Origin of the sequence: Rothia endophytica, from assembly GCF_928381505.1 — a bacterium.
GTDB classification, from domain to species: Bacteria; Actinomycetota; Actinomycetes; order Actinomycetales; family Micrococcaceae; genus Rothia; species Rothia endophytica_A.
In genome coordinates this window covers 286,573-401,915 of the sequence record NZ_CAKMSJ010000001.1, presented here as the reverse complement: position 1 = coordinate 401,915, position 115,343 = coordinate 286,573, and the positions used below count along the sequence as shown (strand labels likewise).

Annotated in this window: 101 protein-coding genes, 5 tRNA genes and 2 riboswitches (2 of these 108 only partly in view); of the genes, 73 read left to right on the top strand and 33 right to left on the bottom strand. The window is 57.8% G+C overall.

Going from position 1 to position 115,343, the window contains the following annotated elements:
- The 3 genes from putP to gluQRS all read right to left on the bottom strand — a co-directional run.
- Positions 1 to 308 carry the beginning of a sodium/proline symporter PutP gene (putP, locus tag L6990_RS01840; protein WP_237202362.1) on the bottom strand. The gene continues 1,189 nt to the left of window position 1, outside the view, so the window shows 308 of its 1,497 coding nt (coding positions 1–308); the start codon lies at positions 306 to 308; its stop codon lies beyond the left edge, outside the window.
- Positions 309 to 510: 202 nt separating this feature from the next.
- Positions 511 to 1,452 (bottom strand): EamA family transporter, encoded by a 942-nt coding sequence (locus L6990_RS01835; protein ID WP_237202361.1) that lies wholly within the window; start codon positions 1,450 to 1,452, stop codon positions 511 to 513.
- Positions 1,453 to 1,473: 21 nt separating this feature from the next.
- Complete coding sequence (gluQRS, locus tag L6990_RS01830; protein ID WP_440480470.1) at positions 1,474 to 2,484, bottom strand: tRNA glutamyl-Q(34) synthetase GluQRS; 1,011 nt, start codon at positions 2,482 to 2,484, stop codon at positions 1,474 to 1,476.
- Between the two features lie 159 nt (positions 2,485 to 2,643).
- Here gluQRS and L6990_RS01825 point away from each other — a divergent pair, with 159 nt between their 5' ends.
- Positions 2,644 to 3,558 (top strand): MBL fold metallo-hydrolase, encoded by a 915-nt coding sequence (locus L6990_RS01825; RefSeq protein WP_237202360.1) that lies wholly within the window; start codon positions 2,644 to 2,646, stop codon positions 3,556 to 3,558.
- A gap of 83 nt (positions 3,559 to 3,641) precedes the next feature.
- Here the strand turns inward: L6990_RS01825 and L6990_RS01820 are convergent, their stop codons facing one another.
- Entirely contained in the window at positions 3,642 to 5,114 is a 1,473-nt protein-coding gene (locus tag L6990_RS01820; protein WP_237202359.1) for a phosphatase PAP2 family protein, read from the bottom strand.
- Between the two features lie 210 nt (positions 5,115 to 5,324).
- Between L6990_RS01820 and L6990_RS01815 the strand changes: the two genes are divergently transcribed.
- The 3 genes from L6990_RS01815 to menD all read left to right on the top strand — a co-directional run bounded on the left by L6990_RS01815 (position 5,325) and on the right by menD (position 8,714).
- Complete coding sequence (locus L6990_RS01815; RefSeq protein ID WP_237202358.1) at positions 5,325 to 6,353, top strand: o-succinylbenzoate synthase; 1,029 nt, start codon at positions 5,325 to 5,327, stop codon at positions 6,351 to 6,353.
- Positions 6,354 to 6,467: 114 nt separating this feature from the next.
- On the top strand, positions 6,468 to 6,989 hold the full coding sequence (locus tag L6990_RS01810) for a DUF805 domain-containing protein (protein ID WP_237202357.1): 522 nt from the start codon (positions 6,468 to 6,470) through the stop codon (positions 6,987 to 6,989).
- 42 nt (positions 6,990 to 7,031) lie between these two features.
- Positions 7,032 to 8,714 carry a 2-succinyl-5-enolpyruvyl-6-hydroxy-3-cyclohexene-1-carboxylic-acid synthase gene (menD, locus tag L6990_RS01805; protein WP_237202356.1) on the top strand — a complete coding sequence of 561 codons (1,683 nt, stop codon included), beginning with the start codon at positions 7,032 to 7,034 and terminating at the stop codon, positions 8,712 to 8,714.
- On the opposite strand, the gene L6990_RS01800 is transcribed toward menD, so the two are convergent.
- The 5 genes from L6990_RS01800 to L6990_RS01780 all read right to left on the bottom strand — a co-directional run bounded on the left by L6990_RS01800 (position 8,711) and on the right by L6990_RS01780 (position 13,117).
- A complete protein-coding gene (locus L6990_RS01800; RefSeq protein ID WP_237202355.1) occupies positions 8,711 to 9,091 on the bottom strand; it encodes a cupin domain-containing protein in 381 nt (126 codons plus the stop codon). The two genes, menD and L6990_RS01800, sit on opposite strands and share 4 nt — an antisense overlap.
- A gap of 123 nt (positions 9,092 to 9,214) precedes the next feature.
- Positions 9,215 to 9,367 (bottom strand): methionine/alanine import family NSS transporter small subunit, encoded by a 153-nt coding sequence (locus L6990_RS01795; protein WP_237202354.1) that lies wholly within the window; start codon positions 9,365 to 9,367, stop codon positions 9,215 to 9,217.
- A 3-nt stretch (positions 9,368 to 9,370) separates the two neighbouring features.
- Entirely contained in the window at positions 9,371 to 10,963 is a 1,593-nt protein-coding gene (locus L6990_RS01790; protein WP_237202353.1) for a sodium-dependent transporter, read from the bottom strand.
- A 310-nt stretch (positions 10,964 to 11,273) separates the two neighbouring features.
- Positions 11,274 to 12,296 (bottom strand): polyprenyl synthetase family protein, encoded by a 1,023-nt coding sequence (locus tag L6990_RS01785; protein WP_237202430.1) that lies wholly within the window; start codon positions 12,294 to 12,296, stop codon positions 11,274 to 11,276.
- Between the two features lie 122 nt (positions 12,297 to 12,418).
- On the bottom strand, positions 12,419 to 13,117 hold the full coding sequence (locus L6990_RS01780; protein WP_272879253.1) for a demethylmenaquinone methyltransferase: 699 nt from the start codon (positions 13,115 to 13,117) through the stop codon (positions 12,419 to 12,421).
- A gap of 228 nt (positions 13,118 to 13,345) precedes the next feature.
- Here L6990_RS01780 and L6990_RS01775 point away from each other — a divergent pair, with 228 nt between their 5' ends.
- The 3 genes from L6990_RS01775 to L6990_RS01765 all read left to right on the top strand — a co-directional run bounded on the left by L6990_RS01775 (position 13,346) and on the right by L6990_RS01765 (position 15,815).
- Entirely contained in the window at positions 13,346 to 14,110 is a 765-nt protein-coding gene (locus L6990_RS01775) for an ABC transporter substrate-binding protein (protein ID WP_237202352.1), read from the top strand.
- 116 nt (positions 14,111 to 14,226) lie between these two features.
- Positions 14,227 to 15,021 (top strand): amino acid ABC transporter permease, encoded by a 795-nt coding sequence (locus tag L6990_RS01770; RefSeq protein WP_237202351.1) that lies wholly within the window; start codon positions 14,227 to 14,229, stop codon positions 15,019 to 15,021.
- Between the two features lie 32 nt (positions 15,022 to 15,053).
- Positions 15,054 to 15,815, top strand: coding sequence for an amino acid ABC transporter ATP-binding protein (locus L6990_RS01765; RefSeq protein WP_237202350.1), 762 nt, complete (start codon positions 15,054 to 15,056; stop codon positions 15,813 to 15,815).
- 36 nt (positions 15,816 to 15,851) lie between these two features.
- Here L6990_RS01765 and rarD read toward each other — a convergent pair whose 3' ends face one another.
- Together rarD and L6990_RS01755 are read right to left on the bottom strand one after the other, a co-directional pair.
- A complete protein-coding gene (gene rarD, locus L6990_RS01760; RefSeq protein WP_237202349.1) occupies positions 15,852 to 16,769 on the bottom strand; it encodes an EamA family transporter RarD in 918 nt (305 codons plus the stop codon).
- A 78-nt stretch (positions 16,770 to 16,847) separates the two neighbouring features.
- On the bottom strand, positions 16,848 to 18,179 hold the full coding sequence (locus L6990_RS01755) for a DUF6882 domain-containing protein (protein WP_237202348.1): 1,332 nt from the start codon (positions 18,177 to 18,179) through the stop codon (positions 16,848 to 16,850).
- A gap of 206 nt (positions 18,180 to 18,385) precedes the next feature.
- Between L6990_RS01755 and L6990_RS01750 the strand changes: the two genes are divergently transcribed.
- Both L6990_RS01750 and L6990_RS01745 read left to right on the top strand, forming a co-directional pair.
- A complete protein-coding gene (locus tag L6990_RS01750) occupies positions 18,386 to 19,684 on the top strand; it encodes an SseB family protein (protein ID WP_237202347.1) in 1,299 nt (432 codons plus the stop codon).
- Positions 19,685 to 19,713: 29 nt separating this feature from the next.
- Complete coding sequence (locus L6990_RS01745; RefSeq protein ID WP_237202346.1) at positions 19,714 to 22,173, top strand: MMPL family transporter; 2,460 nt, start codon at positions 19,714 to 19,716, stop codon at positions 22,171 to 22,173.
- 51 nt (positions 22,174 to 22,224) lie between these two features.
- Here L6990_RS01745 and L6990_RS01740 read toward each other — a convergent pair whose 3' ends face one another.
- Complete coding sequence (locus tag L6990_RS01740) at positions 22,225 to 22,770, bottom strand: Fur family transcriptional regulator (RefSeq protein WP_237202345.1); 546 nt, start codon at positions 22,768 to 22,770, stop codon at positions 22,225 to 22,227.
- Positions 22,771 to 23,669: 899 nt separating this feature from the next.
- Between L6990_RS01740 and L6990_RS01735 the strand changes: the two genes are divergently transcribed.
- Together L6990_RS01735 and htpX are read left to right on the top strand one after the other, a co-directional pair.
- Positions 23,670 to 25,799 (top strand): sigma-70 family RNA polymerase sigma factor, encoded by a 2,130-nt coding sequence (locus L6990_RS01735; protein WP_237202344.1) that lies wholly within the window; start codon positions 23,670 to 23,672, stop codon positions 25,797 to 25,799.
- A gap of 132 nt (positions 25,800 to 25,931) precedes the next feature.
- Entirely contained in the window at positions 25,932 to 26,825 is an 894-nt protein-coding gene (htpX, locus tag L6990_RS01730) for a zinc metalloprotease HtpX (RefSeq protein WP_237202343.1), read from the top strand.
- An 87-nt stretch (positions 26,826 to 26,912) separates the two neighbouring features.
- Here htpX and L6990_RS01725 read toward each other — a convergent pair whose 3' ends face one another.
- Positions 26,913 to 27,404 (bottom strand): YajQ family cyclic di-GMP-binding protein, encoded by a 492-nt coding sequence (locus tag L6990_RS01725; protein ID WP_237202342.1) that lies wholly within the window; start codon positions 27,402 to 27,404, stop codon positions 26,913 to 26,915.
- A gap of 171 nt (positions 27,405 to 27,575) precedes the next feature.
- Between L6990_RS01725 and L6990_RS01720 the strand changes: the two genes are divergently transcribed.
- From L6990_RS01720 to trxA, 5 genes are all read left to right on the top strand, one after another.
- Positions 27,576 to 27,932: a hypothetical protein gene (locus L6990_RS01720; protein WP_237202341.1), complete on the top strand. Its 357-nt coding sequence runs from the start codon at positions 27,576 to 27,578 to the stop codon at positions 27,930 to 27,932.
- A 126-nt stretch (positions 27,933 to 28,058) separates the two neighbouring features.
- Positions 28,059 to 28,140, top strand: a tRNA-Tyr gene (locus L6990_RS01715).
- Between the two features lie 172 nt (positions 28,141 to 28,312).
- A complete protein-coding gene (locus L6990_RS01710) occupies positions 28,313 to 28,732 on the top strand; it encodes a Fur family transcriptional regulator (RefSeq protein WP_237202340.1) in 420 nt (139 codons plus the stop codon).
- Between the two features lie 19 nt (positions 28,733 to 28,751).
- Positions 28,752 to 30,242, top strand: coding sequence for a catalase (locus L6990_RS01705; protein ID WP_237202339.1), 1,491 nt, complete (start codon positions 28,752 to 28,754; stop codon positions 30,240 to 30,242).
- A gap of 126 nt (positions 30,243 to 30,368) precedes the next feature.
- Positions 30,369 to 30,752, top strand: a complete 384-nt coding sequence (trxA, locus tag L6990_RS01700) for a thioredoxin (RefSeq protein WP_237202338.1) — start codon at positions 30,369 to 30,371, stop codon at positions 30,750 to 30,752.
- Positions 30,753 to 30,816: 64 nt separating this feature from the next.
- Here the strand turns inward: trxA and L6990_RS01695 are convergent, their stop codons facing one another.
- Positions 30,817 to 31,815, bottom strand: a complete 999-nt coding sequence (locus tag L6990_RS01695) for a DNA-3-methyladenine glycosylase family protein (RefSeq protein ID WP_237202337.1) — start codon at positions 31,813 to 31,815, stop codon at positions 30,817 to 30,819.
- A gap of 254 nt (positions 31,816 to 32,069) precedes the next feature.
- Here L6990_RS01695 and L6990_RS01690 point away from each other — a divergent pair, with 254 nt between their 5' ends.
- The 7 genes from L6990_RS01690 (at position 32,070) to L6990_RS01660 (ending at position 37,621) form a co-directional block, all read left to right on the top strand.
- Positions 32,070 to 33,656 (top strand): DUF2079 domain-containing protein, encoded by a 1,587-nt coding sequence (locus L6990_RS01690; protein WP_237202336.1) that lies wholly within the window; start codon positions 32,070 to 32,072, stop codon positions 33,654 to 33,656.
- A gap of 453 nt (positions 33,657 to 34,109) precedes the next feature.
- The gene (locus tag L6990_RS01685; RefSeq protein ID WP_440480469.1) at positions 34,110 to 36,113 is read left to right on the top strand and encodes a DEAD/DEAH box helicase; all 2,004 of its coding nucleotides are present in this window, start codon (positions 34,110 to 34,112) and stop codon (positions 36,111 to 36,113) included.
- Positions 36,114 to 36,293: 180 nt separating this feature from the next.
- A tRNA-Thr gene (locus L6990_RS01680) sits at positions 36,294 to 36,365 on the top strand.
- A gap of 42 nt (positions 36,366 to 36,407) precedes the next feature.
- Positions 36,408 to 36,481, top strand: a tRNA-Met gene (locus L6990_RS01675).
- Position 36,482: 1 nt separating this feature from the next.
- Positions 36,483 to 36,554, top strand: a tRNA-Thr gene (locus L6990_RS01670).
- Between the two features lie 121 nt (positions 36,555 to 36,675).
- Positions 36,676 to 37,122, top strand: a complete 447-nt coding sequence (locus L6990_RS01665; protein ID WP_237202334.1) for a MaoC family dehydratase N-terminal domain-containing protein — start codon at positions 36,676 to 36,678, stop codon at positions 37,120 to 37,122.
- Position 37,123: 1 nt separating this feature from the next.
- Positions 37,124 to 37,621: a MaoC family dehydratase gene (locus L6990_RS01660; protein ID WP_237202333.1), complete on the top strand. Its 498-nt coding sequence runs from the start codon at positions 37,124 to 37,126 to the stop codon at positions 37,619 to 37,621.
- 24 nt (positions 37,622 to 37,645) lie between these two features.
- Here L6990_RS01660 and L6990_RS01655 read toward each other — a convergent pair whose 3' ends face one another.
- A complete protein-coding gene (locus L6990_RS01655) occupies positions 37,646 to 37,849 on the bottom strand; it encodes a hypothetical protein (RefSeq protein ID WP_237202332.1) in 204 nt (67 codons plus the stop codon).
- A 110-nt stretch (positions 37,850 to 37,959) separates the two neighbouring features.
- Positions 37,960 to 38,382: a hypothetical protein gene (locus L6990_RS01650; protein ID WP_237202331.1), complete on the bottom strand. Its 423-nt coding sequence runs from the start codon at positions 38,380 to 38,382 to the stop codon at positions 37,960 to 37,962.
- Positions 38,383 to 38,793: 411 nt separating this feature from the next.
- Between L6990_RS01650 and L6990_RS01645 the strand changes: the two genes are divergently transcribed.
- The 3 genes from L6990_RS01645 (at position 38,794) to L6990_RS01635 (ending at position 41,614) form a co-directional block, all read left to right on the top strand.
- Positions 38,794 to 40,017: an MFS transporter gene (locus L6990_RS01645; RefSeq protein WP_237202330.1), complete on the top strand. Its 1,224-nt coding sequence runs from the start codon at positions 38,794 to 38,796 to the stop codon at positions 40,015 to 40,017.
- A 94-nt stretch (positions 40,018 to 40,111) separates the two neighbouring features.
- Positions 40,112 to 41,203: a UDP-N-acetylmuramate dehydrogenase gene (locus tag L6990_RS01640; protein WP_237202329.1), complete on the top strand. Its 1,092-nt coding sequence runs from the start codon at positions 40,112 to 40,114 to the stop codon at positions 41,201 to 41,203.
- Positions 41,204 to 41,221: 18 nt separating this feature from the next.
- Positions 41,222 to 41,614, top strand: coding sequence for a PGPGW domain-containing protein (locus L6990_RS01635; protein ID WP_237202328.1), 393 nt, complete (start codon positions 41,222 to 41,224; stop codon positions 41,612 to 41,614).
- Between the two features lie 32 nt (positions 41,615 to 41,646).
- Here L6990_RS01635 and L6990_RS01630 read toward each other — a convergent pair whose 3' ends face one another.
- The 8 genes from L6990_RS01630 to L6990_RS01595 all read right to left on the bottom strand — a co-directional run bounded on the left by L6990_RS01630 (position 41,647) and on the right by L6990_RS01595 (position 49,973).
- Positions 41,647 to 42,078 (bottom strand): GntR family transcriptional regulator, encoded by a 432-nt coding sequence (locus tag L6990_RS01630; RefSeq protein ID WP_237202327.1) that lies wholly within the window; start codon positions 42,076 to 42,078, stop codon positions 41,647 to 41,649.
- Positions 42,079 to 42,087: 9 nt separating this feature from the next.
- On the bottom strand, positions 42,088 to 43,227 hold the full coding sequence (gene asd / locus L6990_RS01625) for an aspartate-semialdehyde dehydrogenase (RefSeq protein ID WP_237202326.1): 1,140 nt from the start codon (positions 43,225 to 43,227) through the stop codon (positions 42,088 to 42,090).
- 103 nt (positions 43,228 to 43,330) lie between these two features.
- The gene (locus tag L6990_RS01620; RefSeq protein WP_237202325.1) at positions 43,331 to 43,912 is read right to left on the bottom strand and encodes a dihydrofolate reductase; all 582 of its coding nucleotides are present in this window, start codon (positions 43,910 to 43,912) and stop codon (positions 43,331 to 43,333) included.
- Between the two features lie 8 nt (positions 43,913 to 43,920).
- On the bottom strand, positions 43,921 to 44,742 hold the full coding sequence (locus L6990_RS01615) for a thymidylate synthase (protein ID WP_237202324.1): 822 nt from the start codon (positions 44,740 to 44,742) through the stop codon (positions 43,921 to 43,923).
- A 92-nt stretch (positions 44,743 to 44,834) separates the two neighbouring features.
- Positions 44,835 to 45,839 carry an NUDIX hydrolase gene (locus L6990_RS01610; RefSeq protein ID WP_237202323.1) on the bottom strand — a complete coding sequence of 335 codons (1,005 nt, stop codon included), beginning with the start codon at positions 45,837 to 45,839 and terminating at the stop codon, positions 44,835 to 44,837.
- A 102-nt stretch (positions 45,840 to 45,941) separates the two neighbouring features.
- Positions 45,942 to 48,164 carry an RNA degradosome polyphosphate kinase gene (locus L6990_RS01605; protein WP_237202322.1) on the bottom strand — a complete coding sequence of 741 codons (2,223 nt, stop codon included), beginning with the start codon at positions 48,162 to 48,164 and terminating at the stop codon, positions 45,942 to 45,944.
- A 37-nt stretch (positions 48,165 to 48,201) separates the two neighbouring features.
- The gene (gene mshD / locus L6990_RS01600) at positions 48,202 to 49,176 is read right to left on the bottom strand and encodes a mycothiol synthase (RefSeq protein ID WP_237202321.1); all 975 of its coding nucleotides are present in this window, start codon (positions 49,174 to 49,176) and stop codon (positions 48,202 to 48,204) included.
- Between the two features lie 110 nt (positions 49,177 to 49,286).
- Positions 49,287 to 49,973: a winged helix-turn-helix transcriptional regulator gene (locus L6990_RS01595; protein ID WP_237202320.1), complete on the bottom strand. Its 687-nt coding sequence runs from the start codon at positions 49,971 to 49,973 to the stop codon at positions 49,287 to 49,289.
- A 144-nt stretch (positions 49,974 to 50,117) separates the two neighbouring features.
- Between L6990_RS01595 and L6990_RS01590 the strand changes: the two genes are divergently transcribed.
- The 3 genes from L6990_RS01590 to ygfZ all read left to right on the top strand — a co-directional run bounded on the left by L6990_RS01590 (position 50,118) and on the right by ygfZ (position 52,980).
- Positions 50,118 to 50,870: a hypothetical protein gene (locus tag L6990_RS01590; protein WP_237202319.1), complete on the top strand. Its 753-nt coding sequence runs from the start codon at positions 50,118 to 50,120 to the stop codon at positions 50,868 to 50,870.
- Between the two features lie 257 nt (positions 50,871 to 51,127).
- Positions 51,128 to 51,805: an FABP family protein gene (locus L6990_RS01585; RefSeq protein ID WP_237202318.1), complete on the top strand. Its 678-nt coding sequence runs from the start codon at positions 51,128 to 51,130 to the stop codon at positions 51,803 to 51,805.
- Positions 51,806 to 51,828: 23 nt separating this feature from the next.
- Positions 51,829 to 52,980 carry a CAF17-like 4Fe-4S cluster assembly/insertion protein YgfZ gene (gene ygfZ, locus L6990_RS01580; protein ID WP_237202317.1) on the top strand — a complete coding sequence of 384 codons (1,152 nt, stop codon included), beginning with the start codon at positions 51,829 to 51,831 and terminating at the stop codon, positions 52,978 to 52,980.
- Between the two features lie 105 nt (positions 52,981 to 53,085).
- On the opposite strand, the gene L6990_RS01575 is transcribed toward ygfZ, so the two are convergent.
- Both L6990_RS01575 and L6990_RS01570 read right to left on the bottom strand, forming a co-directional pair.
- The gene (locus L6990_RS01575; RefSeq protein ID WP_237202316.1) at positions 53,086 to 54,117 is read right to left on the bottom strand and encodes a 6-phosphofructokinase; all 1,032 of its coding nucleotides are present in this window, start codon (positions 54,115 to 54,117) and stop codon (positions 53,086 to 53,088) included.
- Between the two features lie 399 nt (positions 54,118 to 54,516).
- On the bottom strand, positions 54,517 to 55,719 hold the full coding sequence (locus tag L6990_RS01570) for a pyridoxal phosphate-dependent aminotransferase (protein WP_237202315.1): 1,203 nt from the start codon (positions 55,717 to 55,719) through the stop codon (positions 54,517 to 54,519).
- Positions 55,720 to 55,985: 266 nt separating this feature from the next.
- Between L6990_RS01570 and L6990_RS01565 the strand changes: the two genes are divergently transcribed.
- From L6990_RS01565 to L6990_RS01510, 12 genes are all read left to right on the top strand, one after another.
- Positions 55,986 to 56,058 (top strand) — tRNA-Trp (locus L6990_RS01565).
- A gap of 74 nt (positions 56,059 to 56,132) precedes the next feature.
- Positions 56,133 to 56,396, top strand: a complete 264-nt coding sequence (gene secE / locus L6990_RS01560) for a preprotein translocase subunit SecE (protein WP_237202314.1) — start codon at positions 56,133 to 56,135, stop codon at positions 56,394 to 56,396.
- Between the two features lie 100 nt (positions 56,397 to 56,496).
- Positions 56,497 to 57,243, top strand: coding sequence for a transcription termination/antitermination protein NusG (gene nusG / locus L6990_RS01555; RefSeq protein WP_237202313.1), 747 nt, complete (start codon positions 56,497 to 56,499; stop codon positions 57,241 to 57,243).
- A gap of 245 nt (positions 57,244 to 57,488) precedes the next feature.
- Positions 57,489 to 57,917 carry a 50S ribosomal protein L11 gene (gene rplK / locus L6990_RS01550; protein ID WP_237202312.1) on the top strand — a complete coding sequence of 143 codons (429 nt, stop codon included), beginning with the start codon at positions 57,489 to 57,491 and terminating at the stop codon, positions 57,915 to 57,917.
- A 137-nt stretch (positions 57,918 to 58,054) separates the two neighbouring features.
- Positions 58,055 to 58,750 carry a 50S ribosomal protein L1 gene (gene rplA, locus L6990_RS01545; protein WP_237202311.1) on the top strand — a complete coding sequence of 232 codons (696 nt, stop codon included), beginning with the start codon at positions 58,055 to 58,057 and terminating at the stop codon, positions 58,748 to 58,750.
- 148 nt (positions 58,751 to 58,898) lie between these two features.
- Positions 58,899 to 59,915, top strand: a complete 1,017-nt coding sequence (locus L6990_RS01540) for an ABC transporter ATP-binding protein (protein WP_440480468.1) — start codon at positions 58,899 to 58,901, stop codon at positions 59,913 to 59,915.
- Between the two features lie 262 nt (positions 59,916 to 60,177).
- Positions 60,178 to 60,687 carry a 50S ribosomal protein L10 gene (rplJ, locus tag L6990_RS01535; RefSeq protein WP_237202309.1) on the top strand — a complete coding sequence of 170 codons (510 nt, stop codon included), beginning with the start codon at positions 60,178 to 60,180 and terminating at the stop codon, positions 60,685 to 60,687.
- A gap of 119 nt (positions 60,688 to 60,806) precedes the next feature.
- Positions 60,807 to 61,184 (top strand): 50S ribosomal protein L7/L12, encoded by a 378-nt coding sequence (gene rplL / locus L6990_RS01530; RefSeq protein ID WP_237202308.1) that lies wholly within the window; start codon positions 60,807 to 60,809, stop codon positions 61,182 to 61,184.
- Between the two features lie 180 nt (positions 61,185 to 61,364).
- Positions 61,365 to 62,387 (top strand): endonuclease/exonuclease/phosphatase family protein, encoded by a 1,023-nt coding sequence (locus L6990_RS01525; RefSeq protein WP_237202307.1) that lies wholly within the window; start codon positions 61,365 to 61,367, stop codon positions 62,385 to 62,387.
- A 150-nt stretch (positions 62,388 to 62,537) separates the two neighbouring features.
- The gene (locus L6990_RS01520) at positions 62,538 to 64,010 is read left to right on the top strand and encodes a glycoside hydrolase family 32 protein (RefSeq protein ID WP_237202306.1); all 1,473 of its coding nucleotides are present in this window, start codon (positions 62,538 to 62,540) and stop codon (positions 64,008 to 64,010) included.
- Positions 64,011 to 64,158: 148 nt separating this feature from the next.
- Entirely contained in the window at positions 64,159 to 64,719 is a 561-nt protein-coding gene (locus tag L6990_RS01515; protein ID WP_237202305.1) for a PTS sugar transporter subunit IIA, read from the top strand.
- Positions 64,720 to 64,902: 183 nt separating this feature from the next.
- Positions 64,903 to 65,547, top strand: coding sequence for a GNAT family N-acetyltransferase (locus tag L6990_RS01510; RefSeq protein WP_237202304.1), 645 nt, complete (start codon positions 64,903 to 64,905; stop codon positions 65,545 to 65,547).
- Between the two features lie 9 nt (positions 65,548 to 65,556).
- On the opposite strand, the gene L6990_RS01505 is transcribed toward L6990_RS01510, so the two are convergent.
- The 5 genes from L6990_RS01505 to moaA all read right to left on the bottom strand — a co-directional run bounded on the left by L6990_RS01505 (position 65,557) and on the right by moaA (position 69,935).
- Entirely contained in the window at positions 65,557 to 66,561 is a 1,005-nt protein-coding gene (locus L6990_RS01505; protein ID WP_237202303.1) for a LacI family DNA-binding transcriptional regulator, read from the bottom strand.
- Between the two features lie 86 nt (positions 66,562 to 66,647).
- Positions 66,648 to 67,880, bottom strand: a complete 1,233-nt coding sequence (locus L6990_RS01500; RefSeq protein WP_237202302.1) for a molybdopterin molybdotransferase MoeA — start codon at positions 67,878 to 67,880, stop codon at positions 66,648 to 66,650.
- Between the two features lie 24 nt (positions 67,881 to 67,904).
- A complete protein-coding gene (gene mobA / locus L6990_RS01495) occupies positions 67,905 to 68,501 on the bottom strand; it encodes a molybdenum cofactor guanylyltransferase (protein ID WP_237202301.1) in 597 nt (198 codons plus the stop codon).
- 2 nt (positions 68,502 to 68,503) lie between these two features.
- Positions 68,504 to 68,770, bottom strand: a complete 267-nt coding sequence (locus L6990_RS01490) for a MoaD/ThiS family protein (protein WP_237202300.1) — start codon at positions 68,768 to 68,770, stop codon at positions 68,504 to 68,506.
- A 1-nt stretch (position 68,771) separates the two neighbouring features.
- Entirely contained in the window at positions 68,772 to 69,935 is a 1,164-nt protein-coding gene (gene moaA / locus L6990_RS01485) for a GTP 3',8-cyclase MoaA (RefSeq protein WP_237202299.1), read from the bottom strand.
- Between the two features lie 130 nt (positions 69,936 to 70,065).
- Here moaA and modA point away from each other — a divergent pair, with 130 nt between their 5' ends.
- The 17 genes from modA (at position 70,066) to L6990_RS01400 (ending at position 98,441) form a co-directional block, all read left to right on the top strand.
- Positions 70,066 to 70,884, top strand: a complete 819-nt coding sequence (gene modA, locus L6990_RS01480; protein WP_237202298.1) for a molybdate ABC transporter substrate-binding protein — start codon at positions 70,066 to 70,068, stop codon at positions 70,882 to 70,884.
- Positions 70,885 to 70,893: 9 nt separating this feature from the next.
- Positions 70,894 to 71,724: an ABC transporter permease gene (locus L6990_RS01475; RefSeq protein WP_237202297.1), complete on the top strand. Its 831-nt coding sequence runs from the start codon at positions 70,894 to 70,896 to the stop codon at positions 71,722 to 71,724.
- Positions 71,721 to 73,076: a molybdopterin molybdotransferase MoeA gene (locus L6990_RS01470; RefSeq protein WP_237202296.1), complete on the top strand. Its 1,356-nt coding sequence runs from the start codon at positions 71,721 to 71,723 to the stop codon at positions 73,074 to 73,076. The genes L6990_RS01475 and L6990_RS01470 overlap by 4 nt, the downstream gene beginning before the upstream one ends.
- An 82-nt stretch (positions 73,077 to 73,158) precedes the next feature.
- Complete coding sequence (gene moaC, locus L6990_RS01465) at positions 73,159 to 73,650, top strand: cyclic pyranopterin monophosphate synthase MoaC (protein ID WP_237202428.1); 492 nt, start codon at positions 73,159 to 73,161, stop codon at positions 73,648 to 73,650.
- Complete coding sequence (locus L6990_RS01460; protein ID WP_440480477.1) at positions 73,650 to 74,156, top strand: MogA/MoaB family molybdenum cofactor biosynthesis protein; 507 nt, start codon at positions 73,650 to 73,652, stop codon at positions 74,154 to 74,156. The genes moaC and L6990_RS01460 overlap by 1 nt, the downstream gene beginning before the upstream one ends.
- Positions 74,146 to 74,643: a molybdenum cofactor biosynthesis protein MoaE gene (locus L6990_RS01455; RefSeq protein WP_237202294.1), complete on the top strand. Its 498-nt coding sequence runs from the start codon at positions 74,146 to 74,148 to the stop codon at positions 74,641 to 74,643. The genes L6990_RS01460 and L6990_RS01455 overlap by 11 nt, the downstream gene beginning before the upstream one ends.
- Before the next feature lie 21 nt (positions 74,644 to 74,664).
- Complete coding sequence (locus tag L6990_RS01450; RefSeq protein WP_237202293.1) at positions 74,665 to 75,918, top strand: ThiF family adenylyltransferase; 1,254 nt, start codon at positions 74,665 to 74,667, stop codon at positions 75,916 to 75,918.
- Between the two features lie 110 nt (positions 75,919 to 76,028).
- The gene (locus tag L6990_RS01445; protein WP_237202292.1) at positions 76,029 to 79,748 is read left to right on the top strand and encodes a nitrate reductase subunit alpha; all 3,720 of its coding nucleotides are present in this window, start codon (positions 76,029 to 76,031) and stop codon (positions 79,746 to 79,748) included.
- Positions 79,748 to 81,382 carry a nitrate reductase subunit beta gene (gene narH, locus L6990_RS01440; protein WP_237202291.1) on the top strand — a complete coding sequence of 545 codons (1,635 nt, stop codon included), beginning with the start codon at positions 79,748 to 79,750 and terminating at the stop codon, positions 81,380 to 81,382. The genes L6990_RS01445 and narH overlap by 1 nt, the downstream gene beginning before the upstream one ends.
- A gap of 6 nt (positions 81,383 to 81,388) precedes the next feature.
- Positions 81,389 to 82,207, top strand: a complete 819-nt coding sequence (narJ, locus tag L6990_RS01435; protein ID WP_237202290.1) for a nitrate reductase molybdenum cofactor assembly chaperone — start codon at positions 81,389 to 81,391, stop codon at positions 82,205 to 82,207.
- Positions 82,204 to 82,986, top strand: a complete 783-nt coding sequence (gene narI, locus L6990_RS01430) for a respiratory nitrate reductase subunit gamma (RefSeq protein WP_237202289.1) — start codon at positions 82,204 to 82,206, stop codon at positions 82,984 to 82,986. The genes narJ and narI overlap by 4 nt, the downstream gene beginning before the upstream one ends.
- 42 nt (positions 82,987 to 83,028) lie before the next feature.
- Positions 83,029 to 84,249 carry an MFS transporter gene (locus L6990_RS01425; RefSeq protein ID WP_237202288.1) on the top strand — a complete coding sequence of 407 codons (1,221 nt, stop codon included), beginning with the start codon at positions 83,029 to 83,031 and terminating at the stop codon, positions 84,247 to 84,249.
- Positions 84,250 to 84,475: 226 nt separating this feature from the next.
- A riboswitch (glycine riboswitch) is annotated at positions 84,476 to 84,587 on the top strand.
- A 1-nt stretch (position 84,588) separates the two neighbouring features.
- Positions 84,589 to 84,705: riboswitch (glycine riboswitch) on the top strand.
- Positions 84,706 to 84,763: 58 nt separating this feature from the next.
- The gene (gene gcvP / locus L6990_RS01420) at positions 84,764 to 87,598 is read left to right on the top strand and encodes an aminomethyl-transferring glycine dehydrogenase (RefSeq protein ID WP_237202287.1); all 2,835 of its coding nucleotides are present in this window, start codon (positions 84,764 to 84,766) and stop codon (positions 87,596 to 87,598) included.
- A 209-nt stretch (positions 87,599 to 87,807) separates the two neighbouring features.
- On the top strand, positions 87,808 to 88,926 hold the full coding sequence (gene gcvT / locus L6990_RS01415) for a glycine cleavage system aminomethyltransferase GcvT (RefSeq protein WP_237202286.1): 1,119 nt from the start codon (positions 87,808 to 87,810) through the stop codon (positions 88,924 to 88,926).
- 167 nt (positions 88,927 to 89,093) lie between these two features.
- The gene (locus L6990_RS01410) at positions 89,094 to 90,539 is read left to right on the top strand and encodes an L-serine ammonia-lyase (protein WP_272879255.1); all 1,446 of its coding nucleotides are present in this window, start codon (positions 89,094 to 89,096) and stop codon (positions 90,537 to 90,539) included.
- Positions 90,540 to 90,974: 435 nt separating this feature from the next.
- Positions 90,975 to 94,475 carry a DNA-directed RNA polymerase subunit beta gene (gene rpoB, locus L6990_RS01405; RefSeq protein ID WP_237202426.1) on the top strand — a complete coding sequence of 1,167 codons (3,501 nt, stop codon included), beginning with the start codon at positions 90,975 to 90,977 and terminating at the stop codon, positions 94,473 to 94,475.
- 72 nt (positions 94,476 to 94,547) lie between these two features.
- Positions 94,548 to 98,441: a DNA-directed RNA polymerase subunit beta' gene (locus L6990_RS01400; RefSeq protein WP_237202285.1), complete on the top strand. Its 3,894-nt coding sequence runs from the start codon at positions 94,548 to 94,550 to the stop codon at positions 98,439 to 98,441.
- Positions 98,442 to 98,531: 90 nt separating this feature from the next.
- On the opposite strand, the gene L6990_RS01395 is transcribed toward L6990_RS01400, so the two are convergent.
- On the bottom strand, positions 98,532 to 99,419 hold the full coding sequence (locus L6990_RS01395) for a shikimate dehydrogenase (RefSeq protein ID WP_237202284.1): 888 nt from the start codon (positions 99,417 to 99,419) through the stop codon (positions 98,532 to 98,534).
- Positions 99,420 to 99,639: 220 nt separating this feature from the next.
- Between L6990_RS01395 and L6990_RS01390 the strand changes: the two genes are divergently transcribed.
- From L6990_RS01390 to tuf, 5 genes are all read left to right on the top strand, one after another.
- The gene (locus L6990_RS01390) at positions 99,640 to 101,715 is read left to right on the top strand and encodes a neutral/alkaline non-lysosomal ceramidase N-terminal domain-containing protein (RefSeq protein WP_237202283.1); all 2,076 of its coding nucleotides are present in this window, start codon (positions 99,640 to 99,642) and stop codon (positions 101,713 to 101,715) included.
- Positions 101,716 to 102,338: 623 nt separating this feature from the next.
- On the top strand, positions 102,339 to 102,713 hold the full coding sequence (rpsL, locus tag L6990_RS01385; protein ID WP_237202282.1) for a 30S ribosomal protein S12: 375 nt from the start codon (positions 102,339 to 102,341) through the stop codon (positions 102,711 to 102,713).
- Positions 102,713 to 103,183: a 30S ribosomal protein S7 gene (gene rpsG, locus L6990_RS01380; RefSeq protein ID WP_237202281.1), complete on the top strand. Its 471-nt coding sequence runs from the start codon at positions 102,713 to 102,715 to the stop codon at positions 103,181 to 103,183. The genes rpsL and rpsG overlap by 1 nt, the downstream gene beginning before the upstream one ends.
- Before the next feature lie 77 nt (positions 103,184 to 103,260).
- Positions 103,261 to 105,375, top strand: a complete 2,115-nt coding sequence (gene fusA, locus L6990_RS01375; protein WP_237202280.1) for an elongation factor G — start codon at positions 103,261 to 103,263, stop codon at positions 105,373 to 105,375.
- A 191-nt stretch (positions 105,376 to 105,566) separates the two neighbouring features.
- Entirely contained in the window at positions 105,567 to 106,757 is a 1,191-nt protein-coding gene (gene tuf / locus L6990_RS01370) for an elongation factor Tu (protein WP_237202279.1), read from the top strand.
- 181 nt (positions 106,758 to 106,938) lie between these two features.
- Here the strand turns inward: tuf and L6990_RS01365 are convergent, their stop codons facing one another.
- A complete protein-coding gene (locus tag L6990_RS01365; RefSeq protein WP_237202278.1) occupies positions 106,939 to 109,767 on the bottom strand; it encodes a hypothetical protein in 2,829 nt (942 codons plus the stop codon).
- Positions 109,768 to 110,563: 796 nt separating this feature from the next.
- On the opposite strand from L6990_RS01365, the gene rpsJ reads away from it, so the two are divergent.
- The 10 genes from rpsJ to rpmC form a co-directional block, all read left to right on the top strand.
- Positions 110,564 to 110,872 (top strand): 30S ribosomal protein S10, encoded by a 309-nt coding sequence (gene rpsJ, locus L6990_RS01360; RefSeq protein ID WP_168614567.1) that lies wholly within the window; start codon positions 110,564 to 110,566, stop codon positions 110,870 to 110,872.
- 14 nt (positions 110,873 to 110,886) lie between these two features.
- Positions 110,887 to 111,543 (top strand): 50S ribosomal protein L3, encoded by a 657-nt coding sequence (gene rplC / locus L6990_RS01355; RefSeq protein WP_237202277.1) that lies wholly within the window; start codon positions 110,887 to 110,889, stop codon positions 111,541 to 111,543.
- 6 nt (positions 111,544 to 111,549) lie between these two features.
- Positions 111,550 to 112,173, top strand: coding sequence for a 50S ribosomal protein L4 (rplD, locus tag L6990_RS01350; RefSeq protein WP_237202276.1), 624 nt, complete (start codon positions 111,550 to 111,552; stop codon positions 112,171 to 112,173).
- A complete protein-coding gene (gene rplW, locus L6990_RS01345) occupies positions 112,173 to 112,478 on the top strand; it encodes a 50S ribosomal protein L23 (RefSeq protein ID WP_237202275.1) in 306 nt (101 codons plus the stop codon). The genes rplD and rplW overlap by 1 nt, the downstream gene beginning before the upstream one ends.
- A 40-nt stretch (positions 112,479 to 112,518) precedes the next feature.
- A complete protein-coding gene (rplB, locus tag L6990_RS01340; protein WP_237202274.1) occupies positions 112,519 to 113,355 on the top strand; it encodes a 50S ribosomal protein L2 in 837 nt (278 codons plus the stop codon).
- A 12-nt stretch (positions 113,356 to 113,367) separates the two neighbouring features.
- Complete coding sequence (rpsS, locus tag L6990_RS01335) at positions 113,368 to 113,649, top strand: 30S ribosomal protein S19 (RefSeq protein WP_083090719.1); 282 nt, start codon at positions 113,368 to 113,370, stop codon at positions 113,647 to 113,649.
- 63 nt (positions 113,650 to 113,712) lie between these two features.
- Positions 113,713 to 114,078 (top strand): 50S ribosomal protein L22, encoded by a 366-nt coding sequence (rplV, locus tag L6990_RS01330; RefSeq protein ID WP_237202273.1) that lies wholly within the window; start codon positions 113,713 to 113,715, stop codon positions 114,076 to 114,078.
- Positions 114,079 to 114,879 carry a 30S ribosomal protein S3 gene (rpsC, locus tag L6990_RS01325; protein WP_237202272.1) on the top strand — a complete coding sequence of 267 codons (801 nt, stop codon included), beginning with the start codon at positions 114,079 to 114,081 and terminating at the stop codon, positions 114,877 to 114,879. It begins immediately after the preceding gene.
- On the top strand, positions 114,880 to 115,296 hold the full coding sequence (gene rplP, locus L6990_RS01320) for a 50S ribosomal protein L16 (protein WP_083090722.1): 417 nt from the start codon (positions 114,880 to 114,882) through the stop codon (positions 115,294 to 115,296). It abuts the gene before it with no gap.
- A gap of 3 nt (positions 115,297 to 115,299) precedes the next feature.
- Positions 115,300 to 115,343 carry the 5' end (the start) of a 50S ribosomal protein L29 gene (gene rpmC, locus L6990_RS01315; protein WP_272879252.1) on the top strand. It continues 190 nt past the right edge of the window, so only the first 44 of its 234 coding nucleotides appear in the window; its start codon is at positions 115,300 to 115,302; its stop codon lies beyond the right edge, outside the window.

Below are 115,343 nucleotides of genomic sequence, written 5' to 3'. Positions count from 1 at the left end.
ACCTCGGTGTAGGTACGCAGGCGGGGGGCTACGAGCTTCCAGTTGAGCCAGGCGCCAATGGTTAGACCGATAATGATCCAGGCTTCAGAGAGGCCCACCATGTACATAATGCCCGGGATGCCCATGAGTAGCCAGGCAGACATATCGGATGCGCCAGCTGAGAGCGCAGCGACGCCGGGTGTCAGCCCTCGGCCGCCGAGTACGTAGTCGTCGAGGTTGGTGTTTTTGCGGCTTGCCCAGAAGCCGATTGCGATCATGGCGGCAAAATAGATTGCGAGCGCGATGAGTTGGAAGGCTGTATCGCTCATGGGACTCCCTTGTAGATGGTGCGCAGGGTGTGGTCTCTGCTAGTGCACCAGATAAGTGTGTAGAGTTTCTAAAGTACATCATGTATTTTTTGTAACTCTTTATGCTCTCAATTAATGATATGTGGGTTAGCTTACACGCTTAGGGTTGCGGTGACACTAATGCGGTGTAAATGCAACCTTTCGAATGCCCTCCGCCTATCGTTCAGCTCTGCTTACCTTTTGGTGGGGTGGAGGTAACCGGAAGCATTCCTGTGTGCGTTGTGAGGTGGATAGCTGAGCGGTTAGTGCTCCAGACGATGTAAGCCCCGGAGGCGGCAATAAGGACAATGCCCGCATAAGCCCGCCAGGAGAGCACTTCGCCCAGTAGTACAGTGCCAGCAATAGCGCCAATAACAGGATCAATGGAGAAGAGCACTCCTATCACCGCGGCGCTGGTGAGCTGACCGGCGATATTATCTGCCGAGTAGGCAAGCGCTACCCCAAAAATCGCTGTGATCGCCAGGATCAGCCAGGCTTCTGCATCCAGTCGGCCCACCGCAGGGGCAGCAAGAGGGAGCTGCATCAGGGCTGATACCCCGAGTGCTAGGGCGGTGCCGCGCAACCCGGTTGTCGCTGGCGAGACCGTACCCATGCGTGCAGAGTAAAGGGTGTAGCCAGCCATGGACCCTGCTGAACCAAGCGCCCAGAGAAAACCGATGGGGGCAGCGTCCCCCGCCATGGTGGGTGCAGCAATCATGACGACCCCGGCTAACGCAAAGAGGGCGAAAAGCCCGTCCCTGAGCCTACGCACTCCAAGAAGGGTCACCAGAAAAGCCCCTAGGTACTCAAAGGTAACCGCTACGCCCAGCGGGATGAGGGCAATAGCGTTGTAAAAGCAGATGCTCATAAGGGTCAGTACCGCCCCGTAGACCACCACCTGCACCCAGTCCTTGCGGTTGAGTTTCAGCGGGTTGGGGCGCACTAAGAGCAGCAGGGTGGCGGCGGCCAGTAGCGCTCGCAGGGCAGCAACTTCGGTCGGTGTAAAAGCCCCGAAGAGGGAGGATGCCAGGGCAGCGGTGCACTGAATGCCCAGGGAACCCGCCATAATCAACAACAGTGCGGCGGTGCCCCTGCGGTGCTGGGGAATGCGGTCGGTCAGGCTCACGGTATACCCTTTCGGGCTGGATTAGTCGCTGGTCAGTGGGTCGGTCACGATCCAGGGCTGCTGGCGAATCATAGCTGGTGAGAATACCTCAAGCATCTGTTCCGCTGTTTCTGGCAGGTGGGTCTGACCCTTGTCATCGGTGACTGGGGGCAGGGGGATAGAGGCTGCAATCATGCGCATGATCTGGCGGGTGCTGACTCCCGCTTCCCGGAGATCCGCCAGCGTCACCGCCCCGTCGCGCTTAGCAAGGCGCGCACCACTGCTGTTAAGCGCCAGGGGGACGTGGGCGTAGAGAGGGGCATCTAAGCCCAGAAGATGCGACACATAAGCCTGACGCGGCGCGCTGGGCAGCAGGTCATCCCCGCGCACCACCTCGGTAACACCCTGAAAGGCATCATCGATGACGCAGGTGAGATTGTAGGCAAAAACCCCATCGCCCCGAACCAGCACGAAATCATCGACGGTATCGGTGTAGCACCCGGCAAAGCGGTCGGTGACCTCCCACAGTGAAGTCTCAGCTTTGAGCCGCAATGCCGCAGGCCGTTGAGCTCGACGTGCTTCACGCTCTGCCTCGGTGAGGTCGCGACAGGTGCCGGGGTAGGCTCCTGGAGCACCGTGCGGTGCCGTTGATGCTGCCTGAATCTCTTTACGGGTGCAGTAGCACTCATAGACCAGCCCAGCTTGGCGCAGCTGCTCCACGGCGTCCTCATAGGCCGCCAGGCGGCTGGACTGATAGAGTACGTCGCCATCCCAGTCCACCCCCAACTCTGCGAGGTCAGCCAGTTGCCGCTCGGCTGCCCCTTTTTTGACCCGGTCAAGATCGTCCACTCGCATCACAAAGCGCCCCTGCACACTGCGAGCCATGAGCCAGGCCAAGAGAGCTGTGCGCAGGTTGCCCAAGTGTAAATCACCCGAAGGGGAAGGCGCATAGCGGCCGCCATAGGGGTGTGATGCGGGTACTGATGATGGAGAATCTAACACGCTTCCCAGTGTAGTGGAGTGGTAAAAAACAGCTAACCCTGCAGCTCCCATCTGATGCCGCCTCTAGCTATCACTATCGCGTGCTTTTCCCCACCAAAACACGCTGATGAGGGAAAACTCTCCGCTCAATGATGACTAGCCCCAAGAAACCGGTGCACACAGTGTACTTTTAGGGCAAATAGGGCGCAGATTTCCAGTAACTTTAGAAGTATGGCTAGAACTATTGAAATTGCCGACGGCATTTATCAGATTTCCACTGATAACTACCGTCTCAACTCCGGTCTGATTGTTGGTGCTGAGCGCGCCATGATTGTTGACACCGGTGCTGGCCCGCGCCAGGGTGCCGAAATTCTGCGCGCCATCAGGCGTATTACAGACCTCCCCCTGGTCGCGGTGAACACCCACGCTCACTTTGACCGTTTCATGGGCAACGCTGTTTTCAAAGCAGACGGTGTCACTGATTTTTGGTCCCACCCCCGCGCAGGCCGCGCCATCGAAAAGTACGGGGACGCCCAACGCCCCTACGTCGAGGTGCTAGAACCGGAAATGGCGCATGCTCAGGGCCCCAACACTGAGCTTGTGCCCCCCACCCGCTTCCTGCCCGGTGACGGCACCCGCCCCGCCTTTACCCGCGTCGAACTCGGTGAACGTGCTATCACCCTCATATACCTGGGGCTCGCGCACACCGACAATGACATTCTGGTGGGCGTCGATGACGTTCTCTTTACCGGTGACATTGTGGAGCAGGGCTCAGACCCCGCCTTCGATGACTCCTTCCCTGAACTCTGGGTCAAAACTCTTCATACTCTGGTGGGGCTGGATCGCTACCGTATCTTCGTCCCCGGCCACGGTAGCCCCGTGGAGCGCACCTTCATTGAGCGCATGGCAGAAACCATGCAGGACGCCGTGCAGAAAATCTCTGAATCAGCACTCACTCGGGTGAAGGGTGCGACTACTGCCTCTATGTACCAGCTGCCCTACTCAGGTGGCTCTACCCGCATTCTGCTTGATCGCTTGCAGAAGCTGCAGAGCTTTGAAGAGCAGGGCCAGCCCCTTGCCGCCGTTAACTTTGATGCCGCTGAGCCTTCAGGGCTCACCGGGCCTATTACCCTGGGCAACGGCTAGAGGCTAGTACAACAATAGAGGGCGCTGGCTCTCCTACGCGGTAGGGGAGCCAGCGCCCTCATTTGTATGAGTAGATGCGGTTTCTAGTAGACCCAAACCTTACGGTAGGCACTCCGCTGCTTATTCTGCGGCCGGAGCAGGGCAATGAGCATGCTAGTGGTGAGCGCCGCTACCGCTGCAATCATGCAGATTGCTGCCACGAAAGAGCTACCCGGGATGGGATTGAACCAGGTGACGCAGTAGAGCGAGAAGGCACAGAACCCCACAAAGAAACCCGTGATGGTGAGGAGGGGGACCAGGATAAGCCCGGAGCGCTGGGTATCACTCATGTCCAGCTCTTCAGAGCGCATGAAGCGGAGAATGATGAGCCCCAGGATGCCCCAAAGCCCGGTGACGAGAATAGCGGCAACAACGTCGGAGGGGCGGTGCCAGCCATTGACCACGGTGGAGTAGCCGGCAGCAACCGTGAATACCATGCTAAAAAGCGCCACAGTGGGCCGAAAGCGTTTGGGCGAGGCTAAGAAAAGTGCCAGCCCGGCAGCTGCAGCAAAGGTCGTGTGACCGGACGGCGCTGAGTTGATAGCTGCCTCTTGTAAACCCAGGTTGGGTTTGACGATGAAATAGTTCTTGAGCAGCTGGGTGGTGATGTTAGCACCTATTGCCATACCCAGGCCCACCAGAGCAGGCACAAAGCGGTGCTTCCAAATCATCACAAAGAGAATGCCTACGGCTGCGATGACGCCCGCTGCTGCCGGAATCATATCCAGCAGATTAGAGGTCTGCTGGGTGTAGAGCATGAACTGGTAGGAGAACTCCTGAAAGGAGGTTTCATCTAGCTGCTGGCCGGCAGGGGTGGTAATAAAGAAGACTATCGCGGCAATGAGCAGAAAGACCATCGTGCTGGCAGCAAAGAAGTGCTGCAGCAGCGTCCAGAGGGAAGGGCGAGTCTGACGGATGTGCGAGGGAGTCAGCATATGCAGTCTGCCCGAGGGGGAATTCTCGGCAGAGGTAGCCGGTGCAACCTGTGACCCGTAGGAGGAAGGCTGCTGGTTGCTCATTCTGCCACCAAACATAAGGTTGCCGGGGTTGTGCTGAGCAGCTGGTGGGGTGAACTGCTGGTTGCCGGGCACGGTGGGCGCTGAGGCTGGTTTGGCGCTCATCTTCTGCGCCTTCTCAGCCTTACGGGCAGACCTTTCTTTTTTGACCCGTTCTGCGGTTCGCTTTCCTTGGGCGGCAACCGACGATAGCAGACGAGAACCTACTGAGGCTGGGCGAGTCGTCGCAAGCGGCTCTGTTGCATCAGTGAGCACTTCAGTATCAGCGGTATCAGAGGTCTTGGCATTGGTCTTATAGGACGCCTCGGGGCGGCCCTGTCCTGAAACGTCCAGCACAGCTGTGGAGTCGGTGTTCTCAGCGCGATCATAGTGCCGGGTAGGCAGCACAACAGTGGCGTCATTGTCGGCGCCCCGTTGAGGGTAAGTGCTCGGGGGAAGCACCTCTGTTGCATCTTCAGGCAGAGCGGTTTGAGCGCGGTCGGTGCGCTTCTCAAAATTCACAGTGAACCCCAACTACCTTTCTGAAAATGCGAGAACTCCCTTGAGCCTACCAATCAGTAGCCTCGCAAGGAAAACGGCGGGCAAAAACTTGACTGATAGCTATTGTGACAAACCCACATGAGTCTTTCCTGGGAGCCACCGGAGTATTGGGTGCACAGTCGCACCATGCAGCAGTCTTCTGCCCTATCCTAGGTGCGGTAGATTTGAGGCATGTTTGACCCTTTTGACGGTTCCCTGCCGCCGCTTGAAGCAGTGCTAGCTCAGACGCATGTGGTGCACCTGCCTATGCGCGTCAAGTTCCGCGGGGTAACTCTGCGCGAAACGGCTCTTATCCAAGGCCCAGCAGGCTGGGGAGAATTCGCTCCCTTTCTGGAATATCAACCCGATGAGGCCGCCGCCTGGCTCGCCTGCGCCCTTGAAGCTGCCTGGCTGGGCTACCCTGCTCCGCTGCGGGAATCAGTGCCCCTCAATGCCACTGTACCCGCTGTCCCACCGGCACGGGTCGCTGGCGTCCTGGCGAGCTACCGAGGAGAAGTTCGCGAGGTCAAAGTAAAAGTAGCTGAACCTGGGCTTCCCTTTGCAGAATCGCTGGCGCAGGACTGTGCTCGTCTTGCGGAAGTCCGCAGGCACCTGCCGGACGCCCGTCTCAAGATCGATGCCAACATGGGCTGGTCAGAAGATCAGGCAGTGCAAGCACTCACAGCTCTTTCTGAATATGACCTTATCTACGCTGAGCAGCCCGTGGAAACGGTGGAAGGGCTAGCGAAGGTGCGAGAGGCACTGTGCTCTGCGGGCAACCCCCTGCTGATCGCCGCTGACGAGTCTGTGCGTAAGGCAGAAGATCCCCTGCGCGTTGCTCGCCTAGGAGCAGCAGACCTGCTCATCATCAAAGCAGCACCGCTGGGTGGAGTGCGCCGAGCACTGAGCATCGTTGAAGATGCCGGCCTGCCCGCTGTGGTCTCCTCTGCCCTGGAAAGCTCAGTGGGGATCCGGACGGGCGCCGCGCTCGCGGCTGCCCTGCCAGATTTACCCTACGGGTGCGGGCTAGGTACGGTATCTCTGATGAGTAAGGATGTCACCAGCAACCCACTGGTGGCGGTGGACGGACAGCTACCCTTGCGCGATGTGGAACCTGACCCTGCCCTGCTTCAAGAACTTGCAGCACCGGCTGACCGTGTGGCTCACTGGCATCACCGTATCAGGGACTGCTACCGCCTGTTAGAGGCTCAGAAACCTTAGTTGTCGCTGGTGGGCCTTTGCTAATAGCGATTCCGTTGATAGTCATAAGCTCTATGATGTAGGTCACTTCTTGCTGTAGACTGTGATGACCGGATGCTCTAGCAAGGAGGGCTTATGACTGACCTGTTCAACCTACAACCCGCTCCTGGCGTTAGCCCCTGCGTCGCCATGAAGAACTTTTTCTCCAAGAGCTTTGAGATGAAAGGGCGCGCCTCCCGCAGTGAATACTGGTGGCCCACCCTCATCCTCGCCGGCGGAATAGCTGCCTGCGACATCGCAGCCCGTCACTACGACCGCGCAAAACACCCCGAAGCTTATGCGGCCAACCCGGGTGCACTGGAACGTCTGGTGCCCATCGTCCGCGTACCTGCCCCCGGAGCAGCTGAGACGGAGGCTGAGAAAGAAGCCCGCAAGCAGCACAGTGACCGCCTGGCGGAGACCTCTTTGCTCTTTAGTCTGCCCCTGGTGGTGGCTACCGCAGCCCCTAGTTTCACGGTTAGTGTGCGCCGCTTGCACGATATCAACCTCTCAGGGCACTGGCTTTGGCTCAACGCCATCCCCGTTGCAGGAAACCTGGGTAGCCTGGTGCTCTCAGCCCTACCTGGTAAACCCGAGGGTAGGCGCTTCGATTCCTAGCCACTTAATCTGCCCCAAGCCCAGGCGGAGTAAACTGGTGAGGTGACTTCACCTAGCCCCTCCATCATGACCGCTGTGACCGTGCTCGACACCCTGGTGCGCACGGGTATGCGGCACGTCCTCGTTTCGCCAGGGTCCCGTTCAGCCCCACTGACCTATGCTATCGGTGCACTGGTGGACGCCGGGGTGATAGAGGCACATGTTCGCATTGATGAGAGGGTAGCGGCTTTCACTGCCCTGGGTATCGCCCGTGCCAGTGGAGCTCCCGTAGGAGTCGTCACGACCAGCGGCACAGCGGTGGGGGAGTGCTTGCCTGCAGTTATGGAGGCTTATCATTCAGGGGCTTCTCTGGCCGTCCTTTCTGCTGACAGGCCTGCACGCCTGCAGGGCACCGGAGCTAATCAGACCACCGATCAAAGTGCCCTTTTGGGGCGCCACGTGCGTGCCTTTGCCGCCCTAGAAAACTACACTGCAGCTGAAGATGACCCACAAAATACTGCCTTTCACCGCGCCCTTGCGGCACTCACCGGGCGGAATCCTGAGAACTGGGGGCAGCCCGCTGAGCAGCCCCTCGGTCCGGTACACCTCAACATTGCCTTCGATACTCCGCTGACACCTCATGAAGCAGATGCGCAGGTTCTCAAGCGCTGGGCGCAGTCTCTGCAGGAGGTGGCGGCAGATGCTGCTCCGCGTCACCCCCGCCACCTTGATGTCACCGCTGAAAGCTGGCTGCGCTCCGATGACCTGCCCGCAGGCTCCCACCGCACCGTGGTTGTTGCCGGTGACGGGGCAGGTGCAGTTGCCCAGCAGTTCGCTCAGAAACTGGGTCTACCCCTGCTGGCTGAGCCCTCCTCAAATGCTCGCTTCTCACCGGTTGCTGTGCCAGCCTACCGCCAGATATTAGCCGGAGAACTGGGGCAGCAGGTTGAACGGGCCGTCATTTTCGGCCACACGACTCTCAGCCGCCCGGTTGCAGCCCTGCTGGCTAACAAGGGCATTGAACGTGCCATCTACGAGCCCAGTCCGGCCCCCTGGCATCAGCCCGATGCCCTGGAGTACCCCCAGATAAAGACTCTGCGCCAGCTAGCAGATTTCGCTGGTAACGGTGGGAATACTGACCAAGGGCAGCCGTGGTTGGACGCCTGGGTGCAGGCCGGGGCGGCACTGCAAGAAAACCTACGCCAGAAGGTTGCAGATTACCGTGCCAGCGGAACCTACGACACCGAGGTCGACCCCCGCGTCCCGGGTTTCTCGCTGGCACTCCGCGCCTGGGAAGCCTGCCTGGAAGATGATGCGGTGCTTCTGCTGGGCTCTTCGAACCTCATCCGCGACCTTGACCTGGTAGCCCCCGCAGCGGCTCGCAGCCCGCAGGTTTTTGCCAACCGGGGCTTAGCCGGTATTGACGGCACGATTGCCACTGCCAGCGGTATCTCGTTGGCGCTGGGTGCTAAGGTACGGGTGCTCTGTGGCGACCTGACCTTCCTCCACGATCTTGGTGCTCTCAATATAGGGCCGCTAGAACGCGCCCCCGATGTAGAAATTCTCGTGCTGGATGACCGGGGCGGTGGCATCTTTGCCACTCTTGAACACGGCCAACTGGGGCGCACGGAGCAGTTCGGTGCTACCGTCCAGCGCTTCTTCACTACCCCGCATACCGCCAACCTCGAAGAGCTGGCGTCATCCTGGGGCCAGAACGGCATCAGCTTGGAGGTTGTTCGCCCCTAGAGGGCGCGCACACCGTCTAGATTGATGCGGGCGGGGTCATGATGCTCGCCGGTTAGCATGGTAACCATGACCGTGGCATCCTCAGTGGCGCGTACCTCGTGCAGCAGATGAGCGGTCAAGTGGATGGGCGAACCGGGCTGAAGCTGGAAAATTTGCCCCTTGACCTCAAAATCAACAGCTCCAGAAAGCACCTGAACAACTACCGGGTGCACCGAATGGTGCTCACGCCATATTTGCCCTTTTTTGAAACTGAGCAAGACCAGGTTGGCGCCGTCGGCATCCACCAGTTTTCTCGCTTGAGGCTTGCTCTCAAAAGGCTCGAGTGCCTGGGGTAGGTGGGGGAAGATGAGGACTGTTCCTTCGTGGGTTCCGGGCATGGTTCTAATCTCTCCTTAAACTAGTATCTAATTAACCAATTTACTCCTCTGGGCTGAGGCAGAAAAATGCCCCGGCAGTTATCGCAATAACTGCCGGGGCACTTTTCTATACAAGGGAGCTAGCTAGAGCTGGGTGGACGCAGGTACTTCGCTGCCATCGTTGGCTTCACCGCCCGCTTCATCGGGGTGACGGGACATGTGCACTAGAGCGACGCCTAGCCCGCCCCAGATGAGGGCGATTGAAATAAATAGCATGATGATTGCAGGTGTGCTCATGGCTTATGCACCTTTCTGTGCGGCTGAATCAACGTGATCGTGCTGCACCTTGCCGCCTGAAACGGGGGGAGCCGGCGGGGTCAAAGATGCGCGTGAGGTCTTAGACCAGGGGAGCATAGAAATGATGACCGCTACGACCAGCAGGATGACGACCATACCCCAGCCAAAGATGTTCAGCATTTCTGCCGGGTAACCTTCGTAGGGCTCGTTCATGAGGGTGATGAAGGTGTTCACCAGTGAGTAGCCCAGAATAAGCGGGGTGACGCCTGCCAGCAGGATCATCCAGAGCTTGCCCATCTTCCAGGAGGAGCGAGCGTTGATGTGATCGCGCAGGGTAGGCAGGGCTCGTACCAGGTAGGCCACCACAAAGATGGAGACCAAACCTGCGGCGAGAATGCCGAACTGGTTGACGAAGTTATCGAGGATGTCCAGGACGAAGAGACCTGAAGTGGTGGCCATCAGCAGGGTTGAGATGATGGCGATAGGCAGGATTACCAGCAGGGTTGAGCGTACTCGGCCCAGGTTGAACTTGTCTTCAATACCGGCAACGATCACTTCAACAATGGAGATGATGGAGGTGAAACCGGCGAAGAGCAGGGAGCTGAAGAAGAGCACGCCGATCAGGGTGCCTCCCGGTGCCTGAGAGATGATGGTGGGGAAGGCGATGAAAGCCAGGCCGATACCTGAGGTAGCTACCTCGGAGACGGCGGTGCCTGCTGCGGTTGCCATGAAGCCCAGGGCTGCGAAGACGCCGATGCCTGCTAGCAGCTCAAAGCCTGAGTTGGCGAAGCCAACGACGGCACCGGTGCCGGTGAGGTCGGTTTTCTTCTTGAGGTAGGAGGCATAGGTGATCATGATGCCAAAGCCGATGGACAGCGAGAAGAAAATCTGACCGTAAGCTGCTACCCATACTTCGGGGCGGGTCAGAGCTGACCAGTCAGGAGTGAAAAGGGCATCAAGGCCGGTCCATGCGCCGTTGAGGGTCAGTGAGTAGGCAACGAGGCCAATAAACATGACGACCAGCAGGGGGATGAAGAAGATGTTGGCAAGGCCTACGCCCTTCTGCACACCCAGAGACATAACAACGGCCAAGAGAACCCAGATAATCATGATGGGGATCAGGATGCCGGGTACAAAGTCAAAGGTGACTCCGGCTGCGGGGTCTGAGACCTGCAGGAAGTCAGTCATCAGGAAGGTCGCTGGGTCATCGCCCCATTCGTGGGTGAAGGAGTAAATGACGTAGCGGGCGGCCCAGGCCAGAATCGCTGCATAGTAGATAGCGATGATGAAGTTGATGCCCATATGCCACCAGCCGATGAACTCGGTTTTGCGGTTTAGACGGCGGAAGGCGAGCGGGGAGGACGCCCGGGCACGGTGACCAATGACGTAGTCAAAGAAGAGGAAGGGCAGGCCGGCAGTCAGCAGCGCGACCAGGTAGGGAATCATAAAGGCGCCGCCGCCGTTGTCATAGGCAACGTAGGGGAAACGCCAGATGTTGCCAAGACCCACGGCTGAACCGATGGCAGCAAAAATAAAGACCTTGCGGCTTGAGAAGCCTTCGCGCTTTTTGGGTGCGCTTGTTGAGGTAGAACTCATGATGGTGGTTCCTCAGTGTGTGTACATGTAAAAAAGGCACCGTGGCCGGTGCTTAAGGTGCTGCTGAACCTGGGCACGTAGGTGGTGCTGGTTGTTGGTGCGGGCGCCTGCTGCTGGGTGTGCTGCTGAGCCTTGTGGGCAGGTTACCGGTGGGTATCCGACCTTTTGCTGTGTTGAAATAGTAACTCTCAACGCAGTAATGAAGCTATTCTACACATCAAATCTCATACGGTGGTCTTTGGTTCGTATCGTAAACAGCAGTGCCCGCCAGCCCTGAGGGCTGGCGGGCACTTGAGAAGTCCTTGGTCGACTAGTTATCGCGGTGCACCACGGCGTGGGCGAATGATTTAAGCGCTTCTTTAATGACTGAGTCAGGCAGAGGCTCAATAGCTGCGATGGCATCATCAGCCCAGCGGTAGGCTACCTGCCAGGCTTCTTCGGTGGCCGGGTGAGCAGACAGGGCCGCCACAGCCTCTGCGAGTGCCTCGTCGCTGCTGAGGTCTCCACGGATTATCTGCTGCACGTGTTGGGCTTCTAGGTCCCCTTCTGCAGCTGCACGGTCTAGCAGAATGGTGGGCAGGGTCGGTACGCCTTCGCGCAGGTCGGTGCCGGGGGTTTTGCCGGACGCCACGCCAGAGCTAGTGACGTCAATGACGTCATCTGCTAGTTGGAAGGCTACCCCTACGAGCTCACCGTAGCGGGCCAGCATCTGCACGGTTGCTTCCGGTGAGTCCGAAAGAATGGTTCCGTAGGAGCCAGCGGCTGCAATCAGAGAACCGGTCTTGCCTTCAATGACCTTAATGTAGTGAGCGAGCAGGTCTTCGTGCTTCTCAGGCCCGGTTGTTTCAAAGAGCTGACCCAGAACCAGTCGTTCAAAAGTCTGAGCCTGCACCGCTAGGGCGCGTCCGCCCAGCTCTGAGACAATCAGAGAGGCCCGCGAGAAAATCAGGTCACCGGTCAGAATGGCCACAGAATTACCCCAAATGTTCTGAGCGGTATCAACGCCGCGACGCTTGGAGGCATCGTCCATGACATCGTCGTGGTACAGCGTTGCAAGGTGGGTTAGCTCAACCACCACGGCAGCGTCGATGACGCGGTCATTGATGCCGCCACCGGCTTCAGCTGCCAGGAGGGTCAAGAGGGGGCGCACCCGTTTGCCGCCTGCGGAGAGTAGGTGGCGTGAGGCAACATCAGCGAGATGATTGGTCTGGGCTACAGCGCGCTCCAGTCGTACCTCAATCTCAGTGAGAGCCTCCAAAATCTTGGGCCCCAACACAGGGTCCTGAGCAATGAGATCAAAGCCCTTGGGCAGGTTGAAGTCAGCTTCGGGCATGAGGGCGTCTGCCGCTAAGGGTGAGCCGGTGGGTTCAGTCACGATGTCTTTCACAATCTTGGGGGTGCGCATGGTGCGCGTACAAGAGATGGCCGGTTTCTAGTCTACCGGCATCTTTCGGTTTAGTTTTTGGGTTTGAAACCGCGGTGTAGGGCCACAATGCCGCCGGTAAGGTTGCGATATTGCACGTCCTGCCAGCCAGCCTCACGGAAGTGCCGTGCCAGTTCGTCCTGGTTGGGCCAGGCAAGAATGGATTCAGCGAGGTAGACGTAACTTTCAGGGTTGGACGAAACTGCTCGTGCCACGGGTGGAATCAGCTTCATGATGTAGTTGCGGTAGACCAGGCGGAAGGGAGTGAAGGTGGGGGTTGAGAATTCGTTGATGACGATGCGTCCGCCAGGCTTGGTCACTCGGTACAGCTCACGAAGTGCCTGAGGGTAGTCAGCCACATTGCGCAACCCGTAGGACATGGTCACGGCATCGAATTCCTCGTCGGCAAAGGGCAGTTTGGTGACATCTGCCTGGACAAACTCGATGTCAGGGCGGCGGCGCCGGCCCACTGCCAGCATTCCTTCTGATAGGTCAGCGGCAACAACCTTCACCCCAGCGTCGGCAAAAGGCTCGGAAGAAGTGCCAGTGCCGGCTGCAATATCCAGTACCTTTTGGCCGGGACGGGCATCCACGGCGGCGACGGTTTGTTTGCGCCAGTAAATGTGCTGGCCCAGCGACATAATGCCATTCATCAGGTCATAGCGTTCAGCTACCTGGTCAAACATTGAAGAGATGTCGGTGGTCTTTTTGTTAAGGTCTGCTCGGTTCACCCTGCTATTCTTCCATGTTTGTTCTAAAAGCTCATGCTGGTTACGGCGGGGGCTTAGGGAATCTTGTGGTTGTAGGGGAGTGTTCGGTTACTGGTAGGTAACATAGTGTGAGGTAGGATACTTAAACATAGTTGTGTATATTCATGCAACCTCTTGCATTTTTACTCAGCTACAGGCACAATAGGACATCAGATACTGCTCTAGGCCCACACTTTTTAAGGACAACCCATGAAGAAAGCCCCCTTCGCCCTCGCTGCAACAGCCCTGATGTTGACTGCTTGCGGAACCAGTGGTGGCACCACTGAATCCGGCATCTCTCTCATTGCAGAGGGCAAGCTGACTGTCTGCACCAACCCTCCCTACGCTCCCTTCGAATACGAAGAGAACGGCGAGATTGTAGGTCTGGACGCTGACATCGCCGCGGCTATCGCTGAAGACTTGGGTGTCACTTCAGAAATGTTCAGCACCTCCTTTGAGGGTATCCAGTCGGGCGTTGCGCTGTCCTCAGGGCAGTGTGATTTAGCACTTTCAGGTATCACCATCACTGAAGAACGCAAGAGCGTTATGAACTTCACCGAGGCTTACGTCGATGACAACCTCGCTGTTCTGGTTCCCTCAGGTTCATCCATCACCGGTGCTGCTGACTTGTCAGGCGCCAAGGTTGGCGTGCAGCAGGCAACCTCCGGTGAAAAGTACGCCCAGGACGCTGGTGCTAATACCGTGCAGTACGAAGACAACGGTCTTTTGCTGCAGGCTGTGCAGACCGGCCAGGTAGATGCCGTGGTCGGTAACATCACCGTGCTCTCAGAAATGCTGACCAGCGATGAGAGCCTCACTGTTGTTGAAGAGATTGAAACCGGTGAGCAGATCGCTGGTGCGGTTGCCACCGAGAACTCAGATCTTCTAGAAGCTGCCAACAAGACCTTGGCAGCTATGGAAGAAGATGGCCGTATGGCCGATCTCCGTGAGAAGTACCTGGGTATTTCTGACTAAACTGGTTCTCATACTCTGAAGCAAGGACGCCGCAGAATGGGTTTCGCGCGAAACCCGCGCTGCGGCGTCCTGCCCTTTATCCTTATTTGGCCTGCCAACGAACGGAAAACTTGATCATGGCACTGTCACCCCGGCAGAAACAAAACTACTGGCGCTACTCGCAGTATGCGCTGCTGGCTCTGATTGCAATCGTCCTGGTGATTGTCGCGGACTGGGGCACCCTGCGCGATAAAGTCTTCAACCCAGACATTATTGCCAACCAGTTCCCGGGCGTTATCACGGTAGCCCTCAAGAACACCCTTATCTACACCGCGCTGGGCTTCGTGGTGGGGCTGAGTTTGGGTGTGCTGCTGGCGCTGATGAAGATTTCTTCCATTGCACCCTACCGCTGGATAGCCACGCTTTACATTGAGCTTTTCCGCGGTCTACCCGCCCTGCTAGTCTTTATTGCTTTTGGTTACGGCATTCCGCTGGCTTTCGGTCTGCGTCTCAACAACTACGTCACCGTTATGCTTGCCCTGGGTATGGTTTCGGCAGCCTACATCGGTGAGGTGCTTCGTGCCGGCCTTGAGGCTGTGCCCAAGGGGCAGTACGAGGCTGCCCGCTCACTGGGTATGGGGCACTCCCGCGCCATGGTGACCGTTATCATCCCCCAGGCCTTCCGTATTGTTCTGCCCCCGTTGACCAACGAAATTATCCTGCTCACCAAGGATTCCTCCCTGGTCTACCTGCTGGGTATGTCTGTTGCCCAGTACGAACTCACCAAGTTTGGACGTGAGGGCATCTCAGCCAGCGGCGCCGGTCTAACACCCCTGGTCGTAGCGGGTGCTTGCTACCTCATTATTACCGTTCCCTTAGGGCTGCTTGCCCGCCACTTCGAGAAGCGTGCTGGCGCGCGTTCCCGCAAGTAAATTCGGTTCAGCTCTACCTCTAAGGACACCTCATGACATCACATTCTGCTCCCGCCTCCGTCACCATCAAGGATCTGCACAAGTCCTACGGTGAAGTTGAAGTGCTCAAAGGCATCGATATCAACGTCAGCCCCGGCGAAGTGGTATGTCTCATTGGCCCATCTGGCTCGGGTAAATCCACCCTGCTGCGCTGCGTCAATCTTCTGGAGACCCCCAACTCAGGCCTGATCGAAGTTGCAGGTCACTCGGTAACTGACCCGGACGTAAACATCGACAAGATGCGTACTAACGTGGGCATGGTCTTCCAGCAGTTCAACCTCTTCTCCCACCTCACCGTCCTTGAAAACTGCACCGTTGCCCAGATCAAGGTGCTGAAACGGTCCAAGGCTAAAGCTCAGAAGATTGCCCTAGAGAACCTCGAGAAGGTGGGTCTAGCTGACAAGGCTGGCCGCCACCCCGATCAGCTCTCGGGCGGTCAGCAGCAGCGCGTGGCTATCGCCCGAGCCCTGTCCATGGACCCCCAACTTATGCTCTTTGACGAGCCCACCAGCGCCCTAGACCCCGAAACCGTGGGGGATGTTCTCAGCATTATGCGCCAGCTTGCCGCCGAGGGCATGACCATGATTGTGGTGACCCACGAAATGGCTTTCGCCCGCGACGTCGCTGACCGCGTGGTCTTTATGGACGGTGGCGTCGTTGTTGAAGAGGGCCCTGCCCACGAAGTCATCGGTAACCCCCAGGAAGCGCGCACTCAGCTCTTCCTTTCGCGCGTGCTCAATCCCACCGCCCAGTAAAAGCGGGGCACACGCCCTAAAACCTCCCAGCGCCGGCTAGTTTTTTCTCAGCCGGCGCTGTGCTTTTAAGACCTGCAGGGAATCGGCGATAAAGAAGGCAGCAGCTACCCAGATCAAAATGAAGCCAGCCCAGCGGCCAGCATTGAGCGTCTCGTGGGTAACGAAAAGAGCCAGCATGAACTGCATGGTGGGGGTCAAATATTGAACCATGCCCAGTAGAGAAAGTGGAACTCGAGAAGCTGCACCTGCAAAAAGCAAGAGAGGGATTGCGGTGACTAAGCCGGAAGCCGCTAGGATCCAAAAGTGAGCGGGCCTGTGGGCGAAGAGAGTGAGCTGACCGGTTGCTACGAAATGCCAAATGAGAAAAGCTGCAACGGGGGAGAGCAAGAGAGTCTCAACGGTCAGTGAGACAACCGCTGGAACGTTTCCCGCCTGTTTTTTCAGCAGGCCATAAAGGCCAAAGCTAAAAGCAAGCCCCAAGCCCAGCCAGGGCACAGACCCGTAGAAAATACACATGACGAGTACCGCTAGAGCTGCCACAGCGATGCCAGTCCATTGAAGCGTCCTCAGCTTTTCTCCCAGAATAACTACCCCCAGGGCTACCGAGACGATGGGATTGATGTAGTAGCCCAGGGATGCTTCCATGACATTTCCACTGGTGGTTGCAATGATATACAGCAGCCAGTTGGCAAAAATAAGTAACCCTGCAATTCCCAGTAAGAGAAGGGTGCGCGGTTGGGCTAGTACTCTTCGAAGGGCTAGCCACTGGCGGGTGAGCGGCACCAAAATCGCGCAGAAAAGCAGGGTGAAGAGCACCCGTTCAGCCACAATTTCGAAAGGTGTAGCTGGGGCAGTCAGCAGGAAATAGAGCGGGAAAACACCCCAGATGAGATAGCACAGAAAAACATAGATGACCCCTCGGTTCGCCGGCTCTTTGCTCTGTGGGTGCGTCATGATTCCTGGTCTTTCGCGGGGTAGAGAAGGGGCGGTAACACCTGAATAGTGCTACCGCCCCTTCTGCAAGGTTCTGGTTTACAGACCGAAGAAGCGGCTGAAGAAGCCCTTCTTCTCTTCCTTCGGCTGAGGCTTAGTTGCAGCCTCAGCGCGTTCGGCTTCAAGGTCAGGTGCTGTGCCTGCCAGGCGAATGTCGCCACCTGCCTGCTCAGTAGCCTGATCCTGATCTGCTTCAAGGTAGCCAGCAGCCAGCGAACCAGCGGTCTGCTCGGTCTGAACAGACTCTCCCTCGGAAGTCAGCAGCTCATCGCCTTCATCTTCGGTTTCAGTGACGATGTCCTCATCAGCAATGGTGCTGGTAGTGACACGGCCGGGCTGGGCGTCCTCGGTGGGCTCTTGATCGAAGGGCTGATCGGCGTTGGGGTAGACGCGGTCGGTGGATACCGTACCTTCCACCTCTTCTGCCTTAGCCTCTTCCGCTGCACGAGCTTCAGCAAGTGCCTGCAGGCGAGCTTCTTCAGCTGCCAGCTCTTCAGCCTCAGCAGCGCGGGCAGCTTCAGCACGTGCCTCATCCTCACGGGCGGCTTCCTCAGCAGCTGCCTGAGCCTGTGCCTCGCGGGCAGCAGCCTGATCAGCTGCTTCTGCGGCAGCCAGACGCTCCACTTCGTCACGTTCGGCGGTCAGCTGTTCCCTGTGATCCTGAGCCGCTACCGCTAGTCGGGCCAGTTCATCCGCCCCAACGGTAGGTTCGGCAGCTTCAATCCCTGAAATTTTACCGTTATCGAACCAGAGGCGCAGCGCACCGTCGGTGGCGGTAATGACGGCAGTTGCCTCGGTATCCCACTCAATGTGAGCACCGCGTAGCTTGGCATAGGAATCTACGGCGCGCAGGTGGTTCACAGCAGTGCCAGTCTGCAGAGCCTGCGCCATGACCTGCCCCATACGGTTAACGGTGGGGGCATCGAGTTCTAGCTGTGACCCCTCTAGGAGGATCCAGGCACGCACACCTGCACCGGCGGTTACCGGGTAGTGCGCGTAAGCCCCGGTCAGGGTCTTAGCTGCCAGAGTGAGCTTGCGAGCCAGACCCTCATCCAAGGGGAGCTCGTCGGTGGTCAGCTCGGAAATGCCGTGTTGTGCGCCGCCAGTACGAGTCTGCACTGCCGCAGAGACCACGCGATCGGGGAAATGCCCGAGCTCCTGCCAGGACCAAATCCAGGAACCGCGGTTCTCTGACTCGGTGCCGAGCAGGTAGGGGGTCAGGGTGACGGAGTCATCAGACTGGAGGGTGAATGACGGTGCGGAGAAATCCACCGTCCATTCTGCGCCGCCTGAAATTTCAGCAAGGCGGGCCTGGTATTCGGTGGAAATAAAGATTGAATCGTCAATCAGATCCTGCAGTGTTGTAGTCATAGCATTAAGGCTAACAACTGTTGCCGGATTGGTGCACATTTTCTGCTACAAGAGGTCCACTATTTATTACTTTCTTTATCTGCTCTGTAGTGAGCTGTGAGAAGAGCCAAAGACCTGGTGCTTACTTTCTTGGTTTAATGGGAGGTGAGAAGTGAACAGCGGGCTTACCGATAACCCCGCAAACCAATGAACAGGTACTGATGAGCATGTCTGAAACCCGCCCCCGCTATAGACCAGAAGACCGTCCCGCCATGTTGCAGGAGGCCTTGAACGGTATTGGTAGCTGGATGCTGGGTGCGGCACGGGTAGAACCGGGCTGGGATGAGCTGGCGCTAGATATAAAACCCTTATCTGATGCTATTTTTGTGAGAATCACCGAGTCGAGGGACGGTGAAGATTATGTAGGGTCTACAGGGCCGGTGAAGCAAGACAGCCCGGTGGTCGCTGATATTGAAAAACTTCAGCATGCTGCTTTCATTGAGGGGCAGGGCAGCTGGTTTACCGCATCGGTGGTGGTGACCGCTAACGGCTGGCCCTACCCCCAGTACCAGATTGGGGCCTCCTATGATCACTCTCATGAACCTCAGGACTGGGGCGGCGAAGGCGGTCTGACCGGCAGGGATATTCGTTCCCACCTTAAGACCTTCCCTCGTTCCGAAGGCCAGTTGCCGCAGTGGGCAGCCACCCGTCTAGCCGGACGTCGCGGTTCGGGGATGGCGGATGCCCCCGCTGCATCAGGAGTAGACGGAGTGAATCCTTACCTCAGCTCAGCCTTAGAAGCATTTGCTGCTCAGCGCAGCGAGGCAGCACTCGCTAACGTGGTAAGGGCCTGCGAGGGCGGCAACGTCGTTATGGATATCTCGCAAAGCACTACGTCAGAGAACGGTTCTCTTCAGGTGCGCTACCAGGTGTTGAGCTTAACGAACGGCTTGAAGGCTCTCACGGCCTACTCCTCACCTGAACAGGCAAAGAACGCTGCTGCAAGGTTGGGCGGGGGAGACCTGCGGCTCCAGGTTGAGCCTGCCATGAAAGTTTTCTTGCAGGTAGTCCATGATGAGGCCATTGATGTGCTGGTGCTTGACCCCCAAACACCGCATGAGTGCTTTATTGAAAAAGCTCAGCTCCAGTGGGCAGTCAGCACCCCTCACAATGAGCCGGCTAAGAGGGCGCTGGTTGAAGGTGATATGCGCAGTCTGCTCACCGCTTTAGGAGCCCCTGCCTCAGTTCTTCTCATGGGAGTGCGCCAAGGTGACACCGCTGGCCGCCCCGTGGTAATGCGCAATGATGGTGCTGAGGAAGGAAAAACGGCTCTGGTCTTTACCTCAGCCACCGAAATAGCTGCCCTGGACCCCTCACTGGAAGTGCGCACCGCCCCGGCGATGGAGGTTTTGAAACTGCTGGCAGCGGGTGACGCTGATCGGGTACGCATCAACGCGCTTAACCCGCACGCAACTCTGCCTATGCATCAGGTTCGAGAACTTATTTCAATAGTAGAATCTCAATAGTTCACGATGATTTTGGTCAGGAGTCTCCCATGACTGGTGCCCTGCATACCCTCGGCTTTTTTGTTGCTCGGCATGCCCGAGCGACGGTGGCAGTATGGCTGCTTCTTTTGGTGTTGGCCGGTGTTGGAGCACTGACCCTGTCCAAAGGCGCCACTGCCCAGTACACGATTCCCGGTGCAGAGTTTACAACGGTCCGCGAGGATCTACAGGCTAAGATTCCAGATAAAGGGGTCGCTAGAGGCCAAATCATCATTGAATCGTCCACAGGCTTTTCACCGGATCAGCGCGAAGCGGTTGCAGAGGCACTTAGCTCGGCCGCCGAATTGCCCGATATCGCCGGTGTGCTCGATCCGTTTGTTACTGCTGAGAAAAGGGTTGAAATCGAGGAGGGGCTGGAGGCCGCCCGGCCTCAGCTTGCGGAAGCTCGAACCCAGCTAGAGCAGGGTAAGGCTGCTGCTGCCGCCGCCCGCTCAGCACTACCAGAAGGGCTCAGCGAAGAGGCTATCGCAGACATTGCCCCGGATTTGTTGGCTCAGGAAAAGGAACTTGATCAGGCTGAACTTACTCTAAAGCAGGGAGAAGACAGCCTAGCAACGGGTGAACGCGAGCTAGCCGTTGCCGGTGAAACAGATACCATCAGCGCTGACGGTACAGCCGCCCTCGCCAGCATTGCTTTTAGTAAGGACCCTAACTCGCTGACTCCTGAAGAGCGAGAAAATATCTTTGCGACCTTTGATGCTCTTGAAGATCAGGGGATGACGGTCAACTACAGCTATGAACTAGCTTCGGATGTTTCTGGCGTGGTTGGAGCCTCAGAAGCACTCGGTCTTACGGTCGCTTTCTTGGTTCTACTCGTTACACTGGGCACGGTTCTAGCGGCAGGTTTGCCCCTGATTCTCGCGCTTGTAGGTGCGGGCGTGGGGATTGGTCTCGTCTATGCCAGTACAGCTTTTGTGGGAATGACAGCGACTGACCCGGTACTAGCTCTGATGCTAGGGCTGGGCGTGGGCATTGATTATGCCCTGCTCATCCTTTACCGCTTCCGTGAGGAACTCGTATCGGGCAAGGCCGTACAAGAGGCGGTTGCAGAAGCCAACTCAACCGCGGGGCATTCGGTGCTTTTTGCGGGCCTGACCAATATTGTTGCGCTTGCGGCTCTGACCCTTACAGGCCTACCTTTTCTCTCCATCATGGGATTGGCCGGAGCCTTTGCTGTAGCCCTGGTTATTGCTTCTTCTCTTACACTCGTTCCCGCTGTACTCTCGCTTCTAGACTGCCGTGTACTTACTAAAAAACAGCGGAAGGCAGCGAGCTGTTCCCAGCCAGCTCAAAAGGACAATCAGCATCTGCCCCAAAACCGTAGGGAGGCAGTCGCTCAGCTAGAGAGTGCCCGCGGTGGCTGGGGAGGCTTCGTCACCCGCCGCCCGGTGAGCATGATTCTGCTATCACTGGCGATCTTGCTTATGACCATCATTCCCACCACCTCGCTCCGTTTGGGTCTGCCCGATGGCTCGTACCAGACGTCGGACTCCACCGCCTTTGCCGCCTACAATTCCATCAGCAAGCACTTTGGTGAGGGGGCTAACGGCCCAATCTACGCGAAGGTCACTCTCGCAGTGCCTACAGACGAGGATCGCCTGCGGGCTGTCACCCTCGATGTGGTAGACCGGCTCACGACTAAGGACATCGACGGCATAGCAATTGGGGCAATCAGCGAAGACCGAAGCACCGCCCTGCTTGCCTTCTTCCCGGCAGAGGGGCCTAGCGCCGATAGCACTGCTGAGACCGTGCACTCCATGTTAGAGAAAATAGAAGCCACGGAGAAAGCAACTGCTACGACTGTAGGGTTAACAGGTCAAACCGTCGCTAACATTCAAATTTCAGAGCGCATCTCCGGCTCAGTGCCGCTCTACTTGGGTGTCGTTATTAGCCTCTGCCTGGTCCTCATGGCCTTTGTTTTCAGGTCCCTGCTGGTACCGCTCATGGCAACAATCGGCTTTTTGCTTTCTACCCTGGCGTCTTTTGGCGCTGTGGTGGCTGTCTACCAGTGGGGATGGCTGGGGGACTTCTTCGGGGTGACTCAACCCGGCCCCATCCTGGCCTTCCTGCCCATCCTACTGATCGGCATACTCTTTGGGCTGTCGGTGGACTATCAGATTTTTATCGTCTCAGGCATGCGAGACGCTCACAGGGCTGGGCACCTTGCCCAGGACGCTGTCTTGCTGGGGTACCGTCAGGGCGGCAGGGTCGTCACCGCCTGTGGCGTGATTATGATTGCCGTATTCGCAGGCTTCATATTCTCTCATCTCACGGCGGTACGCCCCATCGGCTTCGCCCTAGCACTTGGAGTAGCCATGGACGCATTCCTGATTCGTACCACCTTCATTCCTGCCACCATGTACCTCCTAGGGGAGAAGGCCTGGTACTGGCCTTTTGGTGCACAAAAAGAAGGCACGCAGCAAGAAACTCCCAAGCATGTAGCTCAATAGGCTACAGACCCACAGCCTTGCATCAAAGCTGACGGGTGATTCAAAACTGGGTTAGAGATCCGCTAACGCCTGGCGTGCCTGCTGGTCCGCTAGCTCAGCTTCTGCGTTGCTCTGACAGCTGGTACAAATGCCTTGATAGAGGACGTCTGCGCTCAGCAAAGCCATTCCGTTGAGGCTTTGTGGGGTCAGACAGGGTGCGCTTCCGATGGCGCAATCGACATCCTCGACCCTGCCGCACCTAATACAGACTGCGTGGTGGTGATTATCGCCGGTTCTGGTCTCGAAGAGAGCAGCAGACCCTGGGGGATCAAACTTGCGCAACATATTGATGTCAGTTAAATCAGCCAGGACTACGTAGACCGACTGCACGGTGATATTAGGAAGCTCTACTCTTACCGCTTTCACCACGGCATCGGCTGTGGAATGCGGGTGTTCGTGTACCGCTGTGAGAACAGCGAGCCTTTGCTTGGTAACCCGCCTACCTTTGGACCGAAGCTGGGCTGACCATCTTTCGTGATGGGCGCTCGCTGGCGCTGCGGTGTAACCAGGAATATGGTGGCAACCGTCTGCTGATGAGGTGTCATTGTAAGAGGTCATCCCACCACTTTAAGCTTGTTCTGAATATTTCACAATAAGCGGTGGGTGTCGATTGAACCTTACCTTTAGCAGTGGTTTCTCCGTGAACCCCGACCTTCTGATGCTATTTCCAGAGAAATTTGTGTGCGTAAGCACTCTTTGCAGTAGCCTCTAAGGCGCTATTTTGCCTTGTCAGAAGCCATGCAAAAAAACTTTACAAAAAATTTTTTTTTTCTGAATTTTCGCGTCATGATTTACCCCAAAACCACTCTTTATCTATGACAGCGCAAAACTGTCACTGAGCAGACCGGTGCCATTACTAGTCAGATGGCCCGGCAGCTCGGTTTCTCTGCGGTCTTGGGAAATCGCAGAGATAGTAATAGCGGACAACATATGTGCAAAGGTCGTGGGGGCCAGCGCACTTGAAGTAGAAAACCTTAGCTGTACTGGGAAGCAGTTAAGGGGCGAAGCTCGGTAGTATCCCCCCGATGCTACCCGTGCGGGGCTACCTCCGCTGAAAAGAACGGTAGCCCCCACACCTGACGGGCATAGTAATTGCAGGGCCGTTCGCGGGCTCTGCATCTTACATGCTCGCCACAACAGAACTAGAGAAAAAGAGCGCAACAGGTAACACCACCGTTCGCGGGTGGTGATACCAGTAAGCGCTTGTACTGCACACTGAAAAGACCTACAAGGCCTAAGAGGAAAGAACGCTATCGCAAGCGTTCAGCCCGGAACGCCGCGTGGTGTTCTGACTCTAGGGTCATAGTAGTTCGGCTAAGGCCAGGGACCTTAGCCGAACTACTTTTTTTATCTTCATCACTCTTTTGCTGTGACTGTTTATTGAAGCTCATTTGTAGATAGACTGAAAGACAGCCCCTTTTTGACTAGGCGGGGCATGTCTTTGATGGGGAGCTTTTATGCCGCAGCATAACGCCACTACTACGGCTCATAGCGGGCCGTCTGATGAACTGCTACTTTCTGATGTCCGTGAAGGGAAGCTGGATTCCTACGGTATTCTGTACGAGCGCTACGTCAGCATGGCCCGGGCTGTCGCTATCAAACATACGTCTAACCCCACTCTGTCAGAAGATATTGTCTCAGAGGCTTTTGTTCGCATACTCCAGGCGCTCAAAAACGGTAGGGGCCCCAAGACTTTTATGGGCGGTTACCTAGCGACCACTATCGCCCATCTTGCAGCCGAAAACGGGCTTATCCGTCAGAAAGAAGTTCCCAGCGACGATAACTACCTTGAGTCAGCTAGCCCCATCGATGAAACGGTGCTCCGCCTGAATGATTCCGATGAGCTTATTGCCGCTTTTACGTCCCTGCCCGAACGGTGGCAGACAGTTTTGTGGATGACCGAGGTTGAAGCAAAGAAGCCGCGCGAGGTCGCCATGAGCCTCAACCTTTCAGCCAACGCTGTGTCAGCTTTAGCTACCCGTGCCCGTGAGAGCCTTAGAGAAGGGTTTTTGAAGGCACACCAAAATGCTCCTAAAACCCGTGAATGTGAACAGTACGGCCCGCACCTCAGCTCCATGGTTCGCGGGTCTCTCACCAGGAAGCGCACCGAGGCACTTCGGGTTCACCTGGCTGAGTGTAGCTACTGTACCTCTGAATATCTCACGCTATCCGGAATCAACAAGTCAATGCGTGTGTGGGTTTTCCCCGTTTTGGCTGGGCTGCTGCCAATAGTTACCGACAGTTCACGCGTGCTAGTACCCTTCCTTACCGGTGCTACAGCTACCGGCGTAACCGCCGGTGGCAGCGCGTCGCAAGGCGCAATGAATAAAAAGCCTAATCCGCGTAACCAAACACTTGCAGGTACCGCCGCCGTTATCACCGCTTTGCTCGCTCTTGTTGGAGGCATCGCGGTGGTTGGCAATTCAACCCTGGGTGATTCTGCCGAATCTCCCACAGATTCCCAAGCAGCACAGGGCTCCTCTATGCCCCGGACTGATGAAGTATCTGACTCTAGTGGCGGTCGAGGTGAAGGGGGAGCAGATAACGACGCTGCTGGTACCAGTGCTGCTGACAGGGCGCAGAGCCAGAACGCAAGCGGGGATAGCTCTGACCGCTCTTCAGCTGATGGCGCGAACAACCCTGATGCGGCCGCAGCTTCACAAGGACTAGATGGGGCTGTTGGTGCACAGCCGTTTGAAGAAGATGGTGTCAGTGAATCCTCTGATGAGTCTTCTGCCGGTAGTGCAGATGGTGCTGGGGGTGGCAACGGTACTTCCTCAGAGGGGGCCCCGGGGGTTTTCGATTCGTTAGCACCCGGTTCACAACTAGAGCAGGAACCCGCAAGAGATGGGGCTGGGACCTCATCTGAGACAGGATTACCGGGCAATGCTGAGGGAGACGGGGCAGCTACTGGCCCTTTGCCCCCCGCAGTTTCAGATGACCCTGATAGTCCTGTTGTTCCTGCTGATCCCGCCAATCCAGTTGACCCTCTGCCTCCAGTAGAGCCAGTTGATCCGGCTGAACCCATTGATCCGGCTGATCCCATTGAACCGGCTGATCCCGCTGAACCGGCTGATCCCGCTGAACCGGCTGATCCCGCTGAACCGGTCGAACCTGCCGAACCGGTCGAACCTGCCGAACCGGTCGAACCTGCCGAACCGGTCGAACCTGCCGAACCGGTCGAACCTGCCGAACCGGTCGAACCTGTTGATCCTGTGGAACCTGTTGATCCTGTGGAACCTGTTGATCCTGTGGAACCTGTTGATCCTGTGGAACCTGCTCAGCCTGAGGAACCCATTGACCCCAACGACCCCGGAGAACCCATTGGACCAGCTACTCCGGCTGATCCTAACGATTGGGTAGGGACTCCTGAATACCAGGAATTTATGCAGGCCGTGCCCTGGGACGCCTTTGGCCAGCCTATAACCGGCAACCGTCTTTGCATCCTTCGCTATTCGGTCTGGGATGAACAAACTTTCTTTGTAACCTATATCCCCCAGATGGTTTTGGAGCACCCCCATGTCATCTATATTCTTGAGGAATTTTTTGGGTTACCCTCCATTGATTCGGTGGCTTGCTACCGATAAAGGGATGGGCTGGTCGTCAAGGGCCACTTGGTTGATAGCCCTCAGCTGACAAGCTCCCTAAACGGAGTGATGAGGCTTATTCTGTAATAAAGACCGGCACGCTGGCGGTCGTCAACAGCAGAAAGGCTAAAAGTGCACCACCACAATAACGGCTTAAAAACGGCGCTACTCCTGGGCTCAATGATTGGCTTCTTGCTCCTCATTGGCGCTGGTCTCGCGGCCTTTACCCGTAGTTCAATTTGGATTCTGCTGTTCGGTTTGCTGGGTGTGATCACCGTTGCCTACACCTACTGGAACTCCGATAAGTTGGCTATTAAGTCGATGAAGGCCTACCCCGTTACCCGTGAACAGGTGCCCGGTCTTTACTCCATTGTTGAAGAACTTTCAGCTAAGGCCGGCCAGCCTATGCCACGCCTCTACGTAGCCCCCACAATGACTCCTAACGCCTTCGCTACCGGTCGTAACCCACAGAATGCTGCTGTGTGCTGCACCGAGGGCATCCTCCAATTATTGGACGAGCGCGAAATGCGAGGGGTGTTGGGGCATGAACTGATGCACGTTTATAACCGTGATATTTTGACCGGTTCTATTGCAGCGGCGGTTGCATCAGTGATTGGTACGGTAGCCAATTTTGCTTCATTTGGCATGATGTTTGGTGGCGGCGGCAATAACGAAAACCGTGGTGGTGGTCTTCTCTTCTCACTGCTGATCGCCCTCTTTGCCCCTCTCGCAGCTGGAGTCATGCAAATGGCTATTAGCCGTACCCGTGAATACGATGCTGATGAAGATGGCGCGCAGCTGACCGGTGACCCGCTGGGGCTGGCTTCTGCTCTGCACAAACTTGAAAACGGTGTTTCACGCTACCCCATGAACCCGAATAACCGGCAGGTAGCGGGAACTGCCTCCATGATGATTGCCAACCCTTTTCGTGGGGGTAACGTGAAGAACGTGATGTCCACCCACCCGCCCATGGCTGATCGTATTGCCCGCCTCGAAGCTATGGCTCGAGGCAACGGTCAGCTCTAGACCTCTAGAGTCCTACCTATAGCAAAGCCCCTGCCGTTTACTCCCGGCAGGGGCTTTGAAATTTTACAAGACTAAATTAATTGATCTTTAGCGGTAGTTCATGAACTGAAGATCTACCTCAAGGTCAGCACCCTTTAGCAGCGCGATAACGTCCTGCAGGTCGTCGCGAGATTTTGAGGTAACGCGCAACTCATCGCCCTGAATGGTTGCCTTAACGCTCTTGGGGCCTTCATCGCGGATGAGCTTGGTGATTTTTTTAGCCTGGTCTTGGGCGATACCTTCTTTGATGGAAGATTCGATACGGTATTCCTTGCCAGATGCGTAGGGGTCACCGGCGTCCAGGGACTTGAGCGAGATGCCGCGTTTGACCAGTTTGGACTGGAAAACATCGAGCACAGCTAGAGCTCGCTCCTCTGAATTAGCCTTAATGAGAATTTTCTCGCCCGAGAAATCAATCTCAGCACCAACGCCGCGGAAGTCGTAGCGCTGCGCTACTTCTTTTTGAGCTTGGTTGAGCGCGTTAGAAATCTCTTGTTTATCAACCTTAGAGACAACGTCGAATGATGAATCGCTAGCCATGAGCGCGCCTTCTTTCGTGGATAGATAGAGCGATATAGGCCCCACGGGTGCGGGGCAGTGTTACCTATAACGGTACCTTGTCTTGGGGTGTTCTCGCTCAGAATATAAATTGTTATGAAACTGTGACTTAATTCTCAGGAAGGGTTCACCTTGATGGACGAGGATGGGGGTATGTTCGAAAACAGAAAAGAGATGCGGGCACCCCTCAGGGATGATGCACCATCAGCTGCCCCTCTCGCTGAAATGAAGGTTAGCGAAGAACAGGTTCAACGCGACTACAAAAACCTGATTGCTGAACTTGACCAGGAGAGCTTCTCCCCAGAGGCTGAACCTCTAGATTTTGCCGCTAATCTTGGCTCAGCACTTTATGTTGAAGAGCTCCGTGCACGCTTTGAGGGCGTCAAAGAGAATCTCGGTCGTGAAATTCTCAGCGGTATGTGCACCGTGGAGCAGGCTTATACCTATCTTGAAAACATGGAGATTTCGCTCTTGCTAGAGCAGGAGCTGTCCCTATCAGTTACCTCCTAAAATAGTTGCCCAAGCCTCTGGTTGCGTAGGCTTAGTCACAGATATCGCCTAGAGTTTGCAAACTCTGCAAAGGCGTGTAAAGTATTCTACTGTTCGCTCAAACGAACGGTTCAAGAAATTGAACACGGCAGATTACCCGAGCGGCCAAAGGGGGCTGACTGTAAATCAGCTGGCATTGCCTACGGGGGTTCAAATCCCTCATCTGCCACAAACAATCCCGGTTCTTACGAACCGGGATTTTTTGTTTAAAGTTCTCCTTTAGCCACTGGGTAGGCACTGGTCAGTGCTAAGTCATTATCTCGGACGTTTACTCAAAGTTAATTCAGATAGAAACCTCCGTAATCTTGAATGATTCCAGAAAACTGATTTAGAATGGGGGTATGGAAAGCAAGCAAATTACGGAGGCCCTCAAGGGTGCCGGCTTGCGCATAACTGCCCCTCGCGTAACGACGATTGGCGTGGTCGCTGAGCAACCCCACCTGCAGGCTGATGCCATCGCAGCAGAGGTGCGCAAGCGGCTGGGCTCAGTCTCGACGCAGGCTATTTACGACATTCTCAACGCCCTCACAAGCGCTGGGATTCTGCGACGAGCCGCAGTGGACGGAAGGACATCGCGGTTCGAACTGGATTCAGGGGATAACCACCACCACATCGTCTGCACCGTGTGCGGGCGACTGGAGGACATTCCCTGCCCCGAGCAGGCGACACCCTGTATGCACCCGCCAAAAGGCACAGGCTTCGATGTGAAAATCGCTGAAGTGCTCTTTCGGGGCGTGTGTGCCGATTGTCAAACCCCTTAACACAAGAAGGAGAACGACCTTGAAGTTCGATCCCACCATCCCCTCAACTACCGAAACCGGTGAGCGTCGTCAGTCAGATGCTCACTCACTATCTGTGGGCAATGACGGCCCCCTGCTGCTGCACGACGTAGCTCTGGTACAGAAGCTGGCACGCTTCGACCGCGAGCGCGTGCCCGAGCGCAGCCCCCACGCTAAGGGCTCCGGCGCCTTTGGCGAACTGGAAGTCACCGAAGACGTTTCCCAGTACACCAAGGCAGACTTCTTGCAGCCCGGCAAGAAGACCCGCATGCTGGCTCGCTTCTCCACCGTTGCAGGTGAGCTCGGTTCACCCGATACCTGGCGCGATGTGCGCGGTTTCGCTCTGAAGTTCTACACCGAAGAGGGTAACTTCGACATCGTTGGTAACAACACCCCCATCTTCTTCCTGCGTGATCCCATGAAGTTCCCCGACTTCATTCACTCCCAGAAGCGTATGCCCGATTCAGGCCTGCGCGATGGCAACATGCAGTGGGACTTCTGGACTCACTCACCCGAGTCCGCTCACCAGGTCACTTACCTGATGGGCGACCGCGGTCTGCCCACTAGCTGGCGCCACATGAACGGCTACTCATCCCACACCTACATGTGGGTCAATGAGAGCGGCGAGAAGTTCTGGGTTAAGTACCACTTCCTCACCGACCAGGGTGTAGAGAACTTCACCAACGAAGAAGCTGAAGCACTCGCTGGTAAGGATGCCGATTACCACCGTCGCGACCTCTTTGACTCCATCAAGAAGGGCGACTTCCCCAGCTGGACCATGTACGTTCAGGTCATGCCTTACGAGGACGCCAAGAAGTACCGCTTCAACCCCTTCGACCTGACCAAGACCTGGTCAAAGAAGGACTACCCCCGCATCAAGGTTGGCCGTTTCACTCTGAACGAGAACCCCGTCAACCACTTTGCCCAGATTGAACAGGCTGCGTTCTCACCTTCCAACACCGTTCCCGGTACCGGCATCAGCCCCGACAAGATGCTCATCGGCCGTGTCTTCTCTTACCCCGATGCTCAGCGTCACCGCATTGGCACCAACTACAACCAGCTGCCGGTGAACGCTCCCATCAACGCGGTGAACTCGTACGACAAGGAAGGCCACATGCAGTACTTCCACAGCGGCGATGCTCCCGTTTATGCCCCCAACTCCTACGGCCGTGGTCACCAGAGCGATGACAACGCTGTTGTAGATAACGGTTGGGAAGCAGATGGCACCATGGTGCGCGCAGCTTACACCCTGCACGCTGAGGACGATGACTTCGGCCAGGCAGGCACCCTGCTGCGTGAGGTGTACACCGAAGAGCAGCGCGAGCGTATGCTGGACACCCTGGCAGGTCAGGCACCCGGCCTGGACGACATCGTCTACCCCCGCTTCATCCAGTACTGGAAGAACGTGGACGCTGACTTCGGCGCCAAGCTCGAAGCCCGTGGCCGCGATGGTCAGGGTGGGGATGACCCCGTCGGTGCAGGCGAAGCATAAGCTTCACCCTTGCTAGCTCTGAAGCCCACCTTCTCACTGAGAAGGTGGGCTTCTTGCTGATCACTGAGAGTTCTTTCAAAGTGAAACCGCTTGGAAAAGCACCGCTAAACCTGTAGCGTGTTTTTCATGGCAACCATTGAAATCACGCAAGAAAACCTTACCCAGAACGTCGAATCATCAGACATTCTCTTTCTCGACTTCTGGGCTGACTGGTGCGGCCCCTGCAAGCAGTTCGCTCCTATCTACGAAGAGGCTTCGCAGAAGCACGAGAACATCACCTTCGGCAAGGTAGACACTGAGGATCAGCAGCAGCTCGCAGCCGCTGCGGGCATCACCTCGATCCCCACCATCATGGGCTTCCGGGAAGGTGTATTGGTTTTCTCTCAGCCTGGCGCGCTGAACGCTCAGCAGTTCGAGCAGGTTATCGAAGCCGTTCAGGGCCTCGATATGGCTGAAGTTCACCAGCAGGTCGCTGAAGCCGAAAAGGCTCAGGCAGAAACCGCCGAATAAGCTTTCAACAAGTTTTCTGGCCGCCACCGGGTGCTACCCGGTGGCGGTTTTTCTATGGGAAAAGTTAGAAGGAGCGGTGATCCTCTGGAGCTAGACGAGCCGCACGGCGTGGCTCAGAAATACCCGCCGCCTTAATGAGGCTAACCACCCGTTGCCGGTGTCCACGGTAGGGGGCTAACAGCTCAACCATGCGCGCATCATCCCCGCGCCTGCCGTCAAAGGCATAGGTCACATGGTGTGCCAGGTGGTAGTCACCCACCGATACCGCATCGGGGTGCCCGCAGAAACGCTGTAGAGTCTCAGCGATCGTCCATGGCCCTACACCGGGCAGAGAAGCCAAAGCCCGCACTAAGGGCGCCACATCACCCGCCGATGCCAGGCGCTCAAAAGAATCTGCGGCTCGCGCGTACAGCACAATGGCATCAGACCGGGCACGGTCGTAACCGGCCCGATGCCAGGTCCAGGAGGGGATGCCAGTAAATACCGAAGGCTCAGGGAAGATGAGCATACCGGCGGGCTGGCCTGGCTCACCGGTGGCAGGCGCCGGCAGCCCATACTGACGCACCAGGGCACGCATGCCACCCATTGCCTCGATACCGGTCACCCTCTGCTCGGTAATCGCCTGAATCAAGTTCTGGCTGAGCAGACCAATGGCCGGCAACCGCAAACCCGGATTTTGCGCACGAGTAGTTTGTAGGCGCTGGGGGAGGAGCCCCCAGGCGTCCGACCCGTAGAAAGCAGACCACCGGTCATCTTCACCCAGCCAAGCGGGAACCTTGCGGGCAAAAGACTCCAGATTCACGGAGGCCTTGGGCCCTGCATCATCGGTCCAAAGCGTGACAGACACCGGGGCTTTCAAACCCCCACCAGATTCCCGGCAAAAACGAACTAGAAGCCCCGTACTGCCCTCACGGGCTGTAGCCCAGTAAGCCTGTCCGCGAACATCCTTCACCGATCTGAAGAGCGGGTCAAAGGAGCCACGCTGCAGGGGAGCAAAAGTCTGCCCCAGGTGCAACCTGTGGCTCGGCTCAACGGTAAAGGACGCCCGCAACATGGTCACCATTTTCTCACGACTGCCAGTACTGCATAGAAGTTGATTCGCAACAATTGAAAGCGGGTGGGTGCAGAGACGGCGCGCTGACCCTCTCGCCCGGTTCGCTAGCGCTCACGAGGCGATTCACGCCAGCCCCGCGCCAGTGCGCCGTTTCTGCACCCACCTGCGGCTCTAATCCTTAGGATGAAGTTTCATAACAATAAACCTGAAGAGAGCCTCCTCTATACTGGGACGGACAGATTTTAGCCGCACCTAAGAGGCTCATGGCACCGTTAGCTTTACCCCCGGAGACACACCGCGCCCGCGCGCGGTCGCTCGCTGCTGCCCTTGCGTTGGTCGTATTTGCGCTCTACAGCCTCTATTCCTGGTTTCAGTGGCGCCATTTTGTAATCCCTTCCTGGGATTTGGGGATATTTGCTCAGCTGGCTAAAGCCTATGCCAACGGCCAAGCCCCCATCGTTCCTATTAAGGGTGAGGGCTTTAATCTGCTGGGGGACCACTTTCACCCCATCACGCTTCTTTTGACGCCCTTCTATTATGTGTGGCCCAGCCCGGCAACCTTGCTCTACGTGCAAAATGCTCTAGTGGCGCTATCGGTCTACTTGCTGGTGCGGTTTGCTCAGCAGGTGCTACCTACCGTCTCAGCGCTCTGCCTGGGTGCTGCGTACGCGCTCAGTTTTGGGGTGCAGCAGGCTGTTTCTGTGCAGTTTCACGAGGTGGCTTTTGCCCTGCCTCTGCTGGTCATGTCCCTGGGCTACCTGGTACTTTCCAGGGTGACTGATCAGCCTGCGAAAGCGCTGCGGAGGGCTGTCTACTGGGCTGCCCCGCTTGTCTTTGTCAAAGAGGACGTCGGTATTACGGTCACCGCCATAGGGCTGGTCGCCCTGCTTCGTACCGGCTGGCTGAGGCAAGCTACTGACCTAGCGTTCCCCTCAGCGAGCAACAACCCTGCCACTTTACGTCAGCGTCTGCGCACCGCTCTTTCATCCTGGGGCAGTACCCCCGCTGTTGCTGAAACAAGCGTGCTGGCACTGTGGGGCGTTACCTGGTCTCTGCTCGCCGTTGGGCTGATTCTGCCCTACTTCAACACCGGGGGAGTCTTCGACTACTCCGACAAACTGGATGTGGGGGCCGCTATCGGTAACCCCCTGGGTGCCCTAGCCCAGTTCTTCTACCCCTGGCAAAAATCAGTCTCCCTGGGGCTCCTCCTACTGGTCGGCGTCCTCGCCTGGGTAGCTAGCCCTTTAGCCTTACTTGCTGTGCCTACTCTTATGTGGCGCTTTCTTTCCCCTCAGGAGGGCTACTGGCTTTCGACCTGGCACTACTCACTGGTGCTCATGCCTATCGTTTTTCTAGCGCTGATGGACGTCTGTGCTCGGCCCCAGCGAACACAACGTGGTAGAACGGGCAGGGGCGCTCGCGTCCGGCGGTCGTACCGCCGCCTAGCACCCCGGGCTCTGCCCGCTCTAGCAGTAGCCGTAGCGGTGGCTCTTACCCCGCAGCAGCCCCTCTGGCAACTAACAGACCCCAGCTTTGCCACCTCCCAGCTCTCAGCATCGGACGCCGCTAAGCACAAGGTACTGGCCTCCATCCCGGCAGGTACCACCGTTGCTACGGACCTCTCGGTGCTCACCTACCTGGTCGAGCCCAACACCGTCTACTGGATTGGGCACGAGGGTAAGCCTGCCCCCGACTATGTGGTGATCGACAGGCTGGGAAGTGCCTGGAACGGCCAAGCTCCCACCGACACTGCCGCCTACGCCTCAGAGCGCTACCAGGCTAGCTACCTGCCCCACCACAGCGTCGGAAGTATCGATGTCGTGCGCAAAATCAGTGACCAGAAGAGATAGATAAGGTGTTTTGTACCCTCCATCACCACAGCACCTTAAACAGCAAAACCTCCTGTACAGTTGAGACCGTAAGTATCGGGAACCCCCGACCATTCTCTTAGCGCCCACGCCCATTTTCTGGCACAGACAGGGCTACGCGCGTTCAACTTTCACCCCTTGGCACAGGTGAGACGGTTGAGCCACCGATAGAGAAACTGATAACTATCAGCTCGCCCAAGCGCGCCTCCTTCACCTGCACATTCGTGCAGAGACACGTTAGCTCCGTTGCCACGAGATCTAACCCACCTGTCACTGGCTCCTAGAAGTTAGACCGGTTGCAGCCGTCCACACGGTCACCGAAACAGACGAAGAACAAGCGCCCACGATGAAGACCTCACCTGAGGCCCCTCGCGAGCAACCAGGGGAACAACCCGTGCAGCGCAACCAACGACAACAGCGCTGAACCCCCACTCGATGAGGAAAACATTGACTGAAAATACTGCTGTTAACGCAGAAACCGCAACCAACGACCTATTCAAAGAACCGGTTGCAGACACCACCACTCATGTTTCAGAAACCACCGAAGCACCCGCTGAAGAAGCAGGCGTACGCTTCACCGACCTGGGCCTGGACGCTCGCGTCCTAGCGGCCCTTGAAAAGGTCGGCTACGAGAAGCCCTCACCCATTCAGGAACAGACCATCCCCTTGCTGCTTGACGGCCGCGACGTTGTGGGTCTGGCGCAGACCGGTACCGGTAAGACCGCTGCCTTCGCTGTACCTGCCCTCTCACGCCTGGCAGAACTGGCCGACGTCAACGGTCACACCAAGGACACCCAGGTGCTTGTTCTTGCACCCACCCGCGAACTCGCCCTGCAGGTAGCAGAAGCCTTTGGCTCCTACGCCACCGAAATGGACGACTTCACCGTGCTACCCGTCTACGGTGGCTCCCCCTACGGCCCCCAGCTGTCCGGCCTCAAGCGCGGTGCACAGGTTGTCGTAGGTACCCCCGGCCGCGTCATTGACCACCTCAAAAAGGGTTCACTAGACCTCTCTAACCTGCAGTACCTGGTGCTCGATGAAGCCGACGAAATGCTACGCATGGGCTTCCAGGAAGCCGTTGAAGAAATCTTCGAGCAGACCCCTGCTACCAAGCAGGTAGCTCTCTTCTCTGCGACCATGCCCAAGAGCATCCGCAAAATCGCTGAGCAGTACCTCAATAACCCCGAAGAAATTCGCGTTAAGTCAAAGACCACCACTAGCTCCAGCATCCGCCAGCGCTACATGCAGGTCATGCACTCCCACAAGCTGGAGGCAATGACCCGCGTGCTTGAGGTTGAAGATTACGACGGTATCATCGTCTTCGTTCGCACCAAGCGCGAAACCGAAGAGCTCTCAGACAAGCTCAAAGCCCGCGGTTTCCAGGCTGCTGCCATCAACGGCGACATCCCCCAGAACCAGCGTGAGCGCACGGTTGAGTCCCTGCGCGATGGCCGCATTGACATCCTGGTAGCAACCGACGTCGCGGCCCGCGGTCTTGACGTTGAACGCATTTCCCTGGTCGTCAACTACGACATCCCTCACGACACCGAATCCTACGTGCACCGCATTGGCCGTACCGGCCGCGCAGGCCGTACCGGTGAAGCGATTCTGTTCATGACTCCCCGCGAAAAGTACATGCTGCGCCAGATCGAAAAGGCAACCCGCCAGCCGGTCGAGCAGATGCACATGCCTTCAGCGGATGATGTGAACGAAAACCGCAAGCAGAACTTTGCTCAGCAGATCACTGACACCATCGAAACCGAAGACCTCAGCCTCTTCCGTGAGCTCATCAACGCTTACGCCCTCGAACACGATACTGAAGGTGAAGAAATCGCAGCAGCTCTGGCCTTTATCGCCCAGGAAGGTCGAACCTTCCTCATCGAGGACCTGCCCGAGCCCAAGCGCAAGAGCCGCGACCGCGACTTCGACCGTGACTCCGACCGTGACGACAAGCCCCGCGGCGGGCGTCGTGGCCAGGAAGAAGGCATGGTTGACTACAAGCTCAACGTTGGTCGCTCTTCCCGCGTAAACCCCGGCATGATCGTCGGCGCACTAACCAACGAAGGTGGCCTGAACGGCAAGCAGGTTGGTTCTATCGACATCCGTGACCACTTCTCCATCGTTGGTCTGCCCGAAGATCTGCCCGGCGACTTCTTTGACCGTCTGGAAAACACCCAGATTAACGGTGAATTCATCAACATCAAGCGTGATCGCGGCCCCAAGGGCGGCGGCGGACGCGGTGGTCGCAGTTTCGGCGGCGGGCGCGGCGGCTATGGCGATTGTGATCGCGGCGGCGACCGTGGTGGTCGTGGTGGCTATGGTGACCGTGGTGGACGCGGCGGCTATGGCAACCGTGGTGGACGCGGCGGCTACGGCGACCGTGACCGTGGCGGGCGCGACTTCGGCGGCAAGAAATTTGGCGGCCGCAAGAGCTACTAAAGCCTAATGAGTGGGCTGCTGCCGGTCTAACCGGTGGGCAGCCCGCTTCCATGGAGCAAGGGGCAGAGGTGGCCACTTCCTGTGTTATCTCAACATAGAAAGCTGTGGGTCAGAACACCTGTAAAAGGTACTGGCAAAATTTGCGCCTCGCGGCAGAAGTATCGTAGAGTATTATCTGTTGCCCCGATAGCTCAGTGGTAGAGCGCCATCTTGGTAAGATGGAGGTCCCGGGATCGATTCCCGGTCGGGGCTCTCGCAAGAGCTCATAAATAAATATGTTCATGGCAATTGCATGGCGGTGTAGCTCAGCTGGTTAGAGCGCACGACTCATAATCGTGAGGTCGACGGATCGAGCCCGTCCACCGCTACGCCCCGATAGCTCAGTGGTAGAGCGCCATCTTGGTAAGATGGAGGTCCCGGGATCGATTCCCGGTCGGGGCTCAGAATTAAAACCCCTTCAACCTTGTGTTGGAGGGGTTTTCTGTATGCCCGTTTAGTCGCAAATTTTGGTCAAAGGTGCCCCTAATTTCTCTAAGGCCTTGGCTAGCTCTAGAGTGGTGTCATGGCTATTAACCAAGACATTGTGGGGCGTATTTACCCGCCCGCTGGCACCTACACGGTAGGGCGAGAGAAAATTCGTGAATTTGCGGCAGCTGTGAAAGCTACCAGCCCCCTGCATTTTGAGGTGCAGGCGGCCCAGGACGCGGGCTACAGCGACCTGATTGCCCCTCCCACCTTTGCGATTATTCTGGCCCAGAAAGCGGACGCAGCTCTCATCCAGGACCCTGAGGCTGGCATTGACTTCTCCCGCGTGGTGCACGCCGACCAGCGTTTTACCCACCACCGCCCGATTGTGGCCGGGGACGAGCTCCTGACCGAGCTGCACGTTGACTCTGTACGTGTCATGGGCGCCGGTGCCATGCTGACCACCCGCGAAGAAATTACGACCCTGGAGGGCGAAGCGGTAGCCACCTGCATCTCGTCGCTTCTTGTACGAGCTGAGGACTAAAATGCCTAATTTTGCTGATCTTGAAAAGGGCACCGAAATCGGCTCCCGCCAGATTCCTGTGACCCGTGCTGATCTTGTTGCCTACGCAGGTGCATCCGGCGACTTCAACCCCATTCACTGGAACGAGCGCTTTGCTACCGAGGTTGGGCTACCGGGCGTCATTGCCCACGGTATGTTCACCATGGGTTCGGCGGTGCAGCTGGTGACCGATTGGGTCGGTGACGCCGGTGCCATCGTGGACTACCAGACCCGCTTCTCTAAGCCTGTTCCGGTGCTGGATGCTGACGGCGCGGCGTCCCCGGCGTCCGGCGGGAATGTGATTTCGGTTGCCGGTAAGGTGGGGGCCCTGGACGCGGACGCCCGCACCGCCCGCATTGACCTGACCGTCACCGCCCCCGACACCGAGGGTAAGGATCAGAAGGTGCTGATGAAGGCCCAGGCGTTGGTTTCTTTCGGTAAAAAACCGCAGGTGATAAAAGGTAGCCACCATTTCCGTTAGAAGTGGTGGCCACCTTTTGCTGGTTTAGTCAGAGGTTTTATGGTTTTGTTGCTCTCTGCCTTTCGCTCTTTCAACTTGCTCAATGGTGAGCTTGTTCTTGCGGTGCTGGCTCCTCAAGGTTATGAAACCCATCACGGTAAGAAGGGGGACACCGAAAATCCCAAACAGTAAGCTAATATAGCCTTCAATAACTCCCAGAAAACTGGACATTAAAAGATGGAAATCCATGATGTTCTCCTTGGTGCTTATCCTTTCTCTGTCCAAGCAGTAGATTTGTGTACTTTAAGGTCATTCTTAACCCGGTGGCTACCGCCGTTATTTGCTTTATAGTCAGCATATTAGGTGACGTGTGTATCGGTATATCGAATTACCCTAGTGTTGGATACGTTACCGTTGTAGCTACCTGAGAAGGCACAGTCAGAAACTGGTTGCGGTGATACTAATCTGCCTAGAGAAGCGAAAGGTAACGTAACTTGCTGGCCGTCGAAGTAAGAAAATACAGCGATGGAACCGTCCGGGTAGGTTGAAAGTATTTCTCCGCTGGGAAGCTGTTTCTCCGAGATCGGGGCAGCACCACCGAGGGAATCCCACATCTCACCATTCTGTAGCTTCAGCAGAAGTTCCTCCTGTACCTCGTGTTTGACCCCGTAGGTGTTGAAGAAATCCAGGAGTTGTTGATTCTCTGCTGAAACAGGTTCTGCCACCTGAATGTTATCTGCGCTAGATAAAACTGTCTGCGCCTGTGCTGGTGTGCCTGCCACGAGAGCTCCCCCCCCCCCAAAAAAAAAGTAAGGAAGCTATGAGGGCGGTGCCTTGGGATGGAAGTTGATGGTGCAAGCTCATGAGTCAACCTCCTTGTTGTAACATTTGTGAGCTGCAACGGAGTTTTCTAGAAATAAAGAGTTTCCGTTAACAAGGTTTTTAGTGACCCAGGTAATAGAAAATCAAGGCCTCTGATTAAATCTGTTGGTGAAATTTGAGGCTTGAAAGGCTTATTCACTCGGGGTTCCCAGTGCCCAAAAACACCAACCTCCTCACCCATGCCTGAGAAATTTGTTTTCCTTGTGAATGCAGTTCCAGATAGGCATTAAGGTTTCGTCAACCACCTAAGGCAGGGTACTAGAATAGACCAGTACCAGCCCGTTACTTTAGAGAAGGTAGCTCGCCCCGCCATGGCAGAAAAAACCCAGCTTTCCGACCGGCAGATCAAGACCTGGTACAGGGCGGTGCTGGGGCTCTTCTTCGCCAGCGGCCTAGTGGTATCTGCCCTACTCACCCGCCTGCCCGACGTCGCCAAGGGGCTAGGGCTCAGCTCCGGCCCCATGGGCCTGCTCCTGCTCGGTATGACCATCGGCTCCTTCTGCGCCGTGAGCTTCTCCGGTGCCCTCGTCGCCCGCCACGGCGCCATCCGCTGTATCGCCGCCGCCTACGCCACCACCGTCACCGGCATGATCCTCATCGGTCTCGGCGTCCACCTCACCAACGTGCCCGTGACCCTGCTCGGCCTCATGCTCCAGGGCCTAGGCAGCGCTGTCTCCAACGTCGCCTCCAACGTCCAGGGCGTAGCCAACGAACGAGCCCTGGGCCGCTACGTCACCCCCATCATGCACGGCTTCTTCTCCATCGGTACCGTAGCAGGTGCCGCCATCGGCACCCTCGACACCCGCCTGGGCGTGCCCTTCGCCGTCCATATGGCCTACTTCGCGCTGGCTGTTGCCGCCCTCGTCCTCATCTCCCTCAAGCTCTGCCACAGCGAACACTACGGCCAGGACGACACCCAGGCCATCGCTGCCGTCGGCTCCTACCGGGTGCGCGACGCCTGGCGCGACAAACACACCATCCTCATCGGCCTCTTCGTCCTCGGCATGGCCCTGGCCGAAGGCTCAGCCAACGACTGGGTCGCGCTCGCCCTCACCCACGACTACGGCACCAGCAACACTATCGGCTCCCTCGGCTACTTCACCTTCGTGGTAGCCATGATGGCAGGACGCTTCGGTGGCACCTCTCTGCTCAACCGGTACGGGCGGATCCCCGTCCTCCGGGCCACCTGCACCCTCGCCATACTCGGCCTAACCCTCTTCATCCTTGCACCCACCGTCCCCCTCGGTTTCGTCGGCCTGGTGCTCTGGGGCCTAGGTGCCTCCCTGGGCTTCCCCACCGGCATGTCCGCCGCCTCCGACGACCCGCTCAAGGCCGCCGTCCGTGTCTCCGTTGTCTCAACCATCGGCTATGCAGCCTTCCTGGGCGGCCCGCCCCTGCTGGGCCTGCTGGGGGAGCACTTTGGCATCCGCAACGGCCTGCTAGCCGTTCTAGTTTTTGTGGTTGTGTCCCTACTGCTCACCAGCCAGCTGGAACCCAAGAAGCTGGATAAGACCGTCCACACTGAAAAGCTCTAGGGGCGTTAGCTGCCAGGACGCCCGCGCTCAGCTCCCAGCGCTCGGTGAGCACGCTCGCAGGCGGCGCCCGGGCAGAGCCGGTAGAATGGGCACCGTGACTGACAAGCTTTTAAGTGAACTGACCACTGCCGCTGTGGGCGGCCCCGCCCGTCTCTTCGTTGAGGCCACCAGCGAGCAGGAAATTATTGATGCCGTAACCGCCGCCGACCGTGCAGGAGAAGACCTGCTGGTGGTAGGTGGGTGCTCTAACCTGCTGGTAGCCGATGAGGGCTTTGACGGGGCAGTGGTGCACATCGCTTCAACCGGTATTGAAACCGTGAGCGACTACGCCTGCGGCGGCACCACCCTGCGCGTGCAGGCAGGCCACACCTGGGACGACCTGGTGGCCTACGCTGTAGAGCACGAGCTCTCCGGGCTTGAAGCCCTCTCGGGTATTCCCGGCACCGTGGGTGCCACCCCCGTGCAGAACGTGGGGGCCTACGGCTCTGAGGTTGCCCACACCATCGCCTCGGTGCGCACCTGGGACCGCGAAACCGGCGGCTACAAGACCTTTGCTAACGCCGACTTGAAGTTCGCCTACCGTGATTCGGTGCTTAAGCAGTCCACCGTGGATGGCTGCCCCCGCTACGTGGTGCTGACCGTTGACTTCCAACTACCTCACGGCACCCTTTCAGCCCCCATCCGTTACGCTGAATTGGCACGCCAGCTGGGTGCTGAAGCCGGTGACCGCGTGGAGATGGCGCTCCTTCGTGAAACCGTGCTGCGACTACGTGCCGGTAAGGGCATGGTGCTGGATGCCGCAGACCGCGACACCTACTCCACCGGCTCCTTCTTCACCAACCCCATCGTCAGTGAGGAGGCTGCAGCGCAGCTACCCCAGGACGCCCCGCGGTTCCCCGCTACCACCGCCACCGGCCAACCCATCGAAGGCAAGGTTAAACTGAGCGCTGCCTGGCTGATTCAGCACGCAGGCTTTGATAAGGGCTTCGGACTAGAAGGTGAAAGCCGTAATATCGCCGGTGGACGGGCCTCCCTCTCCACCAAGCACACTCTGGCTATCACTAACCGCGGCGGAGCATCCACTGCTGATGTCGCCGCTATTGCACGCGCTGTACGCGCTGGAGTAGAAGAGACCTTCGGGGTGCGCCTGGTTGCTGAACCGGTCACCGTTGGGTTCGAACTCTAACACCGCTGGGCTTAGCTCATGGGTCTAGACAAAGAAATCGCCTCGGGGCAGGGAGGCCCCCTGCACCGCGCCATGCAACGCTACCGGGCCTTCATGGGCCGGCACCTAATCCTGCTGTGGGTTTACCGCACCCTGGTGATTGCTTTAGGGTTTATCTGCATTGTTGCGGGCCTTGTCATGCTGGTGACACCCGGCCCCGGCTGGCTTTTCATTTTTATGGGCATGAGCCTCTGGGGCACCGAATTCCACTGGGCGCACCGCCTGAATCTCTGGGCCAAGGCGAAAGTCCTAGCAGCTTGGCGTACGCTGGAACGCCGCAGAAGTCGCCGGCGCCGTGCTCGGCAAACTGCCCGTTGGGCACGCAGACCCAATAAACAGCACTACTGCCCCTCTAACTGCCACTACCACTGAATATAAGACAGTCCGCTTAAGCAGTAAGTAATCTACAGCTCGCGGTCTAGCCCCAGCATGTGGTCCACGGTAGCGTGGATCTGCTGGTCTTCGTAGCCCAGCTTGCGCATAGCTACAATGAACTTTTCGGTCAGAAGCTGTGCCTTGTGAGAGGTGGCGTCGAGGGCAGTCACAAAGGAGCCGGCGCGCCCGTGGGTCTCGATAGCACCGGCTGCTTCGAGCTCCTTATAGGCTTTTGCCACCGTGTTCACAGCTAGCCCTGTTTGTGCGGCCAGTGTGCGCATGGGAGGCAGACGGTCGCCTGCGGCCAGCGTGCCGTCAAAACGAGCGGCAATAATGGCGCGGCGTAGCTGGGAGTAGGGCGGGACGTCCGACTCCTTATCAACCTTGAAACTTAAAGCACAGATGCCCCCGCACAGCTCCTCATGGGGGTCGTGTGCTGGGGGCATCTCGTGTGAAGTCATGGCTCCAGTTTACAGAGTGCCGGTGGCAATTTTAAGCATTCTGCGCACGGGCTCTGCCGCACCCCAGAGTAGCTGGTCACCCACAGTGAAAGCACTGATGTACTGGGGGCCCATGCTGAGCTTGCGGATGCGGCCTACGGGGATATCTAGGGTGCCGGATGCTGCCACGGGGGTGAGGTCGCGCATGGTGGCTTCGCGTTCGTTGGGCACTACCTTAGACCACTCGTTGTCCTCATCGATAATCTTTTCGATTTCTTCAACGGTCAAGTCTTCGGTGAGCTTGAGGGTCAGTGCCTGGGAGTGGGAGCGCATGGTGGCAATGCGGACGCAAAGACCGTCCAGGGCTACGCGCTCGTCACCGTCAAGACCAAGAATCTTGTTGCTTTCTGCCTCTGCCTTCCATTCCTCACGGCTTTGACCATTGCCCAAATCTGAGTCAATCCAGGGAATGAGGGAGCCAGCCAGGGGCACACCGAACTGGGTGGCGTCCAGCTCGCCAGATCGCTGCTTTTCCAGAATCTTGCGATCAATATCGAGAATGGCGGAGGCTGGGTCAGCCAGTTCACCGGCAACGGTTCCGTTGAGTTCACCGGACTGGGTGAGTACCTCGCGCATATGGCGGGCACCGCCGCCGGATGCTGCCTGGTAGGTCATGGAGGTTCCCCACTCGACCAGACCCTGTTTCCAGAGGCCGCCTAAGCCCATGAGCAGGCAGGAGACGGTGCAGTTACCGCCCACAAAGTCTTTGACTCCCGAATCCAGGCCACGGTCGATGACGTCACGGTTGATGGGATCTAGCACGATCACGGCGTCATCGTTCATGCGCAGGGTGGAAGCGGCGTCAATCCAGATGCCGTCCCAGCCGCGCTCGCGTAGCGAGCTGTGCACCGCCTTGGTGTAGTCCCCGCCCTGGGCAGTGACGATTACCGGTAGTTTAGCCAGCTCTTCAATATCGTGGGCGTCCTTGAGGGTGCTTTCTTCCAGTGCTCCATCAAAGGTTGGGGCGGGCTTTCCTGCCTGAGAAGTGGAGAAGAAGACGGGGCTAATGCCCTCAAAGTCTCCCTCTTCGAGCATGCGCTGCATGAGCACGGAGCCGACCATGCCGCGATAGCCTACAAAACCAACTGAGTCACCGGGTGTAAAAGTCATGCACCCAGTCTAACGTGATTGCCTCACAATGAGATGGTTCCGTTCACAGTGCGAAACACAAAGCCCCATGCGCGGTATCTCCGGTGGGCAAGGGGGGAAGAAACTATGGCGCTGAGGTGCGCCGCAGGGTCTGGAAACGCATAGCCATGGGCAGCTTGGTACCGTCCGCTGAAAGGCCGTACCCTTTTTCGGAGAGGACGCTCTCGCCCTCAACTGCCAGCGTCCAGGAGTCATCGAGGGAAGGGGCGTGGGTGTCCCCGTTAAGCTCTAGATCAAAGACGGTGCGTTCCACCCGCTGTATGCGTCCGTCCGCGACTAGCGGCAAATCGGTTCGTCCCAGCGCTTCAGCGTAAACTGAGCCACCGCCCATCACCCAGATGGTTTCGGGCTGCTCGGCTGCCGCTGCTGCCAGGGCATCATCGAGGGAGGATACCCAGAGCGCACCGTCTTTCTCTACCTGAGAGGTCACAGAAGAGGTAATCACGATGTTGGTGCGCCCGGGCAGGGGGCGGAAGCGGGGTGGGAAAGACTCCCAGGTTTTCCTGCCCATGATGACCGGTGCCCCCAGCGTCACCGTCTTGAAGTGTGCTAGATCCTCGGGGGCATACCAGGGCATATCTCCGCCCCGACCGATGACCCCGTTGAGACTCTGTGCCCAGATAGCACCCAATACCGGCTTACTCATACCCACCCCTAAACAGCTATGGGCGCTTTGATGGTGGGGTGGTGGCGGTAGTCCACCAGCTCGAAGTCCTCAAATTCGTAGTCAAAGATAGAGGTCTTCTTGTTCTTAATACGCAGCATCGGGTAGGGGTAGGGCTCCCGGGAGAGCTGCTCTTCAACCTGTTCGTAGTGGTTGGAATAGATGTGGCAGTCGCCCCCGGTCCATACAAATTCACCGGGCACCATGCCTACCTCTTGGGCTATGAGCTGGGTCAGCAGGGCATAGGAAGCGATGTTGAAGGGTACGCCCAGGAACATATCGGCGCTTCGCTGGTAGAGCTGGCAGGAAAGCTCCTGGACGCCGTCCTTGCGGGTTTTGACGTAGAACTGGAAGAGGGCATGGCAGGGAGGCAGCGCCATATCATCAACCTCAGCCGGGTTCCAGGCGCTGACGATGTGCCGGCGGGAGTCGGGGTTGGTTTTCAGGGACTCAATCACCTTGGCAATCTGATCAATGGTCTCACCGTTGCCAGCGGGCCAGGAGCGCCACTGCACGCCGTAGACCGGCCCCAGCTCGCCGTCTTCATCGGCCCATTCATCCCAGATACTCACACCGCGCTCCTGTAGCCAGCGCACATTCGATTCACCGCGCAAGAACCAGAGCAGCTCAATAGCAACCGACTTAAAATGCACCCGCTTGGTGGTGATGAGGGGGAAGGACTTGGAGAGGTCAAAGCGCATCTGGCGCCCAAAAACGCTCTTGGTGCCGGTGCCGGTGCGGTCGCCTTTTTCGTCCCCGCTGTCCATAATTTCGCGCAACAGGTCTTCGTAGGGAGTGGGGATGGTGCTCATGGCAATCTTTCAATCAAACGGCGGTCACGGTAGGAAGGTCTGAACCTGACTCAGTATTTCTCGGGCGCTCTAGGGCACCCGCAGGGGAGGAGCTAGTCGTCGAAGGGTTTAATCTGCTCTAGGCTCACCACGGTCTTTTCGGGGCCAGCCACCTGTAGCACCCACATCTCACCGGGTTTTAGGTAGGGATCTTCGGTGGGGAGATGCCGAGAAAGGGAGAGGGGCAGGCGCTTGGCGAGAACCCCTAGAACAGTGGGCAGTACAGGTCTGTGGGTGCAGAGAGCTACCGGCTTATCGTACTTGTCAAAAAGGGATTCCACTACCTTGGCAGCTGCCTTGGGTGAACGCGCGTTAGCTGCCTCTGTCAGGGCACGCTTTTCTTTGATAGGTAACCCCTGGCTCTTGGCATAGGGGTAAACGGTCTGCATGCAGCGCACCCAGGGGGAAGAAATAAGTTTCTCAGGCCCCCAGGCTTCCATGAGACGGCCAGCGGCAAGCGCCTGACGTTTACCGGTTGCAGCGAGGGTTCGCTCCCCTTCGGCTCCGGCCCATGTAGAACGAGGCTTCGCTTTTGCGTGGCGGATGACAATGACGGGGCGGGTGCGCAAGAGGCCTTTTTCGTAGAGGCTGATCAGGGCATCCAAGGGCTCACAATCAGTCGGGTTGGTGAGCATCTCTCGGGCCTGCTGGGGGCTAACCCACCGCAGCTCATCAACTTCACCCTCATCTGCTTTAGCCTTGGCACCGGCGGGCAGCTCTGCCGCCCAGTAGAAGACCTCTTTGGAGCGTTTCTTAACACGGTAGGCGGTGACGGCCAGCGGTGCACCGAGGGTGACCTGCAGCCCCACCTCTTCCCTGACCTCTCGCACCGCAACCTCGGGCAGCGTCTCTCCCGGGTCCTGTTTGCCTTTGGGCCACGACCAGTCATCATAGTTGGGGCGGTGAATGACCAGAACCTGCAGTTGATCACGGCGGTAACGCCAGATCAGGGCGCCGGCTGCATTGATATCTGCACTGTTACCGGCTCCGCGTTGAATGCTGAGGGATTCGTCTGCGCTGTGTGCTGCATAGACGAATTCTGTGGATGCTTTGGGCATAAGCTGAGCTCTCTGTGTGACGGGCAGGGCCATGTCCTGGGGTTAACCTTGCGTTAACCCCAGGACATTCTATCTGTCTGAGTCAGGGTGGTGCGCCCCTGTCTACTTCTTCTTCTTGTCCCTACTTGAGAGGTAGGAAGCCTGGACGTCAAGGAGCGGCTGACCGTCCTTGTTAAGGTGGTGCCTTTCCCACTTGCCATTGGCATCCAAGTGCCAGTTGCTGGTCTTGGGGGAGAGGTAGTTATCAAACATATCCAGCAGATACTTCACGTGGGCCGGCGCCTTGACCTGAACCAGTGCCTCGACGCGGCGGTCCAGGTTGCGGTGCATCATATCGGCTGAACCAATATAGGTCTTAGGCGATCCGCCGTTCTCAAAGGTGAAGACGCGGGAGTGTTCCAGGAACCTGCCCAGTACGGAACGCACCTTGATTTTCTCAGAAAGACCGGGAACTCCGGGGCGTAGGGCACAGATACCGCGAACAATCACGTTGACCTCAACTCCGGCCTGGGAGGCGCGGTAGAGGGAGTCGATGATAGCTTCATCCACCATGGAGTTGCACTTAATCTGAATTTTGGCTTTTTGACCTGCCAGCTTGTGCTCAATCTCCTTGTTAATGTTGTCAATCAGACCTGAGCGCAGGGAACGCGGAGCCACCAAGAGCTGCTTGTACGTTGTCTTGGGGGCGTAGCCGGAGAGCTGGTTGAAGAGACGAGAAACGTCCTCCCCAATCTGCTGGTCGCAGGTAATCAGACCCAAGTCCTCATAGAAACGGGCGGTGGAGGGGTGGTAGTTACCGGTGCCGATGTGGCAGTAGCGACGCAGTCCGTCAGTCTCTTTGCGCACCACCAGTGAGAGCTTACAGTGGGTTTTCAGACCCACGATACCGTAGACCACGTGCACGCCAGCGCGTTCGAGCTTACGGGCCCATTCAATGTTGGCCTGCTCGTCAAAGCGCGCCTTAATCTCAACCAGCGCCAGCACCTGCTTGCCTGACTCTGCCGCCTCAATGAGGGCGTCCACAATGGGGGAGTCACCCGAGGTGCGGTAGAGGGTCTGCTTGATGGCCTGGACGTTGGGATCAGCTGCCGCCTGCTCCAAGAAGGCCTGCACACTGGTAGCAAAGGAATCATAGGGGTGGTGCAACAGCACATCGTGTTCACGTGCTGCCCCAAAGACATCAGCAGCCTTGGACGTTTCGTTAGCGTTCAGCCAGCGAGACGTATGCGCCACGTGCTTGGGGTAGTGCAGAGCTGGGCGGTTTGCCTTGGCAATAGCAGCAAAGCCGCGCATATCCAGGGGAGCGGGTAGCTTATAGATTTCGTGATCGTCGATACCCAGTTCAGAGACGAGAAGCTCAAGGATATTGGGGTTGATAGTGTCTTCAACCTCAAGACGCACGGGCGGGCCAAAGCGGCGGCGCAGCAGCTCCTTTTCTAGAGCCTTGAGCAGGTTCTCAGCGTCGTCCTCTTCGACCTCCAAGTCTTCGTTACGGGTCACGCGGAAGGCATGGTGCTCTACGACCTCCATACCGGGGAAGAGAACATCCAGATGCTGGGCGATAATAGCTTCCAGAGGAATGAAGCGTGCCTCTGAAGAGGAAGAGTTGACGGCGCGGGAGCCGTCGATAGAGATCATGCGGTCGATGGTCTCGGGCACCTTGAGACGGGCAAAGAGCTCTTTGCCGGTCTGAGGGTTACGCACGATAACAGCCAGATTTAACGACAGGCCCGAGATGTAGGGGAAGGGGTGCGCCGGGTCCACAGCCAGGGGAGTAAGAATGGGGAAGAGCTCGGCGCGGAAGAAACGGGTGAGTTTCTCCTTGGCAGCATCTTCAAGGTCATCCCAGCCCACAATACGGATTTTCTCTTTTTCCAGCTCGGGGTAAACCTGCTCGTGAAAGACACGGGCCTGGCGCTCCTGCAGAGCGTGGGCTGCCTCAGCAATTTCTTCCATCTGCTCTTCAGGAGTCAACCCTGAGGGCGCAGGTACCGCGATACCGGTAGCGATACGACGCTTCAACCCTGCCACACGCACCATGAAGAACTCGTCGAGGTTGCTGGTCACAATCGAAAGGAAGTTGAGACGCTCTAACAAGAAGAGATGTGGGTCCTCTGCCAATTCCAGCACGCGGGTATTGAATTCAATCCAGCTGGTTTCACGGTCCAAAAAACGGTCACTACCAAAGTCACCGGCAAGGTTAGGTAGCTTAATCTTCTCACCGATATCGATGCGGTCTACGCGGGTCTCTGCACGTTCGATCTTGTTGATGTCACCGCCGATATGGTTGCTGGTTTGAACTCGAGTATCAGGTTGAGTAGTCATGGAGTCCTTTTCCTACAGTGTGGAGTTGAAATGAAGTTTAGCGTTCTGTGGTAGCCAGATATTGGCGATCAATCGTCAGCGGTGAGAAACTGAGAGAGCGGTAAAGGGCAACAGCAGGGGAGTTCTCTGCATCCACGTAAAGCACAACCCGGTCGAGTTTCTTACCCGGGGCATAGTGGGCCCGCGCCAAATACGCCATACCGGCTAGAGTCAGCGACCGCCCTAGCCCCTTACCCTGCCAGCTGGGAGTAACACCAACGGCATAGACCTCACCCTCCAGCGCCCCGGTCTGGTGGGGCGGAATCTTGGTCCAGTGGGAACCGGCAATGCTCCCCGCACCATCTTTGGCTAAGAAGAAACCCTCGGCCCTGAACCAATCAGAACCGGTACGTTCCTCAAGATCTTTGAGAGTTAGCTTTCCCTGCTCAGGGTGATCAGCAAAAGCCGCAGCATTAGCCTCTACCCAGCCACCGGCGTCCTTCTCGGTGTAGGTCTCCAAGCTGATGTCAGCAGGTAGGGGAGCATCCTCAGCCTCAGCGAGGATGCTCGCACGCGCCTCATCAGTCAAGGCAAGCCCCATCTTAAAAAGCTCACGCTGAGCCACAAACCCCTGGCTCTTAGCCAGCTTCTGGGCTGAAATCATTGCAGAACTGGAAGCATCAGGCCCACCGTGCACCCAGGCGGCTACCTCTCCATCCACCCGCGTCAAGGCCTCGGTAATGAGGGCTGTGCCCAGACCGCGCTCGCGGGCTTCGGGGTCGACGACGGCCTCAAGAAGACAGCTATCACCGTCAGTAACCAGAGCAGCAAAACCTCTGGCTTCGCCCGCCTCACGAGCTTCGAGAATGCGCACTGCACTGCTCTCCCCGCGAGACCACTTGCGGGCTTCAACCAGGGTCTGTTCTGAGAAGGGTTGAGCCTCATCGATGCTGAAGGCTCGCTGGGCTAGGGCTTCAAGCCGCTCAACAGTCGCACTGCTCGGTTCTTGCCATTGAAAATCTATTGAACTCACTGGTGTGCCCTCCTGCACTTCTTTACCTAAAACCACTCTACTAGGAGCGGCCCCCCGCTTACCGGGTGGGTTTGCCTAAAATAGGTCAAAGATTTATCGGGCACCCCCGTCTAACGATCAGTGAGTCGGGGGGAATTAAAGCTGTAACCCACATTGCGGACCGTGGTGATGAGCTGCTCGTGGTCAGGGCCCAACTTGGATCGCAGGCGACGGATATGGACATCCACGGTGCGGGTGCCACCGTAGTAGTCATACCCCCACACCTCAGAGAGCAACTGGGCCCTGGTGAAAACACGCCCCTGATGCTGCACCAAAAACTTCAGAAGCTCGAACTCTTTATAGGTCAGGTTCAGAGGGGAACCCTGCAACCGAGCGGAATAGGACGCCTCATCCACCGTGACGCCGCCGGCACGAATCACGGTTTCATCCGGGGTTTCTGCCGGTGCGCTGTGTGTCACCAGTAAACGTAGCCGGGCTTCTAATTCGGCTGGACCAGCACTGGCCAGCATAATATCATCGACCATCCACTGCGCTGAGACAGCGGCTAGACCGCCTTCAGTGAGTACCATCATCAAGGGAGTCGCTAAACCGGTACCTTTGAGCAACTGGGCGCAGTTGCGGGCAGCTACCAGCTGGTCGCGGGCGTCCACCATCACAACATCGGGCGAATGCGAGCTTACGACTGGCGCTGCTGCGCTCAGCGGCAAAACTGTCAGACCGTGAGTCAGTAGGCCTAGGGACGGGGCGACATCGCTGCCCTCAACCGCCGAATCGCTCAACAGAACAATCTGCACCATACAGCTCACCGCCTTTCTGCGCGCTCAACGCTCCAACAGCAAGTATAAAACGCCCCACCCCAAACATTGATAAAAAGGTTCGGTATACGGGAAGATGATATGAATACAGAACGCGCACCCCACTATGTAAGAAGAACGGCCCCAGTGTCTACCAAAGAACCCACCTCCACCCTAACCATGCGCACTTTTGTGCCAGAGCTGAGCAGGCTACGCCGAGCCCGTCAAAAAACGGTCTATGAGGGCCCCCTGGGGAAAATTGGGGCTACACCGCGTTCGCGCTACCTGCTGGTTGCCATTTCTGCGGTGGTAACCCTGGTGGGGTTAGTGCTTGCCGCCTCCATCGCGCCCTGGGCTGCTGCTCTCATGGGCTTTATCGCCGTTCTCTTTATCGCTGGCGGGTGGCCAGCGGCAACGGGCATTGCCGAGCTGCGAGGCCGCACCCGTATTACCTCTCACTCGGTCATTGTTTTACTGGCAGGCACCACCTCTGTGCTCTATTCCTGGCTCACTGATGGCTCCCTTCCTCTCGAGGCTCTACCGGCCATCGCAGCTGTGGGTGTTGTTGCCAGCTTCCTGGTAGAGCTGGCGCGCGGTGAAGGGGCAGTGGGACGCCTAGAGTCAGTGATTAGCTGCGTTACCGGGGTGCTGGCGTCGGTGTCAGTAGCGGGGTGGGTAGGGCTTGCTGCTCTGACCCGTCTTGAAAACAGTAGCCTGCCTGTGGTTTCCATCGGCATCATCGTTGGTGTGCTACTGGGGCTCATCGGAGTACGCGTTATCTCTGCCGGCCCCAAAGAAGGCCCCCGCCGCGGCGCTATTACCCTGGGCGTAACACCGGTGGCATTTATCGGTGTCATCGGTTACGTATGTGCGACATTCCTCACTCGCATGGTAGGGTAGCCGTATGAGTATTCTTGCACTTGAAATCTTCTTTCTGACCCTCCTGGGCCTGGCAGGTCTAGCAATTTTCACCTGCATCGGCTTCGTGCTGACCGGACTGTTCCGAGGCCAGAAGTAACAAACCCCTTACCTCAAGACCCCGTGCACCGTTGCGCGGGGTCTTTTGCGTACCCCTAAACGGGTTTGAACCCTGAGCGCTGTTTCGCCCGCCGCCTAAGCCGCTGACCAGCGCCCTCACCCGGGCTAAACTGGTGGCTATGGCTATTGAAATTCCTTCAAATCTCACCCCTGAACTCGTGCCCCTCTCCTGGCTGCTGGGCACCTGGGAAGGCACCGGTTCCCTCTGGTACGAGGGAGCTGAGGAAACCCCTTTCGGGCAGATTATCACCTTCACCCAAGACGGCCTTCCTTTTGTGGAGTACCGTGCTGAGTCCTTCTTACTTGACGACCAGGGGCAAAAGCTGCGCCCGCTGACCGTCGAGACCGGGTTCTGGCAGATTGACCGAGCCCAGGTCGATGGGGACGTCGGCCCCGGCCTTGTACCCGCTGACGTGGTGCCCGTCCACAAGGACGCAGACTCCGTTGAAACTCTGCGCAATGAGGACGACGGCTTCAACATCCTTGCTACCATTGCCCACCCCGGCGGCCTTACCGAGAACTACGTGGGCATGATTAAGGGGCCGGTGGTGCGCATGCAGACCGGCAACATGTTGCAGGACGACATCACCAAGGAGTACGCCGGTTCGGTGCGTCTCTGGGGCCTAGTCAACGGCAATCTCATGTGGGACTGGGAAACCGCTAACCCCGCAACCCGCAAACTGGAAAAGCATGCCTCAGCTGAGCTGCGTAAGACCTCATCCATGACCGGTGATGATCTGGGTGCCACCATGTTCGGCAGCCTGGACGATGAACCCGGTGACGGTGAATCCAAGTAAAACCCGGCTGGAAAAGTAGAGACATGACTGAGACCGATTACCGCAGCCCCCTGCTCAGCCGCAAGGGTGCTTTTGGTGCCCTGGGGCCGGACGCCGGCGTCGCTGCCCACTACGGTGACCCCAACGCCGAACAGCGCGCCCTGGCACGTAAGGTGCGCCTGACCCTGGTGGACTATTCCCAGTTGGGCGTAGTGACGGTGGAGGGGCCCGACCGGCTGTCCTGGCTCACGACCCTCTCTAGCCAGGTGCTGACCAACCTGGGGGAGGGGCAGAGCACTGAGTTGCTGCTGCTCTCGCCCCAGGGCCGCATTGACTTCTGGGCCGCGGCGGTTGAGAAGGACGGCGCGGTCTGGCTTATCACTGAGCGGTCGGCTGCTGCAGAGCTCACGGCCTACCTGGAGCGCATGAAGTTCATGCTACAGGTTGAAATTACTAACCGTACCGATACCCACGCGGCGTTGGGCAGCACCCTTGACCCCCGCACCGTTGAGGGTGCCCCGGCTGCCCTGCGCGGGGGTATCGTCTGGCAAGACCCCTGGGCTAACGGTGTGGCTGAGGGCGGCTACACCTATACGCAGGCAGGGGTAGAGCACCCCGGCTCTGACTACGGCTGGTACCTGACCGTCGTCCCCTCTCACCAGTTGCTGGATGCCACTGAAGGGGTGGCTCTCGCCGGCTCCTGGGCTGCCGATGCTCTGCGTATTGAGGCGTGGCGGCCTCGATTTGGCGCCGAGGTCGATGAGCGCACCATTCCACACGAACTGGATATGATGCGCACCGCCGTTCACATGAATAAGGGCTGCTATAAGGGTCAGGAAACCGTGGCCCGCGTACACAACCTGGGCCACCCGCCCCGCCGCCTGACCTTCCTGGATCTTGACGGCTCCGAACACACCCTACCCCGGGTGGGTACTCCGGTTTTTGCCGGTGAGAAGAAGGTGGGCTTTATCAGTTCGGTTGCCCTGCACCACGAAGCTGGCCCCATTGCACTGGCTCTTCTCAAGCGGTCGGTTGATCCGGCCGAAGAGCTACGCGCTATTGATGACGGTGATTTTGATGGGGACGGCAACCCGGCACCCGCCACCCACTACGCCTGCTCCCAGACAGTTATCGTTGCTCCGGACGCCGGCCAGGTGGCAGGCCGCCGCAATATGGGAGACTTCTTCCGAGGTTAACTGACTGAATCGGAGAGCTTGAAGCATTCTCAAACAGTTATCAGCTTTAGAAAAGCCGCCTGCCCCTTTGGGGGCAGACGGCTTTTCTCTGCTTAGTTTTGCTACTTAGCGGCCGAAGAGCACCTTAGCTTCTTCGTAACGGTAGGCGGGAACGGTCTTGAGACCGTCCAGTGCCTCTGAGAAATCAACGCGCTTGATATCGGTGCCCTGCATAGCAACCATCTTGCCCCACTCCTTATCGTGAATCATATCCACGACCTGGATACCCAGACGGGTGGAGAGCACACGGTCAAACCCGGTAGGTGCGCCACCGCGCTGAATGTGGCCCAGGGTGGTGTTGCGGGTTTCGATGCCGGTGATGCGCTCAATCTCCTGAGTGACGTACTCACCAATACCGCCCAGGCGGGGGCGGCCGTCCTTCTCTGCACCCTTACCAGCAAGAACATCATCGAAGCCTTCGGGGATGAAGCCCTCAGCGACAACAACCAGGGGGGAGCGGCCGCGGTCGTGAACTTCCTTAACCCAGACAGCTACCTCTTCCATCGAAACCTTGACCTCAGGGATCAGAATGGCGTGGGCGCCACCGGACATACCTGAGTGCAGGGCAATCCAACCCACGTGGCGGCCCATGACCTCAGCAACCATGGCACGGTGATGAGATTCGCCGGTGGTGCGCAGACGGTCCAGAGCATCAGTTGCGATAGAAACTGCAGTATCAAAACCGAAGGTGTAGTCGGTGGCCTGTAGGTCGTTATCAATGGTCTTGGGGACGCCTACCACGGGGAGACCAGCGTCAGCAAGACGCTTCGCGCCAGCCAGGGTACCTTCGCCACCGATAGCAACAATGGCGTCAATGCCGTTGCGTTCCATCATGATTTCGATGTTTTCAGCGCCACCGTTGGGGCCGTCAAAGGGGTTGGTGCGAGAGGTGCCCAGAATGGTGCCGCCCACACGAGCCAGACCGCGCACCTTGGTGCGGGGAAGGTCCATGAAGTCACCCTCAACAACACCGCGCCAGCCATCGCGGAAGCCAACGAATTCGTCACCGTAGGTTTTGACGCCATTGAGCACAGCACCGCGAATAACAGCGTTGAGGCCGGGGCAGTCGCCGCCGGAGGTGAGCAGACCGATCTTCATGGGAGGATCTCCTAAAATATTCCTTGAAAGGGAATGATGGTTTCTGTGACCAGCGCATTTGGACAAGTCGGTCAACCTGACTCAAACATGTTGGTCTTTGTTGGTTTCCATTCTAGTAAATTTGGTCTTGAGTGGGTAGCTGTGGGCTGGGTTGTGTTGTATGTTTCTAACCTCTGCCTTAGGGTCAGAAGCAACTTTATTGGCAAGTCGCGAGCTAAAGCTGAGAAGCAGGCTGGCACCTCGCCCCCACAAGATTTAAATAGTTCGACCGCTAACCAGCACAACAAGAGCAAGCTGACCCTCTCACCCGGTTCGCTGACGCTCACGAGGCGATTCACGCCAGCCCCAAGCCAGCTTGCTTTTTTGCTGTGCTGATCAGCGGTCTTGGGCCTCTGTCTCCTACTTGGCGGTGCCCAGCAGCTTTTGAATACGCGCTACGCCTTCTGCTAGGTCGTCATCACCTAGGGCGTAGGAGAGGCGCAGGTAGCCTGAGGGGCCAAAAGCCTCGCCGGGCACAACAGCCACTTCGGCTTCTTCCAGAATGATTTCGGCCAGCTCAGCGGAGGTTTCCGGGCGCTTGCCCGCAATTTCCTTGCCCAGTAGCCCGGTGACGTCCGCGTAGACGTAGAAGGCACCCTTGGGGGTGGGGCAGTGAACACCTTCAATGGAATTCAGGCCTTCGACAATAGCCTTTCGGCGGCGGTCAAACGCAGTGTGCATCTCGTTGACGGCGTCCAGCGAACCAGAAACGGCGGTGAGAGCTGCCATCTGAGCCACGTTGTTGACGTTGGAGGTCATATGGGACTGCAGGTTGGTCGCTGCCTTGGTGATATCGGCAGGGGCAATCATCCAGCCCACGCGCCAGCCAGTCATAGCGTAGGTCTTTGCAACACCGTTGAGGATGACGGTGTTCTCGGCAAGAGCAGGAACGGTAGCAACGATGGAGGTAAAGGGCACGCCATCGTAGGTCAGGTGCTCGTAAATCTCATCGGTCAGTACGATGATTCCCTTTTCCAGCGCCCACTCACCGATAGCCTTGGTTTCCTCGGGGGTGTAGACCGCACCGGTGGGGTTGGAGGGGGAGACAAAGATGAGTGCCTTGGTCTTCTCGGTGTAGGCAGCTTCAAGCATGTCGGGGGTGACCTTGTATTCCAGGTCGCTACCCGCAAAAACTTCCACGGGGTTGCCACCAGCGAGACGGATAGCCTCGGGGTAGGTCGTCCAGTAGGGGGCAGGGAGCAGGACGTCGTCGCCCTCGTCAATGACGGTAGCGAAAGCCTGGTAGACCGCCTGCTTGCCACCATTGGTCACAATGACCTGAGAAGCGTCGATGTCGATACCGGAATCACGCTTAGTCTTTTCGACAATGGCCTGCTTAAGGGCGGGTAGGCCGGCTGCCTGGGTGTAGCGGAAGTTGGCGGGGTCATTGAGGGCCTCGCGGGCCGCGTCCACAATGTAGGCCGGGGTGGGGAAGTCTGGCTCACCGGCGCCGAAACCGATGACGGGGCGACCCTGAGCTTTGAGCGCCTTGGCTTTAGCGTCAACGGCTAGGGTGGCTGAGGGGGCGATTGCGCCAATACGGCGTGAAACGCGGGCAGACATGGGGAATCTCGCTTTCATCCCATAAAAGGGTGGCTCGGGGTTGAGGTCGCTTGCCTGAGGGGGCTCTATCTCTAGCATAGGAGTTCCAGCCGGTGAGCACATCTTTATAGGGGGCTGTGGCTCATAAACACTGAACTTATGACCCAGCCCGCCCGGTTTTGCCAAAGCAAGAAAAGATGATGTACAGTAGGTACCGTTGTTCGCAACCGAACAACACTGGTTTGTGCCCTAAGAAGCGCAGACGCTTTGAAGACAGATGTTTTCAAAGGGCGGTGGCTCAATTGGTAGAGCAGCGGTCTCCAAAACCGCAGGTTGCAGGTTCGAGTCCTGTCCGCCCTGCTCAAGCCTCACAGGTTTTCTTTCAACCGAACACATCTGTTCATAGGTAAGAAGTAGAAAGGGGCGGGCCCCACATGGCTAAATCAATCGCCGCTCGGACCGCCGATTCTCACGAAGAAGGCGCAGAAAAGACCCCCGGTTTCTTTGGTCGCATCTTCCAGTTCCTCCGCGAAGTTATCGCCGAACTCAAAAAAGTAACCACACCCACCGGTAAAGAACTGGTGCAGTACGTGATTATCGTTCTTCTCTTTGTGGCCTTTATGCTCCTACTGATTTCAGGTCTTGACTACCTGTTCGGTCAGGGAGCCTTCTGGATTTTCGGTAACGGCGTAGCCTAAGGGCCCACTTAGTTGGGCTAAAGCGGCCTTAACCCCGTAAAATCATTTACCAAGACGAACGCGCACGTGCGCGATAGACAACAGACGAAAGCAGGAAAGCGTGTCAGAGCAGGAAATGCAGCACGAAGCCGATGAGGTTGTAGAACCTGCCCAGCAGGCAACCGAAGAGGGCCACGAAGCTGTTGAAGTTGCAGCAGCAGAAGTGGTTGAAGAAGTTGAAGCGGCTGAGGCTAATGACGAACCCGCCATTGATCCTCTTGAAGAATTCAAATCCAAGCTTCGCCGCCAGGAAGGCGAATGGTTTGTTGTTCACACCTACGCTGGCTACGAGAACAAGGTGAAGGCTAACCTCGAATCCCGTGTGCAGACTCTGAACGCTGATGAAGATATCTTCGAAGTTCAGGTGCCCATGGAAGAGGTCATGGAGGTCAAGAACACCTCCAAGAAGATGGTCCGCCGTGTGCGCATTCCCGGCTACGCGCTGGTGCGCATGAACCTCACTGACGAAAGCTGGGGCGTTGTACGCCACACCCCCGGTGTTACCGGCTTCGTGGGGCAGGACGCCTACAACCCCGTCCCCCTGCGCCTCGACGAGGTCGTTGAGATGCTAGCTCCTGTCTTTGAAGCTGAGCAGGCGGAAGCCGGTGTTGCACCGGCAGCTGCCCCTGTTGTCGAAACCGGTTTCGAAATCGGCGAAGCAGTTACCGTTAAGGATGGCCCTTTCGAGGGTATGCCCGCAAGCATTTCAGAAATCAACGCTGCCTCCCAGCAGCTGGTGGTTCTCATCTCGGTTTTCGAGCGCGAGACCCCTGTGACCCTGAACTTTGCTCAGGTCACCAAGATGTAAGACCGCACGGTCTAGATCAAGAGCCGCTTTCCCGGTAGGGGAGAGCGGCTCTTTTGCTCCCTCTGTGAGCAAGAGCTAACCGCTGGCGTCCGTGACCACCTGGCTTAAGCCCAGTAAAACCACTAAGATGTAAGTTTGTGTGTGCACCTACGCTTGGTGCCCACACGCAGGCGACCGCGCCACGGCCGCCACCGGCCGACGCATACTCCTGTGCGCCGGTACACCAGCTATGAAAAGGACCAAGAATGGCTCCCAAGAAGAAGGTCTCAGGCCTCATTAAGCTGCAGATCCAGGCAGGCGCTGCTAACCCGGCTCCCCCCGTTGGCCCCGCACTCGGTGCGCACGGCGTCAACATCATGGAATTCTGCAAGGCATACAACGCTGCAACTGAATCACAGCGCGGCAACATCATCCCCGTAGAAATCACCGTCTACGAGGATCGTTCCTTCACCTTCATCACCAAGACCCCTCCCGCAGCGCAGCTCATCAAGAAGGCAGCTGGCGTTCCCAAGGGCTCAGGTGTTCCCCACACCCAGAAGGTCGGTTCACTCAACATGGACCAGGTGCGCGAAATCGCACAGACCAAGATGGAAGACCTGAACGCTAACGACCTTGATGCAGCATCAAAGATCATCATGGGTACCGCACGTTCAATGGGCATCACCATCGACTAATCTCAGCCTCTCGCTGAGACGAGGCTGACGCCTCACCCAAGACAAATTATTAGAAGCCTAACCCCGGCCACGGGGAAGGCAAGTGGCAGAGCCGAGCGCGGCTCATAAGAGACCACACCTGCAAAGGAGAAAAGCAGATGGCAAAGCGCAGCAAAGCGTACGAGGCAGCTGTAGCAAAGATCGATGCGGAGAAGCTTTACGCACCCGCAGAGGCTATTGCAGTTGCAAAGGAAATCGCAGCAGAGAAGCCCCACTCAACCGTTGAGGTTGCACTGCGTCTGGGCGTTGACCCCCGCAAGGCAGACCAGATGGTCCGCGGCACCGTAAACCTGCCCAACGGCACCGGTAAGACCGCTCGCGTGGTTGTTCTGGCTGAAGGCGAGAAGGCTGCAGAAGCTGAAGCAGCTGGCGCAGACTACGTTGGTTCAGACGACCTGATCGCAAAGATTGCTGGCGGCTGGGTTGACTTCGACGCAGCGGTTGCTACCCCCAACCTCATGGGCAAGGTAGGCCGCCTGGGTAAGGTACTTGGTCCCCGTAACCTCATGCCTAACCCCAAGACCGGCACCGTGACCATGGACGTCACCAAGGCTGTTAACGACATCAAGGGCGGCAAGATCGACTTCCGCGTTGACCGTAACTCCAACCTGCACTTCATCATCGGTAAGGCTTCCTTCACCGAGCAGCAGCTGACCGAGAACTTCGAAGCAGCTCTTGAAGAGATCAACCGCCTCAAGCCTTCATCGGCTAAGGGCCGCTACATCTCGAAGGTTACCGTTGCAACCACCTTCGGCCCCGGCGTCCCCGTTGACCCCGCGACCGTAGCTGCATAAGTCTAGTTTTCTAGTCTTAGTCTTTGAGGCAGGCTCCCCGCTCAGGCGGGGAGCCTGCCTTTTTGTTCAGGGGCGAACGTGTACCTTATCGCCGAGCGTGGGTCTTAAAGCTGCACGGTCGTCACTAAAGTGCACACTCACTGGGATAATGGAGACCATGAATCAACCAGCACTGCACCTTGCCGGTATCAGCAAGAACTATGATGGCAGCACCGTTCTAGACGGTCTTGACCTGACTTTGTCTACTGGTCAGTTGCTGGCCCTCCTGGGAGCCTCTGGTGCCGGTAAATCTACACTGTTGCGTCTTATTGCTGGACTGGAAGAACCTAACGCGGGCACCATCAGCTTCGGCGGGCAGACTCTGGTGCCAGGGCAAACTGCTCTGGTCTTCCAGAAACCTGTGCTCTACCCCCACCTGAGTATCGAAGAGAATATCCTTTTTGCCTTCCGCCTCAAAAAGTCTGCACCTCTGGACCGGGAGCATTACACCTCTCTGGTGCAAACCCTGGGGTTGGGAGACCACCTAAAGAAGAAACCCGCTCAGCTATCGGGCGGGCAGGCGCAGCGGGCAGGTATTGCCCGCGCTCTGGTGCGACGCACGCCGGTGGTCCTCTTTGATGAGCCGCTTTCAAGCGTTGATGAAGCGAGCAGTGCCGGTATTCGCACTGATGTGCAGCTCTTACATACGCAACTTGGTTTTACCGGCATTTATGTCACCCACGACCAAAACGAAGCCCTACAGATGGGCCAACAGGTAGCCGTTCTATCGGGCAGACGTCTAGCCCAGGTGGGGACCCCAGAGCAGATACTGACTTCTCCTGTCTCCGCGGAGGTCGCTCAGCTGGTTTTCCCTCTCTACAATTCGTTTGATGCGCAGTTAGCTGGGCAGAACGTCCGTGCGGGGCTGACTGCCTTTGCCTTTGTACGTGCTGGACGGCGCGGGAGCCTTACTGCCGAAGTTCGCAGCAGCTGGCAGCATACTGCCGGTCTAAGGGTAGACATAGAGACTTCTTATGAGGCTCGGGTAGCCACCGAGGGCGGGGAGCTTACCATCCCCCAGGGTACTGTGCTGACTGCTCTGCTACCCTCAACACGGTATGTGGAGCCGGGGCGTAGCCTTAATGTGGATATAGACCCCGCTGCTCTCCATATCTTCTCGGCATAGACATAAAGAACGTGATTAAGCCCGCTTAAGGGCGCAAACAGCTTGCCTCTCTACGGGAATCCGTGGTTAGATGGAATAACCAAAGACCGCCGGTCTGTGCCTTCTTCACGGAAGAACACGATAAGGGCTCACAAGGAGCCACCTGCGTAGGTGCCGATAAAACAATACTCACCAGAAATTTTCTGGGGTGTATTATGCCTCGATGCCTGCGCGTCGGGGCATTTTTTGTTAGCCCGGCGGGATAAGAACTGGAAGGAACACCATGGCAACACAGGAAAAGATTGCTGCTGTTTCCGAGATCAAGGAACTCCTTGAATCCTCAAACGGCGTAATTCTCACCGAGTACCGTGGTCTCACCGTTGCACAGATGAAGGATCTTCGTCGCGCACTGGGTGCTGAGACCGAGTACGCCGTGGTAAAGAACACTCTGACCGCTATCGCGGCTAAGGAAGTTGGCATCGACGCATTCGATGGTCAGCTCCACGGCCCTAGCGCAATCGCATTCATCAAGGGAGACTTCATTGATGCTGCGAAGGGTCTGCGTGACTTTGCCAAGGCTAACCCCCAGCTGATCGTTAAGAGCGGTTACTTCGAGGGTGAATCCCTCGACGAAGCTGGTATCAACAAGTTTGCAAGCCTCGAATCACGCGAGGTACTTCTTGCAAAGGTCGCAGGCGGCGCGAAGGGTGCAATCGCTAAGGTTGCTCGCACCGTTGACGCTCTGCGTATCAAGCTCGAAGAGCAGGAAGGTGCTTCACCCGAGGCTGAGTAATCACCCGGTTGTTTGTCACTTTTTATAGACTTTTGGCCCCATATGGGTCAGCATAATTTTCAAGCTCGCAGGCTGAAAAATTTAGGCTTGCAACTGAATTAAAAGAAGGAGCCAATCTCATGGCTAAGCTTTCAATCGAAGAACTCATTGAAGCATTCAAAGAACTGTCACTCGTTGAGGTTTCAGAATTCGTCAAGGCATTTGAAGAAGAATTCGATGTAACCGCTGCAGCTCCCGTTGCTGTTGCTGGTGCCGCTGGCGGCGAAGCTGCTGCTGCTGAAGAGCAGAGCGAATTCGACGTTATTCTCGAATCAGCTGGCGACAAGAAGATCGGCGTTATCAAGGAAGTTCGTGCACTGACTTCACTCGGCCTGAAGGAAGCTAAGGACCTCGTTGACTCAGCTCCCAAGGCTGTCCTCGAAGGCGCTTCCAAGGAAGACGCTGAGAAGGCTAAGGAAGCTCTCGAGGGCGCAGGCGCAACCGTCACCCTCAAGTAAAGTTTCTAACTTTTCTTATCTTTGGCGCAGGGGCGGCACCCGTTATGGGTTGCCGCCCTTGCGGCTTTTAAGAAATACCGCCTTGCACCTAATGTGGCGGCCAGCCTTGCCGGGGGCATAAAGGACGGACGCCGCTACCCGTTTCTTCCCCTGCCTGCTGGTTTTAGCTAGGCTGGGGTCATGGGTAAGACTCTGATTCGTGTGCTCTGGTGCCTGCTGTTGGCAGGTTTTCTGACCTGGCTAGCTATCCTTCTATGGGCGGGTCACCCGGCCACAGCCTGGCTGACCACCCGCCTGGTCATAGCTCAGGCCGTTGCCTTCCCCGCCCTGCTTGCAGTAGCCGGGGCGGGCGTCCTGATAACGGCCCTGCTGGTCGCCCTGCGCTCTAGAACCAGCACAATCACCCGCTGCCTCGCCGGGCTGACGGCACTAGCCTGTGCCGCTTCTACCCTGCTGGCGGTGATTGACCCCTACGGAGCTGTGCGATATCGGGCAGGCGGGGTGCCTGCCATCGGCTGCGTCAATATGCAGATCTACCGGGTCACCACCTATAACGCCCTCGACACCCTCACCGACCAGAGCCTGGCCCGGCTACTGGCCGATCAACCGGATTTTCTGGTGCTCCCCGAAGTCTCACCCGACACGCCCGCTCTAGCCGGTGGGGTACCGGGCTACCAGGTGTTCGCATCCACCAGTGAGAAGATCCACATTGCTCCCACCCTGACCCTGGTCAGCGACAGGCTGGGTACCTACACCGCTCAGGAGATGCCCATGACCTTCGGAGCCCTGATGCTGGCTCCCGAAAACGAAGATACCGGCCACCCCTCACTGCTGGCGGTGCACACCGCCCCGCCCGTCCCTGCCTACATGCAGCAGTGGCGTGAAGATCTCGCTACGATTGACCGGCTGGCCCGCGAAGAAGCGAGCCTCGACCTGATAGCCGGCGACTTCAACGCCACCCTGTTGCACGGCAGCTTGGCCAGCTACTCGGGAGCACACTCACTGCTGGGGGTGGACGCCGCCTTGGCCACTGACCAGGTAGAGGGCACCTGGCCGGTGGGCGGGGTACTGGGAATGAGAGCCCCTATTGATCACGTCATGGTGATGCAGGGAGCACCTGCAGGCGGGAAAGAAATCACCTACCAGCAGGTGGGTGAATCTGACCACCTGGCAGTGAGCGCCCTCGTGGACCTTTGTAGGTAGGGGCGTGGGCTAGCACATAACATAATCTGGGATATTTGCCGGTCTGCACTGCAAGCCGCTACCCCGGACCTAGAAGGAGGGCAGGAGGTAAGCTGGGTATGACAAACGATTGACAGAGCCCGCCACCGCACCCCACCCAAGGAGCCCCGCGTGACTAAACCCGGACGTCCGGACGCCGCCGAACTACTCGCCGCTGCCGAGCAAGCCTATGCCACCTACCATGAGCAGGTCCGCACCGACCCCGACTACCCGGCCCTGCACCTGGCACCCCCCGTTGGCCGCCTTAACGACCCCAACGGGCTGATTTATAAAGACGGGCTCTACCACGCCTTCTACCAGTACTCACCGGTACACCCCACCCGCGCCGTCTTCTGGCGCTACGCCACCAGCGACGACCTGACCCACTGGCAGGACCGCGGCACCGCCATCGCCCCCACCGACTGGTTCGACAAGAACGGTTGCTACTCCGGTTCAGGCTTCGTGGGTGAGGACGGCACCTTCGAGTTCTTCTACACCGGCAACGTCAAGGACGAAGCGGGCAACCGCGAAGCCTACCAGGTACTCTTTACCTCCCCTGACCAGGGCAAGACCTTCACCAAGCAAGAGGTCTTTATCAACGGCCCTGAAGAGGGCTACACCGCCCACTACCGCGACCCCCACGTAGTGGAGCGCGACGGCACCTTCTACGCCGTCATCGGCGCCCAGCGCGAGGACGAAACCGGAGCCGTGGTGATCTACCGTTCCACTGACCGCCGCAACTGGGACTTCGCCGGAGAAATTATTTTTACAGACCCTGCTTTGGCGGATTTGGGCTACATGTACGAATGCCCCGGCCTGATTCAGCTGCGCGATGAAGAAAGCGGCGAGCTCAAGGACGTGCTGATTTTCAGCCCCCAGGGTATGGAAGCGGACGGGGAGAAGTACAACAATATCTTCCAGACCGGCTACGTGGTCGGCACCCTCACCGGTACCCATTTTGAGGTCACCACCCCCTTCACCGAACTGGACGCCGGCACCGAGTTCTACGCCCCCCAGTGCTTCCACGGGGTGGGAGCAGATGGTTCCCAGGCGATTTTGCAGGGCTGGCTGGGCAACGCTGACCAAGATGATCAGCCTTCCTGGGAAAACCACTGGGTGCACATGCAAACCTACCCGCGCACGCTAACTCTGCGGGGTGGTCAGTTGCTGCAAAACCCCGTGCCCCAACTTGACCGCGTACTGGCTCCAGTGCCGGTAAACCCGGCATCCGGCGGGGAAATTATTGAAGCTAAGGACGCTCGTGTCTTTAGGTTGCGGGGCACCGTGAAGGTTGCAGGGACCCCTGCCCATATTACGGTGGAGGACGCCACCGGGCAGGCTCTTGATATCACCCTCGATGCAACCGGTGCCGCCCTGTCCCGGGCTGGCTCCCGATACACGGTTGGTGGCACCGACCGCCGCCGTACCCTGGGGAAAGCCGCAGAACGTACCTTCGATTTACTCATTGACGCTTCAGCTACTGAGCTCTTTGTTGATGGGGGAGCCGCTGCCTTTGCATCCCGGGTTTACTTCACCGGTACCAAGCGAACCGTCCGGGTGCAGGGGCCGGTGCTCTCGCTGGAATTTGCTCGACGCGCAGATTAGGCTCTTCGCGGGTGCTCGGCGAAACTTTTGTCACTTTATGGAAAGTGCTGCCGGGTAAAAAACTGCAATCCTTTTATTAGTAGTGATAGTGTGACAGAAGAAACCGTAAAGACGGTCACTACCCCAACCACAGACGATGAGGTGCACCATGGCAGGCTTTTTCAAAAAAATCTTTGGCGGTAACGAGCAGGCAGAGCCTGCCCCCGCGCTACCGGCTGAAACCCCTGCGGTGCAGACCGCTGCTGCTAGTGATCTCAGTGCTCCCTTGGGCGGCACCGTGGTAGAACTGTCGGGCGTATCTGACCAGATGTTTGCTTCCGGTGCCCTGGGCCCCGGTGCAGCCATCGAACCGGTCAGCGGCACCGTAGTAGCCCCTGCTGATGGCACTGTAACGGTTGCTTTCCCCACCGGCCACGCATTTGGTATTCGTACCACTGATGGCCTGGAAATCCTGATTCACGTAGGCTTTGACACCGTTGAACTCGACGGCAAGTTCTTCAACGCTAAGGCCGAAAAGGGCGCTGAAGTCAAGCGCGGAGACGTGTTGGTGGAGTTTGACCTAGAAGAGGTCAAGGCTGCGGGATACCCCGTTACCACCCCGCTGGTTATTACCAATGCTAAGACCGCCACCTCATCGGTGCAGGCGCTCAACGTGGGTAGCCAGGTCGCCGCAGGCGATGCCTTCCTTGCCGTAGAGCGCCAGGGCTAAAGCCCCGCCGTAGAGGTCTTCAAACTTTAAGAGAAGCGCCGTTTCTCCTGTATAAAATCAGAGGGAAACGGCGCTTTGCTGTTCTCTGCGCGTCACAACGCTAGCACGGTCAATCTGTGGATAATTAGAAATATTCACAGGATTTCGTGCACCTTTAGAACCAGAGGAAAGAACCAAGGAACCATGGCAGAAGAAAACAGCTACCGCTTCACCGTCCGTCAGGCAACCGAGGCTGACTGGCCCGGCGTCATTGACGCTCTCACTAACGCTTTTGAGCATGACCCGGTGATGAACAATGTCATGGGAGGTGACGGCAAACGCCAGAAGGTGCGGGATCTCTTCGACTTCCAGATCCGTCACACCTACGGACCTAAGGGCACCATCGATGTGGCAGTGACCGAGGAGGGTAAGGTCTTAGGCACAGCTCTCTGGCTCTCCCCGGAGGGGCAAAAGGGCGGCTTGGTCGACGAAATCAGGTCACTGCCCGAATACGCAAAGATTCTAGGGCCGGGCCTACTGCGAGCCGCTATCGTCGATCTGAAACTCCTGGCCGCACGGCCCAAGTTCCCTCACTGGCTCCTCTATACCATCGGTGTGCATGAGGACGCTCGTGGGCACTCTATCGGTTCTCACTTGCTCGATTTCCGCCGCTCCCAGCTGGGTGAGTTACCTGCCTACCTAGAAGCGTCCACCTATCGCAGCGCCAAGCTGTACGCCAAGCACGGTTTTGTGGAGCTCTTCCGCTTCAAGAGTGGTAAACCGGTCTTGGGGATGCTGCACCCTGCACCGGTCACCCAGGTCTCCAAAAATAACCCTGCAGGACGCTAGAAAGCTGGTCTAAGAAGTATGGGCGGGCTGCTGTGTGCGCAGGGTACTACCCTCGTATACGCTGACCGGTAGAACGTCAGCCCCGTCCAGCTCGGCCCCCTGCCCTGCAATAGCGTGGAGTAGGCGCGCAACTGCCCGCTGGGCAATCTCATCGATAGGTTGTACCACGGTGGCTAGGTGGGGGAGCATAGCGCGGGTAGAAGAAGCCCCATCGAAACCTATTACCTGCAGGTCCGTGGGAACTTCTAGGCTCAGCTTCTGGGCACAGCTGAGTACCATTGCCGCGTACATATCGTTAGACGCAAAGACCGCATCGAGGGTGGGGTGTTGGTCGAGATAGCTGGCAATCAGCTCCATTTTTTGGGCATGCGGAGTATCAAAACCCAGTTCGAGGGTACGGTCTGTGATGCCGTGCTTGACCAAGGCATCACGGTAGCCTCGCAGTCGCAGGTTACCCTCAGACGCAGTTGAAGTGATGTTTACTGGCTCTTTCGCACCGCGTTCTAGCAGTAGTGAAGTGGCCCGGTAGCCGCCGTCGTAGTTATCGCAGCGTACGTTAGGCGCCTTGCCCGTTTCAGCGCGATCGATGGTAACCAAAGGAGCGCCCATGAGCGGGAACTGGGCCACAAACTGTGAATGAGCACCGGTGATGACGCCGTCCACCTGGTTGGCTAGCAACATGTCAAGGTAGCGCTGTTCAGCTTCTGGCCGGTCCCCACTGTTGCAGAGGATGGTTTTGTAGCCGGCATCCGCGAGGTGGGACTCAATCCGGTAGGCCATTTCACCGTAGAAGGGGTGGGCCACGGAAGGGAAAATCAGACCGATGAGCTGGCTCTTGCGGCCTTGCAAAGAACGGGCGATGGCGTTGGGCCGGTACCCCAGGGTTTTCATTGCTTCGAAGACCTTGGAACGGGTTTTTTCTGAAAGGTAGCCGCGGTTATTGAGTACACGGGACACCGTGGTGGGCGAGACCCCCGCAAGTGCAGCAACATCACTGAGTTTGGGCTGAGACATGTGTCCCTTGGCTGATCGATAAAAAATGTACTTCTTCAGTATAGGGGCGTCTCTAGAGCGTCCGTCGGTATGGCACCGTCATCTGCTTAGGCAGGTAGTTCCAAAAATTGGCAGTTTTTTTCTGCCCCTGCGCCTTCAGGGGGTACCAGCGCCAGCGCATCAGCTGAAGCGAAGCCGGTCAGCATGTGGGAGCGGGTTTTGTCTCGCGGGGTGAGACGGATGCCCCCCGGCGTTGCCTCTACGGTCACGGGTATCAGACGCAAATCTTTTTTGCTGTAACCGGGAACCGCAGCGGTGAGGGTTCCGGTGGGCAACTGCGGTAGTGGTTGCCCAAAGATACCGGCAAGAACGGCGGGCAGGTAAGAGTAAAGGGCGACGTGAGCTGCCAGGGGGTTACCGGGCAAGCCTAACACCAGGCGTCCGTCCGGCAGGAGAGCAGCGAGCGCCGGGTGGCCGGGGCGGATCGCTACTGACTCGAAGATGTAGGTAGCACCCAGTTCTGCTAGGGTGCGGCGCACCCAGTCTACGTCTGAGGTGCTGGAGCCGCCGGTGAGCATGAGGATATCGGCGGCTGTGTGGCCCAGCCAGTGGTGGAAGTCTGGGGCGCTGTCCTGCAGGCGGACTGCAGAGGTCACTGTGGCCCCGAAAGATTCAATGATGAAAGGGAACTGGGGCGAGAAGGCGTCGCGTACTTCGCCCGGGCCGGGCAGACCATCGGTGATGATTTCATTGCCGGTGTAAGCCAGAGCCACGGTGGGCTGGGTGTAGACCGGCAGAATATCGAAACCCAGGGTTGCCAGGGACCCGATATGGCGGGCACCCAGGCGGACACCTGCTGCGAGTAACGTGGTTCCGGCTGCTAGTTCTTCACCGGCGCGGCGGATATCGGCGCCAATCGCTGGCTGCTGGTGAGGGGAGCTTTCAAAAAACTGGGGGAGGGCTTCAACTATAGCCAGGTTGCCATCATCGATTAGCCGGGCGTGTTCCAGTCGCAGCACAGCGTCCGCACCGGGTGGCAGGAGCCCACCGGTCAGAATCGGGGTGGCCTGCCCTGCCTCAAGCGGTACGGTTTTACGGTGTACGTTCTCGCCGGGCTGGGATTCTTGGGGCGTGAGCAACCGCCAGGGGCCGCGGCCGGCCAGGGCATAACCATCCATAGCGGAAGAATCGTAGTGGGGCACCGGCAGCGGGCTGTTCAGCGGCTCCGCTAGAACCCTGCCGATGGCTGAAGACAGCTCTACCTGCTCTGTGGAGGCTATACGCTGGCTGCCCTCAGCGTGCAAAAGGGTGCGGGCATCGAACCAGGAGACGTGCTGCATGGGGTTCCTTGACAGTGGGAGAACTTAGGCGGACGGCGCGGTGGACGTATCGCGGGTGTAGCCGCTAGCCTGGGCCTGCTGCCAGGTGTCCACATCGGCAGTTAGCTCTGAGGCGAGCTGCACCGGCTGGGGAGATAGCGGTGCTAGAAAGCGGCGCACTGATGCGTTGGCGGTATCACCGGCGAAAACCTGTGCCAGCTGGTCGGTGCGGTAAATACCCAGCAGGGGCTGGAAGGTGCCATCGGCAACCCCCCAGAACCCCATGGTTTCTGGTGCAGCTGAGACTGCCGCGTTGGTGAGTCGTTCAACAGCACCTGCGACTTGGGGGACATCCACCGATAGTAGGAGCGTCCAGGGTGCGGGGTGCTGTGCCAGGGCGTCTAAACCCGCGCTAATAGCGGCCGCGGGGCCAGAGAAGGCCGGCTCTTCGCGGGTCAGCAACACACCTGATGGCAGGGGTAAGTCTGAAGGGCCAACAACCACACGGGCAGCAGCTGCACCGGCGGCATCTAAGGTGGAGGCGAGCAGGGTCTGCTGCCCGTTGGATAACAGGGCTTTGGGCACACCGCCCAAGCGGGAGGAGCGTCCACCTGCAACAATCAGAGCATTAAAAACGAGCACGTTTACCCGCCGGCAAAGGGAGGCAGAACATCAAGGCGCTGGACGCCCTCAAGCGATGCATCCGCTGGGGAAGCCTGCCCATCGAGCAGATAAGAGCACTGGGGCAGAATATCTGCCAGCCTCTGCCCTGAGGGGGTGGTGCCGGTCAGCGTTTGCCCCAGGTAATCGAGCAGGGCTGCCAGCGTGGGTTCAGGTAACTGAGAAATCTGGCACTGGGTTTCTGCTACTCCTGCAGCAGCGCGCGCTGCTGCAAAGAAATGAATCTGCATTCTAGCCTCCAATAGCGCTCATGCTGCGAGCGGGTTGCTGAAAATCTGCTGCCTCAAAACCGGCTGAATCCTTGCCGTGAGCCTTGGGCTTGCCCCACATGGCACCCCGCCAGAGCTGTGCAAACTCCTCATCAGTGATGCCGGCTCTGAGCGCCCCCAGAAAATCGGTCTCCGTGAGCGAGAAAAGGCAGGATCGAATCTTACCGTCTGCAGTAATGCGGGTGCGGGTACAGGCGGAGCAGAAAGGTTCGGTCACAGAGGCGATAATCCCCACCTGGCCCATGGCCGGTGCATCTGTAGTCTCGATGCCTTCAAGCGCGGCCTGGGCATCGGTAAAGGTGCCCTTGGGGTAGACATTCCACAACTGGGCCGGTGACGAACCCCGCGGCTTCTCAAAGGGCGCCAAATCAACGTCAGCCAGCAATTTCTCGCGAATCTCACCGGCAGTGATCGTGCCCTCACGGGTCCACTTGTGTTCAGCGTCCAGAGGCATCTGCTCAATAAAGCGTAGCTGGTAGTCACCAGCAAGTGCCCACGCTAGGAGCTCCCCACCCTGGGTGTCATTGATACCCGGCATAAGCACAGCGTTAATTTTGATGGGGTGCAAGCCCGCTGCCGTAGCGGCGTCCACACCGGTTAGTACGTCCGCCAGCTTGTCCCTGCGGGTCAGCTCAGCAAAAGTCTGGGGGCAAATGGTATCAAGGGAAACGTTAATACGGGACAGGCCGGCCTCTTTAAGGGCACCTACCTTCTTTTCCAACCCAATGCCGTTGGTCGTCATAGAAATCGGCACAGTAGGGTGGGCACGGTGAATCCGGGAAATAATATCAACCAAATCTGCACGTACCAACGGCTCACCACCGGTAAAACGTACCTCTTCAACACCGAGTAGCCGAACGCCAACATCAGCAATACGGAAGATTTCATCGGCGCTCATGAGGCTGGCACGCGGCAACCAGTCCAGTCCCTCAGCCGGCATGCAGTACTGACAGCGCAGATTGCACTTATCCACCAGTGAGATACGTAGGTCAGTGGCAACCCTACCCCAGCGATCGACCAACCCACCACTAGTGGGCGCACCCGGAGTCGAGGCTTCGCGCCTAACGACCGGGATGCTGGTGCCAAGGGGAACAGACCCGGCGGAAGCATCGGATAAGTGTGCCATACCTGCGCTTTCATAAATCTGGTATTGCGAATGTAAAATAAAGCCTAGCTAAACTAGCGCCGCAACACCACTTCATACCACCCTACCGCGGATGCCCAGTGCCGGCGCAAGATAACCGTTCAAGGAAAGAATGATGGAAACCTCCCCCCTGCTCAAAAATTCGCGTCTGCTCGCCGGGGCTGCTGCCGTCACCGTGCTGGGGGTCTCGGCCTGCGGAGGCCCAGCGGGGCATGAAAATCAGCCGGACGCCGGCATCCATCAGGCTACGACGGTGGAGGTCTTCGCTGCCGCCTCTCTCAACAACGCTGGCGCGGAACTTGAAGCTACCCACGAGAAGGCTAACCCAGGGGTTGACATCAGTTTTAATTTCGCCGGTTCCTCCAAACTAGTACAGCAAATTCAAGAGGGCGCCACCCCAGATATGCTCATTACCGCCGATGCCGCCACCATGAACGGCGCACTCGAGAATGCCGAGGAGCTGAAGGGGGCTAGCATCGAGGTTATTGCCACCAATGCCCTGGTTCTTGCCACGGCAAACGGTAATCCCGCAGACATCAGCACTCTGGATGACCTCACCCGGCAGGGAGTTATTACAGCCCTCTGCGCTGCCGAAGTTCCCTGTGGCAAGCTGGCACATCAAGAACTGGAGAGCAAAAATATCGAGCCCGCCACCATGACCGAAGAAGCAAACGTGACCGATGTTTCTACCAAGGTCGCCACCGGTGAGGCAGATGCAGGCTTCATCTACACCACCGACGCTGCCTCCATCAAGAAGCAGGACCAGGACATCACCGTTATCGAGCTGCCCGGCCTGGAACGCAACGCCTACCCCCTTGCCGTGACCAAGAGCGGTTCTGGCAACGATGCCGCCAAGAGCTTTGCTGACTGGCTGGCAAACTCTGACGAGGCATCTGCAATCCTGACCGACTACGGATTCACCACCGCCTAAACTAGAAACGTGAGCAAAACTAGCGCCTTTAGATCCGTACCAGGATTCTTGCTAGCCCCATCACTCCTTGCCTTTCTGGTAGTGCTGGGGCCAATGCTGGGTCTGTTCACCCGTATGCCCTGGGCGGACGTCCCGGCTCTATTCGCTGAGCCGGCCATGCTGCAGGCAGCCCGGTTATCAATCGTGACTGCCACCGTGTCGACCCTTATCTGCGGTCTGCTGGGAGCACCCACAGCCCTGATGTTGACCAAAGTACTAGCGCGCAGCCGCTTCGCCTCCCTCACCTTCCCCCTCTATTGCCTGATTTATGCACCGGTGATTTTCTCCCCGGTGGTGTCCGGTCTGGCGCTGATCTTCTTCTGGGGCCGGCGCGGGGTCCTGGGGTCCTGGCTGACTGACATGGGAATCTCGGTGGCCTTCAGCCCCCTTGCGGTTATTCTTGCCCAGGTTTTTGTTGCCCTACCTTTCTTCGTCGCAACCGCCGTCACCACCCTGCGCGCCCTGCCGGTCAGCTATGAGGAAATAGCCCTGGTGGAGGGCGCCAGCCCCGCTGAGGTGACTCGCAAGGTTCTGCTACCGCTGGCCGCTCCCGGTTTGCTTACGGCTTTTTTGCTCTCCTTCGCCAGGGCGCTGGGGGAGTACGGTGCCACCGTCACCTTTGCCGGCAATGTTGCCGGTGCTACCCGCACCATCCCGCTCAATATTGAGCTGGCACTCAGCTCTAACCACATGGACGCCGCGCTTGGCTCCGCTCTGATGCTGATTAGTCTCTACATCCTTATTCTTGGCACCCTGGCGCTTGCCACCTGGCTTCGCCGTCTGAAAGGAGCTAGCCTGTGAACTCCCTACCAACCTTCCCCGATCAGGGCACGGTGAGCCCTGCTGATTACCGCCACCTGGTTGAAGCAACCCTAGCTGCCACCGTGCAGTGCAGTAGCGAAAAGCTCCCCCTGGTTGAGACTGCCGGTAGGGTGCTGGCTCAAGACCTGCGTGCCCCGCGCTCGGTGCCGCACTTCGCTAACTCCCAAATGGACGGTTATGCCGTCACCGCCCTGGGCGCTGCCAGAGATGACCGCACCTTCATGGTGGGCGCAGACGTACCCGCAGGGTCTGACGCCCAAGACCTGCCCATCAGGGACGATGTCGCCTACCCGATTATGACCGGTGCACCCCTACCTGCCGGTTATGACGCTGTGGTTCCGGTGGAACGCTCCCGGGTATTGACGGGGGAGCAGGACGCCGCGGGCTTTGCCCAGCGGGGCGGCCAGATTGAACTGCCGCGGGCAGCCTTTGGGGACTTCGTGCGCGGGGTAGGCGAGGACATCGAAGCCGGCGAGCTACTGGCAGCAGCCGGCACCCCGATCACCCCGGCCCTGATCGGCGCACTTGCCTCCCAAGGAATCGGTGCTCTCAGGGTGCGCAGCAGCCCCAGAGTGGTGCTGATTACCGGTGGAGATGAAATCACTCTGGATACTGAAGCCGCCCCCGAAACCGGCAAAATACTGGACGCCAACGGGCCCATGCTCTGCGCGCTCGCCGGAGCAGACGGCGCTGAAACTCAGCGGGTTGCTATTGGAGACTCCGTCGAGCAGCTGGTAGGGGTTCTCACCCGGCTAGTGCTCACCTGGCGCCCTGACTTTATTATTACTAGCGGCGGTATCAGCCACGGCAAATACGAGGTAGTGCGACTAGCTCTCACCGCCATGATAGAAACTCAGGACGCGCTGGTACAGGCAGAGCGTACCTGGTTTGGGCATGTTGCCCAGCAGCCCGGCGGACCCCAGGGGCTCTCCCTGCTGCGGGCCACTTCCCAGGAGCAGGACGGCGCCGCCCACCTGGTGCCGGTGATTTCGTTGCCGGGCAACCCGGTCAGCACCCTTGTCTCCTACGTAGAGCTGGTGCGCCCAGCTCTAGCCCAGCTCACTGGCAGGGTAGCGCCCCAGCCCCGCCACGGCGTCCTGGTACTGGCAGAAGGGGAGGCGCTGCAGGCCCCGGAAGGTAAAACCCAGTATCGGCGAGCGCGTCTGGAGCGGGTCTTTGAGAGCGACGGAACGGTGCGCACTTTGTTGACCCCTGACCCATTGACCGGTTCCCACCTGTTGCACCGGGCAGCCATCGCCCAGGTGCTGGTACAGCTAGACCCGGGGGTCTCCTACCGCAGTGGGGACGTTGCCCTCTACCTACCGCTTTGACCCGGGAACGCCCCTGCCCTAATGAAGTATCATGGATACTAAATTTCACCGCCTGACCACTTCAATTTGCCCAAAGGACTCCATGACTACCCCAGAACCTCAGGCACACCTCACCCACGTCCGCGCTGACGGTAGCGCCCACATGGTAGATGTCACCGATAAGGCGATTACCACCCGCACCGCTATTGCTGAAGGCTACGTCCTTACCCGCCCCGACGTTATTGAACAAATTTTTGACGCTGCACTGCCTAAGGGGGACGCCCTGCCCGTAGCACGCGTTGCCGGCATCATGGGGGCTAAAAAAACCCCCGAGATTATCCCCCTCTGCCACCCCCTGCCCCTGGGCAAAATTACGGTGGACTTCGAGCGGATGGAGGACCGGGTGCGTATTGAAGCGCTGGTTAAGACCACCGGGGTCACCGGTGTAGAGATGGAAGCCCTCACCGCAGTATCCAGCGCCGCTCTCACCGTCTTTGACATGATCAAGGCGGTCGATAAGCAGGCCACCATCACCGACATTCGAGTGCTAGAAAAAAGCGGCGGAAAATCGGGCGATTGGTCAGTGGAGCGCTAATCATGGGTAAAAATTACACTCTGCCCGAGGGGCTAACCGGCCTAGTCATCGTTGCCTCAACCCGAGCTGCCCGCGGAATCTACCGCGATGAATCCGGTCCTTTGGCGGTCGAGTGGTTGCGGTCCCAAGGCTTTGAGACCCCAGAAGCGGTCGTGGTGGCTGACGCTGATTTCGGCCCCTACTTTGATGATTTGGTTGCATTAGGAAACCTGCCCACCTTCATCCTGACGAGCGGTGGGACCGGGCTGAACACCGATGATATGACCGTAGAGGCCGTGCGTGCCCACCTGGATAAAGAAGTGCCGGGCATTATGCACGCCTTCTGGGCGCAGGGGCTGACCAATACTCCCGCCGCCGTGCTCTCGCGTGGCGTCGCCGGTGTGATTGGGCGCAGCTTCATCATGACCCTACCCGGCTCTAAGGGTGGGGTGAAGGATGGCTGCACCGTGCTAGATCCCCTAGTCACCCATATTTGCCGCCAGATGGAGGACTACCATGACCACTAAAGACACCAACCCCTACGCTGACAGCCCGCTTGAACCTCAGGGTTCAACCGTAGTGCACACCGCTATCACCGAAGAACCCCTTGAGCCCCTGCTCGCTGAAGCCAAGCGTCAGACTATGACCCAGCAGATGGGTGCCCTGGTGATCTTTGACGGCATTGTGCGCAACCACGACCACGGGCAAGCGGTCGCTGCCCTCAGCTACTCTTCCCACCCGCAAGCCCAAGACTTTATGGAGCGCACCGTGAAGGGCGTCGCCGATCAGCTGGCAGGTGTGCGGCTCTGGGCTGTGCACCGCGTTGGTTCCATTGCTATCGGCGAATCAGCCCTCACCGTTTTGGCGACTGCAGCCCACCGCGGGCTGGCCTTCACTGCCTGTGAGATGGTCGCTGACCGCATCAAGGCAGAGGTGCCCATCTGGAAAGAACAGGAACTGACCGACGGCGCCGTGGAATGGGTGGGTATCGACACCCCACCGGCCACCCGCTAACCACCACGGAGATAAGACACCATGACCGCACCCGCTGACTTCAGCCCCCTGGAATACAAGCTCTACGGGCGGCAAATGATTCTGCCCGAGCTCGGCCAGGCTGGGCAGCAGAAACTTAAGGACGCCAGGGTGGCGGTCATCGGGGCAGGGGGTCTGGGTGCCCCCGCTCTGCTCTACCTGGCAGGTGCCGGAGTAGGCACCGTGGTGCTGATCGACGATGACGAAGTAGAGATTTCCAATCTGCACCGGCAGGTGATTCACTCCTTTGCCCGGGTGGGAACTCCCAAGGCAGACTCGGCTGCTCAAACCATGCGCGAACTTAACCCCACCATGACGGTGCAGGTCATCAAAGAACGCCTTACCGACGCTAACGCAGATAGTCTTCTGCAGGCAGCAACCGTGCTGGTGGACGGTAGCGATAACTTTGCTACCCGCTACACCGCCTCCCGAGCTGCTGCCCGCGCCGGCATTCCCCACGTTTGGGGCGCGATTTTAGGGTTTGACGCCCAGATGAGCGTTTTTTGGCACGGTCAAGCACCTGTCTATGAAGACCTCTACCCGGTAGAACCGGCCCCCGGCTCGGTACCCAACTGTGCCACTGCCGGCGTCATCGGGGCGCTCGCCGGGGTGGTGGGTACGTCCATGGCGATGGAAACCATCAAGATCATCACGGGCGTCGGCCAGCCACTCACCGGGCAGGTTGGCTACTACACCGGGTTGACCGGCAGATGGGAATATATCCCTCTGGTTGCTTCACCCCGAAGCCGCGAAAAGACCACACAGGCACGCGCAAAGGCATTCGAATCAAAGCTGGATGAGAAACGTGTAGTCGGTGAGCCCCAGAGCCTTACCGCAAACTCGTCCCATGGAATATTCTCTGCAACCGCTCAGGACCCCAAAAACCCTAGTGACATGCCCAACATTTTTAGGGTGGTTGAGTCTAGCCCCTACGGTCTAGATATTACGTTTGATGACTATTTCGATAGTGGCGACTTTGCCGGCGTTCCCCTCATTGACGTGCGTGAGCCGCATGAGTTTGAAGCGCTTTCTATACCCGGAGCCTTAAACCTGCCCCTGTCTGTCATCGAGTCGGCCGGCGAAAACCGCAGCTTCGGCAAAGAAATAGAGCGGGTTTTGCCTGAAAAACAGGCCGCTTACGCCCTCTACTGTGCTGCCGGGGTTCGCTCGCGCACCGCTGCGCAAAAACTTCTAGACCAGGGGTACGGCAACCTCTACAGCCTCGAAGGGGGAATTTCTGCCTGGCTGGCCCGCTAAGAAAAGCCACACTAAAGGTTGAAGCGTAAAATATTCGCATCGTTTTCACCGAATTAGGTAAGGTTTTTATTCGGTATTTTCTGTGCAAATATTTCGGTAGAGTGGTGTTCATGACTCAGCAGGCATCACACACCGCGGGCCCAGACGGGCCTCTCACCGACAAACTGATTAAATTCGGTAAGTTCTTCACCAAGTGGGACGAAACCGACGATGGCCGTGCAGCCTTCTTGCAGGGCGGTCGCCAGGGCGATATCTTCTATCGCAACCGCTGGAGCTACGACAAAATAGTCCGCTCCACCCACGGCGTGAACTGTACCGGCTCCTGCTCCTGGCAGGTCTTCGTCAAGGACGGCGTCATCACCTGGGAAGCCCAGGCAACTGACTACCCGACCGTTGGCCCTGACCGACCCGAGTACGAGCCCCGCGGCTGCCCCCGTGGCGCAGCTTTCTCCTGGTACACCTACTCACCGACCCGCGTGAAGTACCCCTACATCCGCGGCGTCCTGCTCGAAATGTACCGCGAAGCCCGCGCCCGCCTGAACGACCCCGTGGACGCCTGGCACTCCATCGTTTCTGACCCTGAAAAGCGCCGCCGCTACACCTCAGCTCGCGGTAAGGGTGGCCTGGTGCGCGGCACCTGGGCAGAAGCCCTTGAAATGGTAGTTGCAGCTCAGATCCACACTATTAAGAACTACGGGCCTGACCGCAACATCGGCTTCTCGCCCATCCCCGCTAAGTCCATGGTCTCCCACGCCTCCGGCGCTCGTTACATCGAGCTCATGGGCGGCGTTATGACCTCCTTCTACGACTGGTATGCCGACCTCCCCGTCGCCTCACCTCAGGTCTTCGGTGACCAGACCGACGTGCGCGAATCAGGTGACTGGTGGGATGCCACCTACCTCATGATGTGGGGCTCCAACATCCCCGTCACCCGTACCCCTGACGCCCACTGGATGGCAGAGGTACGCTACCGCGGCACCAAGGTTGTCTCGGTTTCCCCCGACTATGCTGATAACACCAAGTTTACCGACGAGTGGCTGCCCGCCCAGCCCGGTACCGACGCCGCTCTGGCGATGGCCATGGGCCACGTCATCCTCAAGGAAAACTTTGTGGACCGCCGCGTGGAGTTCTTCGAGGACTACACCAGCACCTACACCGACTTCCCCTTCCTGGTGACCCTGGAAACCCGCGAAGACGGCACCAAGGTGCCCTCCAAGTTCCTGACTGCAGCTAACCTGGCAGAGCACAAAGAGGTTGCTGACGCTGCCTTCAAGACTGCCCTGCTCAACCGCGAAACTGGCGAGGTCGTTGTACCCAACGGTTCAATGGGCTACCGCTACAACAAGGAAGACGAAGGCAAGTGGAACCTGGATCTGCAGGGTGTCAAGCCTGCCCTGTCCATCCTTGATCTGCCCAGCGGTAGCGAAAAAAACGTTGAGATTCTGCTCCCCGCCTTCGACGAGCCTTCGGGTCGCGGCAAGGTAGTGACCCGTGGCGTCCCCACCATCACCGTTGAAGGCTTTGAAGTCACCACTGTCTTTGACCTCATGCTCGCCCAGTACGGGGTAGGCCGCGACGGTATTCCCGGCCAGTTTGCTACCGGCTTTGACGATGCCAGAGTGCAGTACACCCCAGCTTGGCAGTCAGAAATCACCTCGGTTCCCGCCGAAGCTGTGATCCGCACCGCCCGGGAATTCGCTCAGAACTCCATTGACTCTAAGGGCCGCACCATGATCATCATGGGTGCCGGTATCTGTCAGTGGTACCACGGCGATGCCACCTACCGCTCCATTCTCGCTCTGCTTATTATGTGCGGTGCTGAGGGTCGTAACGGCGGCGGCTGGGCTCACTACGTGGGCCAGGAAAAGGCTCGCCCCATCACCGGCTGGGCTCACATGGCTAACGCCCTGGATTGGTACCGCCCGCCCCGTACCCAGGCTGGCACCAGCTTCTGGTATATGCACACCGATCAGTTCCGTCAGGACGGCTACTCATCCGAGGCCATGCAGTCCCCGCTGGCTAAGGGCGAACTCAAGGGTGTTCACACCGCTGATCTGTTGGCCCGCGCTGTGCGCATGGGTTGGACTCCCTTCTACCCCCAGTTCCCCGAGAACTCTTTGGAGCTGGCAGAAAAGGGCGCCGCTGCCGCAGCAGCTGGCACCGCCGAATCACCGGCTGACTACGTTGCTCAGCGCCTGAACTCAGGCGACCTGGAATTCTCGGTAGAGCACCCCGATGCGCCGGCCAACTGGCCCCGCACCCTCATGCTCTGGCGTAACAACCTGCTGGGTTCATCAGCTAAGGGTGAGCAGTACTTCCTGCGCCACCTGCTCGGCAACGAGAACTCCAATATCAGCGAGGACGCTGAAACCCGCCCCTCAGAGGTGCGCTGGGAAGAGGACGCCCCGGTCGGCAAGCTGGACCTGCTGGTCACCACCGACTTCCGTATGACCTCATCCACCCTGTCGTCCGACATCGTTTTCCCCGCTGCCACCTGGTACGAGAAGTACGATATTTCCTCAACCGACATGCACCCCTACATCCACGCCTTCTCACCGGCCATCAACCCGCCCTGGGAAACTAAGACTGACCACCAGGTCTTCAAGGAACTGGCCTACGTCTTCTCGAAGGTTGCTAAGAAGCACCTGGGCGTGCGCAAGGACCTGGTCTCAGTGCCCCTGCAGCACGACACACCCGGCCAGATTGCTCAGCCCGGTGGACATGCCCCCGACTGGAAGAACAAGGGGATCAAGGGTATTCCCGGTAAGAACATGCCGGTCTTTGCCGTGGTTGAGCGCGACTACGGTGCTCTCTACGACATGTACACCTCGGTAGGGCCCCTGCTCTCAAAGCTGGGCACCACCACCAAGGCTGTCACCGTGGACGTCAACGACGAGCTAGCAGCCCTGGCTGAAGAGCACGGCGTGATGGGCACCGGTAAGGGCGCAGGTCTTCCTGCCCTGGATACCGACGTCAAACTGGCAGATACCATCCTGGCTCTCTCCGGTACCTCCAACGGCCCCGTGGCCCTCAAGGGCTTCAAGGCTTTGGAGAAGCGCGTGGGCAAGAAGATGCACCACCTGGCAGAGGGTAACGAAGAGAAGCGCATCCGCTTCCGCGATACCCAGGACCGCCCCGTCCCCGTCTTCACCTCACCCGAGTGGTCCGGTAGCGAAACCGGCGGACGCCGCTACGCCCCCTTCACCCTCAACATTGAGCAGCTCAAGCCCTTCCACACCCTCACCGGTCGTATGCACTTCTTCTTGGATCACGACTGGATGAGCGAGATGGGCGAGCAGATGCCGCTCTACCGCCCGCCGCTGGATATGCACAACCTCTTCGGTGAGCCCGAACTGGGTGAAACCGGTGACCTGTCAGTGGCTGTTCGTTACGTGACGGTTCACAACAAGTGGGCTATCCACTCCTCCTACCACGACAACCTCTACATGCAGACCCTTTCACGCGGTGGCACCCACGCCTGGATGAGCCCGCAGGATGCAGAGAAGATTGGCGTCAAGGACCACGACTGGATCGAGTGCGAGAACAACAACGGTGTCTTCGTTGGCCGCGCTGTTGTCTCCCACCGCATGCCCGAAGGTGTTGTCTACGTGCACCACGCCCAGGAACGCCTGGTCAACGTGCCCAAGGCAGAACGCACCGGGCGCCGCGGCGGTATTCACAACTCCGTTACCCGCATCCTGGTCAAGCCCACCCACATCATCGGTGGTTACGCCCATCTTGCCTACGCCTTCAACTACCTGGGCCCCACCGGCAACCAGCGTGATATTGTTTCCCGAATTCGCCGCCGCAAGCAGGAGGTAACCTACTAATGCGCGTCATGGCACAAGTTTCTATGATCATGGCACTCGACAAGTGCCTGGGCTGTCACACCTGTTCTGTGACCTGTAAGCAGGCATGGACCAACCGTGCTGGCACCGAATACGTCTGGTTCAACAATGTTGAAACCCGCCCGGGCCAGGGCTACCCTCGCCGTTACGAGGACCAGGAGAAGTGGAAGGGCGGCTGGACGCTGAACAAGCGCGGACGCCTGGAGCTCAAGAGCGGTAACCGCTTCAAGAAGCTCTTCACCCTCTTCGCCTCACCGGTTCAGCCCGAGCTCTCGGACTACTACGAGCCCTGGACCTATGACTACGAGAACCTGACCAGTGCACCTCTGGGGGACGATTTCCCCACCGCTAGACCTAAGTCACTGATTACCGGTGAGGACACCTCGATTGAGTGGGGCCCCAACTGGGACGATAACCTGGGTGGCTCCAGCGAAAACGGTCACCTTGACCCGCTGGTTGAGAAGGTGCGTCAGCAGTCAGAAGAGAAGATTAAGTTCGAATTCGAACGCACCTTCATGTTCTACCTGCCCCGTATCTGCGAGCACTGCCTCAACCCCTCGTGCATGGCGTCCTGCCCTTCAGGTGCTATTTACAAGCGCGAAGAGGACGGCATCGTTCTGGTTGACCAGAACCAGTGCCGTGGCTGGCGTCAGTGCATCACCGGCTGCCCCTACAAGAAGATTTACTTCAACCACAAGAGCGGCAAGGCAGAGAAATGTACTTTCTGCTACCCCCGTATCGAGCACGGTATTCCCACCGTCTGTGCTGAGACCTGTGTTGGCCGTATGCGCTACATCGGTATCTTCCTCTACGACGCCGACCGTATCACCGAGGCAGCTTCAGTACCCGATGAAAAGCAGCTCTACCAGGCCCAGCTAGACATCATGCTGGATCCTTTTGACCCCGAGGTCATTCGTGCGGCCAAGAAGCAGGACATCCCTGATTCCTGGATTCAGGCAGCTCAGAAGTCACCGGTCTACAAGCTGGCTAAAGAATGGAAGATTGCCCTTCCTCTGCACCCCGAATACCGCACCATGCCCATGGTCTGGTACGTTCCTCCGCTCTCACCCATCATCGATCTGCTCAAGGAGCAGGGCCACGATGCTGAGAGCCAGACCAACCTCTTTGGTGCCATCGACTCCCTGCGTATTCCCGTGGAATACCTGGCAGAGCTCTTCACCGCTGGCGACACCACCATCATTACCGATGTGCTCAAGAAGCTGGCTGCCATGCGTGCCTACATGCGTGACATCACCCTCGGCGGCACCGGCAACGAAGAGATTGCTGCTCAGGTAGGTATGACCGGCGCTGAAATGTACGAGATGTACCGCCTCATGGCGATCTCCAAGTACGAAGAGCGCTACGTCATCCCCCCTGCGCACATGGAAGATGCCCACAATCTCGAAGAGATCGGCTGCTCGCTCGATACTGACGGCGGCCCCGGCATGCTCTACGATAGCGCCTTCAACGATCCCGGTGACCGCCCCGTCCCCGTCTCGGCAGGTAGCTACGCTAACCAGGCACGCCAGGATGGCAAGGTCGATATCTTCATGTGGGATGGTAAGACACGCCCTGAGGGCATGTTCCCCGATACCAGCGGTAGCAAGAGGGTCTAGTTCTTCATGGCTGGATTTTTCTCTCAACTCCTGAAGCGGAATGCAGCTGAGGCCGCCCCTCAGCTGCCCGCCTCGGGCGACCCCTTTGACATGGACTGGGGGAGCGGGCAAGAGCTGGACGCAGTGACCTACCAGGTCACCTCCGTTCTGCTACGCTACCCCAGCGAAGAAACCCGGGCGCTGCTACCAGAACTCCTAGAACTGGCAGCAGAAACCGGCAACGAGCAGTTGTTGACCGGCGTCCACGCTGTACAAGAGTGGTACGCTACCTCGTCGCTAGAAGAGATGCAGGCGCACTACGTGCAGGAGTATGACCTCTCCCGCCGCCATTCTTTCCACCTGTCCTACTGGACCGAGGGCGATACCCGCCGCCGCGGTGAAGCCCTGACCCGTTTCAAGCAGATGTACCGTGACTCAGGTATGGTCACTAACCTGCAGGGGGAGCTGCCCGACTACCTGCCCATGGTGCTGGAATTTACCGCACTGGTGGACGCCCGCGCTGGACGAGCAGCCCTGCAAGCCTACCGCCCATCCCTTGAGCTACTGCGTCTGGCGCTGCGCGATGATCAGCTGCCCTACTATGGGCTGGTTGAGGCCGTATGCCAGAGCTTGCCCGGGGTTTCACCCGAAACCCAGGCTGAGGTTCAAAAGATGGTCAACGTTGGACCTCCCAAAGAGGACGTCGGTCTAGCTCAGCTTCCTGCCAGCGACCCGCGCCTCTTACCCCTTCTTCTGCCGCATGAGCAGAGACCCGGTGCCCGGGTGGGCGCCGATAAAACAGCCCCCTTCGCCGCACAGCAATCACAGAACGGAGCCCACCAGTGAACGTAACACCCCTTGATTACTTCCTCTGGGGTATCTTCCCCTACATCACCCTGGCAATCGTCATTGGTGGCACCATCTGGCGCTACAAGACAGACCAGTTCGGTTGGACCACCCGTTCATCGCAGATGTACGAATCCAAGCTGCTGCGTATCGCCTCGCCCATGTTCCACTACGGCATCCTGGTCGTTCTGGTAGGGCACATCGTTGGTCTGGTAATCCCTAAGTCCTGGACCGATGCGGTGGGCATCTCCGAGCACTTCTACCACCTGAACGCCCTGTGGCTTGGCTCTATCGCAGCGGTAGCTACCCTCATTGGCCTCTTCGCCATGATTTACCGCCGCCGCACCTCAGCTACCGTTTTCCGGGCTACCACCTGGAACGATAAGCTGATGTACGTGGCACTGGCTAGCGCCATTGTGCTGGGTTCAGTAGCAACCCTCTTCAACGCTATGGAGATCGAGGGCGAGCATAACTACCGTGAGACCGTGTCGGTCTGGTTCCGTTCCATCTTCTACTTCAACCCCAACGTTGAGGCGATGGCTAACGCAACCACCTCCTTCCACATTCACGTGATTGTTGCCCTGCTGCTCTTCTGCCTCTGGCCCTTTACCCGCCTGGTGCATGCCTTCACAGCGCCGCTCCACTACATCTTCCGCCCCTACATCGTTTACCGTTCCCGCGGCAAGCGCAACCACCAGCGCGGCTGGTCACCGGTAGGCACCGCGGATTCGGTGAACAAAGACGCCAAGCGTGTTGAGCGTCAGCATCACCACTCCTAAAAAATTTCATACACACCATTTGTTCCTAAGGATCTATACACTATGAGCACTCCCGCAGTCGCAGAACGCGACCCGCAGCTCAAAGGCCAGCTGAAGTACGTCATCATGGCAGCCTGCGCTTCTATGATTGGCTTCTGGGGCTGGACCATGATTGGCCCCCTGGCTAAGTATTACACCGAAACCTACGGTCTGACCGAAGGCCAGCGTTCCCTACTGATCGCTATGCCCGTTATCGTGGGCTCTATCGCCCGTATCCCCGTGGGTGCCCTGACTGACCGCTACGGCGGACGCATCATGTTCACCATCATGCTGGTCTTCACCGGCTCCATGGTGCTGGTGACCGGCCTGGTCGGTCAGATGGGTAACTTCAACCTGCTACTGATCGCTGCTTTCTTCCTGGGTATCGGCGGTTCGATTTTCGCTGTGGGTATTCCCTTCTCTGCCGCATGGTTTGAGTCCCATCGTAAGGGCCTTGCAACCGGTATCTTCGGTATGGGTATGGTCGGTACTGCTTGTGCTGCGTTCTTCAACCCCCGCATGCTCAACGCTTTTGGCTACTTCCCAACCCACGTCATCATGGCTTGTGTTGCCCTGACCTATGCCGTCATCGTCTGGATCTTTATCCGTGACTCACCGGTCATGAAGGCTCGCACTCCTGAACCCGTAGTACCCAAGATCATCAACGTTTCTAAGAAGCTCATCACCTGGCAGCTCTGCTTCATCTACGCCATCGGCTTCGGTGCTTTCGTTGCTTTCTCTAACTTCCTCTCCACCTACACCCAGAAAATCTACGACTTTGACCCGGTAGCTGGTGGTACCTTCGCGGCTATGTTCGCTGTTTGCGCTGTGATCGCGCGCCCCTTCGGCGGTGTGGCAGCAGATAAGTTCGGCGGTAAGAACACCACCATCCTGGTCTTCATCGCCATGGCTGTGCTCGGTTTCTTCGTGGCTCAGGCTCCCGCCTCAACCACCATAAACACCGTGCTCTTCATTGCACTGGCGCTCTGCGTAGGTTTCTCTACCGGCACCATGTACGGCTGGTTGGGTAAGGCCTGCCGCCCGCAGGACACCGGCACCATCTCCGGTCTGGTCTCCGCGGCTGGTGGTCTGGGAGGTTACTTCCCGCCGCTGATCATGGGCGCAGCCTTCACCGCTCACGGTAACTACTTCTGGGGCATCATGGCCTTCGTTGGAGCCTGTGTAGTTTCTGTACTGGTATCCCTCTGGATGAAGAGCGATCGCCAGAAGGCTACTGCCGCCTAAGCTGAGACTTCCCGGCTCGTTCCGGAAAGGACGGCGGGGTGTCACCTCCCTCTGCACAGCAGAGGAGTGGCGCCCCGTCGTCTTTTCTGTTTCACATTTGGTTGTGGTTTTGAGGTGGCTTAGCCAAAAGAGGATGAGCCCGCCTGGAGCAAAATCCTTTGAAGGCGCCCCATATGGTGCGGGACTGTAACATGTGGCACAATAAGGAGGGAAACAAATAGAGCCGTTATGCTAACGCGGGAGAGACCGGAAGAGTCGTGGTTGAGGGACCGCGCGCCGGCGCCGAAGGAGCAAACCCTCCCCGGGAAACTCTCAGGCAAATGTACCGCTTAGATATGGCAACTCTGGAGACGGCGCTAGTTCCGCGCCCACCGAAGGGGCAAAATCTGCTTTCCCACCCGCGCGTGATGGGTGGTGCGCAGACTAAAACTCTCAGGTTTTAACAGAGCGGGGAGGGCACCCACCTACCCAAGCAGGGTAGGCAGGCTTACCGAGAACGCTTTGGAGTGTCCCCATGTCATTCATCGACCGTCACCTTGGCCCCCGTGGGGGCGAGACCGAAACCATGCTCAGCACCCTGGGCTACGATTCATTGGCTCACCTCATCGACGAGGTGATTCCCTCCAACATTCGCTTGGACGGCGACCTAGATTTACCAGCTCCCCTGAGCGAGCTGGAAGCTCAGAAGAAAATTGCTGGCTATGCCGCTCAGAACCAGGTGAAGCACCAGATGATTGGTGCCGGCTACTATGACACCATCACCCCTGCGGTCATCCACCGCAATATCCTAGAGAACCCCGGTTGGTATACCTCCTACACTCCCTACCAGCCAGAAATTTCTCAGGGCCGCCTGGAGGCTCTGCTGAACTTCCAAAACACCGTCATGGAACTGACCGGTCTGCCGGTAGCCAATGCTTCCCTGCTCGATGAAGCAACTGCCACTGCTGAGGCTGCCGTGCTCATGCACCGGGCTAACCGCAAGGTCAAGAACGGTTTCTTCGCCATTGACTCCCGCGCTCTGCCCCAGACTCTCTCAGTAGTTCGAGGCCGTGCTGAAGCTCTTGATATTCCCTTTGAAGTCACCGACTTCAGCCAGGGGCTTCCTGAGGGTGACCTCTACGGCGTTATCATCGCAGCCCCCGGTCACGACGGTGAAGTGCGCGATATTGAACCTCTCATTAAGGAAGCCAAGGACCGCGGCGCTCTGGTGACCGTTGCCGCTGATCTGCTTTCTCTCACTCTTCTGACCAGCCCCGGTTCGCTGGGCGCCGATATCGCTGTGGGCTCTACCCAGCGTTTCGGTCTGCCTTTCTGGTACGGCGGCCCCCACGCTGCCTACATGGCAGTCACCAAGGGCATGGAACGCAACCTGCCCGGCCGTCTGGTGGGTGTCTCTAAAGACTCAGCTGGCAAGCCGGCTTACCGTCTGGCTCTACAGACCCGCGAGCAGCACATCCGCCGCGAAAAGGCGACCTCCAACATCTGTACCGCCCAGGCACTGCTTGCCATCGCAGCTGGCGCTTACGCGGTCTACCACGGCCCCGAAGGTCTGCGCGCCATCGCCAACCGCCTGCACGATAATGCAGCCCGTGTTGCGACTGCCCTGGTAGCTACCGGTCTCACCCTGGTCCACGAGAACTTCTTTGACACCGTTGCATTTGAGGCCCCCGGCCGCGCTGACGAACTGGTTGCCAAGGCACTAGAAGCAGGCGTGAACATCCGCAAGCTTTCCGCCGACCGCATCTGCCTTTCCATCGGTGAATCCCACTCCGAAGAGGTCCTAGACGCCCTAGTCACCGCTCTAGGCGGAACCCTGGGCGAGGCTGAGGGCTACGAACTGCCCAGCGAACTGCTGCGCACCGACGACTACATGAGCCACCCGGTCTTCCACCTCTACCGCTCAGAGACCTCCATGATGCGCTACCTGCGCTCGCTCTCCGACAAGGACCTAGCGCTAGACCGCACCATGATTCCCCTGGGCTCCTGCACCATGAAGCTCAACGCCGCAGCTGAAATGGAACCCATTTCCTGGCCCGAACTCGCCGGTATCCACCCCAATGTACCCGCTGATCAGGCTCAGGGCTGGAAGGCACTCATTGATGAGCTGTCTAACTGGCTGGTTGAAATCACCGGCTACGATGCTATCTCCCTGCAGCCCAACTCGGGTGCCTCCGGCGAATACGCCGGTTTGCGCGCCATCCGCGCCTACCACGAGGCCAACGGCGACACCCAGCGCACCGTCGTGCTGATTCCCAACTCAGCTCACGGCACCAACGCTGCCTCCGCTGCACTAGCCGGTCTGGGAGTTGCCGGCGTTGCTACCGCCTCCGACGGCTCCATCGACGTTGAGGATCTCAAGGCAAAGATCGAAAAGTACGGCGACACCATCGCCGGCATCATGATCACCTACCCCTCCACTCACGGTGTCTTCGAAGAGCAAGTCGTAGAGGTTTGCCAGCTGGTTCACGATGCCGGTGGACAGGTCTACGTTGACGGCGCTAACCTCAACGCCCAGATGGGTCTGGCACAGCCCGGCAAGTTCGGCGGCGATGTTTCCCACCTGAACCTGCACAAGACCTTCGCTATTCCCCACGGTGGTGGCGGCCCCGGCGTCGGCCCCGTAGCTGTCGGCGCCCACCTGGAGAAATACCTGCCCGGCAACGGCTTCGAAGCCGATGCAGACGGCAACCTGGCAGCACCCCTGCCCATCTCCCAGGCAATGTTCGGCTCAGCCGGCGTCCTGCCCATCTCCTGGATGTACATCGCCATGACCGGTGCAGAAGGCCTGCGCGACTCCTCCGAAATCGCCATCCTCTCTGCCAACTACATCGCCAAGAAGCTAGGGGGCCTCTACCCGGTACTCTACGCAGGTGAAACCGGCCTGGTAGCCCACGAATGCATCCTTGACCTGCGCCCGCTCACCGCAGCCTCCGGCATCACCGCCGAAGACGTCTGCAAGCGCCTCATGGACTACGGCTTCCACGCCCCCACCCTGGCCTTCCCCGTACCCGGCACCCTCATGGTCGAGCCCACCGAGTCAGAATCCCTGGCTGAGCTAGACCGCTTCATCGAAGCAATGGAACACATCCACGCCGAAATCCAGGAAGTCATCGACGGTAAGGTAGCCGCTGAAGAATCAGTTCTTCGCCAGGCACCCCACACCGCCGAGGTCGTCACCGCAGATGAATGGGACCGCCCCTACCCCCGTTCCCAGGCAGCCTACCCCGTGCCCGCCCTACGCCTGAACAAATACTTCACCAGCGTAGGCCGCATCGATGGCGCCGGCGGCGACCGCAACTTCGTCTGCGAATGCCCGCCCATGGAAGCCTTCGACCTAGAAGCCAACTAAGGCACCCAATGCTTGTGTGGGGCTTATTCATAAGTTAGGAAAACTTCGCTACCGGTGAGGGTATCGGCAAGCCAGACCCTCTCGCCCGGTTCGCTAGCGCTCACAATGGCGATTCACGCCAGACCCGAGCCAGCTTGCCGATACCCTCACCGTCAGCTCCCAAACCTGTGAACCGCCTCAAATATTCTTCAGACCCGAAAGGTTCAATCATGACTCCTAAGAAAACGGCCCTCTATAACGTCCACGCAGAACTCGGCGCTTCCTTCACCGACTTCGGCGGCTGGGACATGCCCCTGAAATACACCAACGACGTCGAAGAGCACAAGGCAGTGCGTAACGCCGCCGGCCTTTTCGACCTCTCCCACATGGGCGAATTCCGCGTCAAAGGTGCCGACGCCGGCGCCTACCTGGACTACGTCCTGCTCTCCAACATGTCCATCCTCAAAGTCGGTAAAGCAAAGTACTCACTGCTGCTCAACGAGGATGGCGGGGTCATCGACGACCTCATCACCTACCGCCTGGCAGACGACGAATTCCTCGTCGTCCCCAACGCCGCCAACGTCGATGTAGACTTCGAGGCTTTCCAAGCTCGTCTGGGCGACTTTGACGTCACCCTCACCAACGAAACCCCAGACACCTCACTGGTAGCAGCCCAGGGCCCGGCAGCAGAAGCCATCCTGCTGGATATGGCACCGGATTCCCCCGAAACCATCACCTCCATGGGCTACTACGCAGCAGCCCCCGTCCTCTTCGGTAACATCCAAACCCTGGTCGCCCGCACCGGCTACACCGGCGAAGACGGCTTCGAAATCTACGTCCCTAACCAGGACGCCGAGGCCCTCTGGAAGCTGGCAGCCACCCGCGGCGAAGCCCACGGCGCCATTCCCGCCGGCCTGGCAGCCCGCGACTCCCTGCGCCTAGAAGCCGGCATGCCCCTCTACGGCCACGAACTGGGCCTTGACATCGCGCCCGCTGAAGCAGGCATGGGCAAACTGGTAGAAATCGCCCTCACCAAGAAAACCGCAGACTTCGTAGGTAAAGAAGCAGTAGCAGCTCAGGCAGAGAAAGCCCCCGCCCGCAGCCTTATTGGTCTCAAAGCCCAGGGCAAGCGCCCCGCCCGTGCCGGTTCGAACATTATCGACGAAGCAGGCAACGTCATCGGAGAAATTACCTCCGGCATTCCCTCACCTACCCTGGGCTACCCCATCGCGCTCGCTCTGATCAACACCGAGCACGCACACCAGGGCACCACGGTGAACGTTGACATTCGTGGCAAGGCAGCCCCCTTCGATATCGTGCCTACCCCCTTCTACCGGCGCGAAAAATAAGCCCTAAACCCCACCTAAAGTGCGCCTATCAGCCCACCGATAGGCGCACTTTTCGCTACTCTTTCCCGTATCACACCAAAGGTTTCACCGTGGACATCGACTTCGTACCGGACTTCTCACCGACCGCCCACCAGGAGGCGGAAAACGCCCAAAGCCAAGCTGAGGCACTGAACTATGACATCAGCGTCTTTGACCTCTTCTCCATCGGTATCGGCCCCTCCAGCTCCCACACCGTGGGCCCCATGCGAGCCACCAACCGCTTCATCGCCGAACTCATCGACACCGGCGCCCTGAACCAGGTCACCGGCGTCCACATCGACCTCTACGGGTCCCTGGCCGCCACCGGCGCCGGGCACGGCACCATGAGCGCCGCCATCAAAGGCCTGGCAGGCTTCGTTCCAGAAACCATCAACATCGCTGATTCTGAGCTGTTCCTTGACCGCAACTCGGTAGACGGCACCCTGCCCCTAGCAGGCTACCCCTCAGAAGCTTTCGCTAACGGCGCCCCCGCCACCGACCTACCTCAGACCACCGGGCCCACCATCAACTACCGTGAAGCTGACATCACCCTACGTCCACTCACCGTGCTACCCCGTCACACCAACGGCATCAAGGTCACCGCCTACGCAGGGGAGAGCACCCTGCTAGAACGTACCTACTTCTCCATCGGCGGCGGCTTCATCATCGAAGAACACGAGGACGCCGCCGGGACAAGCGGCCTCACCAGCGCCCCCTACCCCTTTGGATCAGGCGCTGAACTGCTGGACATGGCAAACACCGCCGGGCTCTCCATCGCCGCCCTCAAGATGGAAAACGAAAAAACCGAACGCACCGAAGACGAAGTGCGCCAGGGCATCCTCGCCATCCGCCAGGTCATGAAAGAGTGCATCGGCTCCTCCCTAGAACGCGTGGGCTACCTTCCCGGCCCCCTCAAAGTCCGTTGCCGGGCCGGAGCCTGGCACCGCGACCTCCTCGCAGAAGACCCCCGCAAATCACCAGAATTCGCCATCGACTGGGTCAACCTCATAGCCCTAGCCGTCAACGAAGAAAACGCTTTTGGCGGGCGCATCGTCACCGCACCGACCAACGGCGCATCCGGCATCATCCCCGCCGTCCTGCACTACGCCCTCAACTACCTACCCGCCATCCGCCACCGCGGTCAACAGGTCATCGACGACGCCGTCGTGGACTTCTTCCTCGCCGCCTCCTCCATCGGAGCCCTCTACAAAAAACGCGCCTCCATCTCAGGCGCAGAAGTCGGCTGCCAAGGCGAAGTAGGCACCGCCTCATCCATGGCTGCTGCCGGGCTCGCCCAGGTGATGGGCGGCACCAATGAACAAATCGAAAACGCAGCAGAAATCGCCATGGAACACAACCTCGGCCTCACCTGCGACCCCGTCGGCGGCCTGGTACAGATCCCATGCATCGAACGCAACGCCATGGCAGCCTCCAACGCTGTTACCGCCGCCAAAATGGCACTGCGCGGCGATGGCCACCACCGCGTTTCTCTGGACCAAGTCATTGCGACGATGCGGCAAACCGGTGAGGATATGTCCCACCGCTACAAGGAAACCTCCATGGGCGGTCTGGCGGTCAACGTCGTCGAGTGCTAGGACGTTGGGAGGGGTAGGCAGGGCGCTCTCGCCGACTAACCTTCTTGAGCTCGCGCTGGGGCGCTCGCTCAATTCATGCCAGACCCAGCCAGTCGGCTTTGAGCGCCCTGCCTGCCCCACCTCATCCAGACCCCAGCCGTCTACCGTCAGGTGTTTAATCGAAGTTTGCAAAAAACGGCTTTATTCGATATAGACAAACTTGCACACTTGCTGTAATGTGAATATTTGCGCTTCCCTAATCTTCTGTGCCTTCATATAGCGGTGGGCTGGTTGTAACAGGATAAAACGTACGTTTCTAACCTCTTTCAGCAATCTAGTCTCACCGGCACGGCACAGGTGCCCGATAAGGGCTTTTTGTATTTAAGGGAAGATGAGGCGTACACCCTGGCGGGGGAGCGGGTACGAACAGACATGTCTGTGGAAGGATCCAATATCTTGGTCGCCTCGAGCACCTCACATACCGAAGCCGCTAACGGCGCAGATTCGCAGCGCCGAATCTCATTCGCAAAAATTGCGGAGCCCCTGCAGGTCCCAAACCTGCTCGCTCTGCAGCTGGACAGCTTTGACCGCCTTGTAGGCAACGAACGCTGGCAAGAGAAGGTAGCAGTCGCCGAAGAAACGGGTGACGCTTCCGTCCCCCGCGTTTCCGGTCTGGCTGAAATCTTTGAAGAAATCTCACCGATTGAGGATTTCCAGGGCACCATGTCCCTGTCATTCTCAGAACCTGAATTCGCTGACCCCAAGTACACCATGGAAGAGTGCAAGGATCGCGATGCGACCTACTCAGCTCCGCTGTACGTCAAGGCCGAATTCATGAACAACAACACCGGCGAAATCAAGCAGCAGACCGTGTTCATGGGCGATTTTCCGCTCATGACCGAGTCAGGCACCTTCGTCATCAACGGCTCAGAGCGCGTTGTTGTTTCCCAGCTGGTGCGTTCACCCGGTGCTTACTTTGAAAAGACCCAGGACCGCACCTCCGATAAGGACATCTACTCAGCCCGTATCATCCCCTCACGCGGTGCATGGTTCGAGCTTGAAATTGATAAGCGTGACCAGGTTGGCGTGCGTCTAGACCGCCGCCGCAAGCAGTCCGTCACCACCCTGCTGAAGGCTCTGGGCTGGAGCGAAGCTAAGATTCTTGCTGAATTTGGCGAGTTCGACTCCATTCGCGCCACCCTTGAGAAGGACACCGTTCACACCCGTGAAGAGGCCCTGCTTGATATCTACCGCAAGCTGCGTCCGGGCGAACCGCCCACGGTTGATGCTGCCCAGTCGCTGCTGGACAACATGTACTTCACCCCCCGCCGTTACGACTTGGCTAAGGTTGGTCGTTACAAGATCAACCGCAAGCTGGGTATCGACACCCCCGTGAACGATCCCTCAGCAGCAGTACTGTCTCAGGAAGACATCGCTGCGATGATCCGTTACCTGGTCACCCTGCACGCTGGTGGCAGCACCATCAAGGGCGTTCGCGACGGTGAAGAAGTTGAGCTGCGCGTTGACGTGGACGACATCGACCACTTCGGTAACCGCCGTATCCGCGCGGTAGGCGAACTGATCGAGAACCAGATCCGCACCGGCCTGTCCCGTATGGAACGCGTTGTGCGTGAGCGTATGACTACTCAGGACGTTGAGGCAATTACCCCTCAGACCCTGATTAACATCCGCCCGGTTGTTGCCTCCATGAAGGAGTTCTTCGGTACTTCGCAGCTCTCGCAGTTCATGGACCAGAACAACCCGCTTGCAGGTCTGACCCACAAGCGTCGTCTGTCTGCTCTGGGCCCCGGCGGTCTGTCCCGTGACCGTGCGGGTATGGAAGTCCGAGACGTCCACCCCTCCCACTACGGTCGCATGTGCCCCATCGAAACCCCTGAAGGCCCCAACATTGGTCTGATTGGCTCGCTGGCTACCTACGGTCGCATCAACACCTTCGGTTTCATCGAGACCCCCTACCGCATTGTGCGCCAGGGCAAGGTCACCGATGAGGTTAAGTACCTCACCGCTGATGACGAGAAGGGCAACACCATCGCTCAGGCGAACGCTCCACTGAACTCCGATATGACCTTCGCTGAAGAGCAGGTTCTCTGCCGTGCCGGCGACGGCTCAGGCGAAGCGGTTCTGGTTGATGCAGCCCACATCGAATACATGGACGTTTCACCGCGTCAGATGGTTTCTGTGGCAACCGCACTGATTCCCTACCTGGAACACGATGACGCTAACCGCGCGCTCATGGGCGCCAACATGCAGCGTCAGGCTGTGCCCCTGCTGGAGTCTGAAGCTCCCGTAGTTGGTACCGGTATGGAACGCTACGCAGCTATTGACTCCGGTGACTCCGTCCTAGCTAAGAAGCCCGGCGTTGTCTCTGAGGTTTCCGCTGACCTGGTTGTTGTTCGTAACGATGACGGCTCCACCAGCTCTTACCCCATCCTGAAGTTCCAGCGTTCAAACCCCGGTAACTGCTACAACCACCGCGTGGTTGTTAAGGTAGGCGACCGTGTTGAGACCCGCGGCCTGATCGCTGACGGCCCCTCAACTGATAAGGGTGAACTGGCGCTCGGTAAGAACCTGCTCGTGGCTTACATGTCATGGGAAGGCTTCAACTTTGAGGACGGTATCATCCTGTCCCAGCGCATGATTTCTGATGACGTGCTCACCTCAATTCACATTGAAGAGCACGAAATCGATGCCCGCGACACCAAGCTGGGTGCTGAAGAGATTACCCGCGACATCCCCAACGTCTCTGAGGAAGTACTGTCAGCTCTTGACGAGCGCGGCATCATTCACATTGGTGCTGAGGTTGAAGCTGGCGACATCCTGGTTGGTAAGGTCACCCCCAAGGGTGAGACCGAGCTGACCCCCGAAGAGCGCCTGCTGCGCGCTATCTTCGGTGAGAAGTCACGCGAAGTCCGCGATACCTCCCTGAAGGTCCCTCACGGTGAGTCAGGTACCGTTATCGGCGTCCGCATCTTTGACCGCGACACCGACGAAGACGATCTGCCCAGCGGTGTTAACCAGCTGGTACGCGTCTACGTTGCTCAGAAGCGCAAGATCACTGTTGGCGATAAGCTGGCAGGCCGCCACGGTAACAAGGGTGTTATTACCAAGATCCTTCCCGTTGAAGATATGCCCTTCATGGAAGACGGCACCCCCGTTGATATCATCCTTAACCCCCTCGGCGTCCCCGGCCGTATGAACATCGGTCAGGTACTCGAAGTTCACACCGGCTGGCTCGCTAAGCAGGGTTGGAAGATTGACGGCAACCCCGCCTGGATCGACAAGCTGCATAACTTCCCCAAAGAAACCGGCCCCACCACCGTGGCAACCCCGGTCTTCGACGGCGCGGGCGAAGCTGAACTCTTCGAACTGCTCGATCACGCTAACCCCAACCGCGACGGCGATCGTCTGATCGACCGTTCCGGTAAGGCACGCCTGCTCGATGGCCGTTCCGGTGAGCCCTTCCCCGAGCCCGTTTCCGTGGGTTACCAGTACATCTTGAAGCTGCACCACCTGGTGGACGACAAGATTCACGCACGCTCCACCGGCCCCTACTCCATGATTACCCAGCAGCCCCTGGGTGGTAAGGCTCAGTTCGGCGGCCAGCGCTTTGGTGAGATGGAAGTGTGGGCTCTGGAAGCCTACGGTGCTGCTTACACCCTGCAGGAAATCCTGACCGTGAAGTCCGATGACGTTCACGGCCGTGTGAAGGTCTACGAGGCGATCGTTAAGGGCGAGAACATCCCCGAACCTGGCGTCCCCGAGTCCTTCAAGGTCCTGATCAAGGAAATGCAGTCACTCTGCCTGAACGTTGAGGTTCTCTCAACCGATGGTAAGACCATCGAAATGCGCGATGTAGAAGATGAAGGCTTCCGGGCAGCAGGTGAGCTGGGTATTGACCTGTCTCACGCGGAACCCAACTCCGTAGAAGAGGTCTAAACCTTTACAGGTTTACCCTCATCGTTGCCCGAAACTAAGACTTCACAACACTAGGAAAGAGATAAGGACCAAATGTCCAACGAATCTTCACTTGGTTTGATGCGAATTGGCCTTGCGACCTCAGCAGATATTCTGAGCTGGTCGTACGGCGAGGTTAAGAAGCCCGAAACCATCAACTACCGAACCCTCAAGCCGGAGAAAGAAGGCCTCTTTGATGAGCGCATCTTCGGCCCCACCCGCGACTGGGAATGCTACTGCGGTAAGTACAAGCGTGTACGCTTCAAGGGCATTATCTGTGAACGCTGTGGTGTTGAGGTAACCCGCGCCAAGGTGCGCCGTGAGCGCATGGGCCACATTGAGCTTGCTGCTCCCGTGACCCACATCTGGTACTTCAAGGGCGTGCCCTCACGCCTGGGCTACCTGCTGGATCTGGCTCCGAAGGATCTTGAGAAGATCATTTACTTCGCCGCCTACATGATCACCGCTGTGGACGAGGATGCTCGCCACGAGGATCTGCCCAACCTTCAGGCCGCGCACGACCGCGACAAGAAGGTCCTGCAGGATCAGCTGGATGCCGACATCAACCTCATTGCTCGCGAGACCGAAGAGGAACTCGCTCGTGTTGAGGCTGAAGGCGGCAAGGCTGCCGAGAAGCGCAAGCTCCGTGATGGTGCTGAGCGTCAGATGGCGTCCGTTCGCAAGAACGCAGAACGCGAAATTGAGCAGCTAGAGCGCGTCTGGGATCGTTTCAAGAACCTTAAGGTCGCTGACCTTGAAGGTGATGAGGCGCTCTACCGTGGCATGGTCGATAAGTACGGTATGTACTTTGAAGGCTCCATGGGTGCTGAGGCTATCAAGAAGCGTCTTGAGACCTTCGATATGGAGGCTGAAGCTGAGGCACTGAAGGACACCATTCAGACCGGTAAGGGCCAGCGTAAGACCCGCGCCCTGAAGCGTCTGAAGGTTGTTAACGCCTTCTTGACCACCGATAACTCACCGCTGGGTATGGTCCTGGATCATGTCCCCGTGATTCCGCCGGAACTGCGCCCCATGGTGCAGCTGGACGGTGGCCGCTTTGCGACCTCTGACCTCAACGACCTCTACCGTCGTGTGATCAACCGTAACAACCGCCTGAAGCGTCTGCTGGAACTCGGTGCCCCCGAGATCATCGTGAACAACGAAAAGCGTATGCTGCAGGAAGCTGTTGACTCGCTGTTTGACAACGGCCGTCGCGGTCGCCCTGTCACTGGCCCCGGTAACCGTCCCCTCAAGTCCCTTTCAGACATGCTGAAGGGTAAGCAGGGTCGTTTCCGCCAGAACCTTCTGGGTAAGCGCGTTGACTACTCGGGTCGTTCCGTTATCGTTGGTGGCCCCACCCTGGAAATGCACCAGTGTGGTCTGCCCAAGCAGATGGCTCTAGAGCTCTTCAAGCCCTTCGTGATGAAGCGTCTGGTTGACCTCAACCACGCTCAGAACATCAAGAGCGCTAAGCGCATGGTGGAGCGTTTCCGCCCCCAGGTGTGGGACGTTCTCGAAGAGATCATCACCGAGCACCCCGTGCTGCTGAACCGCGCACCTACCCTGCACCGTCTGGGTATCCAGGCCTTCGAACCCCAGCTGGTTGAAGGTAAGGCTATTCAGCTGCACCCGCTCGTATGTTCAGCGTTCAACGCTGACTTCGACGGCGACCAGATGGCAGTTCACCTGCCGCTGTCACCCGAAGCGCAGGCTGAAGCTCGCATTCTGATGCTGTCCTCCAACAACATCCTGAAGCCCTCAGACGGCCGCCCCGTTGCGGTACCTGACCAGGATATGATCATCGGTCTCTTCCACCTCACCACCGCGCGTGAAGGTGAAAAGAACGAAGGTCGCCTGTTCTCGTCCTACGCTGAAGCGATTATGGCGATGGATCGCCACGAGATTGAGCTCTACACCAAGGTCAAGATTGTTCTTGATGACTTCGTACCCTACGAGGGCTTTGAGGCTCCTGAAGGTTACGAGGCAGGTCAGCCCGTTCTCGTTGAAACCACCGTAGGCCAGGTTATTTTCAACCAGGCCCTGCCCGCCGATTACCCCTGGTACACCGGTGTTGCAGACAAGAAGTCACTGGGTGCACTGATCAACGATCTTGCTGAGAAGTACCCCATGCACGTGGTTGCCCGTTCACTGGATAACCTGAAGAACACCGGCTTCTACTACGCTTCACGTTCAGGTGTGACCGTTGCTGTCTCTGACATTGCAGCGCCCCCCACCAAGCCCGCCATTATGGAAGGCTACGAGAAGCAGGCAGCTGACATCGAATCCCAGTTCGAGATGGGTCTGATTGACGATGTTGAGCGTCGTACCGAGCTCATCGACATCTGGACTAAGGCAACTGATGAGGTTGCTGAGGCGATGAAGGAAAACCTGGCGGACAAGAACACCACCATTAACCGCATGGTCACCTCTGGTGCACGTGGTAACTGGATGCAGGTTCGTCAGATTGCCGGTATCCGTGGTCTGGTGTCCAACACCAAGGGTGAAATTATGCCCCGCCCGATTAAGTCTTCCTACCGTGAAGGCCTGTCGGTTCTGGAGTACTTCATCGCAACCCACGGTGCACGTAAGGGTCTGGCCGATACCGCGCTGCGTACCGCTAACTCGGGTTACCTAACCCGCCGTCTGGTGGACGTTTCTCAGGACGTCATCGTTCGCGAAGACGACTGTGGTACCCGCCGCGGTCTGACCCTGCCTCTTACCCAGGTGGACGAGCACACCGGTGCGGTTTCCCTGCACGAGAACGTTGAGTCTTCTATCCATGGCCGCGCTTTGGCTGTTGATGTGAAGTCTGAGGACGGCACCGTCCTGGCTGCAGCTGGCGCTGACGTGTCAGATATCGTCATTGATGATCTCTACAAGGCTGGCGTTCAGGAAGTCAAGGTCCGCTCGGTCCTGACCTGTGAATCAGCTGTTGGTGTTTGTGCACTCTGCTACGGCCGTTCCATGGCATCTGGCAACCTGGTCGATATTGGTGAGGCTGTCGGTATTATCGCTGCTCAGTCCATCGGTGAACCCGGTACCCAGCTGACTATGCGTACCTTCCACACCGGTGGTGTCGCATCAGCGGACGATATTACCCAGGGTCTGCCCCGTATTCAGGAACTCTTCGAAGCACGTACCCCCAAGGGTGTTGCTCCGATTTCAGAGGTCACCGGTCGCGTGTCGATTGAGGACACCGAGAAGTCCCTGAAGGTCGTCATTACTCCGGATAACGGCGATGAGCCCATCGCTTATCCCGTTCTGCGTCGTGCCCGCCTTAACGTTACTGAAGGCGATCACATCGAGGTCGGCGAGCAGCTCGTTGCCGGTGCTGTTGACCCCAAGGAGGTGCTGCGTATTCGTGGCCCCCGTGAGGCTCAGAAGCACCTGGTTGATGAGGTTCAGGGCGTCTACCGTTCACAGGGTGTAGGCATTCACGATAAGCACGTTGAGGTTATCGTCCGCCAGATGCTGCGCCGTATCACCGTGATTGATTCCGGCGATACCGCACTGCTGCCCGGTGAATTGGTTGAGAACATTGCCTTCCAGAGCGCTAACCGCGCTGCTCTGGCCGAGGGCAAGCGTCCTGCTGCAGGCCGCCCCGAGATGATGGGTATCACCAAGGCGTCACTGGCAACCGAGTCCTGGCTGTCAGCTGCTTCCTTCCAGGAAACCACCCGAGTTCTGACTCAGGCGGCTATGGAAGGTAAGTCTGACCCGCTGGTTGGTCTCAAGGAAAACGTCATCATCGGTAAGCTGATCCCCGCCGGTACCGGCCTCGCTCGTTACAACGATATCGAGGTTGAACCCACCGACGAGGCTCGCGAGGCGATGTTTGCGCAGACCGCGACCCCCTACAACGATTTCAGCTACGCCGAAACCAACGAGGGTGCTATTAGCCCCGAGTTCCAGGCGATTCCGCTGGATGACTACGAGTTCGGTAAGTAAACCGTTCTTGAGCCGTTAGGCTAAGCCAAAGGGCGCTTCCCCACTAACCGTGGGGAAGCGCCCTTTGCTGTACCCGAAACTAAGAGGGAGCTAATTGCCGGTTTCTTGTAGGAAGAAACGGCGGATTTCTGTAATATCGGGGCGCTGGCCGGTGATGAGTGTGAAGGCATCTGCCGCTTGGCCTACCGCCATGAGGCCGCCGGGTAGGGTGCGCGCTCCAAGCGCGCGGGCTGCGGTGATCAGAGGAGTGTCCTGGGGCAGGTAGATAACGTCAGCGACCCACAGGTCAGCGCGTAGCAGTGAGAGGTCAAGGGGAGCGCCGGGGTGGTGGTGCATTCCGATGGGGGTGGCGTTGACCAGGCCGCGGCAGGACGCCAGCGCGGAAGGCAGCTGCTCTGGCGCTAAGGCCACCACTTTTTGGGTCGGGAAGAGATCTTGCAGCTGGCGGGCCCGAGCATGGGCTTGTTGATCGGAAACATCGTAGAGGAAGAGCGTTTTGACTCCGCGGCTCAGCAGGGCGTAAGCGGTGGCGGAGCCAGCGCCACCGGCACCCAGCTGTAGCACCGTATCTAGGTCCGCAGATGTTAGTTCTAGCCCGTTATCTAAGGCGAAAGAAAAGCCTGTGTAGTCGGTGTTGTAGCCTATTGTTGCGCCGTCCTCAATCACTACCGTATTGACCGCGCCGAGTTTTAGCGCATGTTCAGACACCTGATCGAGGTGTTGCATAATGAGCTGCTTGCAGGGGTAGGTGATGTTGAAAGCGTTATAGCCCAGCGCCAACCCGTAGCTCAAAAGAGTGCCGCAGTCATCGGCGGTGAAGGCACGTTGATGGGGGCCCAGGGCATCAATATCCAAAGGGCGGTAAAGGTAACGGATCCCTAATTGGTCAGCCGCAATCTCGTGCATCGGGGGAGTGAGAGAGGCATTGATGCCGCTACCCAGTAGACCAACTAAAAATGATTCATCAATCCTGCTCACAGCGTCCTTCTTTCCAGCCCGATAACTGCCCTGATTCCCAGGCTAGACAGAGAGGTGCCGGGACACAAACCGGCGTCCTAACCAGCGGACGACACCCGGGTTATATTGGTTGTAGTTAACACATCAGTGTGAACAAGAAGAGTGTTTAGGGGTTACTCTTCACTGACTATCATTTCTGCTTCGAGCAGAGCACACATCAAATCTAGGGATCCCAATGTTCATGATTCGCAAGAAAATAGGGGTTTTAGCAGCAACATCTGCTCTAGCTGCTGGAACTTTCCTCCTGCCTATGCCGGCAGGTCAAGCACTGACCTCCGGGAATGTCACAGCACAGACGGTTCAGCAACTGGCTGCCTCAACCAGGCCCACGGCCCAGAACCCTTTCCTTGTGGGGGCAGGGGTGTCAGATATGACCGGTGAGGTCGCTGAGGTTGGTTTTTTAGGGTATGCCACCCCTAGCCAGAACGGTAGCGGTGTACATACACGCCAGTACGCCCGCGCTTTTGCTGTGATTGACCCTGTAACCGGCAAGGGCAACCTCATGATCACCCTGGACGCTATGAGCGGCTGGGAGAGCGTCCGTGCTGAACTGGTGCGCAGGATCAGGGCTCAGTTCGGCAGTCAGTTTAGTGAAGCAAACATTATGCTTACCGCCAGCCACACACACGCCACCCCCGGCGGGGTCTCCACTGATAGCGCCTACAACGTCACTACGTTGGGCTGGCACGAGCCTACCTTTAGGGCACAGGTGGACGGAGCGGCTCAGGCAGTGCGCGAAGCAATGGCTGACCTGGCGCCCGGCAATGTGACTATCTCACAGAGCCAGCTGACCGGTGTAGGGGTCAACCGTTCTGCGGTGGCGCTAGAGCGTGACCCGCAGGAGCTCCTGGATGGTCTCATCAACGGTGTTGACCCCACCAGCGCTACCTTACGTTTTGACCACAACGGCGTAACCCGAGCAGTGCTCAACTGGTTCGCCATTCACCCCACCTCTCTGACCAACCAGAACACACTGGTTTCATCGGATAACAAGGGCTACGCCCAGTACCTGTTAGAGACCGTAGATCACGGAGTGGATCTCAACGCCGGGGGCGATGACGCAGCCTTTATCGCGGCCTTTGCTAACAGTAATACCGGCGATGTTTCACCCAACACCAACCTGCGACCGGGCTCCGGCCCCACCGATGACCAGTATCTGAACGTGAAGATTCAGGGCGAGAAGCAGGCTAACGCGGTGCGTCAACAACTGACCGCCCCGGGCGCCCCCGTAGGCAGCGGGCTGGACGCTCGCATCCAGTACGCTGATTTTTCTGCGATGAAAGTCGATGCGCGCTGGACGGGCACAGGCTATGCCGGAAATACCTGTAACGCAACCCTGGGCGCTCCCTTCGCCGCAGGTAGCACCGAGGACGGCCCGGGTGCGGCAGGTTTCAATGAGGGTGTCAATGCCAACAAAGTATGGAGTGATTTTAACTGGTTGGCCTACAGCGCCTCGCAGTCACTGAAGGACTGCCAGTACCCTAAAGCAAATCTCTTTGATGTGAGAAGCCAGATTCAGCAGAAGCTTCCAATCCAGATTATGCGGTTTGGGTCTTACTACCTGCTGGGGCTACCCGGTGAGCACAACGGTGCGGTGGGTGTTCAGTACCGTCAGGATATGGCTCAGCTCTTTGGCGTAGACCCTTCGCATATCTTGGTGCAGGGCTACACCAATGCGTACAGCCACTACGTCACCACTCCCCAGGAGTACATGTCGCAGCAGTACGAGGGTGGCGCTACGCCCTTTGGTATTAACACCATGGGTGCCTACCGTCAGATGCTCAACACGGTGGGTAACTCTCTCAAGCAGGGCACAGCACTGCCTATTGGTGATAAGCCAACGCCCCGAACCCCGCTCAAGAGCACCATCGGTAAAGTTCTTTACGATCTACCCGGGGTCGGAAACTACTACGGCAAGGTCCTCACCCAGCCCCTTGATACAACGCGCGGGGGCACCGTCAGTGCTGTCTTTGTGGGCGCTCACCCCAACAATAACCACAAGCTCAACAGCTCCTACCTTGAGGTGCAACGCTATGAGAATGGACGCTGGGTCAAGGTAACTGCTGATAACGACCCTGATACCCGCTTCAAGTGGAAGCGCCACCTGGCAGCTCAGTCGAGGGTCACCATTGAATGGATCATTCCTGCCAACGCTACTCCGGGCCAGTACCGCCTGGTGTATAACGGGGACTCCAAGAAGGCATTAGGGGCTATCACTTCCTTTACCGGAGTAACCAACCCTTTCACGGTCCGCTAGGGGATCAGACAAAAATCTTTTGGTAGTCACAGGCACCCCAGGAAGTCACTGACCCTCTCGCAAGGTTCGCTAGCTCACCAGATTCGTGCCGGCCCCGAGCCACTGCCATCCTGGGGCGCCTGTACCTACTTACTTTTGATTAAACCCGATGTGGGTAGGCTACCTACGTGCCTGACATCACCTGTTTTGAGGGATTAAAGGCTTAAATAGTCGGTTATCGGGGTGGATTAAAACCATGGTAACCGGCTATAGTTCTATGTGGAGTACTTAGCTAGCTCTTCCCAGCTGGCATCGTACGGAATACCAATGGCAGAACGGACACCGTCCTTTGGCCTTGTTCGCCCCAACTTTTGTTGGTCAGCGATCTTGAGGCCTAAATGCCATTTTTCGTCATGTCTGGGTAAAAACAGCTAAGTCAATGTGATTCTTTTGCGCGTTATATAAAAGCTCGCCCAATACAGCACGTGTTGTGCAGGTGAAACCGCAGGAGCAACACCTTTTCCACCTGGAGGAGATGTTGTTCAAACAGCATCACCTGCAAATACTTGAGGGGCTAGAGTCTAGCCGCAAGATACAGTAACCGGTCGCACCTAGCGGAGCGACCGAAACCAAACGGAGAACAAGTGCCTACAATTCAGCAGTTGGTCCGTAAGGGCCGTGCACCAAAGGTCGTAAAGACCAAGGCGCCCGCACTTAAGGGCAACCCCATGAAGCGTGGCGTATGCACCCGTGTATACACCACCACCCCCAGGAAGCCGAACTCAGCACTGCGTAAGGTCGCACGTGTTAAGCTCAACGGCGGCGTAGAAGTAACGGCTTACATCCCCGGTGAAGGTCACAACCTTCAGGAACACTCCATCGTGCTCGTGCGCGGTGGCCGTGTGATGGACCTCCCCGGTGTTCGTTACAAGATCGTTCGTGGCGCACTGGATACCCAGGGCGTTAAGGGCCGCGGTCAGGCTCGTTCACGCTACGGCGCAAAGAAGGAGAAGAAGTAATGCCTCGTAAGGGTCCCGCTCCTAAGCGTCCCCTCGTAAACGATCCCGTTTACGGTTCACCGCTGGTTACCCAGCTCATCAACAAGGTTCTGCTGGACGGCAAGAAGTCAACCGCTGAGCGCATCGTTTACGGTGCACTTGAGGGTGTTGCTGCCAAGTCCGGTGAAGACTCCGTTGCAACTCTCAAGAAGGCTATGGACAACATCAAGCCTGCTCTTGAGGTTCGCTCACGCCGCGTCGGTGGCGCAACCTACCAGGTTCCCGTAGAAGTTCGCCCGGGCCGTTCAACTGCCCTAGCACTCCGCTGGCTCGTAGGTTTCTCAAAGCTTCGCCGCGAGAAGACCATGACCGAGCGTCTCATGAACGAGATCCTGGATGCATCTAACGGTCTCGGTGCCGCTGTGAAGCGTCGCGAAGACACTCACAAGATGGCCGAGTCCAACAAGGCCTTCGCACACTACCGCTGGTAATTTCTTCGCAGCCTGCCAACCTTTTGCACTCTGTGTAAGGTGGCAGGCTTTCGAAGTTTCTCACAAGGGAGAACAAAGTGGCACTAGACGTGCTTACCGACCTGAACAAGGTCCGCAACATCGGTATTATGGCGCACATTGACGCCGGTAAAACCACCACCACCGAACGCATCCTCTTCTACACCGGTATTAATCACAAAATCGGTGAAACCCACGACGGTGCGTCAACCATGGACTGGATGGCTCAGGAACAGGAACGCGGTATCACCATTACCTCCGCGGCTACCACCTGCTTCTGGAAAGACAACCAGATCAACATCATCGACACCCCCGGCCACGTTGACTTCACCGTTGAGGTTGAGCGTTCACTGCGCGTCCTCGATGGCGCTGTTGCAGTCTTCGACGGCAAGGAAGGCGTTGAGCCCCAGTCTGAGACCGTTTGGCGTCAGGCTGACAAGTACGAAGTTCCCCGCATCTGCTTCGTCAACAAGATGGACAAGCTGGGCGCTGACTTCTACTTCACCGTAGATACCATCATCAAGCGTCTTGGTGCCACCCCCCTCGTGATGCAGCTGCCCATCGGCGCTGAAAACGACTTCATCGGTGTCGTAGACCTGCTCACCATGCAGGCTTACGTATGGCCCGGCGATGCCAAGGGTGACGTAACCATGGGCGCTTCCTACGAGATCCAGGAAATCCCTGCTGACCTCAAGGAAAAGGCTGAAGAGTACCGTTCGCAGCTCGTTGAGTCTGTTGCAGAAGCTTCAGACGAGCTGATGAACAAATACCTCGAAGGTGAAGAAATCACCATTGAGGAAATCAAGGCTGGCGTACGCAAGCTGACCGTGAACAACGAGGCTTACCCCGTTTTCTGTGGTTCAGCATTCAAGAACCGCGGTGTGCAGCCTATGCTTGACGCTGTTCTGGACTACCTGCCCACCCCCCTCGACGTTCCCGCAATGGTTGGTCACAAGCCCAACGATGAAGAAGTTGAACTGACCCGCACCCCCTCAGCTGACGAGCCTTTCGCAGCTCTGGCGTTCAAGGTTGCAGCTCACCCCTTCTACGGCCAGCTGACCTACATCCGCGTTTACTCGGGTAAGGCTTCATCAGGCCAGCAGGTTCTCAACTCAACCAAGGGCAAGAAAGAGCGCATTGGTAAGCTCTTCCAGATGCACTCCAACAAGGAGAACCCGGTTGAAGAGATCCAGGCAGGTCACATCTACGCAGCGATTGGTCTGAAGGACACCACCACCGGTGACACCCTTTGCGATATCGCTAACCCCATCGTCCTTGAGTCGATGACCTTCCCCGCTCCCGTGATCTTCGTGGCAATTGAGCCCAAGACCAAGGGTGACCAGGAAAAGATGTCAACCGCAATCCAGAAGCTCTCTGCAGAGGATCCCACCTTCACCGTTTCACTCAACGAAGAAACCGGCCAGACCGAAATCGGCGGCATGGGCGAGCTTCACCTCGACATCATCGTTGACCGTATGAAGCGTGAATTCAAGGTTGAAGCTAACGTTGGTAAGCCCCAGGTTGCTTACCGCGAGACCATCCGCAAGGCTGTCGAGAAGGTGGATTACACCCACAAGAAGCAGACCGGTGGTTCAGGTCAGTTCGCTAAGGTCCAGGTTTCCTTCGAACCCATCCCCCTCGATTCAGAAGAACTCTACGAGTTCGGCAACGCCGTCACCGGTGGCCGTGTTCCCCGCGAATACATCCCCTCTGTTGACGCCGGTATCCAGGACGCAATGCAGCTCGGTATCCTCGCTGGTTACCCCGTTGTTGGTGTGAAGGCTACCCTGATCGATGGTGCTTACCACGATGTTGACTCGTCAGAAATGGCGTTCAAGATCGCAGGCTCAATGGTCTTCAAGGAAGGCGCACGCCGCGCTAACCCGGTTCTGCTTGAACCGCTGATGGCTGTTGAAGTTCGTACCCCGGAAGAGTACATGGGCGACGTTATCGGCGACCTCAACTCACGTCGCGGTCAGATCCAGTCAATGGAAGACGCAGCTGGTGTCAAGATCGTTCACGCTCTTGTTCCGCTGTCAGAAATGTTCGGTTACATCGGTGACCTCCGTTCTAAGACCCAGGGTCGCGCTGTGTTCTCCATGGAGTTCGACAGCTACTCAGAGGTTCCCAAGAACGTTGCTGATGAAATCATCCAGAAGAGCCGCGGCGAGTAATTTCGCCCCCGCGTAACTCACCTCAAGTGAGCCGCACCTCTTTTTGAAAAAACCATATCCGTGAAACCGTTCTAGGGTTTCAACTCACCGGCGTTATCCGCTATTGTGGTAGCTAGACCGCCTTTTGGCGGATTGCGCCGGTGTGAAACCCGAGTGCACGTTTTCATAACTTCTCTATAGGAGGAATACTCTTGGCTAAGGCTAAGTTCGAGCGCTCCAAGCCTCACGTAAACGTTGGTACCATTGGTCACGTTGACCACGGTAAGACCACCCTGACCGCTGCAATCTCAAAGGTTCTTGCTGACAAGTACCCCGATCTGAACGAGCAGCGCGACTTCGGTGCTATCGACTCCGCTCCCGAAGAGCGCCAGCGCGGTATTACCATCAACATTGCTCACATCGAGTACCAGACCGAGAAGCGTCACTACGCACACGTTGACGCCCCCGGTCACGCTGACTACGTCAAGAACATGATCACCGGTGCTGCTCAGATGGACGGCGCAATCCTCGTTGTTGCTGCTACCGACGGCCCCATGGCTCAGACCCGCGAGCACGTTCTGCTGGCTCGCCAGGTTGGCGTTCCCACCCTGCTTGTTGCACTCAATAAGTCAGACATGGTTGACGACGAAGAACTCCTCGACCTCGTTGAAATGGAAGTTCGTGAACTTCTTTCCTCACAGGAATTCGACGGCGACGAAGCTCCCGTAGTTCGCGTTTCAGCTCTCAAGGCTCTTGAGGGCGACGCTGAGTGGGTTGCTAAGGTTGAGGAACTCATGGAAGCTGTCGATGAGTACATCCCGGACCCCGTCCGCGATAAGGACAAGCCCTTCCTCATGCCCATCGAGGACGTCTTCACGATCACCGGTCGCGGTACCGTTGTTACCGGCCGTGCAGAGCGCGGTACCCTCAAGATCAACTCTGAAGTTGAAATCGTTGGTATCCGTCCCATCCAGAAGACCACCGTTACCGGTATCGAGATGTTCCACAAGCAGCTCGACGAAGCATGGGCAGGCGAAAACTGTGGCCTTCTGCTCCGCGGTCTGAAGCGCGACGACGTAGAGCGTGGCCAGGTTGTTGTAGCTCCCGGCTCCATCACCCCCCACACCCAGTTCGAGGCTAACGTTTACATCCTTTCCAAGGATGAAGGCGGCCGCCACAACCCCTTCTACTCGAACTACCGTCCCCAGTTCTACTTCCGTACCACTGACGTAACCGGCGTTATCACCCTCCCCGAGGGCACCGAAATGGTTATGCCTGGCGACAACACCGAGATGACCGTTGAGCTCATCCAGGAAATCGCTATGGAAGAGGGCCTCGGCTTCGCAATCCGCGAAGGCGGCCGCACCGTTGGTTCAGGTCGCGTTACCAAGATCCTCAAGTAAGCACTGTTTACCTGATGTTCTAACGAGGCTTTGGTCTCGGTAACGAACCTAAGCAGAGGGCCCCCGGCATTGCCGGGGGCCCTCTGCTATACCCAAAAGCTATCATTTTAGCCTGAAAGCTAACTAGCCCAATAGGGAGCTGGTCCTTGAGTGTCGGTCGGCCAAGGAGTCCTATTGCCTTTTAGGGTGTATGGTCTGGTTTCCGCCAGGGTGGGGTTGATGGTTGTTGGGCACCGCCAAGGTTGTTCCCTTCAGGCGGTGGTGCAGTTGGCTGGGGGTGGAAATGTTGGCCGGGTAGGTGAGGCTGTGTTTGTACAGTCTCATCTCGGGCTAGTAGGCGCCAGATCACTAAGCCAATGAGGGCGAAGCCCAGGACGAAGAGAGAGAAGATATTGAGCCCACCGACGATGTAGAGAACCTGGTAGGACAGCATAGCAGCTACAAGAATCACCAGGATCTTATGCTTCAGGAGTACTGTAGCGACAAGTAGCACCAAGGTGACAAGCACGATGATGAGCCGGTCGCCCCAAGTCAGAGCCCAGCCAGCCACCATCAAATAGAGGGTGCCGAAGGCTTGTAGCCCAAGGGCAGTACCGTAAAGTGCCAGGGAGGGTTTCTGTCTCCTGATGATGTTGAAGATGAGGAGCAGGCTGAAGCTGAAAACTAGGGCTTGAGTGAAATAGAGGAAAGCACCCCGCATCTCGTTTTCCACCAGAACGCGGAACAGGAGGAGATTGATACCCACTAGCGGTGGGTAGATGCGCATCTGCGGAGCGACCTGGACCCACCAGCCTGCGGTAAGAATCAGGATGGCAAGGCATGAGAGCGCTAGGGGCTCGGCCCATAGAGGGTAGAAGAGGTAGAGGTGGGCAAGGGTAAGACCTGTTCGGGCTGCGGTGGTGTTGCACCCGTATCCCCAACGGCCCAGATAGTCTTCCTGCTGGGGGCTGATGACGGCTGCCGGTTGAGTCGAGGGGCTGAGAGCGGCCCAGGTTTTACTCCCGGCAAGAATTAATGTTCCAAGCAGTAAGAGACTCAGCGCGTCAGAAAGCCTCAAGTTGCCGGCAAGAAGGGGGTAGCCCAGAAGAGTGAGGGCACTGGCTGCAAGTGCTACCTGCAACGAAGATACCGCCGGGCGACGTGGCGCAACCTGCCAGAGAAGAGCTAAACCGGTGAGAAGCAGGGCGCCGAGTAGGGCTGTGCCCCTGATGTCTGTTTGGATAAGGGGGAGTGCAGCTAGAAGAGCTATCCAGCCGAACACAAGACCGGTGGTGAGTTCTGCGCTGGTTGACCTGCTGAGTTTGTGGAATCGGATCAGCAGAAGAGAACAAGCAGAGAGCAGGGCCGTCAGGAAGGTGATGATGAGGGCTGTGTGGAGATAGAACAGTGAGCTTGAGACTGCTAGCTGGAAAACAGACCAGAGTAGGTAGAGCCGAATCAAGATACCTAGGTGACTAAAAGTTCTGGGGCTGGCCTTCCAGAAGATTGCCAGCGTACCCAGCAATAGTGCTGCATAGATTAGATAGTCCCGGTGGCCCACTAGAACCGCTGGTGCGGTGATAAGGATGAGGCTAACCGAAACGTAGAGAGCCGTCAGAAGCATGTAGGGGGTTTGATGGGAAGAATGAGTATATATCTGGCCTGCAACTGGGGCTTTCTGATGAACCGGCCTGGTGGCAAGAGCCCGATAAGTGCGGTCAAGTGTCAAAAGCGCACCGGCAATAATCAGTCCAAGATAAGAAGCAATACCCACGGATAAAGCACCATACTCGAGACTTCCAGAGATGACCCGGTACCTGTAGGCAACATCAACACCTATAGACAGGAGAACTGGGGTAATGACACCCGATGCCAGCAGAGTGATAGCCGAGAATGCCCGGGCGCTGGAGGGGGTTTCTGCTGTCATGGGGGTTGCCAGTTCAGCATAGAGGTAGCAAACCGCAGCGGAGAGACCCAAAAATAATAGAGCCCAATAACCGTGCGAGTCTGTGATGTGTGAGACCAGTAGGAGCAGAGCGGGGAGAGCTAAACCGCCTGCAACACCAGCCAGCTGTGTTCCATGACTGAGGGGTTTCAGCATGACGCACAGTGCTGCTAGGCCAAGAAGTAGCACTACTAATGGAATTGTGGGTAGGGCCAAAAACCCTAGGGTTCCAAGGAGGAAGGCTAAAGCTGGAGTATGAGCTTTTAGACGGCTTCTGCCTGCCAGCCCGAAGGCTGCCATATTAAGGGTGACCAGCAGAGAAAGAACCAGAGTGGTTCCCCAACCACCGGAAGAGCTTCCGAATAAAGTAGGCTCTGCGTGGGCATCCACCATCACTGCGGCAACAGAGAAAATTAAGGGAGGCTGGGCTACACTCAAGGTCACCATAAGATCTTTAGAAGGTGACCAGGGCAGAGCCTGCAAACTGACTAAACCTAAGATAAAACAAGATATCAGCAACAGAATAGCAGCTGGTAGCAGAACATACACATAGTTATTCAAGTACTCACAAAGCCAGAGCGTGAAGTAAAGAGTGGCCAGCAGCGAATAGAAGCGTGCTTGGACGTAGAAGTAAAAACTTCGGTCTAGAGCAACGAAGACAACAGCGTAGAGAGTGCCCAGCACAAAGATGAGTGCTGTTTCCCAAAAATGCAACCGCGTTCCCATCACTATTGCAGCAAGCATGGTGACAGGTACAAAGACGCGAGCAGAGTCGTTGATACCGCGAGTTAGCTGCACAGGCAACTGTGCTGGTGCTAATCGTTGTATAAGCGCCAGAGCCGTTGCGAGCAGTAAGAGAGACACAAAGTACCAGATCAGACCCACCTGCATTGTCTTTGAGACAGCAAGTACATCGGAGACTATAAAGGCAACTGCCAGGTAGATCATGACCCGTGCTTTCATGAGAGTCAGGGATCCGAAGACAGCTAGGGTGCCTACCAGTGACACCAGTAGCCAGAGTAAAGCCCCGGATAGGGGCCACATCAGGTTATAAATGGCAAGACCGCACAGGGGAATAAGTGCCAACCCCGTCGCCGTAAAAGAGTAGGACGCCAGGCGTAGTTTTGGAATCCACCGGTAGCTCACTAAACCCGCGGCGTAGACGAGTAAGGTCAGTGCGCATAGAAGAAAACACTGTATAGGGGCTGTTGCTACTGAGTTCACTAAAAGGGCAGACGCGCTGATAATGAGAAGGCTACCCAGGGAAAGACCGAGATTCAGGAAGATATTTTCCAAGGCTCGACGGTCCTGTCGCGGCGGGTGAAGCGGTACCGGCGGCGTTCCCCTGGCAGCCAGCACTGAGGCAGGCGGATCCCACGGGTTTGTCGGGTATTGAGGTGGGGGAGATGGCAGCATGCTCATATTTTTCATGCTAGACCAGTCAGACTAAGATCATCTGAAGTCTTCCACTATATTAAGAGCTGGAGGTCCTGTTGAGAGCTCACCGAAGGGCTCATGTGAGAGCTAGCACTTATCAATTCTGGGGGTTGCAAGTGATAACTGAGCCTGTAGAATAGAAGACGTTGTTCAAGCGCTTACCGCTTTAAGCAGGCTGTGAATCGTTCTAGATTCTGATCCTAGAGTAAGCCCAAATATGACCCAATCGATCAGTTCAAGGGCTGCGAAGCGCAAATTTATCACAAATTATGCGACACGCCCGAGTTCGGGGGTCGGTGCCTCGTCAGGGTGAGGAACCCGGTTTTTCCGGATTCAGTCTGTTCGAGGTGGTGCAAGAGGAGCCATGAGTTTCTTAACCTAAAGCACCACATAAAGGAGCAACCGCTCCGTTACAGGGAAGTAGACAAGAAAGAGAGTCCGACAGATGGCGGGACAGAAAATCCGCATCCGTCTGAAGTCATATGACCACGAGGTCATTGATTCATCAGCACGGAAAATCGTTGAGACAGTAACTCGTGCAGGTGCGACGGTAGTTGGCCCGGTGCCGCTGCCCACCGAAAAGAACGTATACGTTGTTATCCGTTCACCTCACAAGTACAAGGACAGCCGCGAGCACTTTGAAATGCGCACGCACAAGCGTCTGATCGACGTCGTTGATCCGACCCCCAAGGCTGTTGATGCCCTCATGCGTCTAGACCTTCCGGCAGACGTAAACATCGAAATCAAGCTGTAGAGGATCGCATCTAAATGACTAACAAGATCGAGCGCCAGGTTAAGGGCCTGCTAGGCACCAAGCTTGGCATGACCCAGATTTGGGATGAAAACGGCAAGTTCGTGCCCGTTACTGTCGTCAAGGCCGATTCGAACGTTGTTACCCAGCTCCGCAACGCTGAAACCGATGGCTACGAAGCTATCCAGATCGGTTTCGGTTCCATCGAAGCTCGCAAGGTAACCAAGCCTCTGGCAGGCCACTTCGAGAAGGCAGGCGTAACTCCTCGCCGTCACCTCGTTGAACTCCGCACCTCAGATGCAGCTGAATACTCACTCGGTCAGGAACTGACCGTTGAGCTCTTCGAAGCTGGTCAAAAGGTTGACGTAGTTGGCAAGACCAAGGGTAAAGGCTTCGCCGGTGTAATGAAGCGTCACGGCTTCTCAGGTGTCGGTGCATCACACGGTGCCCACAAGAACCACCGTAAGCCCGGTTCAATCGGTGGCGCATCCTACCCCGCACGCGTGTTCAAGGGTATGCGCATGGCAGGCCGTATGGGCGCTGCACGCCACACCACCATGAACCTGACCATTCAGGGTGTCGACGCAGAAAACAACGTTCTTCTGATCAAGGGTGCTATCCCCGGTCCTAAGGGCGGCGTTGTTCTGGTTCGCACCGCTGTGAAGGGAGCCTAGTACATCATGGCTGTCAAGACCGTAAAGGTAGACCTGCCCGCAGATATTTTTGACGCGCAGGCATCAGTACCCCTCCTTCACCAGGTTGTCGTAGCTCAGCTCGCTGCAGCTCGTCAGGGTACCCACAAGACCAAGAACCGCGGCGAAGTTTCCGGTGCAGGTCGTAAGCCCTTCAAGCAGAAGGGCACTGGCCGCGCCCGTCAGGGCTCAATCCGCGCACCGCACATGACCGGTGGCGGCGTTGTACACGGCCCGACCCCGCGTAACTACGCACAGCGTACCCCCAAGAAGATGATTGCAGCTGCACTGCGCGGCGCTCTCTCGGATCGCGCTCGTCACGATCGCATCCACGTTGTCGAAACCCTGGTTGATGGCACCAAGCCCTCCACCAAGGCAGCGCTGGCAGCAATTGCAGAGATCACCAACCGCAAGAACGCTCTGATCGTTATCGACCGCAAGGACGACGTTTCAGCGCTGTCAGCACGCAACCTTGAGAACGTTCACGTCCTCTACGCAGATCAGCTGAACACCTACGATGTTCTGATCTCAGATGACGTTATCTTCACCAAGGACGCATTCGACGTATTCGTCGCTGTTGCATCTAAGGCAAAGAAAGAGGCTGCTAAGTAATGACTGTCTCCAACTTCAAAGACCCCCGCGACGTGATCATTGCTCCCGTCGTTTCGGAGAAGAGCTACGGTCAGCTCGATGAAGGTAAGTACACCTTCCTCGTAGACCCCCGCTCAAACAAGCTGGAAATCAAGCAGGCCATCGAAAGCATTTTCGATGTCAAGGTTGCTTCCATCAACACCGCTAACCGTCAGGGCAAGCGTACGCGCACCCGTTTCGGTTGGGGTGCTCGTAAAGACACCAAGCGTGCGATTGTAACCCTCAAGGAAGGTTCAATCGACCTCTTCGGCGGTCCGGCAGCATAAGCAGCCGGAGACCACTTTAGCGAAGGAAAGAAATATCTAAATGGGTATTCGTAAGCACAAGCCGACGACCCCGGGTCGCCGCGGCTCGAGCGTATCAGATTTCGCAGAAATCACTCGCTCAACCCCGGAAAAGTCCCTGGTTCGTCCGCTCCCAAAAAAGGGCGGCCGTAACAACACCGGTCGCATCACCACCCGCCACAAGGGTGGTGGCCACAAGCGCCAGTACCGTCTGATCGACTTCCGTCGTCACGACAAGGACGGCGTTAACGCACGCGTTGCACACATCGAGTACGATCCCAACCGTACTGCCCGTATTGCTCTTCTGCACTACTTCGATGGCACCAAGCGTTACATCATCGCCCCCAACAAGTTGGCTCAGGGCGACGTCGTAGAGTCAGGTCCCTCGGCTGATATCAAGCCCGGTAACAACCTGCCCCTGCGCAACATCCCCGTTGGTACCGTGATTCACGCTGTAGAGCTCCGCCCCGGTGGTGGCGCTAAGATGGGCCGCTCAGCTGGCGCATCCATCCAGCTGGTCGCTAAGGAAGGCAAGTACGCTCAGCTGCGTCTGCCCTCCGGTGAAATCCGCAACGTTGATGTTCGCTGCCGCGCAACCGTTGGTTCGGTTGGCAACGCTGAGCAGTCAAACATCAACTGGGGTAAGGCTGGCCGCAACCGCTGGAAGGGCATCCGCCCGACCGTTCGTGGTGTTGTCATGAACCCCGTTGACCACCCCCACGGTGGTGGTGAAGGCAAGACCTCCGGTGGCCGTCACCCGGTTAACCCCAATGGTAAGCCTGAGGGACGTACCCGTCGCCCCAACAAGGAAAGCGACAAGCTCATTGTTCGTCGCCGTCGTACTGGCAAGAAGCGCTAAGGAGCCTGAAACATGCCTCGTAGTTTGAAGAAGGGTCCTTTCGTCGATCAGCACCTTTTTGTAAAGGTTGCAGCTCAGAACGAAAAGGGCACCAAGAACGTAATCAAGACTTGGTCCCGTCGCTCGATGATTATCCCCGACATGCTCGGACACACCATCGCAGTGCACGACGGACGCAAGCACGTACCCGTGTTCATCACTGAGTCCATGGTTGGGCACAAACTCGGCGAGTTTGCACCCACCCGTACATTCCGTGGCCACGTTAAGGACGACCGTAAGGGCAAGCGTCGCTAGAAACGGTTCACACCGTTTTTAGAAACGTTTTCCTTTCGGCAATAGACGAAAGAGAGATAGGCAATGGAAGCCAAGGCAACTGCGTCTTACGTACGCGTTACGCCTATGAAGGCACGCCGCGTCATCAACCTTATCCGTGGTAAGCAGGCGGAAGAGGCTCTGGCGATTTTGAAGTTCGCCCCCCAGGGTGCTTCAGAACCGGTATACAAGATCGTTGCATCAGCTGTTGCAAACGCTCGCCAGAAGGCAGCCCAGCAGGGTCTGCCCTTCAAGGAAGAAGAGCTGTTCATCAGCGAAGCATACGCGAACGAAGGCCCCACCATGAAGCGTTTTCAGCCTCGTGCACAGGGTCGCGCGTTCCGCATCAACAAGCGCACCAGCCACATCACTGTGGTCGTTGCAACCCCGTCAGAGGAGGAGGGCCGCTAAATGGGTCAGAAAATCAACCCCAACGGTTTCCGACTTGGCATCACCACCAACCACGTCTCCAAGTGGTTCGCTGACTCCACCAAGGAGGGCGAGCGCTACGCAGACTTCGTTCGTGAAGATGTAAAGATTCGTGAACTCCTGTCTAAGGGTATGGAACGCGCAGGCATCGCTAAGGTCGAAATCGAGCGTACCCGTGACCGTGTTCGTGTGGACATCCACACCGCACGTCCCGGTATCGTCATCGGCCGCCGCGGCGCTGAAGCAGACCGTATCCGTGGCGAGCTCGAGAAGCTCACCAACAAGCAGATCCAGCTGAACATCCTCGAGGTTGCAAACCCCGACCTGTCAGCTCAGCTTGTTGCTCAGGGCGTCGCTGAGCAGCTCGCTTCACGCGTAGCTTTCCGCCGCGCAATGAAGAAGGCAATCCAGTCCGCACAGCGTGCAGGTGCTAAGGGTATCCGTATCCAGTGCTCCGGCCGTCTGGGTGGCGCTGAAATGTCACGTAGCGAGTTCTACCGCGAAGGCCGTGTGCCCCTGCACACCCTGCGCGCAAACATCGACTACGGCTTCTTCGAGGCTAAGACTACCTTCGGCCGCATCGGCGTCAAGGTTTGGATCTACAAGGGTGACCTCACCGACAACGAGCTTGCTGCACAGCAGGCTGCAGGTAACCGTCGCGGCAATGCCCGCGGTGGCGACCGTCGTCGTCCTACCGGTAACCGTGGTCCTCGCCGCGAACGTCGTTCCGACAACGCTTCAGCTCCCACTGAAGCAAAGACTGCAGAAAACGGTGAGGCATAAATGCTAATTCCCCGTCGAGTTAAGTACCGCAAGCAGCATCACCCCAAGCGTTCAGGTATGGCGAAGGGTGGCACCGAGGTAACCTTCGGTGAGTGGGGCATTCAGGCTCTGACTCCCGCATACGTTACCAACCGTCAGATTGAAGCTGCACGTATCGCGATGACCCGTCACATTAAGCGTGGCGGTAAGGTTTGGATCAACATTTATCCCGACCGCCCCCTGACCAAGAAACCTGCTGAAACCCGTATGGGTTCCGGTAAGGGTTCACCCGAATGGTGGGTCGCAAACGTCAAGCCCGGTCGAGTCATGTTTGAACTCTCCGGTGTTTCCGAAGAAGTGGCTCGCGAAGCTATGCGCCTCGCAATCCACAAGCTCCCGATGAAGGCACGTGTTGTGCGTCGCGAAGGTGGTGAATAAGAAATGGCAGTTGGATCAAAGGATCTGAGCATCGACAACCTCGCAGA

Coding starts and splice junctions, on each gene's coding strand:
- gluQRS (WP_440480470.1), bottom strand. CDS start 2,484: ATGGGAGCTGCAGGGTTAGCTGTTTTTTACCACTCCACTACACTGGGA.
- L6990_RS01825 (WP_237202360.1), top strand. CDS start 2,644: ATGGCTAGAACTATTGAAATTGCCGACGGCATTTATCAGATTTCCACT.
- L6990_RS01815 (WP_237202358.1), top strand. CDS start 5,325: ATGTTTGACCCTTTTGACGGTTCCCTGCCGCCGCTTGAAGCAGTGCTA.
- L6990_RS01810 (WP_237202357.1), top strand. CDS start 6,468: ATGACTGACCTGTTCAACCTACAACCCGCTCCTGGCGTTAGCCCCTGC.
- L6990_RS01800 (WP_237202355.1), bottom strand. CDS start 9,091: ATGCCCGGAACCCACGAAGGAACAGTCCTCATCTTCCCCCACCTACCC.
- L6990_RS01795 (WP_237202354.1), bottom strand. CDS start 9,367: ATGAGCACACCTGCAATCATCATGCTATTTATTTCAATCGCCCTCATC.
- L6990_RS01790 (WP_237202353.1), bottom strand. CDS start 10,963: ATGAGTTCTACCTCAACAAGCGCACCCAAAAAGCGCGAAGGCTTCTCA.
- L6990_RS01785 (WP_237202430.1), bottom strand. CDS start 12,296: ATGCCCGAAGCTGACTTCAACCTGCCCAAGGGCTTTGATCTCATTGCT.
- L6990_RS01775 (WP_237202352.1), top strand. CDS start 13,346: ATGAAGAAAGCCCCCTTCGCCCTCGCTGCAACAGCCCTGATGTTGACT.
- L6990_RS01770 (WP_237202351.1), top strand. CDS start 14,227: ATGGCACTGTCACCCCGGCAGAAACAAAACTACTGGCGCTACTCGCAG.
- L6990_RS01765 (WP_237202350.1), top strand. CDS start 15,054: ATGACATCACATTCTGCTCCCGCCTCCGTCACCATCAAGGATCTGCAC.
- rarD (WP_237202349.1), bottom strand. CDS start 16,769: ATGACGCACCCACAGAGCAAAGAGCCGGCGAACCGAGGGGTCATCTAT.
- L6990_RS01755 (WP_237202348.1), bottom strand. CDS start 18,179: ATGACTACAACACTGCAGGATCTGATTGACGATTCAATCTTTATTTCC.
- L6990_RS01750 (WP_237202347.1), top strand. CDS start 18,386: ATGTCTGAAACCCGCCCCCGCTATAGACCAGAAGACCGTCCCGCCATG.
- L6990_RS01745 (WP_237202346.1), top strand. CDS start 19,714: ATGACTGGTGCCCTGCATACCCTCGGCTTTTTTGTTGCTCGGCATGCC.
- L6990_RS01740 (WP_237202345.1), bottom strand. CDS start 22,770: ATGACCTCTTACAATGACACCTCATCAGCAGACGGTTGCCACCATATT.
- L6990_RS01735 (WP_237202344.1), top strand. CDS start 23,670: ATGCCGCAGCATAACGCCACTACTACGGCTCATAGCGGGCCGTCTGAT.
- L6990_RS01725 (WP_237202342.1), bottom strand. CDS start 27,404: ATGGCTAGCGATTCATCATTCGACGTTGTCTCTAAGGTTGATAAACAA.
- L6990_RS01720 (WP_237202341.1), top strand. CDS start 27,576: ATGTTCGAAAACAGAAAAGAGATGCGGGCACCCCTCAGGGATGATGCA.
- L6990_RS01710 (WP_237202340.1), top strand. CDS start 28,313: ATGGAAAGCAAGCAAATTACGGAGGCCCTCAAGGGTGCCGGCTTGCGC.
- trxA (WP_237202338.1), top strand. CDS start 30,369: ATGGCAACCATTGAAATCACGCAAGAAAACCTTACCCAGAACGTCGAA.
- L6990_RS01695 (WP_237202337.1), bottom strand. CDS start 31,815: ATGGTGACCATGTTGCGGGCGTCCTTTACCGTTGAGCCGAGCCACAGG.
- L6990_RS01690 (WP_237202336.1), top strand. CDS start 32,070: ATGGCACCGTTAGCTTTACCCCCGGAGACACACCGCGCCCGCGCGCGG.
- L6990_RS01685 (WP_440480469.1), top strand. CDS start 34,110: ATGAGGAAAACATTGACTGAAAATACTGCTGTTAACGCAGAAACCGCA.
- L6990_RS01665 (WP_237202334.1), top strand. CDS start 36,676: ATGGCTATTAACCAAGACATTGTGGGGCGTATTTACCCGCCCGCTGGC.
- L6990_RS01660 (WP_237202333.1), top strand. CDS start 37,124: ATGCCTAATTTTGCTGATCTTGAAAAGGGCACCGAAATCGGCTCCCGC.
- L6990_RS01655 (WP_237202332.1), bottom strand. CDS start 37,849: ATGGATTTCCATCTTTTAATGTCCAGTTTTCTGGGAGTTATTGAAGGC.
- L6990_RS01645 (WP_237202330.1), top strand. CDS start 38,794: ATGGCAGAAAAAACCCAGCTTTCCGACCGGCAGATCAAGACCTGGTAC.
- L6990_RS01635 (WP_237202328.1), top strand. CDS start 41,222: ATGGGTCTAGACAAAGAAATCGCCTCGGGGCAGGGAGGCCCCCTGCAC.
- L6990_RS01630 (WP_237202327.1), bottom strand. CDS start 42,078: ATGACTTCACACGAGATGCCCCCAGCACACGACCCCCATGAGGAGCTG.
- asd (WP_237202326.1), bottom strand. CDS start 43,227: ATGACTTTTACACCCGGTGACTCAGTTGGTTTTGTAGGCTATCGCGGC.
- L6990_RS01620 (WP_237202325.1), bottom strand. CDS start 43,912: ATGAGTAAGCCGGTATTGGGTGCTATCTGGGCACAGAGTCTCAACGGG.
- L6990_RS01615 (WP_237202324.1), bottom strand. CDS start 44,742: ATGAGCACCATCCCCACTCCCTACGAAGACCTGTTGCGCGAAATTATG.
- L6990_RS01610 (WP_237202323.1), bottom strand. CDS start 45,839: ATGCCCAAAGCATCCACAGAATTCGTCTATGCAGCACACAGCGCAGAC.
- L6990_RS01605 (WP_237202322.1), bottom strand. CDS start 48,164: ATGACTACTCAACCTGATACTCGAGTTCAAACCAGCAACCATATCGGC.
- L6990_RS01595 (WP_237202320.1), bottom strand. CDS start 49,973: ATGGTGCAGATTGTTCTGTTGAGCGATTCGGCGGTTGAGGGCAGCGAT.
- L6990_RS01585 (WP_237202318.1), top strand. CDS start 51,128: ATGGCTATTGAAATTCCTTCAAATCTCACCCCTGAACTCGTGCCCCTC.
- ygfZ (WP_237202317.1), top strand. CDS start 51,829: ATGACTGAGACCGATTACCGCAGCCCCCTGCTCAGCCGCAAGGGTGCT.
- L6990_RS01575 (WP_237202316.1), bottom strand. CDS start 54,117: ATGAAGATCGGTCTGCTCACCTCCGGCGGCGACTGCCCCGGCCTCAAC.
- L6990_RS01570 (WP_237202315.1), bottom strand. CDS start 55,719: ATGTCTGCCCGCGTTTCACGCCGTATTGGCGCAATCGCCCCCTCAGCC.
- secE (WP_237202314.1), top strand. CDS start 56,133: ATGGCTAAATCAATCGCCGCTCGGACCGCCGATTCTCACGAAGAAGGC.
- rplK (WP_237202312.1), top strand. CDS start 57,489: ATGGCTCCCAAGAAGAAGGTCTCAGGCCTCATTAAGCTGCAGATCCAG.
- rplA (WP_237202311.1), top strand. CDS start 58,055: ATGGCAAAGCGCAGCAAAGCGTACGAGGCAGCTGTAGCAAAGATCGAT.
- L6990_RS01540 (WP_440480468.1), top strand. CDS start 58,899: ATGGAGACCATGAATCAACCAGCACTGCACCTTGCCGGTATCAGCAAG.
- rplJ (WP_237202309.1), top strand. CDS start 60,178: ATGGCAACACAGGAAAAGATTGCTGCTGTTTCCGAGATCAAGGAACTC.
- rplL (WP_237202308.1), top strand. CDS start 60,807: ATGGCTAAGCTTTCAATCGAAGAACTCATTGAAGCATTCAAAGAACTG.
- L6990_RS01525 (WP_237202307.1), top strand. CDS start 61,365: ATGGGTAAGACTCTGATTCGTGTGCTCTGGTGCCTGCTGTTGGCAGGT.
- L6990_RS01515 (WP_237202305.1), top strand. CDS start 64,159: ATGGCAGGCTTTTTCAAAAAAATCTTTGGCGGTAACGAGCAGGCAGAG.
- L6990_RS01510 (WP_237202304.1), top strand. CDS start 64,903: ATGGCAGAAGAAAACAGCTACCGCTTCACCGTCCGTCAGGCAACCGAG.
- L6990_RS01505 (WP_237202303.1), bottom strand. CDS start 66,561: ATGTCTCAGCCCAAACTCAGTGATGTTGCTGCACTTGCGGGGGTCTCG.
- L6990_RS01500 (WP_237202302.1), bottom strand. CDS start 67,880: ATGCAGCACGTCTCCTGGTTCGATGCCCGCACCCTTTTGCACGCTGAG.
- L6990_RS01490 (WP_237202300.1), bottom strand. CDS start 68,770: ATGCAGATTCATTTCTTTGCAGCAGCGCGCGCTGCTGCAGGAGTAGCA.
- moaA (WP_237202299.1), bottom strand. CDS start 69,935: ATGGCACACTTATCCGATGCTTCCGCCGGGTCTGTTCCCCTTGGCACC.
- modA (WP_237202298.1), top strand. CDS start 70,066: ATGATGGAAACCTCCCCCCTGCTCAAAAATTCGCGTCTGCTCGCCGGG.
- moaC (WP_237202428.1), top strand. CDS start 73,159: ATGACTACCCCAGAACCTCAGGCACACCTCACCCACGTCCGCGCTGAC.
- L6990_RS01455 (WP_237202294.1), top strand. CDS start 74,146: ATGACCACTAAAGACACCAACCCCTACGCTGACAGCCCGCTTGAACCT.
- L6990_RS01450 (WP_237202293.1), top strand. CDS start 74,665: ATGACCGCACCCGCTGACTTCAGCCCCCTGGAATACAAGCTCTACGGG.
- L6990_RS01445 (WP_237202292.1), top strand. CDS start 76,029: ATGACTCAGCAGGCATCACACACCGCGGGCCCAGACGGGCCTCTCACC.
- narH (WP_237202291.1), top strand. CDS start 79,748: ATGCGCGTCATGGCACAAGTTTCTATGATCATGGCACTCGACAAGTGC.
- narJ (WP_237202290.1), top strand. CDS start 81,389: ATGGCTGGATTTTTCTCTCAACTCCTGAAGCGGAATGCAGCTGAGGCC.
- L6990_RS01425 (WP_237202288.1), top strand. CDS start 83,029: ATGAGCACTCCCGCAGTCGCAGAACGCGACCCGCAGCTCAAAGGCCAG.
- gcvP (WP_237202287.1), top strand. CDS start 84,764: ATGTCATTCATCGACCGTCACCTTGGCCCCCGTGGGGGCGAGACCGAA.
- gcvT (WP_237202286.1), top strand. CDS start 87,808: ATGACTCCTAAGAAAACGGCCCTCTATAACGTCCACGCAGAACTCGGC.
- L6990_RS01400 (WP_237202285.1), top strand. CDS start 94,548: ATGTCCAACGAATCTTCACTTGGTTTGATGCGAATTGGCCTTGCGACC.
- L6990_RS01390 (WP_237202283.1), top strand. CDS start 99,640: ATGATTCGCAAGAAAATAGGGGTTTTAGCAGCAACATCTGCTCTAGCT.
- rpsG (WP_237202281.1), top strand. CDS start 102,713: ATGCCTCGTAAGGGTCCCGCTCCTAAGCGTCCCCTCGTAAACGATCCC.
- rpsJ (WP_168614567.1), top strand. CDS start 110,564: ATGGCGGGACAGAAAATCCGCATCCGTCTGAAGTCATATGACCACGAG.
- rplC (WP_237202277.1), top strand. CDS start 110,887: ATGACTAACAAGATCGAGCGCCAGGTTAAGGGCCTGCTAGGCACCAAG.
- rplD (WP_237202276.1), top strand. CDS start 111,550: ATGGCTGTCAAGACCGTAAAGGTAGACCTGCCCGCAGATATTTTTGAC.
- rplW (WP_237202275.1), top strand. CDS start 112,173: ATGACTGTCTCCAACTTCAAAGACCCCCGCGACGTGATCATTGCTCCC.
- rplB (WP_237202274.1), top strand. CDS start 112,519: ATGGGTATTCGTAAGCACAAGCCGACGACCCCGGGTCGCCGCGGCTCG.
- rpsS (WP_083090719.1), top strand. CDS start 113,368: ATGCCTCGTAGTTTGAAGAAGGGTCCTTTCGTCGATCAGCACCTTTTT.
- rplV (WP_237202273.1), top strand. CDS start 113,713: ATGGAAGCCAAGGCAACTGCGTCTTACGTACGCGTTACGCCTATGAAG.
- rpsC (WP_237202272.1), top strand. CDS start 114,079: ATGGGTCAGAAAATCAACCCCAACGGTTTCCGACTTGGCATCACCACC.
- rplP (WP_083090722.1), top strand. CDS start 114,880: ATGCTAATTCCCCGTCGAGTTAAGTACCGCAAGCAGCATCACCCCAAG.